104 protein-coding genes and 1 other RNA gene (2 of these 105 only partly in view) are annotated in these 115,343 nt (G+C 43.7%); 48 read left to right on the top strand and 57 right to left on the bottom strand.

The features are described from left to right. The 3 genes in view from AAC006_RS04355 to AAC006_RS04345 are tightly spaced (at most 2 nt apart) and all read right to left on the bottom strand, a layout consistent with a single transcriptional unit that may run on beyond the window. A protein-coding gene (locus AAC006_RS04355) for a DEAD/DEAH box helicase (protein WP_013785276.1) crosses the window boundary here: on the bottom strand, positions 1-749 show its start. Its footprint begins 1,609 nt before the window's first position; 749 of the gene's 2,358 nt are visible here — the first part of the coding sequence; its start codon is at positions 747-749; its stop codon lies off the left edge, out of view. A 2-nt stretch (positions 750-751) separates the two neighbouring features. Continuing rightward, positions 752-1,045 carry a type II toxin-antitoxin system RelE/ParE family toxin gene (locus AAC006_RS04350; RefSeq protein ID WP_126873619.1) on the bottom strand — a complete coding sequence of 98 codons (294 nt, stop codon included), beginning with the start codon at positions 1,043-1,045 and terminating at the stop codon, positions 752-754. Then, positions 1,032-1,289 carry a type II toxin-antitoxin system ParD family antitoxin gene (locus tag AAC006_RS04345; RefSeq protein WP_013785278.1) on the bottom strand — a complete coding sequence of 86 codons (258 nt, stop codon included), beginning with the start codon at positions 1,287-1,289 and terminating at the stop codon, positions 1,032-1,034. The genes AAC006_RS04350 and AAC006_RS04345 overlap by 14 nt, the downstream gene beginning before the upstream one ends. Before the next feature lie 655 nt (positions 1,290-1,944). On the opposite strand from AAC006_RS04345, the gene AAC006_RS04340 reads away from it, so the two are divergent. Next, positions 1,945-5,073 (top strand): TonB-dependent receptor, encoded by a 3,129-nt coding sequence (locus AAC006_RS04340; protein WP_013785279.1) that lies wholly within the window; start codon positions 1,945-1,947, stop codon positions 5,071-5,073. 189 nt (positions 5,074-5,262) lie between these two features. Continuing rightward, on the top strand, positions 5,263-5,457 hold the full coding sequence (locus AAC006_RS04335) for a hypothetical protein (RefSeq protein ID WP_208806252.1): 195 nt from the start codon (positions 5,263-5,265) through the stop codon (positions 5,455-5,457). Positions 5,458-5,544: 87 nt separating this feature from the next. Here the strand turns inward: AAC006_RS04335 and AAC006_RS04330 are convergent, their stop codons facing one another. Both AAC006_RS04330 and AAC006_RS04325 read right to left on the bottom strand, forming a co-directional pair. Further along, positions 5,545-6,483, bottom strand: coding sequence for a PA2778 family cysteine peptidase (locus AAC006_RS04330; protein ID WP_208806251.1), 939 nt, complete (start codon positions 6,481-6,483; stop codon positions 5,545-5,547). Between the two features lies 1 nt (position 6,484). Continuing rightward, entirely contained in the window at positions 6,485-6,865 is a 381-nt protein-coding gene (locus AAC006_RS04325; protein ID WP_208806250.1) for a PA2779 family protein, read from the bottom strand. 221 nt (positions 6,866-7,086) lie between these two features. Between AAC006_RS04325 and AAC006_RS04320 the strand changes: the two genes are divergently transcribed. Then, on the top strand, positions 7,087-7,962 hold the full coding sequence (locus AAC006_RS04320; RefSeq protein ID WP_339890740.1) for a hypothetical protein: 876 nt from the start codon (positions 7,087-7,089) through the stop codon (positions 7,960-7,962). A 105-nt stretch (positions 7,963-8,067) separates the two neighbouring features. Beyond that, positions 8,068-9,165, top strand: a complete 1,098-nt coding sequence (locus AAC006_RS04315; protein WP_339890738.1) for a patatin family protein — start codon at positions 8,068-8,070, stop codon at positions 9,163-9,165. A gap of 179 nt (positions 9,166-9,344) precedes the next feature. On the opposite strand, the gene AAC006_RS04310 is transcribed toward AAC006_RS04315, so the two are convergent. Further along, the gene (locus AAC006_RS04310; protein WP_339890737.1) at positions 9,345-10,295 is read right to left on the bottom strand and encodes a hypothetical protein; all 951 of its coding nucleotides are present in this window, start codon (positions 10,293-10,295) and stop codon (positions 9,345-9,347) included. Between the two features lie 8 nt (positions 10,296-10,303). On the opposite strand from AAC006_RS04310, the gene AAC006_RS04305 reads away from it, so the two are divergent. From AAC006_RS04305 to AAC006_RS04290, 4 genes are all read left to right on the top strand, one after another. Beyond that, positions 10,304-11,284 carry an IS5 family transposase gene (locus AAC006_RS04305; RefSeq protein ID WP_012518120.1) on the top strand — a complete coding sequence of 327 codons (981 nt, stop codon included), beginning with the start codon at positions 10,304-10,306 and terminating at the stop codon, positions 11,282-11,284. A gap of 251 nt (positions 11,285-11,535) precedes the next feature. Beyond that, entirely contained in the window at positions 11,536-12,309 is a 774-nt protein-coding gene (locus AAC006_RS04300) for a PRC-barrel domain-containing protein (protein ID WP_185864194.1), read from the top strand. 50 nt (positions 12,310-12,359) lie between these two features. After that, entirely contained in the window at positions 12,360-12,872 is a 513-nt protein-coding gene (locus AAC006_RS04295) for an EF-hand domain-containing protein (RefSeq protein ID WP_126873631.1), read from the top strand. Positions 12,873-13,278: 406 nt separating this feature from the next. After that, positions 13,279-14,871, top strand: a complete 1,593-nt coding sequence (locus tag AAC006_RS04290; RefSeq protein ID WP_126873633.1) for an ABC-F family ATPase — start codon at positions 13,279-13,281, stop codon at positions 14,869-14,871. Between the two features lie 113 nt (positions 14,872-14,984). Here the strand turns inward: AAC006_RS04290 and AAC006_RS04285 are convergent, their stop codons facing one another. From AAC006_RS04285 to AAC006_RS04275, 3 genes are all read right to left on the bottom strand, one after another. Next, positions 14,985-16,688, bottom strand: coding sequence for a patatin-like phospholipase family protein (locus tag AAC006_RS04285; protein ID WP_339890735.1), 1,704 nt, complete (start codon positions 16,686-16,688; stop codon positions 14,985-14,987). A gap of 99 nt (positions 16,689-16,787) precedes the next feature. After that, entirely contained in the window at positions 16,788-17,909 is a 1,122-nt protein-coding gene (nagA, locus tag AAC006_RS04280; RefSeq protein ID WP_013785287.1) for an N-acetylglucosamine-6-phosphate deacetylase, read from the bottom strand. Then, positions 17,909-18,931: a BadF/BadG/BcrA/BcrD ATPase family protein gene (locus AAC006_RS04275; RefSeq protein ID WP_013785288.1), complete on the bottom strand. Its 1,023-nt coding sequence runs from the start codon at positions 18,929-18,931 to the stop codon at positions 17,909-17,911. Before AAC006_RS04275 ends, nagA begins: the two co-directional genes overlap by 1 nt. A gap of 287 nt (positions 18,932-19,218) precedes the next feature. On the opposite strand from AAC006_RS04275, the gene AAC006_RS04270 reads away from it, so the two are divergent. After that, positions 19,219-19,869, top strand: a complete 651-nt coding sequence (locus tag AAC006_RS04270; protein WP_208806242.1) for a sulfotransferase family 2 domain-containing protein — start codon at positions 19,219-19,221, stop codon at positions 19,867-19,869. Between the two features lie 160 nt (positions 19,870-20,029). Here AAC006_RS04270 and AAC006_RS04265 read toward each other — a convergent pair whose 3' ends face one another. The 3 genes from AAC006_RS04265 to sbcD form a co-directional block, all read right to left on the bottom strand. Beyond that, positions 20,030-21,556: a diguanylate cyclase gene (locus tag AAC006_RS04265; protein ID WP_339350638.1), complete on the bottom strand. Its 1,527-nt coding sequence runs from the start codon at positions 21,554-21,556 to the stop codon at positions 20,030-20,032. 285 nt (positions 21,557-21,841) lie between these two features. Beyond that, positions 21,842-25,513, bottom strand: a complete 3,672-nt coding sequence (locus tag AAC006_RS04260) for an AAA family ATPase (RefSeq protein WP_339890734.1) — start codon at positions 25,511-25,513, stop codon at positions 21,842-21,844. Next, a complete protein-coding gene (sbcD, locus tag AAC006_RS04255) occupies positions 25,510-26,886 on the bottom strand; it encodes an exonuclease subunit SbcD (RefSeq protein ID WP_339890733.1) in 1,377 nt (458 codons plus the stop codon). Before sbcD ends, AAC006_RS04260 begins: the two co-directional genes overlap by 4 nt. A 274-nt stretch (positions 26,887-27,160) precedes the next feature. Here sbcD and AAC006_RS04250 point away from each other — a divergent pair, with 274 nt between their 5' ends. Together AAC006_RS04250 and AAC006_RS04245 are read left to right on the top strand one after the other, a co-directional pair. Continuing rightward, positions 27,161-28,375, top strand: coding sequence for a PAS domain-containing methyl-accepting chemotaxis protein (locus AAC006_RS04250; protein ID WP_013785293.1), 1,215 nt, complete (start codon positions 27,161-27,163; stop codon positions 28,373-28,375). 88 nt (positions 28,376-28,463) lie between these two features. After that, positions 28,464-29,069 carry a YigZ family protein gene (locus tag AAC006_RS04245; protein WP_013785294.1) on the top strand — a complete coding sequence of 202 codons (606 nt, stop codon included), beginning with the start codon at positions 28,464-28,466 and terminating at the stop codon, positions 29,067-29,069. Between the two features lie 156 nt (positions 29,070-29,225). On the opposite strand, the gene AAC006_RS04240 is transcribed toward AAC006_RS04245, so the two are convergent. The 3 genes from AAC006_RS04240 to AAC006_RS04230 all read right to left on the bottom strand — a co-directional run bounded on the left by AAC006_RS04240 (position 29,226) and on the right by AAC006_RS04230 (position 32,443). After that, positions 29,226-29,762: a peroxiredoxin-like family protein gene (locus AAC006_RS04240; RefSeq protein WP_013785295.1), complete on the bottom strand. Its 537-nt coding sequence runs from the start codon at positions 29,760-29,762 to the stop codon at positions 29,226-29,228. 137 nt (positions 29,763-29,899) lie between these two features. Next, positions 29,900-31,831, bottom strand: coding sequence for a M1 family metallopeptidase (locus AAC006_RS04235; RefSeq protein ID WP_013785296.1), 1,932 nt, complete (start codon positions 31,829-31,831; stop codon positions 29,900-29,902). Positions 31,832-32,014: 183 nt separating this feature from the next. Continuing rightward, complete coding sequence (locus AAC006_RS04230; RefSeq protein ID WP_013785297.1) at positions 32,015-32,443, bottom strand: organic hydroperoxide resistance protein; 429 nt, start codon at positions 32,441-32,443, stop codon at positions 32,015-32,017. A gap of 183 nt (positions 32,444-32,626) precedes the next feature. Here AAC006_RS04230 and AAC006_RS04225 point away from each other — a divergent pair, with 183 nt between their 5' ends. The 6 genes from AAC006_RS04225 (at position 32,627) to AAC006_RS04200 (ending at position 38,289) form a co-directional block, all read left to right on the top strand. After that, positions 32,627-33,151, top strand: coding sequence for a MarR family transcriptional regulator (locus tag AAC006_RS04225; protein ID WP_244361033.1), 525 nt, complete (start codon positions 32,627-32,629; stop codon positions 33,149-33,151). Positions 33,152-33,472: 321 nt separating this feature from the next. Beyond that, positions 33,473-34,720: a hypothetical protein gene (locus AAC006_RS04220; RefSeq protein ID WP_126873061.1), complete on the top strand. Its 1,248-nt coding sequence runs from the start codon at positions 33,473-33,475 to the stop codon at positions 34,718-34,720. 8 nt (positions 34,721-34,728) lie between these two features. Further along, the gene (locus AAC006_RS04215; protein ID WP_126873060.1) at positions 34,729-35,172 is read left to right on the top strand and encodes a hypothetical protein; all 444 of its coding nucleotides are present in this window, start codon (positions 34,729-34,731) and stop codon (positions 35,170-35,172) included. Then, entirely contained in the window at positions 35,165-36,769 is a 1,605-nt protein-coding gene (locus AAC006_RS04210) for a sensor domain-containing diguanylate cyclase (protein ID WP_126873059.1), read from the top strand. The genes AAC006_RS04215 and AAC006_RS04210 overlap by 8 nt, the downstream gene beginning before the upstream one ends. Before the next feature lie 372 nt (positions 36,770-37,141). Then, positions 37,142-37,777, top strand: coding sequence for a hemolysin III family protein (locus AAC006_RS04205; RefSeq protein WP_288388561.1), 636 nt, complete (start codon positions 37,142-37,144; stop codon positions 37,775-37,777). Continuing rightward, complete coding sequence (locus tag AAC006_RS04200; RefSeq protein ID WP_126873058.1) at positions 37,774-38,289, top strand: hypothetical protein; 516 nt, start codon at positions 37,774-37,776, stop codon at positions 38,287-38,289. Before AAC006_RS04205 ends, AAC006_RS04200 begins: the two co-directional genes overlap by 4 nt. Positions 38,290-38,313: 24 nt before the next feature. Here the strand turns inward: AAC006_RS04200 and AAC006_RS04195 are convergent, their stop codons facing one another. From AAC006_RS04195 to AAC006_RS04180, 4 genes are all read right to left on the bottom strand, one after another. Continuing rightward, a complete protein-coding gene (locus AAC006_RS04195; protein WP_208806237.1) occupies positions 38,314-39,225 on the bottom strand; it encodes a hypothetical protein in 912 nt (303 codons plus the stop codon). 16 nt (positions 39,226-39,241) lie between these two features. Beyond that, a complete protein-coding gene (locus AAC006_RS04190; protein ID WP_126873056.1) occupies positions 39,242-39,964 on the bottom strand; it encodes a hypothetical protein in 723 nt (240 codons plus the stop codon). Further along, entirely contained in the window at positions 39,965-40,495 is a 531-nt protein-coding gene (locus tag AAC006_RS04185) for an RNA polymerase sigma factor (protein ID WP_338455581.1), read from the bottom strand. 93 nt (positions 40,496-40,588) lie between these two features. Then, positions 40,589-41,497 carry a hydrogen peroxide-inducible genes activator gene (locus AAC006_RS04180; protein ID WP_126873054.1) on the bottom strand — a complete coding sequence of 303 codons (909 nt, stop codon included), beginning with the start codon at positions 41,495-41,497 and terminating at the stop codon, positions 40,589-40,591. A 200-nt stretch (positions 41,498-41,697) separates the two neighbouring features. Between AAC006_RS04180 and AAC006_RS04175 the strand changes: the two genes are divergently transcribed. Continuing rightward, entirely contained in the window at positions 41,698-42,696 is a 999-nt protein-coding gene (locus AAC006_RS04175; RefSeq protein ID WP_126873053.1) for a universal stress protein, read from the top strand. 105 nt (positions 42,697-42,801) lie between these two features. Here AAC006_RS04175 and AAC006_RS04170 read toward each other — a convergent pair whose 3' ends face one another. The 5 genes from AAC006_RS04170 to AAC006_RS04150 form a co-directional block, all read right to left on the bottom strand. Next, on the bottom strand, positions 42,802-44,070 hold the full coding sequence (locus AAC006_RS04170) for an inorganic phosphate transporter (RefSeq protein WP_339890728.1): 1,269 nt from the start codon (positions 44,068-44,070) through the stop codon (positions 42,802-42,804). A gap of 290 nt (positions 44,071-44,360) precedes the next feature. Further along, positions 44,361-45,077: a phosphate signaling complex protein PhoU gene (gene phoU / locus AAC006_RS04165; protein WP_013785311.1), complete on the bottom strand. Its 717-nt coding sequence runs from the start codon at positions 45,075-45,077 to the stop codon at positions 44,361-44,363. A 36-nt stretch (positions 45,078-45,113) separates the two neighbouring features. Next, positions 45,114-45,920 carry a phosphate ABC transporter ATP-binding protein PstB gene (gene pstB / locus AAC006_RS04160; RefSeq protein ID WP_013785312.1) on the bottom strand — a complete coding sequence of 269 codons (807 nt, stop codon included), beginning with the start codon at positions 45,918-45,920 and terminating at the stop codon, positions 45,114-45,116. 8 nt (positions 45,921-45,928) lie between these two features. Further along, positions 45,929-47,506: a phosphate ABC transporter permease PstA gene (pstA, locus tag AAC006_RS04155; RefSeq protein WP_159528934.1), complete on the bottom strand. Its 1,578-nt coding sequence runs from the start codon at positions 47,504-47,506 to the stop codon at positions 45,929-45,931. Beyond that, complete coding sequence (locus tag AAC006_RS04150) at positions 47,499-49,682, bottom strand: ABC transporter permease subunit (RefSeq protein ID WP_208806234.1); 2,184 nt, start codon at positions 49,680-49,682, stop codon at positions 47,499-47,501. The genes pstA and AAC006_RS04150 overlap by 8 nt, the downstream gene beginning before the upstream one ends. A 250-nt stretch (positions 49,683-49,932) precedes the next feature. Here AAC006_RS04150 and AAC006_RS04145 point away from each other — a divergent pair, with 250 nt between their 5' ends. The 3 genes from AAC006_RS04145 (at position 49,933) to ppx (ending at position 54,235) form a co-directional block, all read left to right on the top strand. Continuing rightward, positions 49,933-50,439, top strand: a complete 507-nt coding sequence (locus tag AAC006_RS04145) for an ACT domain-containing protein (protein ID WP_126873050.1) — start codon at positions 49,933-49,935, stop codon at positions 50,437-50,439. A 146-nt stretch (positions 50,440-50,585) separates the two neighbouring features. Then, positions 50,586-52,667, top strand: coding sequence for a polyphosphate kinase 1 (gene ppk1, locus AAC006_RS04140; protein ID WP_013785316.1), 2,082 nt, complete (start codon positions 50,586-50,588; stop codon positions 52,665-52,667). A 38-nt stretch (positions 52,668-52,705) separates the two neighbouring features. Next, complete coding sequence (gene ppx / locus AAC006_RS04135) at positions 52,706-54,235, top strand: exopolyphosphatase (RefSeq protein ID WP_041453025.1); 1,530 nt, start codon at positions 52,706-52,708, stop codon at positions 54,233-54,235. 130 nt (positions 54,236-54,365) lie between these two features. Here ppx and AAC006_RS04130 read toward each other — a convergent pair whose 3' ends face one another. From AAC006_RS04130 to tkt, 4 genes are all read right to left on the bottom strand, one after another. Further along, positions 54,366-55,265, bottom strand: coding sequence for a fructose bisphosphate aldolase (locus tag AAC006_RS04130; protein ID WP_126873049.1), 900 nt, complete (start codon positions 55,263-55,265; stop codon positions 54,366-54,368). Positions 55,266-55,387: 122 nt separating this feature from the next. Beyond that, complete coding sequence (locus AAC006_RS04125) at positions 55,388-56,563, bottom strand: phosphoglycerate kinase (protein ID WP_126873048.1); 1,176 nt, start codon at positions 56,561-56,563, stop codon at positions 55,388-55,390. 77 nt (positions 56,564-56,640) lie between these two features. After that, positions 56,641-57,651 carry an erythrose-4-phosphate dehydrogenase gene (epd, locus tag AAC006_RS04120; protein WP_013785320.1) on the bottom strand — a complete coding sequence of 337 codons (1,011 nt, stop codon included), beginning with the start codon at positions 57,649-57,651 and terminating at the stop codon, positions 56,641-56,643. Positions 57,652-57,668: 17 nt separating this feature from the next. Next, on the bottom strand, positions 57,669-59,663 hold the full coding sequence (gene tkt, locus AAC006_RS04115; RefSeq protein WP_013785321.1) for a transketolase: 1,995 nt from the start codon (positions 59,661-59,663) through the stop codon (positions 57,669-57,671). A gap of 388 nt (positions 59,664-60,051) precedes the next feature. Here tkt and metK point away from each other — a divergent pair, with 388 nt between their 5' ends. Next, a complete protein-coding gene (gene metK, locus AAC006_RS04110) occupies positions 60,052-61,197 on the top strand; it encodes a methionine adenosyltransferase (protein WP_339890727.1) in 1,146 nt (381 codons plus the stop codon). A 140-nt stretch (positions 61,198-61,337) separates the two neighbouring features. Here the strand turns inward: metK and AAC006_RS04105 are convergent, their stop codons facing one another. Next, complete coding sequence (locus AAC006_RS04105; RefSeq protein WP_013785323.1) at positions 61,338-61,865, bottom strand: hypothetical protein; 528 nt, start codon at positions 61,863-61,865, stop codon at positions 61,338-61,340. A 318-nt stretch (positions 61,866-62,183) separates the two neighbouring features. Between AAC006_RS04105 and AAC006_RS04100 the strand changes: the two genes are divergently transcribed. Further along, positions 62,184-62,684 (top strand): hypothetical protein, encoded by a 501-nt coding sequence (locus AAC006_RS04100; RefSeq protein WP_126873043.1) that lies wholly within the window; start codon positions 62,184-62,186, stop codon positions 62,682-62,684. Positions 62,685-62,711: 27 nt separating this feature from the next. On the opposite strand, the gene AAC006_RS04095 is transcribed toward AAC006_RS04100, so the two are convergent. Together AAC006_RS04095 and AAC006_RS04090 are read right to left on the bottom strand one after the other, a co-directional pair. Next, positions 62,712-63,242: an exonuclease domain-containing protein gene (locus tag AAC006_RS04095; RefSeq protein ID WP_185864176.1), complete on the bottom strand. Its 531-nt coding sequence runs from the start codon at positions 63,240-63,242 to the stop codon at positions 62,712-62,714. A 213-nt stretch (positions 63,243-63,455) separates the two neighbouring features. Next, a complete protein-coding gene (locus AAC006_RS04090; RefSeq protein WP_126873041.1) occupies positions 63,456-64,604 on the bottom strand; it encodes an iron-containing alcohol dehydrogenase in 1,149 nt (382 codons plus the stop codon). Positions 64,605-64,688: 84 nt separating this feature from the next. Between AAC006_RS04090 and AAC006_RS04085 the strand changes: the two genes are divergently transcribed. From AAC006_RS04085 to AAC006_RS04050, 8 genes are all read left to right on the top strand, one after another. After that, positions 64,689-65,603 carry an AraC family transcriptional regulator gene (locus AAC006_RS04085; RefSeq protein WP_126873040.1) on the top strand — a complete coding sequence of 305 codons (915 nt, stop codon included), beginning with the start codon at positions 64,689-64,691 and terminating at the stop codon, positions 65,601-65,603. A 211-nt stretch (positions 65,604-65,814) separates the two neighbouring features. Beyond that, on the top strand, positions 65,815-66,954 hold the full coding sequence (locus tag AAC006_RS04080) for an ABC transporter substrate-binding protein (RefSeq protein WP_244361030.1): 1,140 nt from the start codon (positions 65,815-65,817) through the stop codon (positions 66,952-66,954). Continuing rightward, complete coding sequence (locus AAC006_RS04075) at positions 66,954-69,824, top strand: ATP-binding protein (protein ID WP_339348821.1); 2,871 nt, start codon at positions 66,954-66,956, stop codon at positions 69,822-69,824. The genes AAC006_RS04080 and AAC006_RS04075 overlap by 1 nt, the downstream gene beginning before the upstream one ends. 156 nt (positions 69,825-69,980) lie before the next feature. Continuing rightward, positions 69,981-71,705, top strand: a complete 1,725-nt coding sequence (locus tag AAC006_RS04070) for an EAL domain-containing protein (protein WP_339890726.1) — start codon at positions 69,981-69,983, stop codon at positions 71,703-71,705. Positions 71,706-71,768: 63 nt separating this feature from the next. Continuing rightward, entirely contained in the window at positions 71,769-72,101 is a 333-nt protein-coding gene (locus AAC006_RS04065; RefSeq protein WP_100971759.1) for a hypothetical protein, read from the top strand. Further along, positions 72,085-72,435, top strand: coding sequence for an IS66 family insertion sequence element accessory protein TnpB (gene tnpB / locus AAC006_RS04060; RefSeq protein WP_100971757.1), 351 nt, complete (start codon positions 72,085-72,087; stop codon positions 72,433-72,435). Before AAC006_RS04065 ends, tnpB begins: the two co-directional genes overlap by 17 nt. 86 nt (positions 72,436-72,521) lie before the next feature. Beyond that, the gene (locus tag AAC006_RS04055) at positions 72,522-74,024 is read left to right on the top strand and encodes an IS66 family transposase (protein ID WP_100971755.1); all 1,503 of its coding nucleotides are present in this window, start codon (positions 72,522-72,524) and stop codon (positions 74,022-74,024) included. Between the two features lie 32 nt (positions 74,025-74,056). Then, positions 74,057-74,233, top strand: coding sequence for an EAL domain-containing protein (locus AAC006_RS04050; protein ID WP_339890725.1), 177 nt, complete (start codon positions 74,057-74,059; stop codon positions 74,231-74,233). A gap of 107 nt (positions 74,234-74,340) precedes the next feature. Here AAC006_RS04050 and AAC006_RS04045 read toward each other — a convergent pair whose 3' ends face one another. The 5 genes from AAC006_RS04045 to AAC006_RS04025 form a co-directional block, all read right to left on the bottom strand. Next, positions 74,341-75,525 carry a glycosyltransferase family 2 protein gene (locus AAC006_RS04045; RefSeq protein WP_126873037.1) on the bottom strand — a complete coding sequence of 395 codons (1,185 nt, stop codon included), beginning with the start codon at positions 75,523-75,525 and terminating at the stop codon, positions 74,341-74,343. Between the two features lie 44 nt (positions 75,526-75,569). Continuing rightward, positions 75,570-75,919, bottom strand: an RNA gene (gene rnpB, locus AAC006_RS04040) — RNase P RNA component class A. Positions 75,920-75,972: 53 nt separating this feature from the next. After that, positions 75,973-77,433 carry a potassium/proton antiporter gene (locus AAC006_RS04035; protein ID WP_339890724.1) on the bottom strand — a complete coding sequence of 487 codons (1,461 nt, stop codon included), beginning with the start codon at positions 77,431-77,433 and terminating at the stop codon, positions 75,973-75,975. 90 nt (positions 77,434-77,523) lie between these two features. Then, on the bottom strand, positions 77,524-80,115 hold the full coding sequence (gene secD / locus AAC006_RS04030; protein ID WP_126873035.1) for a protein translocase subunit SecD: 2,592 nt from the start codon (positions 80,113-80,115) through the stop codon (positions 77,524-77,526). Between the two features lie 70 nt (positions 80,116-80,185). Further along, complete coding sequence (locus AAC006_RS04025; protein ID WP_148259110.1) at positions 80,186-80,581, bottom strand: hypothetical protein; 396 nt, start codon at positions 80,579-80,581, stop codon at positions 80,186-80,188. Positions 80,582-80,726: 145 nt separating this feature from the next. On the opposite strand from AAC006_RS04025, the gene AAC006_RS04020 reads away from it, so the two are divergent. Continuing rightward, positions 80,727-81,251 (top strand): YetF domain-containing protein, encoded by a 525-nt coding sequence (locus AAC006_RS04020; protein ID WP_013785336.1) that lies wholly within the window; start codon positions 80,727-80,729, stop codon positions 81,249-81,251. Positions 81,252-81,279: 28 nt separating this feature from the next. Here the strand turns inward: AAC006_RS04020 and AAC006_RS04015 are convergent, their stop codons facing one another. Beyond that, positions 81,280-82,479 carry a helix-turn-helix domain-containing protein gene (locus AAC006_RS04015; protein ID WP_126874038.1) on the bottom strand — a complete coding sequence of 400 codons (1,200 nt, stop codon included), beginning with the start codon at positions 82,477-82,479 and terminating at the stop codon, positions 81,280-81,282. Positions 82,480-82,678: 199 nt separating this feature from the next. Between AAC006_RS04015 and AAC006_RS04010 the strand changes: the two genes are divergently transcribed. After that, the gene (locus tag AAC006_RS04010; RefSeq protein ID WP_126874039.1) at positions 82,679-83,605 is read left to right on the top strand and encodes a DUF2306 domain-containing protein; all 927 of its coding nucleotides are present in this window, start codon (positions 82,679-82,681) and stop codon (positions 83,603-83,605) included. Between the two features lie 179 nt (positions 83,606-83,784). On the opposite strand, the gene AAC006_RS04005 is transcribed toward AAC006_RS04010, so the two are convergent. After that, entirely contained in the window at positions 83,785-84,507 is a 723-nt protein-coding gene (locus AAC006_RS04005) for a YebC/PmpR family DNA-binding transcriptional regulator (RefSeq protein WP_013785342.1), read from the bottom strand. Between the two features lie 120 nt (positions 84,508-84,627). Next, positions 84,628-85,725, bottom strand: a complete 1,098-nt coding sequence (gene zapE, locus AAC006_RS04000; protein ID WP_126872506.1) for a cell division protein ZapE — start codon at positions 85,723-85,725, stop codon at positions 84,628-84,630. 263 nt (positions 85,726-85,988) lie between these two features. Between zapE and AAC006_RS03995 the strand changes: the two genes are divergently transcribed. The 3 genes from AAC006_RS03995 to AAC006_RS03985 all read left to right on the top strand — a co-directional run bounded on the left by AAC006_RS03995 (position 85,989) and on the right by AAC006_RS03985 (position 89,199). Next, on the top strand, positions 85,989-86,426 hold the full coding sequence (locus AAC006_RS03995) for a DUF1043 family protein (RefSeq protein ID WP_013785344.1): 438 nt from the start codon (positions 85,989-85,991) through the stop codon (positions 86,424-86,426). An 80-nt stretch (positions 86,427-86,506) separates the two neighbouring features. Next, entirely contained in the window at positions 86,507-87,874 is a 1,368-nt protein-coding gene (locus AAC006_RS03990; protein ID WP_126872505.1) for a DegQ family serine endoprotease, read from the top strand. Positions 87,875-88,128: 254 nt separating this feature from the next. Next, entirely contained in the window at positions 88,129-89,199 is a 1,071-nt protein-coding gene (locus AAC006_RS03985) for a trypsin-like peptidase domain-containing protein (RefSeq protein ID WP_041452585.1), read from the top strand. A 114-nt stretch (positions 89,200-89,313) separates the two neighbouring features. Here AAC006_RS03985 and murA read toward each other — a convergent pair whose 3' ends face one another. From murA to mlaF, 7 genes are all read right to left on the bottom strand, one after another. After that, complete coding sequence (gene murA, locus AAC006_RS03980; protein WP_013785347.1) at positions 89,314-90,576, bottom strand: UDP-N-acetylglucosamine 1-carboxyvinyltransferase; 1,263 nt, start codon at positions 90,574-90,576, stop codon at positions 89,314-89,316. Between the two features lie 14 nt (positions 90,577-90,590). After that, positions 90,591-90,848 (bottom strand): BolA family protein, encoded by a 258-nt coding sequence (locus AAC006_RS03975; protein WP_126872504.1) that lies wholly within the window; start codon positions 90,846-90,848, stop codon positions 90,591-90,593. 44 nt (positions 90,849-90,892) lie between these two features. Continuing rightward, entirely contained in the window at positions 90,893-91,201 is a 309-nt protein-coding gene (locus AAC006_RS03970; protein ID WP_126872503.1) for an STAS domain-containing protein, read from the bottom strand. Next, positions 91,198-91,863: an ABC transporter substrate-binding protein gene (locus AAC006_RS03965; protein WP_126872502.1), complete on the bottom strand. Its 666-nt coding sequence runs from the start codon at positions 91,861-91,863 to the stop codon at positions 91,198-91,200. Before AAC006_RS03965 ends, AAC006_RS03970 begins: the two co-directional genes overlap by 4 nt. A gap of 98 nt (positions 91,864-91,961) precedes the next feature. After that, positions 91,962-92,435 (bottom strand): outer membrane lipid asymmetry maintenance protein MlaD, encoded by a 474-nt coding sequence (mlaD, locus tag AAC006_RS03960; RefSeq protein ID WP_013785351.1) that lies wholly within the window; start codon positions 92,433-92,435, stop codon positions 91,962-91,964. A 9-nt stretch (positions 92,436-92,444) separates the two neighbouring features. Next, a complete protein-coding gene (gene mlaE / locus AAC006_RS03955) occupies positions 92,445-93,221 on the bottom strand; it encodes a lipid asymmetry maintenance ABC transporter permease subunit MlaE (RefSeq protein WP_013785352.1) in 777 nt (258 codons plus the stop codon). Further along, the gene (gene mlaF / locus AAC006_RS03950) at positions 93,218-94,018 is read right to left on the bottom strand and encodes a phospholipid ABC transporter ATP-binding protein MlaF (RefSeq protein ID WP_126872501.1); all 801 of its coding nucleotides are present in this window, start codon (positions 94,016-94,018) and stop codon (positions 93,218-93,220) included. Before mlaF ends, mlaE begins: the two co-directional genes overlap by 4 nt. A 435-nt stretch (positions 94,019-94,453) precedes the next feature. Between mlaF and AAC006_RS03945 the strand changes: the two genes are divergently transcribed. From AAC006_RS03945 to mgtE, 12 genes are all read left to right on the top strand, one after another. Then, a complete protein-coding gene (locus tag AAC006_RS03945) occupies positions 94,454-95,410 on the top strand; it encodes a calcium/sodium antiporter (RefSeq protein WP_126872533.1) in 957 nt (318 codons plus the stop codon). Beyond that, entirely contained in the window at positions 95,410-96,384 is a 975-nt protein-coding gene (locus tag AAC006_RS03940; protein WP_126872500.1) for a KpsF/GutQ family sugar-phosphate isomerase, read from the top strand. The genes AAC006_RS03945 and AAC006_RS03940 overlap by 1 nt, the downstream gene beginning before the upstream one ends. Then, positions 96,384-96,950: a 3-deoxy-manno-octulosonate-8-phosphatase KdsC gene (kdsC, locus tag AAC006_RS03935; RefSeq protein ID WP_126872499.1), complete on the top strand. Its 567-nt coding sequence runs from the start codon at positions 96,384-96,386 to the stop codon at positions 96,948-96,950. Before AAC006_RS03940 ends, kdsC begins: the two co-directional genes overlap by 1 nt. Further along, positions 96,947-97,525 carry an LPS export ABC transporter periplasmic protein LptC gene (gene lptC, locus AAC006_RS03930; protein WP_013785357.1) on the top strand — a complete coding sequence of 193 codons (579 nt, stop codon included), beginning with the start codon at positions 96,947-96,949 and terminating at the stop codon, positions 97,523-97,525. The genes kdsC and lptC overlap by 4 nt, the downstream gene beginning before the upstream one ends. Further along, a complete protein-coding gene (gene lptA, locus AAC006_RS03925; RefSeq protein WP_126872498.1) occupies positions 97,494-98,057 on the top strand; it encodes a lipopolysaccharide transport periplasmic protein LptA in 564 nt (187 codons plus the stop codon). The genes lptC and lptA overlap by 32 nt, the downstream gene beginning before the upstream one ends. Before the next feature lie 2 nt (positions 98,058-98,059). Continuing rightward, complete coding sequence (gene lptB, locus AAC006_RS03920) at positions 98,060-98,785, top strand: LPS export ABC transporter ATP-binding protein (RefSeq protein WP_013785359.1); 726 nt, start codon at positions 98,060-98,062, stop codon at positions 98,783-98,785. Positions 98,786-98,860: 75 nt separating this feature from the next. Continuing rightward, positions 98,861-100,345 carry an RNA polymerase factor sigma-54 gene (locus tag AAC006_RS03915; protein ID WP_339890720.1) on the top strand — a complete coding sequence of 495 codons (1,485 nt, stop codon included), beginning with the start codon at positions 98,861-98,863 and terminating at the stop codon, positions 100,343-100,345. Between the two features lie 29 nt (positions 100,346-100,374). Next, entirely contained in the window at positions 100,375-100,662 is a 288-nt protein-coding gene (gene hpf / locus AAC006_RS03910) for a ribosome hibernation promoting factor (RefSeq protein WP_013785361.1), read from the top strand. A gap of 8 nt (positions 100,663-100,670) precedes the next feature. Next, the gene (gene ptsN, locus AAC006_RS03905; protein ID WP_013785362.1) at positions 100,671-101,114 is read left to right on the top strand and encodes a PTS IIA-like nitrogen regulatory protein PtsN; all 444 of its coding nucleotides are present in this window, start codon (positions 100,671-100,673) and stop codon (positions 101,112-101,114) included. Positions 101,115-101,152: 38 nt separating this feature from the next. Then, positions 101,153-101,998 carry an RNase adapter RapZ gene (gene rapZ / locus AAC006_RS03900; protein ID WP_041453031.1) on the top strand — a complete coding sequence of 282 codons (846 nt, stop codon included), beginning with the start codon at positions 101,153-101,155 and terminating at the stop codon, positions 101,996-101,998. After that, positions 101,998-102,270, top strand: a complete 273-nt coding sequence (locus tag AAC006_RS03895; protein WP_339890717.1) for an HPr family phosphocarrier protein — start codon at positions 101,998-102,000, stop codon at positions 102,268-102,270. Before rapZ ends, AAC006_RS03895 begins: the two co-directional genes overlap by 1 nt. A 158-nt stretch (positions 102,271-102,428) precedes the next feature. Continuing rightward, entirely contained in the window at positions 102,429-103,787 is a 1,359-nt protein-coding gene (mgtE, locus tag AAC006_RS03890) for a magnesium transporter (protein WP_013785365.1), read from the top strand. 37 nt (positions 103,788-103,824) lie between these two features. Here the strand turns inward: mgtE and AAC006_RS03885 are convergent, their stop codons facing one another. The 11 genes from AAC006_RS03885 to AAC006_RS03835 form a co-directional block, all read right to left on the bottom strand. Continuing rightward, on the bottom strand, positions 103,825-105,843 hold the full coding sequence (locus tag AAC006_RS03885; RefSeq protein ID WP_339890715.1) for a hypothetical protein: 2,019 nt from the start codon (positions 105,841-105,843) through the stop codon (positions 103,825-103,827). A gap of 187 nt (positions 105,844-106,030) precedes the next feature. Further along, positions 106,031-106,924 carry an AraC family transcriptional regulator gene (locus AAC006_RS03880; RefSeq protein ID WP_126872496.1) on the bottom strand — a complete coding sequence of 298 codons (894 nt, stop codon included), beginning with the start codon at positions 106,922-106,924 and terminating at the stop codon, positions 106,031-106,033. 79 nt (positions 106,925-107,003) lie between these two features. Next, on the bottom strand, positions 107,004-107,540 hold the full coding sequence (locus tag AAC006_RS03875) for a hypothetical protein (protein ID WP_126872495.1): 537 nt from the start codon (positions 107,538-107,540) through the stop codon (positions 107,004-107,006). Positions 107,541-107,678: 138 nt separating this feature from the next. Next, entirely contained in the window at positions 107,679-108,134 is a 456-nt protein-coding gene (locus tag AAC006_RS03870; protein WP_126872494.1) for a ClpXP protease specificity-enhancing factor, read from the bottom strand. Beyond that, the gene (gene sspA, locus AAC006_RS03865; RefSeq protein WP_013785368.1) at positions 108,131-108,763 is read right to left on the bottom strand and encodes a stringent starvation protein SspA; all 633 of its coding nucleotides are present in this window, start codon (positions 108,761-108,763) and stop codon (positions 108,131-108,133) included. The genes AAC006_RS03870 and sspA overlap by 4 nt, the downstream gene beginning before the upstream one ends. A 109-nt stretch (positions 108,764-108,872) precedes the next feature. After that, complete coding sequence (locus AAC006_RS03860) at positions 108,873-109,607, bottom strand: cytochrome c1 (protein ID WP_126872493.1); 735 nt, start codon at positions 109,605-109,607, stop codon at positions 108,873-108,875. Next, positions 109,607-110,869 carry a cytochrome bc complex cytochrome b subunit gene (locus AAC006_RS03855; protein WP_126872492.1) on the bottom strand — a complete coding sequence of 421 codons (1,263 nt, stop codon included), beginning with the start codon at positions 110,867-110,869 and terminating at the stop codon, positions 109,607-109,609. The genes AAC006_RS03860 and AAC006_RS03855 overlap by 1 nt, the downstream gene beginning before the upstream one ends. Position 110,870: 1 nt before the next feature. Beyond that, a complete protein-coding gene (gene petA / locus AAC006_RS03850) occupies positions 110,871-111,503 on the bottom strand; it encodes a ubiquinol-cytochrome c reductase iron-sulfur subunit (protein WP_013785371.1) in 633 nt (210 codons plus the stop codon). A 350-nt stretch (positions 111,504-111,853) separates the two neighbouring features. After that, a complete protein-coding gene (locus tag AAC006_RS03845; RefSeq protein WP_339890712.1) occupies positions 111,854-113,284 on the bottom strand; it encodes an amidohydrolase in 1,431 nt (476 codons plus the stop codon). A gap of 89 nt (positions 113,285-113,373) precedes the next feature. Continuing rightward, positions 113,374-114,570 (bottom strand): M14-type cytosolic carboxypeptidase, encoded by a 1,197-nt coding sequence (locus AAC006_RS03840; protein ID WP_126872491.1) that lies wholly within the window; start codon positions 114,568-114,570, stop codon positions 113,374-113,376. A 74-nt stretch (positions 114,571-114,644) separates the two neighbouring features. After that, positions 114,645-115,343 carry the final stretch of a TonB-dependent receptor gene (locus AAC006_RS03835; protein ID WP_185864153.1) on the bottom strand. It continues 2,427 nt past the right edge of the window, so 699 of the gene's 3,126 nt are visible here — the last part of the coding sequence; its start codon lies beyond the right edge, outside the window — the gene reads right to left on this strand; its stop codon occupies positions 114,645-114,647.

Here is a 115,343-nt window from a genome sequence, read left to right as displayed (position 1 = left end):
TTGCCAAGTTTTCTTGGCTCTAGTTGAAGAGGTAATGCTATCAAGTTACCAAAGCCACCTTCTGGCATAACATCTTGATTCGGAAACAAACGATCAAAGCAAGTAAATGAGAGCGCAGGGTACATTTCCATCGCTTTCGTTAATAGCCCATTACCCAACTTTCTAGCTTTGGCTGCTTCAATAGCTTGCGAAAAGAAGATCCATACATGTCCACCATTGCCGCTTCTAGAGCGTTCGATAATGTGAGGTACTTTATAAAAATCACAGGCTTCAGAAAAAGCTTTAACGGAGTGAATCCAATCGTCTTTATCAAAATCAGCAGCAAGAATGTGGGTTGTATTATTCTCTAGAAGTGGGTAAATACCAATCGTTTGATTCCCTTTTAGGTGATCAAATATCGCTTGACCATCATAATGCTTGAATTGTTTATTTGAGCATTCTGTGCAACTAATCCGTGGTTTATTACAAACTTTAGGTTTCCATTCATTCCAACACGCTGGCGAATAACCACTTCGACCATTTTGCGATTCCCAACGAAACGGATAAACGTCATTTCGACCTTTAAAATAAGAAATGAATAAATCGACTTTAGCTTCAGGTGAAACGTGTTGGTTAAAGTGTTTGGCTAGCTCGACTTCTTGTTGTGCAAGAATACTATTACGTTCATTTAACAACGACTCTTTTTCTTCAGCGAGTCGCTGAAGCTGATTATCAATTTCTAAGAGTCTATCTGATAACGAACTGGACACATTTATAACTCAAAAGCAGTTTTAAGATTTTCAGCTCTTAATATTCGCATGATATCAACGTAGTCATTAGAAACGACATAGTAAATAGCATGTTTCCCATACACACTTCGTCTATATCCCTTGCGAATATGAGCAACAGCCTGATAATGCAACGGGTTTTCCGCTATGCTTTGAAACTGAATAATCAACCCATCAACGTATGATTTGGCCTGAGCTAACCCAAAGTTATCAATGCCATATTCAAAAAGCAGCTCGAAATCCTGATCGGCAGCAGAGCTTAATCTATACTTCGCCATTAGTTTGTTTTCGAGCAATCACTGCATTAACAATATCTTCAGGAGAACGAGAGCTAAAACCGCTTTGCTCTGCTTTGATCAGTTCTTGCCTTATAATTTCAACTTCGCTTGTACGCATTTGCTCTTTTCTGATCAAATCTCGTAATAACTCGCTGTCACTAGCATAGTCTCCAGTTGCAAGTTGAGCTTGCATCCATTGTTCTTGTTGATCAGTTACTGTGATACTTTTCTTTACCATTGCCATAATTTACCTCCAATGAAAGAAATCTCGTAAGGATATAATCCTACTTTATACTACCACAATAAAGTTTAGTTCAGAACTGGTAAGAATCAATTTGAGTTACACCATACAATTCATAGGTGGTAACAATATCGGTAAGTTGCTGGTCATGACCACGTTAAAATGGGCACTTATAAAGGGATTACAAGCTAGCCAACGGGGCCTCATAATCGGCAGGTCCCCTGTTCAAGTCAGGGTGGGGCCACCATTTCTTCTTTGAATTTCTTATCTGTATTAAAATTCTTCCCAAGAATATCTTACTCCTACGATAATATTCACTTGCGCTCACTTGCGCGCGCCGCCGCCCTACTATCTTAAACAGTCTTCTTGTCTCTATTGCTAACCTCTTTCAAATACACATCTACAGGCTACATTTACGTAAGCACACGTAAAACGTGTAAAAACACGTAAAAGCCCTTGCCTCATCATCCTCATAAAAGCTCAAATAATGTTTTATTTCATAGAGTTATGTGAGTTCAGATTTACACAAATGAAATAAAGATGAAATAAAAATAGCCAACAATTGCGCTACCTCAGGCAACAGTAATACGACATGCCCAAATAAGCATGCGTGGCTAGCTGAGCACTTAAACCAAACTTTACCTAGAACGGGAAATTCATGAACCATAAAACTCAGTTCAATCGCATCGCGATGGCTGTGGCTTTGTCTATTGGCGTTGCAACAACAGCCGTTGCAGCCACTGGTCAATCATCAGCTATGCGCGGCACCATACTAGGCCCTCAAGGTAATCCCGCAGCAGGCAGTTCAATTACTATTATTCATCAACCTTCAGGAACGGTAAAAGAGACCACCGTAAATGAAGAAGGCGCATTCTCAGCACGAGGTTTACGTGTTGGTGGCCCTTATATGATTATCGTAGAGTCACAAAAGTTCCAAAGCCGTGTTATCGAAGATGTATATTTAGAACTGAATGACACATTCGAACTTGATGCTGCCCTTGAAACTACTTCTGATATAGAGCGTGTAACGGTAACCGGTAGCCGCGACTTTTTCTCAAACAACGGTTCAAATTCAGTATTTGGTGAATCGGCTATTGAGAACATGCCTACCTTTAACCGAGATATAAAAGATATTGTTCGTTCAAACCCGTTAGCGGTGGTAAGTGCCGATGGTGAAGAATTAAGTATTGCCGGCTCTAACCCGAAATATAATACTTTCACCGTTGATGGCGTAGGCGTTAACGACACCTTCGGCCTACAAAGTAACGGTTACCCTACGTCACGCCCCCCAGTGTCTTTAGATGCTATTGGCCAAGTGTCTGTTGAGTTTACGCCCTTTACCGCCCGCGCAGGTAAATTTGGCGGTGGTAACGTGAACGTGGTGACCAAATCAGGTACCAATGAATTTCACGGTACGGCATTCTATGAAGAAGTGCCTTTCTCTGGCACCGCAAAAGACACCAAACTTTACAACACGGAATATGACGTCGATAACGATGAATCGTCCTACGGTTTCACTCTTGGTGGTCCATTAATAAAAGACAAACTTTTCTTCTTTGGCTCCTATGAAAAATGGGAAGAAGAAATCGATACCGGCTTTAACTCTTCAGCCTACCCTACAGAGCTCGTAAGCGCGGCAGAAGACGTGATTACTGCCCTTAGCGATACCTACGGCCTTGAAGATTCAATAGCGGGCGCGCCTGATGCAGACGAAGATGAAAAATACCTCATTAAATTAGACTGGAACATTAACAACGACCACCGTGCCGATTTCACCTACAGCTATCAAGAAAACACAGCGGCACAAAACTACAACGAAGATTCAGATACTATTTTATTAACTTCGAATACCTGGACCCTTGCGCAAAAAAATACTTACTACACTGCCCATGTCTATTCTGACTGGACAAATAACCTTCAAACAGAAGTTAGCCTTTCTTACAAAGAGTTTGAACAAGCCTCTGTCACGGCTTCTGATTGGGGTGAAATAAACGTTGATACCGCAGCGGGCACAGAGAGTGGCTATACCGTAGTAGCAGGCGTAGATGAGAACCGCCATGCAAACGTGCTAGAAAACGAAGTGTGGAACTTTGCATTGCATGCTACTTACTTAGCTGGCGATATCGAATATAAGTTTGGTACTGAAATAGAAAACACGTGGAACTACAACCTATATGGTCGTGATTCTTTAGGCACTTGGTATTTTGACGATACTGAGGCATTCGCTAATCAGGAAATCTCTTATTTCGAATATGCCAACGCGTATACAAATGATGTTCAAGACCTTGCCTATGACGTTGAAAGTACGGTTTACTCACTTTACGGTGATGCTACTTATGAAGTGTTTGACGACTTTACGGTAACCGCAGGCCTTCGCTACGAGTACCTTACCGTTGAAGACTCACCACAATTAAATAGCAACTTCGCTAGCACCTATGGCTTTGCGAATACTGAAAATCTAGATGGCTTCGATATTTTCCTTCCACGCGTAAGCTTTAATTGGGATATCAACGACGACTTAACTCTACGTGGTGGTGCTGGCCGCTTCTACGGTGGTATGCCACTGGTTTGGATATCTAACGCTTACACCACCGATGGTGTAACCAACGACTCAGTAACCTTTTCTAGCCTTGACACAAGCTCGGTAGACTTCACATCAGTTCCTACAGAAGCCCAAAGTGCGTTAATGCAAGGTGCAGGAAGCACGAACTCAATCGATCCAGATTTTGAACTGCCCTCTGATTGGCGCTATCAAATTGCGGCCGACTACACGTTCGACATCCCTACCCTTGGCGACAACTTCGCGTGGACAACTGAGTTAACCTACGTTGACCGCGAAAATGCGGCTTATTGGGAAGACTTATCGCGTATCGATAATGGTAACAGTACCCCAGATGGCCGTATTATCTGGGACAATGTTTACGACGGCACTGAATATGAAGACAACTATGATATTCAATTAACCAACTCGGATGACGGTGGCCGTAGCATTCTGTTTACCACTGCGTTAGCTAAACAATGGGATAACGGCATAAGCCTAAATACATCCTATACCCACCAGGATATTACCGAGGTTAACCCAGGTACAAGCTCAACGGCAGAATCTAACTATCAATATGAAGTAACGGTCAATCGTAACGACCCTACCGTGGGCACCGCTTACTATGAAACCAAACACCGTTTTTTAGTGAACCTTGGTTACACTCATGAGTATTTTGAGGGTTATAGCACTAACTTCAACTTATTCTTTGAACGTCGCTCTGGTCAGCCTTTCTCTTGGGTACTAGGTTCATATCAAAGCGGCGGTTTGGGCGATCAAACTGCGTTTGATGATTCAGATGTGTATCTTCCTTATATTCCATCAGGCGCCAACGATGCTGCCGTAGATTTCGACAATGGCCTTAGCTACGACGAAATTATGGCGATTGCTGAGCAAGCAGGTGTCGCTGGAAGCGCTGGCGGATATGTTGGAAAGTACTCGTCAACTCAACCTTGGATCACCACAGTAGATTTAGCTATTTCGCAAGAAATTCCAGGGTTTGTTGAAGGCCACAAAGGTCGTATTTATTTGAATATCGATAACTTTGCGAACCTGTTAAACAGTGACTGGGGTAAAGTGTATGAAATGACTTATCCTCAGCAAATACTGTTTGATTACGACATCAACGATGCGGGCCAATATGTTTATTCTGAGGCATACGGCGGCACAGACACCAGCAACTATGACTCGTTTGATGAAGAGCAATCTACATGGCGAATTAAGGTAGGCGTGAAGTATACCTTCTAATTTTTAAATAAATATATTCATCAGGACAAAGCCAGCTGCATTTAGCTGGCTTTTTTATTTCAGTATTAATGACGCATTTAATATGCTGAGTTTAGCGTCAAAAAAAGTTGGCAAGCTATTTGTAAGTTCAGAGGCAGGTATTGAATAAAAGAGTGCCTAATACGCACTGAACAACGAGATTTTGACACTATGCGCCTACCAACCAAACAACTTATCAGTAAAATTGAAACACTATCTAATGATTTGTCACAAAACCAGCTATCCAACTTTCTTGATATCATTAACGCGATGACTGCACTCGTTGAAGAAGCTAGCGAGTTGAGTAACCACGATGGCGCACCAAAAATCAAAGAAATACCTGCCGCCGGGTCGATTATGCATTGAAGATTGAGGTCATAAACCTATGTTTTTAAATATGCTTATCTTTATAATCTTTACCGGTTAAAGGTCGCTATTACCTATTTGCAATGATCACTCAGCTGCTTTTATAGTTAACGCGGTTTTCTTAACATTATCGTCGTTAGGAAACCGCAATAGGGCTTCTTCAATCAGTATCTGAGCTTTGGCTAGATTTCCATTACTAGCAAGGGCGTAAGCATAGTTGTTTATATAAGCCGCCTGACTTTGACCTACTTGATAGCCCTCTTCAAACCATTTCACCGCTTTCTCTGGTTGTTCATCTAAATAGTAATTCCCCAACAAAAAATAAGCTAACCATTGATTGGGCCACTGCTTTGTAGCAGTTCCTAAAAAGGCAATAGCTTGCTCGTCCTTTCCCACCTCTAACATATCGTAAGCAGCACTAATGTAAGTAAACGAATTCATCTTATCGCTGATTTTATTTGGAGGAACTGGCGCTAATAGCCAATAATTTCCTCTTCCCCATGTTTTTTCAAATAGTTCGAAGGACATGGTGTGATTGGGCGTTAAGCCCGTATGCAAGGTCATGGTGCGAGTGGTTAAATCGAAACCTGTCACTACCGCGTAGTGCCATTGGGGTAGCAGTTGAATAGATAAATTTTGAAATACAATGACAGGTATATCACTACTCACTAACTGCATTAATTTAGTCAGCGTACCCCGTTCGGCATAAGGTAAAAAATCATACTGGCGCGTTGCCGTAATCATTTCTAGCTGTAAGCTTCCTTCTTTATCAGGAATAAATATTTTGGGGGCTATCTCATTCGTACTAATACTGTGCCCGTAATATTCAAATACTTCTGATAGCGTGGTGGGGCCACAGTAAAACTGTTCTTGAGCATAAAATGGGACATTGTTTATGGTATGGCTTAATGGCACTCCAGAAGGTTTTTGTAGCGCTATACGGTCTGCCTGCGGCGTTCCCTGGCACCCACCTAGCAATAAAAAGCCCGCAATAAAGCAGGCTCTGAAAAAAACATCTAATTTCATATTAGCTATTAATTGGACGAATAAAAGGATATACGTCAGTTACGCCTACCAAATCTAAGATAGCGATAATGGCAAGTACAGTAAGTACTGCACCAACAACACCACCGGCAGGTGCATCGTTTAATTGGCTGTTAAGCTGCGCTATTTCACTGTTAGTCATACCGTTTATGCGAGAAATAGCATCGCCCTGTGTAACACCCAGACTTACCAGTTTTTCTTGCACATCAGCGCGGCTAACCATTTCAATGAGTTGCTGTTTGTTGTAGGCGTGCGATTGTGCCTGCATCACGTTGTGAGAAGTCACCGCTTCAGCATGTACCGTTCCAGTAGTAACAACAAAAGCGGCCGCAGCACCAACCAACAATTTAGACATATAATTCATAGGGGTTCCTTTTCTCTTTATAAAATCTACAACATTAAATCTTATACAAACAAAATGAAAAATAGGTTCAAACGATACAAGAGTCAGCGGGCTTAATTTTTCAATATTGGGCGTTGAATGTGAATATTAACTCTAGATCTTTACCATCAAGTATTTTAAAGATAGTGAAATAGGTTTACCCTTCTAGGCATAACAATTAAGAGTAACCAACTGTTCTCACAATGCGCTTTTTTGCTCTTTCGGCCGTTTTTCTTCTAAGCTCACTTATTTCAGGATTAGTAAGTGGAAACGTTATTACCACATCATCAATAACGCTTCATACTGACGACCACAATTTAACGAACAGAATTAATCAACCACATGCCCCCTTTTCCGCAAGTGTGGATACGGCGCAATTATTGGTTGGTGCCTTAGGCTACGATAAGCCTATTTTAGAAGTCTCACTCAAACGTTCATTCCAACAGATAGAGAATGGCGAATCGGTTTGTGTTATCAACAAGATAAAATCAGCCGAGCGAGAAAAGAAGTACACAATTTCTTTGCCGCTTAACTTTTTTCAAACCCAACGGTTATATCAGCTTTCCTCACTGCCGCCTTTGGCTCCAGCGCTACTAAACGAGAATGGCGAAATAGTCAGCATTCATAAAGTACTAGACGCGTTTAAAGTCTCGGCCATTGTGCTGCCAGAAACCTATTCTTACGGTGAGCGGGTAGATGATGACTTACGTAAAATAGACGACAAACAAATTATAACCTTAAGCAACCCTGCATTTTTCTCGCGTTTTACGAAAATTATTGCTGCTGGCAAAGCTGATTTCGCCCTTATATTCCCCGCGTCGTTGTATCAATCATTCGGCAAAACTAAGCCTATTGAAATGAGAAGTTACGCTATTGGGAACAACCCAAAGTTCGTTTCTGGGCACGTTATCTGCGGTAAAACACCTGAAGCGCTTGCCTTTATTGAGAAAGTAAACGAGGCGATAAAAAGCATTTACGCCAACCCCATTTTTATCGAAGCACACACGAAATACCTTCCTGCAAAGGCGAAAAAGATAGTCGAACAAGAAATACGGCAACAGGTAGCTAACATCCTGTAGGTTTTTTCCTATCACACCGATTCATTCTTTCAATTTTCGCCACAGTAAAGTTGTCTTTATACTTGTTTAAATCAACTTAACAGATTTAATAGACAGGTCAACGAAATGAATTCCTCAGCTGCGCCCACGTCCTTTCCTCTTTATGCCACCAAGCGCCCTAAACTTGCGCTTATCGCTGAAGGTGGTGGGCAGCGAGGAATTTTTACTGCTGGTGTATTGGACGCCTGGCTTGAAGCAGGTTACGACCCTTTTGACATGTTCATTGGCACGTCTGCGGGCTCACAAAACTTAACCAGTTTTTTAGCCCGTCAAAAGGGTTATGCGAAACGTTTAATTCGTGGCTTGTCTCGGCATAAGCGATTCTTCCAATTAGGCCGCGGCTTAATGGGCAAACATATTGTCGATTTGGATTGGTATTTTGAGAAAACGAAAGAAGCGAACCGCATTTTAGATTTCAAGGCCGCGAAAGAAAGCTTAGGCGATAGAGAGTTGTTAATTACCGCTACAAATTCTCGCGATCGTAAGCCTTATTTTTTAAGCCCCAAAGGCAGTGGTAATCAATGGCGTGAACTATTGAAAGCCTCTAGCGCTCTACCCTTTTTATACAAACAAGGCGTAAAGCTTACTACTGAATACAACGCGGTTTCGGTTAGCGAGAACAAAACGAATTCGCTTCCTCAAGCACAACCTGAATCAGATTATTATTTAGATGGCGGCTTAGGAGCCCCCTTGCCTGTCCGTGAAGCTTACGAACGGGGTGCCAGAAAAATCGTGGTTATTCGTACTGGCGATGTGAATTTTCAAGCTCAATCAGCATGGCTTCACAAATTAAAATCACTGGTGTGCGCAACGGGACATTGCCCAAAAACAATTAACTACCTGGTTCAGCATGAACAAGCGTACCAGCAAGAGTTAGCGTTTATTGCTAATCCACCAGCGGATGTGGAAATTATTCAAATTTTTGCAGGCACTAAATTACACAGTAAATTACTAGGCAGTGCGGATAGCGATCTTCGCCACGACTATAAAATAGGCGTTGAAGCAGGACGAGATTATTTATTTGAACATGGCGAGCTGAATTTACCTATTGGCGATACATCTTTCGATACGAGTAATGATGATTTGAGCCGTGAGATAATACCTAACCCAGCAAATGTGCAGCACAGCGCTACACAGTTCGAAAAACAGCGCTTGTCAGCATAACGGCTTGCAGTGTGGGATTAAGTGAAAATATCGTGAAAGGTATTAATGCCATATAATGCTATAAGTAGGCTCTAAGTAGACTTAAAGCATGCGAAGCTCTAAGTAATTGTCTAATACAAAGTAAAAAAAAAGCGTTTACCTTTCGGTAAACGCTTTATTCGTACTAGGTTAGTGACGTATTAGATGAGGTTCGTTGCAATAGCGCCTGCTACTGTTGCAGATGCGAGTGACACTAATGCACTTGCAAATAACCACCACGCTGCCGATGCTGCAGTTGCTCTAACCGCTTCCGTTTCACGCAATGCCATGTCCTTCATTTGTGTTACACGGCTATCGATTTCATCTTTCATCGATTCCAACTTAGTAATCAGCTCTTCGCGTGCCTCATTGTACTTAGCAATATACTCGTCAATGTCTTCATTCGATAAGCGGTCATTGTTGGTCAACAATGCGCGAAGCGATCTCTCATCCATCTTCTTCATTCTGCTAAGTGCGATTTCTGGCGCATCAGTTGGATTGTCCAGCATATCCATGAAGTCAGATTTCAAATTGCGATACGCAAGTTCAGGTCTATCTAAGCTATCGAACCACTTTTGAATACGCTGCTCTAACTGGCTACGCTTAGCAGGAAGATTATCAACCTGTTCTTCGTATGAATCTTCATTACTTTGAAATTTAGCCACTACTTTGTCGTAAGTACTTAGTAGCTTTTCAGTTTTTGATGAGTCCATTTTAGGGTGGCTTTCAATAAGCGCTTTTAATGTATTTCTATCTAATTTAGATGCTCTGTTTGAAATGATGCGCTGCGCATTTTTGGGGTTATCAAAAATAGCATTCATATCTTCCTGAAGTTTCTCAGGGGTAATTTCTTCTTGATCAGATTCATCTAAATATGATGAAAACTTAGCGCGATATTGGCGCCCTTTTTCTTCATCACCCGGTGAAAGTTTATCAAACGCGTCTGTTGCTCTATCTTGATTAGAACTGTTATTACTAATAGCACCTTTAATATCATCGTATGTTGAAGCAACTTTTTTCTTTTGGTCTTCATCCAAAGAAGGTCTATTACTAGGGAAGATGCGAATAAGTCCCCGATGTGAGATCATAGCTGCATAGTAAATCACAGCCATTACCGCCCATGAGCCAACAGTTAACTTTTGCCGATAGCGAGTTTTCCAGCAAGCGCCGTCAGACCCGTAAAGAGATATTCTTATCCAGAATGGATAACCTGCTGCCGTGGTCTCAATTGCTGGAAGTGATTGAACCCTTTTATCCTAAAGCAGGCAATGGCAGACGTCCATATGCGCTTGAGACCATGTTTCGCATTCACTGTATGCAGCAATGGTATAGCCTCGGTGATGAAGCGATGGAAGATGCGTTATATGAAATTGCTTCGATGCGTCAGTTTGCGCAACTGTCACTGGATAAAGCCATTCCTGACCGCACCACCATTATGAACTTCCGTCACTTGCTGGAAAAGCACAAGCTGACTCGCCAATTATTCAAAACGGTCAACCAATGGCTGTCGGAGTGCGGTGTGATGATGACGCAGGGTACACTGGTGGATGCGACGATTATTGAAGCTCCCAGCTCCACCAAGAATAAAAAGAATGAGCGTGACCCGGATATGCACCAGACCAAAAAAGGTAATGAATGGCACTTCGGCATGAAAGCCCATATAGGAGTGGATGCCAAGAGTGGCCTGACGCATACGCTGGTGACCACTGCCGCCAACGAACATGACCTGAATCAGATGAAGAACCTGTTGCATGGCGATGAGGAATTCATCTCTGGCGATGCTGGATATCAAGGCGCAGAGAAGCGTGAAGAACTTAAAGAAAAGGATGTGGAATGGCTGATTGCTGAGCGTCCCGGAAAGGTTCGGGCACTGAAAAAGCATCCCCGCAAAAACAAAACTGCCATCAACATCGAATATTTAAAAGCCAGCATCCGAGCAAAAGTTGAACACCCGTTTCGCATCATCAAATGTCAGTTCGGCTTTATCAAAGCACGCTATAAAGGGCTGACAAAAAATGACTCACAGTTAGCCATGCTATTCACCTTGGCGAACCTGTTTAAAGTAGACCAGATGTTACGACGACAGCCAAGATCTGTCTGAAATCCGGGAATAGCCCGGAATTAGGTCGAAATCCGGCCTAAAACGGCAGTATATTGGCCAAAATTGAGAATTTAGCGTTCAAAAATTAGACGGCGAATGCAAAGGCTGGTTCAAGAACTAAATTGCAGGACTTATTCGCAGTTTCCCTAGGTATGCAAGTTGCTTTAACTAGGTTGCTTCATCTAATTTGTCTTAACGATGTAGACAAGATTTTAAAGGTAGTTAAATTTAACATCAGAAGGAACAATCTAATGAACAATCGAAATAGACAGTCAATTTTTTCAAAGCCTACTGTAATCGCCAGTGTTATTGCGTTAACCCTAGGTGGTAGCGCATTTTACGTATCTGCTCAGGAATATAACGAGGCTACAAATTCCGAAATAGAAGTTGTGAAGGGTAAGACTGATGTTGAAGTTACTCAACCAGCGCCATCTGTAGACGTAAATCAAAAAGATCCAGAAGTCGATGTTGCGGTAGGCCAAGCGAAGGTCGATGTAGAATACCAAGACCCTGAAATTCGAATTCAACAGCAACAGCCTGAAGTTGAAGTAGTTCAGGCTGAGCCGCAAGTTAGCGTGGAAACCGCTGAACCACAAGTGACCGTAAACCAAGCAGAACCAGAAATAGTCATAGAGAAAAGTGAGCCTGAAATAAATATCGTTAGACGGGACGAAAACGGCGATATTCGCAAAGACAGTGATGCCGCTTATGTCAAGCATTTAACTGTTCAAGAGCTAGAAGACAAAGACATTGTTGGGCCCAATGGCGAAGAAGTCGGTTCTATAGAAGAGGTGGTTAAAAGTAACCAAAACGAAGAGCTGGCACTGGTAGTGGAAAGCGGCGGTGTAATGGGCGTAGGCTCTCGTAAAAGCGTGCTCCCGTTGAGTGAAGTATCTCTGGAAAATGATGAAATTGTATGGAGTTCTGAAAAGAAGGTAGAGCAGTTGCCTGAATATTCAGATAGTCAGTTTGTTTCTATCCAACAAAAAGGCCAAACCATTGAAGACTTTTTAAGCGGTGAATAATTTAATAGCTTATTTAAAGACAACTTTTACAGCTTAAGAGGACATATATTATGAAATTCAATAAATTAAATACCGCTCTAGCACTCACGCTAGTAGCTACGTCACCTTCAATTTTTGCTCAAGAGATGGCTTCTGCTGAAAAGCAAAAGACAAACTATGACGCCGTAATCCAGCAGTACGATGTGAACAAAAACGGCGAACTAGATAAAGATGAGCTACAAGCTTATATGACAGAAAGCCAAACCAAATCTACTGAACGAAAGGGTGATAAAGTTTCTGTAACTCAGAAACCGGCAATAGTTACCATCAATCAAAAACCGGCTCAAATTACGGTGACACAACCTAAACCTGAGGTATCGATTACCACAAACGATCCTGATATCTCTATTCAACAGCCAGAACCGGAAGTTACGGTTTCGCAGGCAAAGCCTAAAGTAAACGTGAAATCGGGGAAACCAGCGGTTGATGTTAAACAGGATGATCCTGAAGTAGCGGTAAAACAACCCGAACCCACGGTTGATGTTGAACGCGAAGACATTTATGTGGAAGTAGACGACAATTAATACAAAGTGAGTCCACATGCGTTTTAGCCTGAGGTTATTTTTGGCTAAAATACATTCTTAGCATTCTTAGTATCCTTAGCGTTAGGGGGTAAGTCATATTACCCCCTTTTCGCTAAGTCATACGCCGTAGCAATTTTTCTAAAGTTTCATAGTATCGACAATACACGCAACCTACTCCCAAAAGATTATAAGGGCACGAGCCATTGATATCTCTGTTGCGTCCCGCTTTAATTGCTTATTGATTCACTACAAATTTGTGAAGATACAGCCAATAGCTCAAAATTTCCTCGACACAGCGGCCGTTATTCCTTATAGTGCGCGCCCAAAGCTTACTCGTACAAAACGCATTTTTTTGCGTTAACTACCAAGCTATCTTTTCTTCTGATTTACCCGCTGGATACCTGTTTTGATTACCACCGCCAATATCACCATGCAGTTTGGTTCTGCACCCTTGTTTGAAAATATCTCTGCCAAATTTGGTAACGGCAACCGCTATGGCCTTATTGGCGCAAACGGTTGCGGCAAGTCTACCTTCATGAAAATTTTGAGCGGTAAGTTAACGCCAAGTGCCGGTAACGTGTCTATGGCGCCAGGTACCAAACTCGGTATCTTAAGCCAAGACCAATTCGCCTTCGAAGAATTCAGCGTAGTTGATGCCGTTATTATGGGCGACCGTGAATTGTGGGAAGTCAAAAAAGAGCGTGACGAAATATACAGCAAGCTAGATATGAGTGAAGAAGACGGCATGCGCGTGGCCGACTTAGAAACCCAATTTGCTGAAATGGATGGCTACACCGCAGAAGCCCGCGCTGGCGACATCCTGAACGCAGCAGGTATTGAAGAACACTACCATTTTGGTTTAATGAAAGAAGTGGCGCCAGGTAAAAAAGTACGTGTTTTATTGGCCCAAGCTTTGTTTGCCGACCCAGACATTTTGCTTCTCGACGAACCGACCAACAACTTGGATATTTACACCATTACGTGGTTAGCCGATGAGCTAAATAAACGTAAATCCACCATGCTGATTATCTCGCATGACCGCCACTTCTTAAACTCAGTATGTACTCACATGGCTGATATCGATTACGGCGAATTACGTGTTTATCCAGGCAACTATGATGCGTTCATTGAAGCATCAATGTTGGTTCAAGAGCAGTTACTTAATGAGAACGCAAAGAAATCTGCTGAAATTGAAGAACTTCAAGGCTTCGTAGCGCGTTTCTCTGCTAACGCCTCTAAAGCGAAGCAGGCGACCTCTCGTGCTAAGCGCTTGGAAAAAATTGAGCTAGCTGAAGTTAAATCTTCTAGCCGCCGCAAGCCTTATATTGTGTTTGAACAGCACAAGAAACTGCATCGCTTAGCCATTACGCTAGAAGATGTAGGTCATGGCTACCCAGACCTTCCGTTATTTAACAACGCTAACTTATTGTTAGAAGCAGGCTCTCGCCTTGCTATCATTGGTGAAAACGGCGCGGGTAAAACTACCCTCTTAAAATGTTTAGTTGATGAATTATCACCTGAGCACGGTACGATAAAGTGGGCTGAAAATGCCGCTATTGGTTATATTCCACAAGATAGCACCAAAGATTTTGACTGCGATTTAAGCTTGTTTGATTGGATGAGCCAGTGGCGCTTGCCTAAGCATGACGACTTGCAAGTTCGTGGCATGTTAGGCCGCTTATTGTTTAGCTCAGACGACTTTAACAAGAAAGTTGCAGTATGTTCTGGTGGTGAGAAGAACCGCTTGTTGTTCGGTAAGCTGATGCTACAAGACATCAACGTATTGGTAATGGACGAGCCTACCAACCACTTAGATATGGAATCTATTGAAGCGCTGAACAATGGCCTTTATAAATTCGACGGCACGGTTATTTTTGTAAGTCACGACCGCGAGTTTGTGTCATCACTGGCCACGCAGATTATCGAAATAAAAGATAACAAGCTTAACCACTTTGAAGGTAACTACGAAGAGTTCTTGGCGCATAGCGAAGGCAAGTAGCCTTTAAAGTAGCCTTTAAAGTAGCCAATGTTATTGCTAAAGCCCAGCATGGTAAATTTACCTTGCTGGGCTTTTTAATATAGGGGACTTTTTAATATGGGAGGCTTTAAACACTACAACACCAACACCTTTTTTACTGTTTTTCTAACAATACAATTCCATGCGAAAAATCGGGCAATACTTGCTATACCGGCGTCTTTCGTAAATGCAAAAAAGCGCGCTTTAACTCGCTTGTACGCCAGCTCTCTATTTTCGTATTTCACATCAGCCATAGACGCATGATTTAAATGCGATGAATCTAAAAACTGCTGAATACTGTGATGATCACGCTTTTCAATGTTCAGTGGTAATTGTTTTTGAATTACGCCTTCATCGCGCTGCTTATCTAAAATACCATTAATGGTCAGCATGGCATTTAACCTGCCCCGCTCGTAATCATATTGGCGAAAGCGTTCATCAAAGAAGCCTAAAAATGCACCTAGCAACTCACCACTAAGCTCGTCTTTTTTGGCGGTAATGGTATAAATGGTTTTTAAATTGGTTGGGCCTAACCCCGCGGCATGCTCTAACAACGCAATGGTGTCTACCCATAGCTTAAAGTGACTTGGTGGAAGTGGTTTTTCTGCAACATCAACACGATATTGAGTAGCGAGCCGGGCAATATCGGCGGCATATTCAACAGTATTTCCACCATACACCACGGCGATCATTGAATCTATAATGGCTTGCTCTGCGAACACCTCTTCGCTGGTCGCGCTATACAGTTTTTCTCGTAAGGTGTCGGCTTGATGATCTAGCCTAAGCACCTTTTCATTGTCTTGCTCTTGCAATAACCATTCTTGAAACCCGCTTTGAAGGTACACGCTATTGAGCATTTGCTTGGCACTTTGTGCAAAGGATGCTGTTGTTGCATCAAATTCTGGATTGGCAGCACTCTCCCTAGGGTTGGGTGAAATGTAAAAGTAAAAGCGGTTTTCATAATCGGTATAGTTTGTATCGTTTTGTTCAGCCAATGATACAGCCATACCTAAAGGGTAATTATTAAACGCCCCACCATCCATAAAGCTAAAGGTACTGTCTTCAAATTTTACAGCGCCTCGACCGCTGTAATCGCCATGTAGCCAACTTCGGGAGAGTGACACCGGCGAGAACGCTACTGGGAAGGCACCACATCCTCGTGCCGCGGAACTAATCTCGTTCCAAATAGCCTGGTTATCGGTTGTGTTGTCCAGCGTAGCGGTATACCGGTCTTGATGGCGCGTTTGGGTGAACTTTCCTTGCCCCAAGGTTTCCGTTAAATAAGCAAACGTATCTACTTCATAATCGACGCCATTGAGGTTAGACATGGCCAGCCCTAACCTGATAGAGGTAGCGCTGGCAATGTGGGGCGTTTGAACTAGCGGTGTTTCTGCTTGTGCTGGTGGAGAGTTAGGTACTGATGATTCTACGTACCGGCTATTAATCAGCTTATCAGCAATGGTTTTTACAAAGCCATTCGAGAGCAGTGAGTTTTTGGCATTGTCGCCGGGTAAAGGCGTTAATAACCCGTTTATATCAACCGACTTCACCCATGCTTCGTAACCCACATTGGTATTTTCGCCCGATAAGGCGTCGCCATCATATAAGAGTTTCTGCGCTATCATTGCGGCGGTCATGCCACCAGCACTAGCGCCAGTAAGCACATCTATTTCAATTTTTGGGTTGGCAGGGTTTTCGTTATGTTCTTTTAGCGCTTTAATAATTTCATAAAGCGTACCCGCTTCATAAGAGCCCAAAGAAACGGCGCCTGATATGGCAATTGCAACGCGGTAGGTCATGTTACGCTCCAGAAAATTCAATATTTTTGAATCACCGAGAAGGCAGTCTCAGAACGCTGATCCACAGCACTTTAGGGTAATATACGCTTGAAGCTTGGGTTATTGAAGCCTTCCTTTTACCCAAATATTGGCTAACTTTATATTATCATCCACTAATAACACATTAGCATACTGCCCTGCTGCGAGACTGCCTAGTTTATGCTGCATTCCCATGAAGGTTGCAGGCGTACTACTTGCCATTGCGCTTGCTTGGGTTAAGCTTACGCCTAAATCATGACAAGTATTTGCCACAGCCCCATGCATATCTAAGCATGAACCGGCCAATGTGCCATCAGGGGTGGTGAGTTTACTGCCACTGCGCTTAATTTCTGTCTTGAAAAAAGCCAGCGTGTCTAGGTTGCTCCCCACATGCGCCATGGCATCGGTCACCAACATTATCTTTTCTTTACCTTTAACCTTTATGGCCAACTCAGCACTTTTAGGGTGTACGTGATGGTGATCCACAATTAACCCACAATACGCACTATCAAACAACAATGCTGCGCCCACAGCACCTGGCGCCCGAGAGGTAAACGCTGACATTGCATTATACAAATGGGTGAAACCACTCGCCCCAGCGTTAAGTGCATCGCTTACTTGTTCAAAGCTAGCATTGGTGTGCCCTAATGCAACCACTACCCCTTCTGCCACCATTTCTTTAATAAAACTGGGGCTCACACTTTCAGGGGCCACCGTTAACAGTACCTTGCCAATATCCTTTCTGCACAAGGTCGCCAGCTCACTATCATGTGGCGTACGAATAAAGCTTTCTTCATGCACGCCTTTTTTCGCAGTACTTAAAAAAGGCCCCTCATAATGAATACCTTCAATATTTGGATGATTATTGGCAATGGCTTCACTTACCGCATCGGCGGCGTTAGCCATAGTGGTCACATTATCGGTAATGAGTGTAGGCAACATACTGGTAGTGCCGAACTGCAAATGCGCATTCGCCATGGTTTTTAGTGCATCGTACGTGGGCGTATGATTAAACAGTATCCCCCCGCCACCATTTACCTGTGTGTCTATATACCCAGGAATAAGCGTACCTGCGTACTTTTCTGCAAGCTCTTCCTTTGTGGCATCTTGAATGCGTTGGATCACGCCCTGTTCTATACATAGGGTTTTATTAAACTGAATGCCTGCGGGTGTCAGTACTTTGTCTGAGGTAATTGTTTGCATTAAGCCAGTGCTACCTGTTGTTTTGCGTATTGAATAACCGCTGCTTGAGGTGACGATTTGGGTTCAATAAGCCTAGTTTGAAGATCAGCACTTAATAACGGCTGATACACATGACTTAGCCCACCGACTAAGCAAAGGGGCAAATCCTGATTATTGGTGAATGTTTTTTCACTAGGTGCCTTGCAGGTAAGTGTTTGACCAACATCGTTGAGGTAGCTAGCCCCTTGTTGAATAAGTGCCCCGGCTGCGGCGCAACCTTTTTTATAGGCTGCCACCACACTGGGGGCCAATGCACCAAACTCTCTTCCTTTAAACCCCGCCACTTTTGTGACCAACTGTTGTGGGTTTGATACGGCTAAATTATCGCAAATAGATGCAAACAAGAGACTATGAGGAATAAGTTCATCAAACACCAACAAGCTGTGTTTAACCGCCTCAAGGCCTAACCAACCGCCACTAGCATTGTCGCTAATTGGAAGCCCGTAACCGCCCTTGTCTTTAAAATTGTGCGAATTAGTACTGGTGCCAGTGCCAGTAAAAACTGTAGCCGCCGATCCAGTGCCGCAAATAATTAATGCACCGGCATAGCCGTTATGAGCGCCAAGGCAGGCGGCATGTAAATCACTGATGACGGTTACGCTTTTGAAGGGGTGGTGTAAACTTAAAAACTGATTTAATGCGCTGGGAATATTTGCACCAGCAAGCCCTGCGGCAAGGTGTATTTGATTGAGCTTGATTGCTGGGTTGGTAGGTTTATTTGTCGCGCTACTGGGCTTATCTATTGCGCTAATGGGCTTATCTACTTCGCTAATTGACTTATCTACTGCGCTAATGGGCTTTATTGCGCTAATCGCTTTTTCACTAGCATCGATAATTGACTGCATTGCGGCAGCAGCATTGGTCATAATATTGGCAGAACCAGCGTCGGCGTAGCTTAATACGTTACCGTGCTCATCCTCTAACTGCACTCTGCAGTGAGTACCGCCGCCATCCACACCAATATAATAACTCTGCTCTACCATTTACTCTTAATTTCCATTTTTGTGCTGTCATCAGTGGTACTAGGGTGTACTGATTGAAGCCATTTGCATGGCGAATATTCTGCGCCGCATTTAACTTGTTGAAGCTTCATTTAACGGTATTTTATCATAGCTTTACTCTCAACCAACAAAAAGCAAAAGCCATCCATTTTCATCACTTAGTAGCGTTTATTCACTACTAGGTATGACTCAAATATCCATATGATTGTCACAATTGACCGCCACACTGTATTGATACCTAAAATCAGCTTCAACAAGGAACCTATCCGGTGTTACTTTCCCATAGTAAACAGTTTCTCTTTGTACACATTGCTAAAACTGGTGGTACAAGTATTCGTGAGGCGCTGTCACAGTACCGCTGGGGACACCGCTATGCCGTAGCACAGTTTATCAGTAATAAAATGAGTCAGTTTTGTGGGCATAAGATTGGTAGCCGCTTTCCCCGGCATTCTCGCATTATTGCGGCAAAAGAAATGCTCCCCGAAGAATACTTTAATGGGTTGTACAAGTTTTCGGTGGTGAGAAACCCCTGGGACTTGCAGGTAAGCTCCTATCATCACATTAAACGCGAACGACCTCAGGTGATGGAAGGTCATGATACCTTCGAGCGCTTTATGCGATGGAAATTCAACCCTGAGCGTCCATATCAATACCACATAGACACATCACTGCAATTGCAAAGCGATTACCTTGTGGATTTACATGGAAATTTGCTGACTGATTTTATTGGTCACTACGAAAATTTACAGGAAGATTTTGATGCTATCTGTTCGCACTTGTCTATTCCCCCGTCAACACTTCCCCATAAACGTAAAGCGACAGATAGAGGCAGCTATCAAGCGTATTACACGGACGAACTGAAGCGCTTAGTGGATAACCACTTCGCAAAAGACATTCAATTGTTGGGTTACCGCTTTTGATGTTAGCGAAAATGCTTAAAGATGTATAAGCCCAATGTGAAACACCATTGTATTACTTGACTAAGCCAGTTCAATAAACCAGTTCAATAGGCCGGTTCAATTAGCAAGAGCTCATTAAGCCAGTATCATTGAGTCAGCGCCCTATTTATATTGGATGGTATTAGATGGGTTGTGATACTTCAGTGTGGCGCGCTTTCTTTTGTTCATACATCAGGAGATCCGCCTCTTGGAGCAAGGCATCTAAGTTCTTGCACGACGTATCAGTTACCACTGCGCCTACACTCGCCGTAACCGGAATTTGAGCATTAGGCGTTTGAATAGTTAGGTTACTTAAGCGCGCTTTTATTCGCCCCACCAACCGTTCAGATTGACTACGGCTGTGGCAATAACTTAGCACCACAAACTCATCACCGCCTAACCTACCTACCACATCTTGTTCTCGACATTGACGTTTAAGAATTTTCGCCAAGATGCGCAGTACATCATCGCCTGATTGATGCCCAAAAGAGTCATTAATTCGCTTGAAGTTATCTACATCGATAAACATTAAAGTGATGTAACCGCCTTGACGATTGAAGTCATCTAAGAGTACTTTTGCGGCCCCCTCCCAACCGTCACGGTTGAGAATATGACAAAGCGGATCGGTAGCGGCACGCTTAAATGCTGCCATCCTGTCATTATCAAGCTTCTTCACTTTTTGCGCTGCAGCAAACGCAAAAATTAACGCCTCTATTGTCACCGCGATAATAAGCCCGTAGCGCTGAAGGAACGGGCTGAAGTCTTTCAAATAGAACCTGGCTAGCATGGCAAGTATAATTGTCGAGACACCCAGCAGTACTAATTTTGCGCAGTGTACTTTATGATACGCCGCATAAAGTATTGCTAATAAAATACCGACCATGATAACCAAGGTTAGTTTCGACATGACTATGTTTACCATCATGCCCACGTCACTACTTAACACTATTTGCACGCTCACCAAAGCTAATATTATTAGCGATAAATAGTGTAGTGCGCTTCTTTGCCACTTTTTTAACAACGCTTTAAAATCGAGTAATTGATCTAAAAAGCGTAAAGAAGCAAAGATGGTCAGCCCGGCAAAAAGCACGCTTAACTGTACGCTATTTAGAAACGGCACATTGGGCAATAATGTGTAAATTATCCCTTCCTGCAACAAGAAAAAGGTGGCTGCACTTGCCACGTATAAACTGTAAGAATAGAACCCAAAACTTCGCATGCTATTGCCTAACACCCCAACATAAATAGCCAGCGCAAAGCAGAAGCCAGCAAATGCACTCAGTGTTAAGGTATGAATAGTATTAAATGCGTAGAACTCAGGTACTGAGGATAGACTCGGGTACAGTGCCCTACCGTACTGGGCTTCTATATCTAAGTAGTAAGACGCTGCGCCAGTGGGAAGCATATAGGCATGCCGCGCGCTAGGTAGCTCAATTGGTAGCGTTAAAGTAGGTGCTGCTGAACTCTGGGTTTCGAAGGCGCCTGTTATAGAAACATCAGCCTCTAACCGATACAGCATGGCTTTATTTACGAAGTTGCGGGGAAAATGGAAAATATGCGGTTGCGCTAAATCACAATGTAGCGTTAAACGCTGCTCGCCTTTCACCATGGGAATAGGTGTACCCACTTTGCTGTTTAATGGGGAGGTAATGACACACGAGGCGTACACACTCTCACATATTAAAACATACAAAGCAGCAATCAGTAACTTTACTGACCATCTTGCATTCAGGTTGCACATGGAAGGTTACTCGCCCCCAACAATCTGTACTGATGCAAGATCCAATTTGCGTGGAATTACCTTATAAACTTCACCCTGACTAAACAATATGCGCCGTTGAAATTACAACACAGATTAGTCGGCATCACCCCTAAAACCGCCGTGTTGTATGCGATAGTTCATTAAAGGCTATTTTTAGTGTAGCTTCAAAAAACTAAACCTGCCAAATATCCGTCAATTTTCTGTCGCTGAGTAACATTTTTCCAGCGCACTTAACCCAACGCCATTTCGTTTTATTACTTTAAGCTGGGTAGGAATACGTTCTTTCATCGCTTCTATGTGGCTAATAACACCAATCATTTTACCGCTAGCGTTTAGGTTATCTAATGCGTCTAAAGCAACATCTAAAGTTTCGGCATCTAGCGTACCAAAACCCTCATCGAGGAAAAGAGAATCTATACTCGTTTTAAAACTCACTAAATCAGACAAGGCCAGCGCTAACGCTAAACTCACCAGAAAGCTTTCGCCTCCCGATAGAGTTTTAGTATCGCGCACCACATCGCCCTGCCACGTGTCTAATACACTCAAACCTAAACTGTCTTTTGTGTTGCGGGTAAGCTGGTAACGCCCGTGCAACCTATCGAGTTGTTGATTGGCTAAACGAACTAAATTATCTAGCGTTAAGCCTTGTGCAAATCGTCTAAATTTATCGCCGCTGGCTGAGCCAATAAGAGAGTGCAAATAAGCAATATCATCATACGATGTTTCCAACTCACGCATTTCATTGATTAAGCTTTGCTGTTTTTCAATCGCCTGCCTATTACTCTCTAACTGTTGAGATAGTTGCCCTTGTTGTGCCAGTAACCGATCTTTTTCATCATCTTTCTCATTCAAACTTGCCTGTGTCGCTTCTGCAGTCGATTGTTGCCATTTCGTGGCGTGCTCATGAGCTAATAAAGTGTTGTGCTTTTGCGTGGCGGTATTTAATAACAACTGCGCATTCTGCTGCTCACGTTCAATTAATTGCTTCCTTTGAAGTAAACGCTGGCGTTCCTCATAGGGCAATAATGCACTTAAAAATTCGGCTTCATCAGCAAACGGGCTTTGGCTTAATGCGGAATCGAATTCGACTTGCTTTGCTTCTTTGGCTTGTTGTTTTTCTTCTAACTCTGCAGTGAGTATTTTTAGTTGGGCGTTAGCATTTTCTAATGCTCGCTGCGCCTCACGAAGAGCAGTGTCACATTCTTTATAGCGCCGCTCTTTTACCGATAGGGTGTGCTGAATTTCACGTCTAGCAGCGCCAATATCCCCTTGGGGGAACAAATCATGACGTTTAGCACGTTGCGCTTCACGCTGGGCTTCAATTTCTTGAATACGTGTAGTGTATAATTGGGCTTCTTTATCTGCAGCCGCTTTAATTTCACTTTGCTCTACCAATTTATCTTTAAGGGCTGTTAACTCGTGAGACAAGGTACTGTGCAGATGAGTTTTCTCTTGAAACGCTTCCACATCCTTGTGTTTCTGAGCAAGCCATTCAGTGATATTGGCATCTGGTGTTAAACCCACGCTTTCAATCTCATTAATAAGCGTGCTGCGATTATGGGCAAGTGCGCTCTCAATACTAGATTTAGTCGTGTGGAAGTCGTTTAGTTGCCCTTCTAGTTGCGAGACTTTTGCCGTTAAAAGCGCCATCTCACTGTTTATTGATTCTATTTGCTGTTGATGCAAAAGCGTCTTATTTTTGGCTTCGGCTAATTTTTCCTCGCTAGCGTGTATATTGCTAAACTGGGCGTTTAAGCGAGATTGACGTGCTTTGCAGTTCAGCTGAAGCTGGTGAAAAGACTCAACATCTGAAATAACAACGCTAGCATTTAAAGACGACATAGCCCCTTGCCAGTCGGCTTCAAGTTGAGAAAAGGCTGCGAGTGCTTCTGCGATCACCTTCTCGCACTGCTGTTTTTCGAACTCGGCGGTAATGATTTGCTCTCGCTTTTGCGTACCTAGTTTCTCTATATTTTCAAGTGAGCGGGTTAGTTCGTCGCGCTTGGCAATGGTTTCAGGCACATCAATATTCATCAAAGAAGCATCGTGCTCAGTGGCGCCGCACAAAGGGCATGCCTCACCTTGTGAAAGCGTTTGGCGTAAATGCGCAAGCTCGGCATCTAACTTAATTAACGACTCAACGTCTTTTAAATGGCTTTGCGTGGCTTTGTAACTTGCCGCTAACTCTGCCCGCTCTTGTTTAAGGGTTTCTATATTGGATAACAATGACGTTAGTCTTTGCGCCTTTTCAGCATGGCTATTTTTATGATTGATATAAAGCCGCTGCCATTGTTCGCACGACGCAAGAACTGGCCAGTTATTATTAAGTACTGTGATATCTGCATTCACGCTGGCTGTATCACCATTACTAAGGAGTTGATTGAGGCTAGATTCACACAGTGAAACGTTATCTGCGCTTTGTTGATGTAACGCCACCACATTAGTTTTGGCGTGTTGTTTCTCAGCTAAATCGGCCACGGCACTGTCTTTAAGCTGCTGCGTTGCGGTTATTTTCTTGGTTATTTCCGCTAGAGTACTTTCGTCATCGCTAAATCGTGCCGCTTTTTCTTTCCAGCCACTGATTTCGCCTGCCATCTTACCATTTGCCGCATGAACATTAAGGTAGGTGGTTAACTCATCCAGCGTGCGCTTTTTACCTTCAAGTTCATCAGAGTATGTTTGATGGTTTTCTTGCGCTTTGCCCTGCTTTATTTTCGCATCAGCTAACGTCTGTTGGTTTGTCTCAATGCGGTTGGTAAGCTTATTGATTTCACTATCAAGTGGAATGATTTGTTCGTTAATCAGGGTTTCAAAACGCTGTTGATGGGCTTTCGCGTTGGTAAAGTCCGTCTCACTGCTTTCACATTCCGCCTGTCGCTTTTGTTGCTGGCTTTCTAAATCTGGCAATTGCTCTTGTTTCAGGCTGAGATTGTTGGCAATGCGCTGCACATCCTCACATAGCTGACTAAGCGCGGAATGTGGCAAGCGAAGCAATTCCGCAGGCTCACCAGCAACTAATAGCGCTAGTTCGCCCTTTGCCTGTTCATACACGTTATTTGCTTCAACTAATGCCGCGTTCGCCTTAGTAAGCTCTTGTTGATTTTGCTCACACGCCTGTTGCCATTGCAACTGTTCTCGTAGCGAAACAATCTCGGTATTTACAGTAAGTAGCTGGGTTTTAAATTGGTTCAGCTGAGTACTAAGTTCGCTATGCTGCGCTTCACTGAGTAATGCTACGCCTTCCAGTTTTAGTTTGAATTCCCGTTTTGTGGTTTCTGCTGCCTTGTATTTTTCATGAATCGCTTGAGATAACTGGCCATAAATTTCTGTACCAGTAAGCTCTTCTAATAATTCAGCTCTGTCACCTTCGTTGGCATTTAAAAAGGCAGCAAAGTCGCCTTGGGAGAGCATCATCGACTTTGTAAAGCGCGCAAAGTTAAGCCCAGTCAGGCGCTCTATCTCTTCACTCTTTGGCCTCACTTGGGTAGCTAACACTTTGCCAGATTCTACTTCCGCTAATTCCACATCAGCAGATTGTAAATTGCCGTCAGCTTTTCCTCTTGCGCGCCGCATACTCCAAAATGCCCGATACGCTTTACCCTTTATATCGAATTCAACTTCCGCCAAGCACTCTGACGTACCGCGCGTCATAATATCGTTTGAGGTCGCCGAAATAGTGCCCAAGCGCGGCGTTTGGTGATAAAGCGCTAAACAAATAGCATCAAGCAATGTAGTTTTTCCTGCCCCTGTTGGGCCGGTAATGGCAAACAAACCGTTGTCGATGAAAGGAGACTGGGTGAAGTCTATCTTCCACTCCCCTTTTAATGCATTTAAATTTTTGAGCCTAAGGGTAAGAATTTTCATAGGTTACCCTCACTTGCGGGTGAGGTATTAACAGGTGCTTTATTAACAGGTGCGTTATTAACAGGTGCGTTATTTTGCTTTTCATCAATAGCGCTGTTCACATCGGTAGCATTGGCACCATCTGCCGCTTCGGTGCCCTCATGTGACAATTGCACATCGTCTACTACCTGCTCGAATAAGGTTTGAACGCGCTGCTTGCGTTGTTGGTCTTCGTCCGACTCAAACGCTTCCAGTGACAATCTAGCATCAAACACCTCATGCACAGACAACTCGCTTAAGTTAACGTTTTCTTCTGCTGAAATGACGCTGGCTCTTTGTTTGCGCATTCGTTTTAATTGCAAAATTTCGGCAGGTTTATCGTCGATTAGCGCTTGAATGCGCTGTTGCAGGTCGGTTAAGTAATCTTGAGTTTCTACTTCAATACACAGCCACGCTGGGTGTTCTGTGCTTGCGCTTTTCACCGCCTCATTTTGCTGTAAGGCAAGCTCAATGTCTTCTAAGTTGCCTCGTAAAACTGCCATCGGTTGAAAACGAGGAATAGGCTTACTTTCTACCTGCACTAGTGATTTGTTTTCGAACGTGGCTATTAATACCTGCTTTTGTGATTTCAGTTCATCGAAACTTAAGGGAATAGGCGAGCCGGAATATCGAATATGATCGCACCCTGCCACTTTTTGCGGTCGGTGAATGTGCCCAAGGGCAATATAATCCGCAGGAGGAAACCCATCAGCTGAAAAGCCTTCTAGCGTACCTATATAAATGTCGCGCACACTTTCACTCTGGCTTACCCCTAACGCAGTTAAGTGTCCGGTGGCAATAATTGGCACTTCTACATGCAATTCCTTGCGTTTATCTAGCGCAATCTGATAAAGGTTGGCGTAGTGCTGCTTAATGGCTTCACCCAGCGCCTGACGTTTTTCAATCGCCGATTTTCCAGCTTCGCTTTTTAAAACGTCCCGAGCACGAATAAAAGGTACCGCGCACAGTATTACGCCTATGTCGCCATCTCGGGTACGCAAAGGTAAGACTTGCGATTCAGCATTGCCGTAAGTGCTAGCAATAACGTGACAGTTTAAATAAGACAGTAATTCCCTACTTTCATTTAATACCGACACCGAGTCATGATTGCCGGCTAGTACTACTAAGGTGCACCCCATTCCCTGAAAGTTACCCACTAGTTGATGATAAAGCTCCCGCGCGTAACTCGGTGGAGTGCCGGTATCAAAAATATCACCGGCCACGACAACAGCATCTATACTTTCTTGCTCAACCACCTCAAGCAGCCATTTAAAAAATTGCTCATGTTCATTTTTACGGCTTTTGGTAAAGAAACTTTGACCTAAATGCCAATCTGAGGTGTGAAGAACTTTCATGTAAATTGACTCTGAAATACTAGTAAAAATAGAGTAAAAAAGCGTTCAAGTATGAAAAAATAGTAATCGTGAACATTTAGTTATGAAATGACATACCTAAAAATGCACCAATTGCATCTATTGTCTAAACGCGCTTTAAAATTAACCGTTCTATACTTCTTCTACTTTATTAGAAGTTAACGGAGCCGTCCTGTTTGTATCCAGTTCACGATATAATAAGGAAGTTTCCTCACTCACGGACGAGAATAACAGCTTAGCGGCGACGCTAAATGCATTGAAAGATAACCTTGCTTACGCAGTGTATTCGGATAGAGGAGATTGTCTATACGCATCTTCTCAGTTCCTACAAATACTCGCGCGCCCATCGTCAGGTGATTATTCATTCAATCACAAAGATCTTCGTGTCCCTGGTGTTCAAAACGACAACGATTACCGTCTATTTTGGCAGTCATTATCAAACGGTGGATCTTACACGAATACCATTGCGATGAAAGCAGAGACAGGCGAGACAAAGTGGCTAAAAGCGAACTACGTTAATGTACTCAACGGCAGCAACTCTGAAATTCATGCTATTTATCATGATGTTACCGAACAAGAAAACGCTGTTTTCTCTGGTAAAGCAATTACCGACGCTCTGAATAAGTCGATGGCGGTTATCGAGTTTGAACCTGATGGCACCATTGTTACTGCGAACGAAAACTTTACTGCGACCGTTAAGTACAGCCTTGATGAAATTAAAGGCAAGCACCACCGCATGTTCTGTAAAGACGATTTCTATCAGAATAACCCTCAGTTTTGGCAGTCCTTAGCAAACGGCCAATTTTCTTCGGGAACCTTTGAACGAATCAATGCTGATAGAGAAACGTTATGGCTTGAAGCTACGTACAACCCTGTGTTCGACGGTACGGGTAAAGTGGTTAAAGTTATAAAGTTTGCGTCTGATGTAACAGCGCAAGTTCAAGAAAAGCATGCTATTTCACAAGCCGCCGAGCTTGCTGTATCTACTGCAGAAGAAACATCACAAATTGCCGCAGACGGTGCGTCATCGCTACAACGTAGTATTGATGTATTCCAAGTGGCACTTGATGAAGTTGACCAAACCAACAAACTTATGCATGAACTTAGTGAGCAATCGCTTAAAATTGAAACTATTGTAACCACTATTAGCGGAATTGCCGATCAAACCAACCTACTGGCACTGAATGCTGCTATTGAAGCGGCCAGAGCTGGAGAACAAGGTCGTGGTTTCGCCGTGGTTGCGGATGAAGTTCGTCAACTTGCACAGCGTACTAGTGATTCAACAGTAGAAATTGAATCAGTTGTAGCAGAAAACCGTAAGCTTGCGAATAAATCGACAAGCAAGATGGCGACTGTGAAAGACAATGTTGACCTAAACAGTCAGCAAATCACCCAAGTACAAGGCGTGATGGATGAAATCCTTAAAGGTGCGACAAACGTATCGGAAACGGTTTCAGGCATACTTCGTTAATACAGAGTCATTTCTAATAAAGTAGTAAAACACAAAACGCTGTTGTCCCTGTATTTAGCCTAAAGCGAAACTCAGGTACAATGGCGTGATGTCGTATCCCGTCCCCGCTCAACAGATTGAAACTCTGTACGAGATTAAAAAAAGCAAGTTTATTGCCTTCGCCGCTTTCGCCGATAGCCGCGAAGCCGCTATGGCACATCTAGCAAATGTAAAGCAACAATACCCAGATGCTCGTCATCATTGCTGGGCGTATTTACTTGGCAATCCTCATTCCCCATCCAGCGCAGCAATGGCTGACGATGGCGAACCAAGTGGCACGGCCGGAAAACCTATCCTGAACGTTCTCCAGCACAAAGGTGTAGGCGATGTCATGGTGATTGTTACCCGCTACTTTGGTGGTATTAAGTTGGGCGCTGGTGGTTTAGTGCGAGCTTACTCAGCCTCGGCGCAGCAAGCGATGGAACAATTGCCAACGCGGGAAGAAGTGCGTCTTTATGATGTCTCTATTGATATAGACTTTAAGCACGAGCAATTTATCCGCCATTTATGCGAACAATTTTCGGGCAAGGTAGTGAATTGTAGCTATGCACAGCACGTAACTGTTGATGTGCAATTACCAAGTCACACTATCGACGAGTTTCAAGAAAAAACTGCCGCCATGGCAATTGATTTTACACGCCCTGACAGCACCTAAAGAGTGTGGGTGTTCCCAGCTTTTTCTTACATTTATAACACGTAGTTGTGATAAGCATAAAAAAGCCCGCTTAGCGGGCTTTTGGGTTCTAAAAGAATTACTCAAACAGCAATTTTAGTCGCCGTCAAAGCTATTCATTAACGCTATCCATCAAGGCTATCCGCTAAAGGTGCCGCGAATGGGGTAATCATTTTCTGGATCGCGAATAAATTCCAAACCTGAAACCAGCTGTTCTAAATCAGGGCGTACAAAAGGTGCATTCGCCAACTCACTGATTTGAATTGTGTTGTCTTGATTTAAAATAAACAAGGCAGGTTCAGCGAAATTGTGGTCGGTTTCCTTTTCGCTGCGAGGCACCGAGATGTATAAACCTAGCCCCTTCATATCTTCTTCACTTAAGCCCGAAGCAATAGGGAACGTAATTGATAGGTCTTCAAGGTGCTCTTTCAACTGAGATTGACTATCAGCAGATACCGCGATTAGATCAACGCCTAGCGCTAACAAACGCCCTTTGTAGTCTTCAAGCGCGTTTAAGTATTTGGTGCAGATTGGACAGTGCTTGCCACGATAAACGACCACCATTTTCCAATCACAGCCTTCACGTTTGTTGCTTAATGAAACAGCCTCACCCGTGCTCAGCGTTACTTGCACATCGGGAAATGAAGAATCAGGTTGTAGTTTTTGCGTATACATACAGTCTCCTTAATTGCGTATTAGCTACATGAACCAATTACATTGGTAATATGAGTCATCAGTAGCGCTAACAATCCCGCTAGTGCTACCGATGCTACCTAATTAGTTCTACGCCTTAAGACTTGTAAAGATCGCTTTTACTCCACAAAGCCTTCATTGGCTCTTATGGTTAAAGGATGATAACCCGGTTTTGCTTCTTCAAACGCACGTTTAGCAAATGCTTTGCCTTCTGGGGTTTTCGATAACTCGCGATACAGCGGTTTAACTAACTTGTTACGACCAATCTTAACAAGGTACTCGTACAATCTGTCGTAGGCCGGTTTGTATTCATTTGCCACCGCTATCATCAACCAACTATGGGCTATTTCGTTATTTTGCGTGGTGGTTAACGAGAACGCCGCATCTAATTCAGCTAATTGCTGCGCTGATAGTTCATTTGGCATATTGTTTAAGAAGTATAACCATTCGTGCACAGTCCATAGCTCGGTATCTATATTTACCGCTTCGACTTCACCGGCTAACCAGGCACTGCGAGTGGTATCGATTTTATCGAAGGCATCAGACACTGGCACAGGTGCCCCTTCAGGAATTCCAGGCTCGAATACCCACGTATCGATACGTGCTTTGCTCAACTTATCTGGGTATTGTGCCAATAAGGTTTCATCCAAATAGGCCAAAAACGTATCAGTGGTGATGCTCTTAAACGCAAAATCTTCAAAGTACTGCATTAAAAAAGCATCGAAATTCTTACGGCCAATTTTGTTTTCAATTTCACGTAAAAAGAGCGCGCCTTTCTCGTAAGGAATATTAGAGAAAACATCGTCTGGATTTCTTCCGCGAAGATCGATTGCTAAAATTTCATCTTCTTCGTTTAGGGCTTGTATGTCGTTTTGTAAATCTTGGTACCCCAACACCGCTTCTTTTTTAAATCGCTCGTGGCCGTATATCATTTCCATAATACGGTAGGTTAAATAGGTGGTGAAACCTTCGTTTAACCACAGGTCACGCCACGTGGCATTGGTCACCGTATTACCTGACCAGCTGTGCGCTAATTCATGCGCAATTAGTGACACTAAGCTTTTATCGCCAGCGATAACGGTAGGCGTAATAAACGATAAGCGTGGGTTTTCCATACCACCAAACGGGAAAGAAGGCGGTAAAATCAGTAAATCGTAACGATCCCATTGATACGGACCATAGGTTTTTTCTGTAACTTCTAACATGGCCTCGGTATCTTCAAACTCTTTCGCCGCGGCATCTAACACACTAGGTTCAGCATAAACGCCCGTGCGCTCGCCCATTGGCTTAAATTTCAAATCACCAATTGCCAATGCAATTAAGTAAGACGGTACAGGCTGCGGCATAGTAAACGAGTACTCACCATCACGAGCCGTAGTAGGATCGTTAGAAGCACTCATCACTGCCAATAAAGCTTCAGGTGTATGAATAGTGGCCGTGTAGGTTACCCGAACTTGTGGAGAGTCTTGCAGTGGAATAAAGCTTCTCGCATGCATAGCTTGGGCTTGGGTAAATAAGAAAGGATGTTGCTTTCCAGCGGTCTGCGCTGGGGTTAACCACTGTACACCCGACGCTTCAGGCGAGGTAGAATAAGCAATCGTTAGCTTGTCTGCACCTTCAGGCAATTCAACAGAAAGTGGCGTGCCAAGTTCAGGATCGGCGTCGCCCATATCAAAAGGCACGGCTTCATCGTTAACGGTTACCGATGTAATATCCAGTGCACGGGTATCAAGAACAACCGTATTGAAGTTAGGCGCACTGCGCTCAACGGTTAATGTAGCACTGCCGGATAATTTTGACGTTTCAAAATCTGCCGTTAGGTCTAAATCTAAGTGGGTTACCCGTACTTCGGATGGGTTGGCGAATGAGTGGTAATCTTTACCCGCTTCTATTTCACTGATCACATCTACTTTAGATACTGCGCTCTCGGCAGCAATTTTGCTATCCGCGCTATCAGAAACCGTTGATGGTGTTGTAATTTCTTGTGAGGGTTGTTCGCTACACGCAAACAACATTGGCGCACAAATGGCTACCCAGCCTATATTCTTCATAATACTTCCTGTTATTTTTTCTGTCTTAATCATAATAACAAAGAAGTAGCCTAATGCTTAAGTCCAAAACGACAAGCTACAACACCAAAAGTTAAATTGTCGTTTACCTCCTTCCCCACCTGTATATTGCAGTGTGATTATTTAGTGAGGGAGGAGGTCAGGAAAAAGCGAATAGTAGGCGTTTTACGCTACTGAAATTTGCACATCAATATTGCCACGAGTGGCATTAGAGTATGGGCATACTTGGTGCGCTTTTGCCACTAGGCTCTCTGCTACAGATTTCTCCATATCGCCCAAGTCGACACTTAATTTTACTGCAATAGCAAAACCGACTTCGATAGGTCCAATTGATACATCGCCAGTTACACTAATATCGCTGCCCAGTTTAACTTTTTCAGCCGCAGCGACATGCTTGAGCGCACCAATGAAACATGCTGAATAGCCAGCTGCAAACATTTGCTCTGGGTTAGTGCCACTGCCACCCGCGCCACCTAGTGCTTTTGGTGTTGAAAGAGTAACGTCTAAGCTTCCGTCGCTTGATTTTGCTGTACCTTCACGACCGCCTGTTGCCGTTGCTGTGCCGGTATAAACCACCTGTTGAAGTGTGTGCATTGTATAAATCCTCTTTGGTCTTGCTCAAATTAAGTATTCAATTGAACATAAGTGATGAATGAGAAATGCAATTTATTTTGCATGCAAAATAAATTAACACTAATGCGGCTTGTAGATCAAGTCTTTTGCATGCAAAATATTAATCATAATCTTTTTACTCTCTACATCCTTTCTGGAGCACGCATGTCTGACAAAGCTAGGCTTGATGAATATATGCACGGCGATTTAGGGGCTGAAGCGCTCTCATCAGAAGCACTTTCATCGGAAGCGCTTGGGCCCGACACACTTAAGTTAGAAAGTCAGTTGTGCCATCGTTTTTATACGCTATCTAATGCATTTACTCGCGCCTATCGTCCCCTACTGAAAAGCCTTGATATTACCTATCCACAGTACGTTGTGATGATGGCTTTGTGGGAACAGTCTAATGTGACCATTGCCGAGCTACTCGATAAAACCGTGATAGACGGCGGCGCTATGACACTGATCCTTAAAAAGCTAGAACAAAAAGAATTATTGAGTGTGGTTAAAGATGAACATGATAAGCGTGTACGCCGCGTAGTGCTGTCGAAAGCAGGTGAAAACGCCAAGCTGAAAGCGCTTGATGTGCCTGCGCAAATGCTATGCAAACTAGATGGCATGTCGAAAACTGAAGCGAAGCAACTTGTTGTATTAATGGATAAACTACAAGGGTGCTTTAACGTTGATTGAAATGTATCTGGCTAAGAAAGGCGTAATGGACCAGTCACCGAAAAAAAGTCAGGTTCAATCTGGGCACTTGCAGCAATGACGCTCGCATTTATAGATTTTCCATGCCGATCATTTGCTGGCACGCCTTACTAGGCTACAAAAGTCAGTGGATGTATGGTACTAAAAACTCATTGCAACTGCTTTTTTAACCTACTCATAAAAAACGGCTGATTTATCAGTCGTTTTTTTTTGTTTCTTTACTATGCTTGTAGTTGTCAAAATTCAAAAATATAAACGTTTGTCACAGTAATAAAGACCAGACTACGAAGCAGGTATTCATAAATGATAAAAAAGCAGTTTTCTCTCATTGTGGTAATGATGAGCTTGCTGACAACTTTTAGCGTTTTAGCTGAACAAGACAAGCTAAAAGTAAGTGGGTTTGCCACGCTAGCTTCGGCAACCGCTGACACTCGTAATCATCAGTTTCGTACCGATCGTTCACAAGCGGAGATAGCTAAGAAAGATGGTTTTGCCTTTAAGCCTTTGAGTTTAATTGGCGTGCAGTTCGACTACAGTTTTTCACGGAACCTCGATTTTGTTGGGCAATTTGTTTATCGAGAGCAGGATGAACAAAACCTAGGCTCAATCACGCAGATGGCCTTTTTAAGATATGACATCACTCCTTCGTGGCAAGTAAGAGCCGGGAGACTCGCCGCCGATATCTTTCACTTTAGTGATACCAGAGACGTATCAATCGCCTACCCTTGGGTGAAAGTGCCTACAGAGGTTTATGGTATTGTTCCAACCAGAAGTTTTGATGGGGCGGATATCAGCTACCTTAAACCCTACCGCGATTTTAACTTACTAATTAAGGCCTTCTGGGGCCGAGGAGAAAGTGACTTTACCAGAAATGATTATAACCCGATAACCTTTAATGATTTGCGCTCAATAGGCATTGAGTTTGTAGCATTTGATTGGAGCATTGCATTCAAACACACCCAAACCGAAGCAAAAAATGATAATGGAGACACCGCGCTCGTGGCGACATCGGTTGCGCAACTGCAACCGTTTTGGAGTGGCGCCACCACTTTTGCGAACTCATTGAGTTTACGCGGTGCAACTATTCAATACACTTCTGTTTATCTAAATCGCTATCTCGGCGATTGGGAAATATCTGGCGAGCTGTCACATATTGATTCTGACTCAATTGCATTAAGGCACTCTTTAAATGGATTTGTGAATATAAGTTATCTCTATGGTGCGCATACCTTCTACGCTTTATATTCATTTGTAAAAACAGACGCTTATTACCTTAGCCAAGAACAGCCAGGCTTTCCGATTAATAAAAGTACATCCGAATTAGCCACCTTAGTGGAAGAAGTCGCCAGTACGTTGGCACATCATCAGCATTCATTCTCTTTAGGCTGGCGGTGGGATTTAAAAGAAAACCTCGCGTTTAAAGTACAACTTGAGCGAACCGATATAAATGCAAGAGGTAGCGGCCTGAGAGCCCGTGAGGGGCTAGTTGTTAATGATGAAGATGATAACGTGGCGCATACCCTGTTTTTTGCTCTAAGTTATAGTTTTTAAGGGCTAATATGAAATTTTATAGCCCCGTCCCCCTCATCCTTACTGCGCTGATAGCACTACACAGCGTCTCTTGCTTTGCATACACGTCAGAGAATATTGTTGTCGTTACAAATCAGAAAAATGACGTGGAAGTACTGGATAAAAAAGGCTTAATTAATCTATTTATGGGCAAGTATTCTGCGTTTCCTAATGGTAAACAAGCGACGCCAATCGACATTGAAGTTGAGGCTAAACTTAAAGCAGAATTTTACGAGGCATTAGTCGGTTTACCCCCTGCTCGCGTGAATGCCTATTGGTCTAGGTTAAAATTTTCAGGTCGCGTTAAACCGCCTGAAATCGAACTGACAATAGATGATGTTAAGCAGCGACTTGAAGAGGATGAGTCCGCTTTAGCTTATGTTTACGAGTCTTATGTTACCGACAAGATGAAGGTAGTGTATCGTTTTGATTAATATTCGTGGTCTAGGTTTTCGTTTTGCACTTTTCTTGGTGGCTGCCGCCATGTTGATAGTGTTAACTACCGCAGAGTTTTTTTACCGCGCCACATACGAGAACGAGCTTGATGAAGCAAACCACGATATCGAAGAACTTTATCGAACAGTTGGTGCAACCGCGTCCATAGCGGCATTTTTAGAAGAAGAAGATTTAGCCAAAGAAGCGATAAATGGATTGGTTAAAAGTGACAAAATTCTCGCGGCGTCTATCAAAAGTGACGCTCTGTATTATCAGCTCAACGTTACCGATGCGATTAACAAAAACATAGAACCTCGGGTATTTCTAGTCCGACACCCTTTCATACCAGAAGAAGCATTAGCTGAGGTCAACATATACCCAAACTTTAACCATATTATCCATCAAGCCGAGAAAATAAGTAACGACAATAGTTATTCACTGTACGTAGAAGCGCTTGTTGTGGGTATTGTTGCCTTAGTCATTACTTACTACATCATTATTTCCCCCATGCTTCGTGTGGGACGTTCACTGCATGAAATTACCCCAGGCACAGCGCAGCGTATTGCGGTGCCTGAATACCACACTGACAGTGAAATTGGTGCTTTTGTACATGATACCAATCAGCTGTTAAGTAAAGTCGAAGAGCAGTTCTCCCAAGAAAGGCAATTAAGAGAAGAAATTGAGTTTTTGGAAAAGCGCTTTAGGATGCTTTTTGAAAATGCGAAGTCAGCCACGGTGTTAATGACTGAAAGTGGAATAATAGAACTTAGGAATAAAGCTTTTATAGATCTTGTTGTAAAAATTGGCCTTGAAGAAAAACAGGACTATGGAGAACTGTTAGAAGAATTATTTGAAAACCCTGCTGCAATAAAAACCTCACTGCTAGAAGCGTTTTCCCGTAACGAGTTTGCCACTGGCGAATTTAAACTGAAGTCAGGGATTAATAAAACCGCCATTTGGGTTCAATTGATTGCCAGCCCGTTGATGACTGAAGAGGGCGAGCGTTTTTATCAAATAACCTTCAATGATATTTCAACTCGAAAACGTGAACTGCAAAATCTGGCACTGCAAGCAGACTTCGACTCACTAACCGGCATATACAATCGAAATGGTGGTGAAAAACTCATTGCTAAGTTGATGAATAAAGGCCATCACTTTGCACTCGCGTTAATTGACCTGAACGGCTTTAAAGCCGTAAATGATATTTTCGGTCACGATGCGGGCGATGAAGTACTTATCTTCGTATCTGAACAATTAAGAGACAAAATCCGTAAAGTTGATGTGGCAGTGCGCTGGGGGGGCGATGAATTTGTACTGCTTTTACAGGCCGAAGACGAAAAGGCGGTTGAAACAGTCATATCAAAGGTGAATGAAGGAATTAAGCAGCCGTTTTATTTTAATGATGATACAACCCCCACTGTTGTCTCTATGAGCGTGGGCGTTGCTTTTTACCCTCGCATGAGTCGCAACATGAATACCTTAATAAAGTTAGCAGATATCGCCATGTATAAAGCTAAGCAGAATAAGGTCGCGGCACCCGATGATTATCTGATGTTTGCCGAACCTGAAGGGTTAGATAGCAGCGACAATCAGTAATAGTAAACCGACTTAAGTTTCTTACCTTACCCTCATTGATACTCCAGCCCACCAAATATCTGGCTCAAATGTTCGCTTCAAGTACCTAGCCTCAATACCTAACCAAGACGCTACATTCAACACATTTACTGATTGTCATTCAATCGCACAAACGCAATGAAATAAGTGACGAATATTTTTTAGTATCAAAGATACTTAAGATCAGGTTTTCATTAACGTGCAATTTAAAATTGTAATACTCGCCGATTACGCATCTGTTATACTTGAGCGAACAAGTGTACGCTGAAAGCGCGTGGGCTATACGAATGATGAACGCTTAGGTGCAAAAAGTATCAGTTCGGCCGCTAGATGAAAGCAGAGTTGGAGGAAATCATGACAAACATTACGGCAAAAGCCTATTCAGTACTTGAAGAATGGCTGAATAGTATTAGTCACGGTGTTGGTTTTATTGCTGCCACTGTAGGCATGGTATTTCTGCTCTACCGTGCAGATAACACACTAACCATTACTGCCGGTGCGATATACGGCGCTACCCTCATTCTTATGTTTTTGAGCTCTACCCTTTATCATGCAACATCACACCATAGGGCAAAGGGCTGGTTAAAGCTATTCGACCACAGCGCAATATATTTACTGATAGCAGGTACTTACACACCTTTATTATTAGTGTCTATTGGCGGCGTGCTTGGTATTACCATGACGGCGGTAATTTGGTGTTTAGCAATAGGTGGCGTTGCCTTTAAACTTGTTGCTAAGCACCGCTTTCCAAAAGTATCCGTAATGACTTACCTATTGATGGGATGGATTGCCATTGGGCTTATTTACCCGTTGTATGTTGCGCTACCAGGGGCGGGTTTGTGGTTACTGGTCGCGGGTGGTTTGTGCTTTAGCCTTGGGGTATGTTTTTATGTGGCGAAAAAGGTAAAATACACTCATGCTATTTGGCATGTGTTCGTATTAGGCGGGTGCAGCTGCCATTATTTCTCAATATATTATTATGTGGTATGAATAAAAACGAATCACCATCTGTATCTCAAGGTACAAATAGCCAAATCTCTCTTGCGTGGTTTTCACTTAGCGCTGGCAAAATCTGTCTGGGGCAAAAACCGACATCAGACACCTATGCAAGATTAAAAGGGTTGGGTGTGACTCACCTTGCTACGGTACAAACTGGAGAGGAAGACGCCCCTATTATTCGCGATGGTGCTAAAGCAGCCGGGTTAGAATGGATATGGCTGCCTTTTTTACACCCTTCAGCAGATTCACCTACCGATGATGTTCACTTGCATCAATATCTGCACGAACTGTCGCAGATGCTAACTGAAGGCGCCAGTGTGTACTTACACTGTGATGGTTCACAGCATCGCTGTAGCTTACTGTTTTATGCCTTATGTCATTATTGCCGCGTGCCTTCAAACAGTGCATACAGTGCATTACATAGCTTTGGGGCAAGTTCGGCGAATGGGTTGTCGCGGGGCGAACTACAATGGGCAGCAGAACTCGGTCATACCGCCCCTTAGTTAGCGCTGGTTGTGAAAGTACAGCTAGAATGTATAAATAGTAGCGCTGGTTAATAGCGCTTCGGCGTCAATCCGCTCTTGCACGCACGCTTTTATATTCGCTTTGCTAAACACATAAATTCGGTCGTGTTTGTTGTTATCATCGCCGTATTCAAAGTCTTTTAATATCATGCTGACGTGCTCTCCTTCAGGTAACCCCCGAAGTCCTGCGCCAAATCGGCAAAATGTGCTACCAATGCTGGCTTCAAAATTAGCCAAAAATGAACGATAGGCTTGCTGACGACTTTCTTTTTGCTTAGCTAGTTTCGCTTGCCGCTCACCTTCTAAATGACGCACCTCTTCTTCGAGCTCTGCTGACTGCGCACTTATAGATGCTAAAGACGATTCAATTTCCTGCATTTCTTTTTCAAGCGCTTCTTTTCTATCGTCATCAGCTTGTCTTAATTCAAAAGACATATCGCGCTTGCGGCGCTCTAGCTCGCGAGTTTCCCACGCTAATTCTCTAGAGCGAGAGCGGATATCATGTATATGGTCGTTGTTATCTTCAAAAACCTCGGCAATTCGACGGCTTGCTTCGCCTGCAAAATCTTCCCATTCACGGCTTAGCTCAAAAACAATACCACCACCTTCTGGGGCAACCGGCGCTGCTGGAGGGGTTGGCATTCCTTCCACCATGGTTTCTATATCGTGGATCCAATCAGCACTTTTGCCGCGTACTGACACGGTGAATACTGCCCCCTGCCCCGCTAGATAACTGCTTTCTAGTCGCGATACTCGCCACCCTTTTGGGTTGGCGTTTTGGCGAAAAGCGGTATTCATTACGCCCGACATAATTTCCAATTCATCTGACAAAGACGCATAAGAAGTAGCATTACTTTGGGCAAAGGTTAACGCACTAACACTGGTTAGTAAGCAAAGAGATAATAGTCTTTTCATAAGGGCTACCTATTGGTTATTCGTCTACTGGAGACGCTGAATTCGAGTTGGGAAGCACAACGCTATATCCCATACCTATGCCATCAATTTCATCTTGTAATTTACTGAACTGACGGGCGTAAAATCGCTGATCATCAATGCGCTGATCGTTAATAAATTGAAGTAACTCAGCAAAGTCTTGCTTACGCGCCTCTCGACTAGAGGCCAATAAATACTGAGTGAGTTCGGCACTCGTTTGTTGTTGCTGTGCAGCAAGTGATTGTGCATATTCTTTAAACAACACTTGATTCGCTTCTTGGTACATTTCCCGCTGCTGTTTTACTTGCTGGCGCACTTGCACACGTACTTGTTCGGCAACCAAGCTTGATAGCTGCTCGGCATCTACATTGCTTGGTGTTTGCGCCGTTAGTAACTGCCCATTATCTTTATTGGGCATACCCGTAAACACCAATACAATGGCAACCGCGGATAGCGCACAAGCCAGTGCAGGAAAGCCTTGCCACTGAAACCAACTCGATTTATCTTGTGCTGGAAATAGCTGTGCTTTATTCCAATCAGGCACTGGGGGCGCAACAAATTCACTCGCGCAGCCTGCCAGAGCACTGGCATTATCAGCCGCGGCGGCAAACACGCTATCTTGGGCGTATTTTTTAGAAAATGTCGCTTTCTGTTCTTGGGTAAGGCTGTTGTTTACCCACGCGATAATTAATGCTTCATTGGTATGGTCAGGTTGATTCATTTATTCCAACTCCAACTTTAATTTGGTTAGTGCGCTATACAAACGCGACTTGGCGGTATTAACCGAAATATCCATTTGCTCTGCAATTTCTTCAAAAGTGAACTGCCCAAAAAATTTCAGCTCCACCACCGCTTTTTGTGCCAAGGGCAAAGCTTGCATAGCTTGCGTTACCGCCCGACTCTGACGGTCGCTGGTAAGCTGCATTTCAGGGCATGATGTCTCACATAAAGGCTCTGAAATATCATCGATATCGGTAAACGCTTTTCGCTTTCGGTACAGCTCCATACATCGACAATGGGCTATTCGATACAGCCAGCTTTTAAATGTGCCGTCGCCGCGATAATTCGCCAGGCTTCGATAAACCGAGACAAAAATATCCTGCATCAAATCAGAGGCGTCATGGCTATTTCCGGTCATGCGGATACCGTATTGGTACATGGCCGTTTCATAGCGCGAAATAAGCGTGAACCACGCTTTTCTGTTGCCTTTTAATGCTTGTTGTACGAGTTTTTCATCCCGTTTTATGAACACTGCGTTCCCCGCGATATAGGTGTTTTTTTATATTCCCTACTCTTACAGTCGACGCAGTGGGCGAAAAAGTTTGAAACTTTTTCGCCAAAAACATTATTTAAGGGTGGGAACAGGTAGAAGAGGAGAGATGATTTCGCCAATACGACGAAACAATTGCATACGCGTAGTGCCTGAACGCCACACTAAACCTATTTCTCTAAAGCCTTGCTCTTCGGCGGCAAAACTTTTTAAGTTGGTGTGTGCCAAGATAGATTGGTTAATGGCAAGCTCGGGTAAGAAGGTATAACCCATTTTACTGTTTGCAAGCTGTACCAAAGTGTACAAGCTACTGGCAGCTACAGAGCTTATTTGGTCGCTGTGCTGAAGGTTACATGCACTAACCGCGTGGCCGGTCATACAGTGCTCTTGTTGCAGTAAGAAAATACTCTTCTTGGGTAAAGAAGAAATATCGACGGGGTCGGGCAATTTGTCAGCCATTTCTTCATGGGCCACAAGATGGAAAGGGTCGTGCCCCAATACCATTTGCTTACACCCTGGCGTTTCCATCGGTAACGCTAAAATAAGTAAGTCTAAACGCCCATCAATTAACTGCTGAAGCAGCTTTTCCGTAGTGTCTTCTTGCATCTCAACATTGATGTCAGGCAAGAAGGCGTTAAATGCTCCCAGCATGCCTTCAAACAAAAATGGCGCGATGGTGGGGATAACACCTAGCTTCAGTGTACCTCGTTGCCAATTCCCTGCATTTTGTGCGTATTCCACCAGCTCACCGGCTTCTTGCAGCAGCAACTTGCTTCGTTCAACAATATCTAACCCCAATGAAGTAAACACAAAAGTCTTGTGCTCCCGTTCCAGCAACTGGCTGCCAAAATGTTCTTCTAGGTTTTGAATTGCCGTGCTCAATGTAGATTGGCTTACATTACAACGCTGGGCAGCGCGGTGAAAATGCTGCTCTTGATATAGGGTAACTAGGTAATGTAAGTGTTTGAGATTAGGCCACTTCATAACAACTCTTTACTGATTAGGAAATTAGGTTTTAATCTAGCACAAAGATTACAAAAGACCCAATAAGAATACGGTTATTACCCTTTTATGAAATCGCACTTTGTTATGATGTAAATCATGCTTTCAAGGTAGCAAGCTTGCAAATCAAGCGTTAGGATGAAGAATAAGAACGTATAGCGCCTCAATAGCTAAGGATTTCTATGGACAGCCATTTTACTAATATTTTATGTGTACTCAGTGACTCACATCGCCAAGACGATGTGGTTGCCCAGGCCATTCATATTGCAAAGAGCAATCAAGCATCACTAACCATTATGCTTACCTTAGAAGCCCTGCCCCCTAATGCAAATATGGTAATGGAGTCATTTGCCTATATCGACTCACACCAATCTATGGAGTCTCAGGCAAGAAATTGGCTTACCGAGCAGGAAGAAACATGGTCGAAAGAGTACCCCGTGCAAACCGTAGTCAAAATCGGACACCCACTGATTGATATTGTAACCGACGTGCTAAGACACCATTACGACTTGGTTATTAAACGAAGCGAAGAAGGCTTTTTAGACCGCCTATTTGGCGGGTTAGATATACGCCTGTTTCGTAAATGCCCCTGTCCGGTTTGGGTGTTAAGTAAGAAAAACCGTAGCCAATATAAAAACGTAGTGGCGGCACTCGATTTAAATTATCACTACCCTAAACACGAAATCTCAATTCGCAAAAAGCTTAATTTAGATATATTACGCCATGCCGCCCGCATCGCTATGTTGGAATTTGCACAGCTTCATATTGTGCATGTTTTTGATGCAGTCCCGGAGAACATCGTACGAGATGGTTTTATTACCGTAGACAATGACCAAATGGAAACCGACCTCGCCAAAATTCATGACGAGAGAGAGCAAGCCCTCGAATCGTTATTAAGCGAATTAGAAAGTGAACTAGCCCCTGACATTATCGACTTCTTGCAACCTGAAAAGCATATTGTGCATGGTTATCCTCGTAGAGAGATAGCGGCTACCACAAAATCACTTAATACTGATGTTATTGTAATGGGTACTGTGGCCCGTATTGGCGTTCCAGGCTTTATTATGGGCGGTACGGCAGAAGAGACTATTCAACAACTTAACTGCGCGGTGGTAGGCATTAAGCCCGAGGGGTTTGACTCTCCCATCAAGCTTGATGAATCTGAACAGGCTGAAGAGTAGCGAATACAAAATAGCGCGGGCTTCCGCGCTATTTAAATATACGCGTTATTAAAAAAACAAAAACCGCGTTAAACGCGGTTTTTGTTTTCAAATCTTAATAGGCAATTAAACGCCGAAAGCTGCCTTCAGTGCGAAGAAGAAAATAATGGAAAGAATTGCGCCTGCAGGCAGGGTAACAATCCACGACACCACAATATTTCTTACGATGCCGAGATTAAGCGCAGACACGCCTCTGGCCAGCCCCACACCTAACACCGCGCCCACAAGGGTTTGCGTAGTTGAAATAGGAAGACCGGTTCCTGACGCTATCACTACAGTAGTAGCTGCCGCTAATTCGGCCGCGAAACCACGGCTTGGCGTAAGGTGAGTAATACCTTGGCCGATAGTTTTAATGACGCGGTGACCGAATATGGCTAAACCAAGCACAATACCCAAACCACCAAGCGGTAAAATCCACCATGCGAGGTTGGCACTGGCATTAATTTCACCGCCAGATGTCACCACACTCACTACCGCAGCCAATGGCCCAATAGCGTTAGCAACATCATTTGAACCATGCGCAAATGCCATAGAACAGGCAGTAACAACCATGAGTAAGGCGAACACTTTTTCCACATTGGCAGCTTGTAAATCAGCGTCTTCTGAACCGCTGAACTTCATGCGACCAATAAACCACTTACCAATTATGGCTAATATAATAGCGATAATCACAGCCAATATATAACCGTTCACGGCGCTCATTTCTAAGCCCACGTGTTTAAGCCCTTTTTTAATGGTAACTAGCGACATAATGAAGCCTGCTAGTGCCATATAGAACGGAACATAACGCTTGGCATTTTCAAACGGAGATTTGGTTTCAAAGATAAGTTTATGGGCACTCATGAAAATAAGGTATGCAATAATGCCCGAAATAGCTGGCGTCACTACCCAACTACCAACAATGCCGCCTACTTTGCCCCATGCTACCGCGTCCATACTAACGCCAGTTGCGGTAAAGCCGATAATAGCGCCAATAATAGAATGCGTAGTAGATACAGGCCATCCTAGCCAAGATGCAAAGGCTAACCATATACCTGCTGCAAACAGAGACGAAATCATACCGAGTACGAGGTACTCAGGAATAGCGGAAAAATACTCTGGATCAATAATACCCTTACGAATGGTAGAGGTTACTTCCCCACCCGCCAAGTATGCTCCGGCGAACTCAAAAATCATGGCAATAACAATTGCCTGTTTTATTGTTAACGCTTTAGAACCAACAGATGTTCCCATTGCATTGGCGACGTCATTTGCACCAATACCCCAAGCCATAATGAAGCCGACACCGGCAGCAAGGAGAATAAGAATGAGACCATAACTCTCGAAAAATTCCACGGATAACCGCTCCTGATCTTTACGCGATTTAAGCTAGCTACTGCCACATCACCCGACAAATGTACGGCTATGATGAAGACAAAAAATGATAGTTACACGGCAAAACGATTCTTAGCAAAGGCTTAGATTATTTTTTGCACGAATTATACTTTGCTGCGGCGCATGATAGCGTAATCGTCTGCAGAGCCATAGTGAAAATCTACGAAAAAACAGAAAACGCAACGGAATTAAATTCATACGATGATAATTTGGGCAAGTGTTGCGGTTTTGTGACAGTTTTTGAGCATTTTTTAACTCAAATCTTCTAACTTTTGATGAATGTTTTCTAGCGGCGTATGCCTTACATCCGTCCCCCTGGTTAAATAAACTACGTATTCGCACACGTTTTTACACCTATCTCCAATCCGCTCTAAGGAACGCATGGCCCACAACACGTCTAGCCAGTCTTGCATATCTTCTGTGGTTTTTTCCATTTCTGTGGTGGTGTAGGTAAGCAGGCGTTTATATTCGCTGTCTATTCGGTTGTCTTGTTTATACACCGCCAAGGCTGCACTTTCATCCTGACGCGCAAACGCATCGAACGTACCCCGCATCATCGCCGCTACACGTTCGCCGATTAACAACATGCTGCTTTTAATAGTGTCAGAGCTGGGTAATTTATTACGGGTGACCAGCTTAGCGATACGTTCTATTTCGTCGCCCATTCTTTCAATGTCGGTGATGGCTTTAGAAATGGTCATGATTAAGCGCAGATCGCTTGCCGTAGGATGGCGCTTGGCGATAATTCGAATACATTCTTCATCTATCTGGATTTCCATAGAGTTAATCTTAAGGTCATTCAACACCACTTTTTCTGCCAAGCCAGGGTGGTTTAATTTAAGCGCTTTTAAGGTATCTAATAATTGCTGTTCTACTTCGCCGCCCATGGTTAATACCGAGTTTCTTAAATTTTCCAACTCAATATTAAAGGTTCCGGAAATATGGGTATTAAGTGCAACCTGACGCATTGTATCGCTCCTATTCACTACTGCTGATTTTGCTAATTAGCCGTAGCGGCCAGTAATATAATCTTCAGTCTGTTTCTTCTCTGGCATAGTGAATAGCGAATCGCTGTCTGCATATTCAACCAATCGCCCCTGATGGAAGAACGCCGTGTAATCTGAAACTCGAGAGGCTTGCTGCATATTGTGGGTAACAATCACTATAGTACAACGCTTCTTAAGCTCAGCCATCAACTCCTCAATGAATAAGGTCGTTAATGGGTCTAGCGCTGAGGTAGGCTCATCTAACAACAAAATGTCGGGTTTGAGTGCTAGCGCTCTGGCAATAACAAGGCGCTGTTGCTGACCACCGGATAATGCATTAGCCGACTCAAACAACCTGTCTTTAACTTCATCCCATAACGCTGCTTCTTTTAATGCGCTTTCTACCGCATCGTCTAGATGGCGACGAGTTTTAATGCCTTGCAGGCGAAGTCCGTAACATACGTTATCGTATATACTCATGGGAAAAGGATTAGGCCGCTGGAATACCATACCTACTTGGGTACGCAGCCGCGACACGTTCACTTTTTTACTATTGATGTTGCGACCACCAATATTAATTTCACCCTCGTATTTGCAGCCATCGTACAAATCGTTAAGCCTATTGAAGCAATTAACCAAGGTAGATTTCCCGCACCCACTTTGCCCGATTAATGCGGTGATTTTGTTTTTTGGAATACGCATAGAAATGTCGTTAAGCACATGCTTATTTCCAAACCATAAATTAAGGTTACGCACATCGATAGCCGTGGTGTCATCAGTGATGTCGGCCACGTTGAGCGTATTGCGTTCAAACAACTTCAGCATGTAAAAGGTTACCCTTGTAAATAGCGCTTTCTTAACCGCGTTCTTAGTATAACTGCCAGCACATTCAATACAAATACCACTATTAGCAGTAGCAAGCAGGCGGCAAACATCATTGAAGAATTCTTCGCATCAGTATGACTATGAAAAGCGCCATCATAAATAAGTACGCCCAAGTGCATGAATTGACGTTCTAAATGCAGATACGGGAACTCTCCATCTATAGGTAGCGTAGGAGCAAATTTCACCGCGCCAACCAGCATTAGAGGCGCGACTTCGCCTGCCGCCCTAGCGATTGCCAAAATGACGCCTGTCATTATTCCGGGTGACGCTATGGGCAGAATGGTTTTAGCGATAGTTTCTACCTTGGTGGCGCCAAGTGCATAACTTCCCCGCTTCAACCCTTCTGGTACCCGCCGCAAGCCTTCTTCGGTGGCAACAATAACGACTGGCAAGGTTAAAATAGCCATGGTCAAACTCGCCCAGAACACACCTGGGGTCCCCATGGTGGGCGCTGGCAATCTATCAGCAAAGAAAAGTGCATCTATATTGCCACCCAAGGTATAAACAAAAAAGCCTAAACCAAAAACCCCGTAAACAATTGAAGGTACGCCCGCCATATTACTAACGCTTATTCTTATAGCGGTGGTAAACGGCGTATCTGGAGCGTATTCACTCAAATAGATAGCCGCAAGTACGCCAAAAGGCGTCACGATAATGGTCATTAAAAATACCATCAGCACGGTGCCAAATAGCGCGGGATATACCCCTCCAGACGTATTCGCCTGTTTGGGAGAATCAGTAAGGAAGGTAGCAATACGACTAAATACCACCTGCCATTTTTCAAAATAGCTAAGCTGGCTTACATAATCGACGCTTTTAATTTCCGACACCCGAATAGCGTACGCTTGCGCATTGGCAAAAGTGACGCTGAGTTCGTATTCGTCTCGCTCTTCCTCTAGATGAATAACTTCATGCTGCCAGCGTTCAAACTGAGTCTCTAAGCGCTCTCTTGCCGGTGCATTTTGATCAACACCTTTGCTATCTAGTGATGCCAAAGATTCATGAATGGGCGATAGTCGCTCGCGTCTAATTTTCTCAATTTGAGCACTTAGTGCCGATACTCTGTTTTGAATATCTGAAAACAGCGACAAGTCTTCCCGTCGGCTGTCTGGTGTAGATAAAAACTCTGGCTGTCCCAATACAAAGCGACCATCTTTTGTTTTTATTTCGGCACTGCCGTAAGCAAGTTCTTTGTTAATAATATCCGCACTGGCCAACTGCATTTGTGAGCCGTAAGGGCTTTGTTCGTCAGCAAAGTGAACTTGATATATTTGCTCTACTTCGTCTGCCATATAAAGCTGAGCGAACATTTTATGTTCGGATTTAGCACTTTCATTGGCTCCGGTAACTTTATATGTCACATCATAAATGGGCTCAGGCCAAAAATACGCACCACCACGAAAGGTAATAAGGAACAACACACTCACCAAAGCAATTAACAGCAAGCTAGTAAAAAACGCCGTTAACGATATCACTAGCGACTGGCGATGAACGGCATTAAAGCCGCCTTTGAACATATTATTCATAATAAGATCTACTGCGTAAGCGTTGACGAGTAAATTCAGCAATCGTATTTACAACAAACGTGAAAACAAACAGTATGCCAGCGGTAAAGAACAGAATTTGATAGTGTGCAGATGACACATCGGCTTCGGGTAATTCTATGGCTAAGTTGGCCGTTAATGCCCGTAAGCCTTCAATTAAGCCCCAGCTCGATATTGGGGTGTTTCCCGTCACCATGAGCACAATCATGGTTTCCCCGAATGCGCGACCAAAACCCAGCATAATCGCCGCCATAATGCCCGGAAACGCTACATGCAGTACTATATATTTAAGGGTTTGAAGCCGCGTGGCGCCCAACGCAAATGATGCATGCTTTAACTCATCGGGCACGCCCCCAATGGCATCTTCAGCAATGGAGTAAATACTCGGTGAAATAGCCACACCTAAGGCTATCGCCACCACTATCGTCGTTTTTCCTATGGGGCTATCAGACTCAGCGGCTAGCATGTCAAAACCATCTACATTAATTAAGCTAAAGAACCATTCTGGCGCCCATGCCACACTAATGTAACCCAATATAAAAACGCCAAGTAACGCAAAGCCCAACTCAGCGCCATGTCGAAGTTTAGCGGGTAGGCGGTCGGCAACAGGGCGTTGAAAAAACGCCACGGCAATGAGTACAAATGGAACAACAATAAGAAAAAAAGCAAAAGAAAATAGAAACTGTTCAGCCATGGGGGCTAGCCAAATGGCAGCGATAAAACCAATAAGCACACTGGGAACAGCTTCTAGCATTTCGATAGCGGGCTTCAGGGCATGGCGAAGTCGCTCTTTTGCAAAAAAGGCGGTGTATATCGCTGCACCTATTGCTACCGGTATAGCAATAAACAAAGCCAGTAGCGACGCTTTCAAGCTACCTATAATTAACGGCGTAAGACTAAACTTGGCCTCTTGGAAATCCGTGGCGTTTGTGGTTTGCCACACCGTATCTGCTTCGGTATATCCCTCATAATGTTGCGGCGCAAATAGCGACCGCCACGTAGTAATGCCGCTTAAATTATTCGCCCGCCAAATGAAAATAGAATCATCGTTATAGCCGTAAAGACGGTTGCCAAACCAAGAGATTGATTGCATGGGTTCAGGCAAATCAATTGTCGTAACCACTTCACCTGATACTCGATTTATAAATAGTAGGCGTTGTTTATCGGTAAGCGCTGCCACCACATTAATACTGGCATGCTCTTTTATATCAATCAGCCGTTCGTCCGCGTTCAAAAGGAACTGGTAGGTTTCAATGAAACCGAGCGTGTTCGCATCGCGATGTAATACCCAGCGGGTGACTTGGTTAGTGCCATCTTGTAAGAAAAACGTTCTGTCTTTCTCTAGAGATAAAATAGCAATGTCATTACGGCTGAGTTTCTCAAAAGACGCTAACAGCGAGAGCTGTGATTCATCTTCGAAAAGACGTGAAAGGAACAAGTGTGCTTCTTTTTCTACCAACATCATTTGTGCACCAGGCAACAAATGTATTTTATCAACATTGGCAAAGAACTTATCAATCATTTGCGTGGGGTTAAGCTGGTTCACCCAGCGAATAAAAGTCCCCGATGGTGTATGTAGCGCTATTGCCGCCCACTTAGATGAGAACGCAAATTGCCAAGACGTAGTTTGTGACCAATACTTGCCCGGTAGAGCAAAAGATATTGTAGAGGACACAAGGCTTGAAGGTTGAGCTAAAGGGTCTGAATGATTCGCGATTATTACACTGCGATACGCTAACGATCTGACGGGCACCACCCGAACTTGCCCGCCAGCAGAAATATCCACAATTGCATTTTCGCCCATTAAAGAGGTCGTCGCCAATTGATGATCACAAGGGCGAATGTAGTCGTGATGCTTAGCGAAATCGTGACGTTTGTAGCCATATAAGCTTAAACGGCAATCTTCACCGTTAGTTACCACTAATTGACCGCCAAGCAAATCTCCAGCGCTTTCTACTTGGCTACCTTCGGGCAATGCAAGCTGGTGCTCTTTCTCAATATTAGGCACTAACGCCAGAGGTAAAGCCTGACTAACAAGGTGCGAAATTAAGATAACCAGCGTCAGCAATACCAGCCCACCAAAGCCGGTGACGATATATCGCCCCCACTTATCATTGCGCTGGCGTTTTTTATTGATGCTATCGCTGTAGGAAGTCATTCTTATTTAATAATATTATCAGGTGTAAATTACACTGGTGAGCAGTGTAAGTTTTGTTATGCTAATAGCAAGCGAAAACTTTTGGATTAGTTCCGGTGAATAACGCCTAAAGTATGCAGCCTCAAACACTGTTGTTATCAAGGTTTATTAACAATACTAACCAGTAGCGCTTTTTCAGTGTGGCTTATGGTATTACCGTAAAACCACAGTAGCAAACGTATTTCTACAGATTCTGTAATAGGAGTTTCTCATGCAATCGCTCATTATTAGTATTATGGGTAAAGACAAGCCTGGTTTGGTTGATACGCTAGCTAAGTGCATCTACAAGCACAAAGGTAATTGGCAAGGCTCTAGCTTTGCACATATGGCAGGCATGTTTACCGGCTTTGTTGAAGTACACGTTCCCGCTGACGAAAACGAAAAACTTGTCGACGCGCTAAATGCCATTTCCGATTTATCGGTTCAGTCTGTGGCAGTGAATACATCGCCCAATTCATTAACCAATCAACTTACCGTTGATGTAATGGGCAACGACAAAGCCGGCATAGTGCAAGAGTTAACCTCGGTGCTAAACCAATTTAACCTTAACATCCTCAACTTCTCATCACGCTGCGAAAGCGCACCTAACTGGGGAAGTTTAATCTTTAAAGCTAATGCAGTTATTGCGGTGCCTGAAGGGTTTGATGACGATGCGTTGCAAGACGCCCTTGAATCGTTGGCGAACGACTTGGTAGTGGATATACAGGCCAAGCAATAAGGCCCTAGCGACACAGAAAGGTTTCAAATCACCTCGTTGAGGTAAGGGACTACGAATTAACCCTATTATATCTAAGGGTTGTCACAGTAATGTCATTGACTGATGTCAGTCTTTGGCCATTTTAAGAAGTGAAAAAACGATAAATTATGGATAACCCAGAACTATATTATCCCAAAGAACTTAGCTGGTTAGCATTTAATGAAAGGGTTTTGCAGGAAGCTGCAGATAAGAACAACCCTGTAGTAGAACGTATTCGTTTTTTAGGTATTTACTCCAACAACCTTGACGAATTTTATCGTGTTCGTGCTGCTGACGTAAAACGCCAAATAACCATTGCCCAAAATGATGGCAACGAAGAAGAAGCGGAAAAGCAAACCGCGCTAATGGCGATTATTCAGCAAAAGGTTGTTCAGCTTTCCGACAAGTTCGACCATATTCATAAAGACGTTTTAAAAGCGCTCGCGCGATACAATATTCATATTCTGCAAAAGCATGAATTAAACGAGTATCAAAAGCAGTGGGTACGTAACTTCTTCGTCAATAAGGTGCTTCGCCATATAGCCCCTATCATTATTGACAAGAAAATGGACTTGTTAAGCCGTTTAAATGGCACATCTGTTTATTTGTATGTCGCGCTGCGCCGTAAAGACCGCAACACGCGCTATGCGGTTATTCAGGTGCCTACGTCTGAAATGTCTCGCTTTATGCTTATTCCGCCGGAAAAGAGTCGAAAGAAAAAGCATATTATTATGCTCGATGACATGATTCAGCTTAGCTTGGAAGACATTTTCCGCGGCTTTGTTAAATTTGACGAAGTCGAGTCATTTTCATTCAAGATGACCCGAGACGCCGAATACTCTATCAATGACGAGATTGACGAAAGTTATGTAGAAAAAATGTCTGAGAGCATGAAACAGCGCTTAATTGCCGAGCCTGTTCGGGTTATTTACGACAACGATATGCCTGAAGATATGATGCAGGATTTACGTAAGCGTTTACGTATAACAAAACTCGATACCATGCATGCTGCAGGGCACTATCGTAACTTTAAAGATTTCATTGGCTTTCCAAACGTGGGCCGCGAATATTTAGAGCATGCTCCGCTGCCGGCTATCGACAGCAATGCTTTTTCCAAATTTAATACGGTATTCGATGCCATTACCGCCCACGATATTCTACTGTATTACCCATATCACCGATTCTTACATGTTACCGAATTTGTCCGCCAAGCAGCATTCGACCCTAGCGTAAAATCTATTCGCATTAATATTTATCGTGTGGCCAGTAACTCTCGCATTATCAACTCGCTCATTGATGCCGTTGATAACGGTAAAAAGGTGACCGTAGTGGTAGAACTGCGCGCTCGCTTTGATGAAGAGGCCAACATTGAATGGTCTAAACGCATGACCGATGCGGGTATTCGCGTAGTGCTCGGCGTGCCAACCTTAAAAATTCACTCGAAGCTTTGCGTGATCACCCGCGAAGAACGTGGCGCGATGATTAACTATGCGCATTTTGGTACGGGTAACTTCAACGAAAAAACCGCAAAAATCTATACCGATTACAGTTTATTCACTCGAAACCAAGAATTGGCCAATGAAGCGGTGGCAGTATTTGACCTTATTCAATACCCTTTCCGCCGGTATAAATTTCAGCATTTGCAGATTTCACCGTTAAACGCGAGAACCCGAATTCAGTCACTTATTCGTCAAGAAATTCAGCATTTAAAAGAAGGCCGTCCTGCGCAAATTACCTTTAAGATTAATAACCTTGTTGATAAGGAATTAATGGATGATTTGTATCGGGCCAGTCAAGCAGGGGTGAAAATTCGCGGTATTGTTCGCGGGATGTGTTCCATAATACCTGGCTTAAAAGGTATTAGCGAAAACATTGAAATCATCTCTATTGTCGATAGGTTCTTAGAGCACCCTAGGGTGATGGTATTTGAAGGCGGCGGTGAGAGAAAAGTGTTTATTTCTTCTGCTGACTGGATGACCCGCAATATGGACAACCGCATAGAAGTAGGCTGCCCTATTTACGATAAAAACCTGCAACAGCGCATTGTCGATATTATGGATATACAATTCCGTGATACGCTTAAAGCGAGAGTGATTGACAAGGAACAAAGCAACAAGTACGTTGCTCGAGGCAATCGCAAGAAATTACGTTCACAAATAGAGATTTACGACTATCTTGTGAAAGAAGAAGAAAAAGAAGCAGGAAAATAAAACCTTAAATGACTCAGCATGAAATGACTCAGCATGAAATGACTCAGCATGAATCCGTTTTTGATACCGTTGAAAGCCGTGAGGTTAATAAAGTAGCCGCGTTAGATATTGGCTCGAATAGCTTTCACCTTGTGGTAGCGCGTATTGTTGCTGGGTCTGTCCAAATTCTGCATCGCGTTAAACAAAAAGTAAGGTTAGCTGAGGGGTTGGACGACGACAATATTTTGTCTGATGAAGCCATGGAACGTGGTTTAAAGATGCTACGTATTGTGGCTGAAAGTCTACGCGGTTTCGAACCCGACTCGGTTCGTATTGTGGCCACACACACTCTGCGCAAAGCCAAAAACGCCCACCACTTCATTAATGCCGCGAAAGATATTCTGCCCTACCCTGTAGAAGTAATTTCAGGCGTGGAGGAAGCCCGCCTGATTTACTCTGGCGTAGCACATACTAACCATGCTGATGGACAGCAGTTAGTGGTGGATATCGGTGGGGGCTCAACAGAATTTGTGATTGGCGAGGGCTTCAACCCGCTTATTTGCCGTAGTTTGCAAATGGGCTGTGTTAGCTACACTAAGCGATTCTTCCCAGACGGGTCATTAAAAAACAAATCTTTTGAGCTGGCCATTACTGCGGCTGAACAAGAGCTGGAATTTATTCAAGATAAGTACCGCAAGCTGGGTTGGGTACAATGTGTTGGTACGTCGGGCACAATTCGCTCGTTGTTCACTTTATGCCAACAAGATAGACCCAACGACCACGATATACCCGTTACGCTCAAGAGTCTGCGTAACTTAATGAAGCAGTTTATTAGTGCAGGTCATATCGACAAACTTAACTACCCTGATTTAACCGAAGACAGACGCGTGGTTATTGCCGGCGGTTTGGCTATATTAGTGGCAGTATTTAAAGCGCTAGAAATAGACACTTTGGTTTATTCCCCTGCCGCATTACGCGAAGGCGTGATTTACCAGATGGAAGATGAGCTGCATCATGCCGATATACGCGGCAGAACAGCTAGCAGCTTAGCTACCCGCTACGATGTGGATACCGCGCAAGCTACGCTTGTGCTTAACACGTCACTTAACCTCTTTAGCCATGCTGAAAAAGCCTGGAAACTTAAACACCACGACTTTAAAAGCATGTTGGGTTGGGCGGCGTTGTTGCATGAAGTGGGCATTCAAATTAACTCGCGCGGTGTGCAGCGCCACAGTGCCTATATTCTCGCTAACGTAGATATGCCTGGGTTTACGCAAGAACAACAAGAATTATTGGCCACCCTAGTACGTTTTCATAGAAAGAAAGTGCGGGCTAACGATTTTCCCAACTTTAACTTGTACGATTTAGCGGCCGTTAAAAAGCTTATCGCTTTATTACGTATTGGCGCGTTGCTCAATATCAAACGCCAAGAAGGCTTCTTGCCGGATATAGAGATTGATGCAGATAAGAACGGCTTAAGCCTTACTTTTCCTAAAGATTGGTTGGAAGAAAAACCCATCCTAGCCGCCGACTTAGTTCGAGAAAGTGCGTACTGGAAGGCGTTAGACTTAACCCTTTCTATTAAATAAGCCGGTTTGCGAGCAATAGAAAAGGGAGCATTAATGCTCCCTTTTTACGTTTTTATGTCAACGTATTTCAGGACGGGACATAATTAATAAAAAAGGGGCGCTTACAAGCGCCCCTTTTAAACAATAAAACTTATGCTTTTGAAGCTTGGTAAATACCTTCAATCGCACCATCTAGTGTCGCTTCAAACTCGTCATCAGACTGTTTGTCAGAAACACCTTCAGTTAGTGCTCTTGAAAAACTTGCGATAATGCCTTGGTTTTCTGAAAGTTTCGCATTAGCTTCTTCACGGTTGTAACCGCCAGACAATGCTACCACTTTAAGTACACGAGGATGATCAACAAGCTCTTTATAGAAGTTAGCTTCATTAGGCAGTGTAAGCTTTAACATCACTTCTTGACCTTCGCTCAACAAATTAAGCTGAGTAAGAATTTCAAGTTTAAGCAGTGCTTCTGCTTCCGCTTTTTGAGGACTATGAATATCTACTTCAGGTTCAATGATAGGTACTAAACCTGCTGCGATGATTTGCTTACCCACTTCGAACTGCTGCTCTACTACATCTTTAATACCTTGATGATTAGCCAGTTTTACCACTGAACGCATCTTGGTGCCAAAAACGTCTTGGGCTACGGCTTTAGCCAGTAACGCATCTAGACCAACAATCGGCTTCATCACCTGTACACCGTTGTTCTCTTCAACAAGCCCTTTATCCACTTTCAAGAAAGGGATAACGCGCTTCTTCTGCCACAAGTAGTGGGCAGTAGACATACCTTCAATTTCACGGTCTAGGGTATTTTCAAATAAAATAGCGCCTAGAACACGCTCTCCACTGAAAGGGGTGCTGGTGATAATACGTGTACGCATTTGGTGAACAAGGTTAAACATTTCTTCGTCAGAACTGTATTCTGACTCTTCAATGCCATATAAACGTAGCGCTTTTGGTGTACTACCGCCGCTTTGATCCAAAGCTGCAATAAAACCAACTTGCGTTTTAAGTTTATCTAGCATGGCCTGCTGTGCTTGTGATGCCATTGCAACACTCCTTTTTTATAATACTGCTCTAAGAACAGGTGTAGGGTTTATCGTTATATGCCGACGTACTTCAATGTATCGCCGGCGAAAATCGGAATCGATTTTTTAGTAGTCTGCTAATTTTATTTGTTTTTTTCTTCTAGCATGGCTACTGCAGGTAATGTTTTGCCTTCTAAAAACTCTAGAAATGCACCACCACCTGTAGAGATATAAGATATCTTATCAGCGATTTCATATTTATCTACTGCTGCCAGTGTATCACCACCACCTGCAATTGAGAACGCATCGCTATCAGCAATAGCCTCGGCTAACGCCTTTGTACCTGCACTGAACTGTTCAAATTCAAATACACCTACTGGGCCATTCCATACAATAGTACCCGCATTTTTAATAATGCTTTCAAGGGCTTTTGATGAATCTGGGCCGATATCAAAAATCATGTCGTCGTCAGCGACATCACTAACGGCTTTAAGTGTCGCTTCTGTGTTTTCATCGAAGGCTTTGCCCACTACCACATCGGTAGGCACTGGAATATTTCCGCCATTTGATACTGCATCGCTCATCAACTGCGTAGCTTGCTCCGTTAAGTCCATTTCAACCAACGACTTACCTACGTTATGGCCTTGTGCAGCAATAAAGGTATTGGCAATACCGCCGCCAACAATAAGCTGGTCAACTTTTTCAGCTAAGGTTTTAAGTACGGTAAGCTTAGTTGATACCTTAGATCCGCCTACAATGGCTACCATTGGACGTTTAGGGTTATCTAGGGCTTTGCCTAGCGCGTCCAATTCAGCAGCAAGAAGAGGGCCTGCACACGCTTTAGTAGCAAATTTTGCCACACCATGTGTAGACGCTTGTGCACGGTGCGCGGTGCCAAATGCATCCATCACGAAAATATCGCAAAGGGCTGCATATTGCTTTGATAGGGTTTCGTCGTCGCTTTTCTCACCTTCGTTAAAGCGTACGTTTTCTAGAATAACTAACGAGCCAGGTGCAACATCAACACCGTCTAAATAGTCTTTTTCTAGGGTTACTGGTACGTCTAACGCGTCGTTCAAATAATTCACAACAGGCTGAAGTGAGAATTCTTCCGCAGGCTCACCTTCAGTAGGGCGGCCTAAATGGGACATGACCATTACCGCAGCGCCAGCATCTAGCGCAGCTTTAATAGTAGGAATGGAAGCTTTAATACGTGCATCAGAGGTGACTACACCATCTTTAACTGGCACGTTTAAATCTTGTCTAATTAATACGCGCTGACCGCTTAGGGCCAAATCGCTCATACTTGGAATTGCCATAGTCTTTCCCTTGTTAATCGAATAACTGTGAGAGCTGCCAAGGCTGGCGCTACCAACCTTGGCAGCAAAATTCTTAATTAGCTTACGTCATACATTGCTTGCGCAGTGTCGAGCATTCTGTTTGCAAAACCCCATTCGTTGTCACACCACACCAGTGTTTTTACCAGCTGCTTATGACTTACGCGGGTTTGCGTACCATCCACAATACAAGAGTGAGGATCGTGATTGAAATCAACAGAAACTAACGGCTCTTCAGTGTAATCTAAAATACCCTGTAATCGCCCTGCTTTCACTCGCTTCAGTGCTTGATTGACATCCGCAATAGTCACTTGCGTACCTAAGGTTACACTTAAATCCATTGCAGTTACATTAATGGTTGGCACCCTTACCGCAATAGCTTCAAATTTACCTGCAAATTTAGGCAAAATACGCTCAATTCCCGCCGCTAACCGTGTGTCTACTGGAATAATAGACTGACTGGCTGCGCGAGTACGGCGTAAATCTGGGTGGTAAGCATCAATTACTTGCTGGTCGTGCATAGAAGCGTGAATAGTGGTAATCGTGCCGCTTTCAACCCCAAAGGCCGCGTCAAGCGCTTGAATAACCGGCACGATACAGTTAGTAGTGCACGACCCGTTAGACACCAACTTATGCTCCGCTTTCAGCGTGTCATCGTTAGTACCAAAAATGATAGTGTTGTCTAAATCTGGCGAGCCTGGCGAGGAAAAAAGTACCTTTTCTGCGCCTGCATTAATATGTGCCTGCCCCGATACTCTGTCATCAAACTTACCTGTGCATTCCAGCACAATATCTACCCCTATTTCACGCCAAGGCAGTAAATTGATATCTGGCTGTGCCAACAAGCGAATAGCATCGCCTGCCACGTTCAGTGTGTTGTTTTCTAGTGTCACATCAAAACCGAACCGCCCGTGGGCGGTATCGTATTTTAATAAGTGAGCTATACCTTCTGGCTCGGCGACATCATTAATCGCAACCACATTAAAGTGGCTATTGCGCCCGCTTTCATAAAGCGCACGCAATACATTGCGACCAATACGACCAAACCCGTTTATGGCAATGTTTACCATAGACTGCGGTGACCTCGTTAGCTAAGAGACAATGCTGCCTCTACCACTGCTTCAGTAGTAATATTGAAATGTTTGAACAAGTCACCCGCTGGTGCTGATTCACCGAACGTATCCATCCCAATGATGGCGCCGTTGAAACCTACGTACTTGTACCAGCTTTCTTTCGATAACGCTTCAACTGCAACACGCTTAGTTACGCTAGAAGGCAATACGCTTTCACGGTAATCCGCGGATTGACGATCGAACACGTCGGTAGAAGGCATAGAAACTACGCGAACCGCTTTACCATCTGCACTTAGTTTATCTGCTGCTTCAACAGCAAGTTGAACTTCAGACCCTGTAGCAATAAAGATGTATTCAGGCGTGCCTGCACAATCTTTAAGCACATAACCACCTTTGGCAACGTCAGCAACTTGCTGTTCATTACGTTCTTGCTGTGGCAAACCTTGGCGAGTGAAGATCAACGTTGAAGGACCATCGTTGCGCTCAATCGCGAACTTCCATGCAATAGCAGATTCAACCTGGTCACATGGGCGCCAGTTGTCTAGATTTGGTGTAGCACGCAGTGCCACTACTTGTTCTACCGGCTGGTGCGTTGGGCCATCTTCACCCAAACCAATTGAATCGTGGGTGTATACGAAAATAGCAGGTTGCTTCATAAGCGCCGCCATACGTACCGCGTTACGTGCGTATTCCATAAACATTAGGAATGTAGCACCGTACGCTTTAAAACCACCATGAAGGGTAATACCGTTCATCATGGCCGACATACCGAACTCACGTACACCGTAATAAATGTAGTTACCCGATGCATCAGTGGCTTCAACGCCTTTACTGCCATCCCAAATGGTTAGGTTTGAACCGGCTAAGTCGGCAGAGCCGCCTAGAAGTTCTGGTAACAAAGGACCAAATGCATTTAATGCATTTTGTGATGCTTTACGTGATGCAATGTTCTGTGGGTTAGCTTGCAAATCAGCAATGATTTTATCCGCTTTATCACTGAAATCTGCTGGCAACTCACCGTTCACACGGCGTTTAAATTCTGCGGCAAGCTCAGGGTAAGCACTTTCATATGCTGCGAAGGCGTCGTTCCACGCACTTTCAGCTTCGCCACCTTTGCCTTTTGCATCCCATCCTGCGTAGATATCATCAGGAATTTCGAACGCGCCATGCTTCCATCCTAGCTTTTCGCGGGTAGATATAATTTCGTCATCACCTAATGGTGCACCGTGACAAGACTCAGTGCCTTCTTTGTTTGGTGAACCGAAACCAATTACGGTTTTACAGCAAATTAGCGTAGGCTGAGCGCTGTTCGATTTAGCTTGTTCAATAGCGGCTTTAATTTGTTCAGCGTCATGACCGTCAACACCTTCAATCACTTCCCAGCCGTAGCTTTTAAAGCGTGCTGGTGTGTCGTCGGTAAACCAACCTTCTACTTCACCATCAATTGAAATGCCGTTGTCATCCCAGAAACCAATAAGTTTGCCCAGGCCTAATGTGCCCGCTAGTGAACAGGTTTCATGAGAAATACCTTCCATCAGGCAGCCATCGCCCATGAAAGTGTAGGTGTAGTGATCGACAATATCATGACCATCACGGTTAAACTGCGCCGCTAATACTTTTTCAGCTAGCGCCATACCTACTGCGTTACTAACGCCTTGACCAAGTGGGCCAGTGGTAGTTTCAACACCCGGTGCATACCCATATTCAGGGTGACCCGGTGTTTTAGAATGAAGCTGACGGAAGTTCTTAAGCTCTTCAATAGGCAGTTCATAGCCTGAAAGATGAAGCAAAGAGTACAACAGCATAGAGCCGTGACCGTTTGAGAGCACAAAGCGGTCTCTGTTTGCCCAAGACGGGTTTGCCGGGTTGTGTGATAGAAAATCACCCCATAGTACCTCGGCAATATCGGCCATCCCCATAGGGGCGCCTGGGTGACCAGATTTGGCCTGTTGAACAGCATCCATGCTTAAAGCACGGATGGCATTGGCAAGTTCACGACGAGAGGGCATGTTGTCTCCTGGTTTATTTTGTAGCTGAATTTCGCTAAGGGAACACTGTGGGCAAAATCCCTTTGTTCAACCTTAAAGCGCTGCTTTGCTGTATATCTTAATGTGGGCGTTATTCTTACCCATGCCACCATTCAGTTCAATGGCTTTTCATTGCCATTACCGAAAGTTGGCTAAAATAATGAATATTCTCATCATTCCTTTACCAGCCAATGTCGCTTCATTAGGAAAGCGTGGCTAACTTTACTCAATTATCTATAAAAGTGATCCGCGACTGTCAACAAATCGTAACGAAAGGACTTTTAGACGTCTAGAAGTAAAGACTGGTATTTATACCTTGTTTTAGTACAATACTCACCTATTTTGAACAATAAACGCTTATGGAGCATGTATGGCCACGCATTTATTCACCTCCGAGTCTGTGTCTGAAGGACACCCGGACAAAATCGCCGATCAAATTTCAGATGCGGTTCTAGATGCTATTCTAGAACAAGATCCTCGTGCCCGCGTGGCTTGCGAAACTTACGTTAAAACCGGAATGGTATTAGTTGGTGGTGAAGTCACTACCTCTGCGTGGGTTGATATTGAAGAAATCACACGTAAAACGGTAAGAGACATAGGCTATGTACACTCTGATATGGGTTTCGATGCTGATTCTTGTGCAGTATTAAACGCCATTGGCAAACAGTCGCCAGATATCAACCAAGGTGTTGATCGCGAGAGCTTAGAAGAACAAGGAGCAGGCGACCAAGGTCTTATGTTCGGTTACGCCAGTGACGAAACTGACGTATTAATGCCAGCGCCTATTACTTATTCTCACCGCTTAGTACAAAAACAAGCTGAAGTGAGAAAATCTGGCAAGCTAGACTTTTTGCGCCCAGATGCGAAAAGCCAAATTACCTTTAAGTACGAAAACCACAAGCCTGTAGGCATCGATGCCGTAGTACTTTCTACTCAGCATTGTGACTCAGTTTCTACTGCGCAAGTACGCGAAGCAGTAATGGAAGAAATTATCAAGCCTGTGCTACCTAGCGAATGGCTTGATAGCAATACCCAATTCCACATCAACCCTACTGGTCGCTTTGTTATTGGCGGACCTGTTGGTGATTGTGGTCTAACTGGACGTAAAATCATTGTAGATACCTACGGTGGTATGGCCCGTCACGGTGGTGGCGCTTTCTCAGGTAAAGATCCTTCAAAAGTAGACAGAAGCGCGGCATACGCAGGCCGTTATGTTGCTAAAAACATTGTTGCTGCTGGGCTAGCTAAGCGCTGTGAAATTCAAGTGTCTTACGCCATTGGTGTGGCTGAGCCAACATCTATCAGTATAGATACCTTCGGTACTGGTGTGGTTGACGAGAAAACGCTAGTAGCCTTGGTTCGTGAACATTTCGATTTACGTCCTTATGGCTTAATCAAAATGCTTGATTTAGAACGTGCTATTTACTTACCGACTGCAGCTTATGGCCACTTTGGCCGCGAAGCCTTCCCGTGGGAAGCCACTGATAAAGCTGAAGCACTACGTTCATCAGTATAGTTTGCTCAGCGGTATAGTTTGCGCTAGGCTGTTGAAAGCTTAAAACAGAAAAAGGGTCGCTTCATAATGAAGCGACCCTTTTTAATTTCAGGCTATTATCTTGCTATAGCTTGGCGATAGCGTGGTTATATTTTGGCTATCTATATGGAACCTGCATTAATGGAGACACTTTTCGTACTCCCACTCGCTATGACCATATCAGGCAAGCCAAATCGCGCTAACGCAACATTTTGAAATTCTTTCTTATGGGTCACTTCCGTTTCCGCAAAATCTGGCGGCAAAAATTGTCGACTACTCATTTCGCTGTCAAATTCAACTTCCACCATTTTTAAAGGTGCTAAGTTACCGGTAAAAATATCTATCACCAGTTGAGCTCCAAAAAAGTCGATACGATATCGCTGTTTTTCCACCCGCATATTTTGGGTTAAAGGCCATAAATCAGCGAATTGCTCAGAATCCAACGTAATTCGCGTGTCTCTGCGTTTAAGGCCGATACCTTGTTTAACGGCCATGGTGTAATTACCACCTTCATCCCTAATTCTAATATGCTTATCCGGCTCGGTAGCTAAGTAACCTTGTCTTATTGCAACAGGCTTTCGTGTATCTAACAAACCTTCTGGCACATAACTTACTAAAAACTTTCGTTCAAATTCCCATTCCGTTTGCATCACTCACCTCCGGCCAAGTTCCCTATTTGAAAGTACTGCTTTGCCTACTAAATTGAAGTAAGTCTTACTACTACCCTTTAAAAGTTAGTTCACAATAGAAATATCTAACAAGTTTATTTTTAACCTTTTAGATAAAAGACTACACTTACTATTCAGCACTTATTTTTTGTTACCGTTTTGTGTCATATTTTTAAGTTAGAGATCGGCATATAGCGCGAACAAAACACCCTTGTGGTTATGACGCTACCACTTACATTTATAATAATCGGTAGTCATAAGAACAAGTTTACGCTGTCTCACTCGACCAGGAATTTATCCATGAAAACTTACCCAACTTGCGTGGTTTGTTTAATATTGCTTGCCTCATTGAGTGCCGCTTACAGCGAGGCCGCTGATTGGGATGTTTCTGATTGGGATGCTTCTGATTGGAATGGCTACTACGGCCCTATCGTGTTCAAAAGTGAAAAAATAGCAAAGTGGAAGATTAAAAGCCGCTTTAATGAAACACGCCTTGAATCCATACCTGGCTACGATAGTCATTTTAATGCTAGCAAAAATAGCCAACTATCAATTCGCGCTCACCGTGCGTTAACGCTACTTTTCGAACAACAAATATATGCCTCGTTTAATACGAGCCACTCACCTTTGCAGTACTATCCTGAATGGCGCTATATACCTGAAGACTTAGGCACTTTTACTCGACTGGGTTGGTTAGTTGGTGACGAGAGTGGTTTAAATATGGCGTTGGAATTTGAACATCGAGAAGTAGGAGATAAAGAAAATAATGCGCTTACGTTAGGTGTTCAATACTTTTTCTAATACATGAACGCCCCCTTAAAGCGGGTTCTAATTTTTGTGTTTTGCCGCTTCTACCTGATTACGGGTTTCAACATACGTACTTTGAATAACTTTTGCATCAGTACTTGCTCGATGACGTCGAGCGTCGCTTTGCGATTCAATACTTGATTTAACGTCGTGCCAAAGCGCCATTTGAGGTTCGCTTAAAACATACTCTAATGCACGACATGAAAAAGACATTTGAACCGAGGCTGCTGCAAAAAGCTTAATGAGCCAAGGGTTATCTACCACCCATCCGTCAGTATACACAATGGTATTACTTAAAAAGGCATTAAGCTCGTGACACACTTTGACCGGACAAACTCCGTAAGTGTTCAACATGGCTCTGGTGATGCCATGCAAAGACTCTGCTTCTTGATCCCAATGAACCCAACTATCAAAAGGACGAATAAGCTTGCACCATTTTGCACCATCATAGCGCACTATACCTATTTCAATAGGATAACTACGGGCACCAAACCCACTGGCTTCCAAATCAATAATGGAAGGGGGATAATTTCTCTGCAAGCTAACTCCCATCTACGCTGGCGTAAAACACGCCTTGCCTTCTTTAAACCTAATAAATGAACTCAGAAAGCGCAAACGGAATTGAAAATCATACTTCTGTTGTATAATTAAAAAACAAACCGACACTTCATCTACTTTGTTAATAGTAGAATCGTGCCAGTTTGTATCATTTTAACATCAACGCACGGGCTGAATACAAAGTGATAGCCCGCTTTTAGGTAGGGATTACTCAGCCACTGCCAAGTTGAGAATTTGCTCACTCACTTCTGGGGTAATGGCTCCCGTTTCACCGAGTGAAAGCATTTTGTTTCCTTTCAGCTTTTCTACCACAGCATTAACGGCACTTTGCTTGTCGCCTTCATGCTCAGTAAGCTGGGTAGCGACTTCAAGACTCTGGTAGAAGGCTTCGATAGCGTCGATAGTTCGAAGCGCAATATCATCGCTCTCTTCTAGACCAAATACGTTTTGACCCATCTGTGATAGCTTTGCTGACTTAGTGTCAAGTTGAACCCGTAGTAGTGACGGCTGGACAATCGCTAATGAACGAGCATGATCTACGCCATACAGTGCCGTGAGTTCGTGGCCAATCATATGGGTAGCCCAATCTTGCGCAACACCTGAACCGATAAGGCCATTTAGTGCTTGGTTTGCTGACCACATAAGGTTAGCGCGCCATGCATCATCTTTGTTATCAATTTTTCCGCCAAGTTGAATTAAGGTTTTCAGCAAGGTTTCAGCGTAGCCGTCTTGAACCGGCGCATTTTGTGGAAAGGTTAAGTACTGCTCGCAAACGTGAACGAAGGCATCCACTAAACCGTTAACTACTTGTCGATGCGGAAGGCTTTTTATTACATCAGGGTCTAATACAGCAAATTGCGGATAAACTAACGGAGACATAAACGCCAGCTTCTGCTTGGTTGCTTTCTTACTTATCACCGAACCACCGTTCGATTCAGAACCTGTTGCTGGCAAGGTTAGAATGGCCCCAATAGGTAGCGCGTTATCAACGGTATGCTTGCCCGTTAGAATATCCCAGCCCTCACCCTCATATACGGCGCTTGCCGCCACATATTTTGCGCCATCAATAACACTTCCCCCGCCTACTGCAAGAATATAGTCAACGCCTGTTTCTTTAATCAGTGCAACCGCTTTGTCTAGTGTTTCAATGGTTGGGTTTGGCTCAACGCCACCAAAAGATTCCCAGTTGTAGCCTTCTAGCGCGTTCTCTACTTGCTCATAAACACCATTTTTTTTGATGGAACCGCCACCAAATAACACTAAAACGTGGCTGTCCTTTGGGATTAGGGTGTTGATTGAGCCAATTTGTCCTTGGCCAAATTGGATCCGAGTTGGGTTGCTGAATGAAAATTTCATGGTCTTTCCTCTGTCATTACATGCCTGTGTTAATGCATAATAGTGCCATTTAGTGTAAACAAACCGTCTATTTCTGGAAAAAATTTGCCTATTTCTACAAACAACCCAGGCTCTACTCATAATTTGGCTTTTTTAAGTCAAATTCTGAAACAGTTTTTACACGCAAAAGGTAAATCAGCGCTTAGTGGCGTGAGCAAGACGGATATAGATGGCGTACGAGTTTTTCGCGATCCTTATGGCTGCCCTAAGCAGCCATTACTTTATCAGTCTGGCATTATTATCATGCTACAAGGCACTAAACGTTTGTATGTTGATAATCGTGAAATCGAATACAAAAAAGGCGATTACATTGTTTTCGGTGTGCCCTTGCCTGCTCAATGTGCAGCCACCTTAGATGATGACGATTGCATATTAGGTTTAGTCATTGATATTCCCGCGTCGTTGCTTGTAGAGCTTTCACAATGGCGTGACGACAAGGCCAAAAATAGCCCCGCTCCTATTTTTACAGTAAGTCAGCAGTCATTAGATGCAAACATAACCGATGCAACACGCAGACTACTTCAAGCATTAACTCACAGTAATAGTGCCAAAGCATTGGGTGCAGGTTTTGTGCGAGAAATTGTATATTACATCCTTAATGGCCCTGCCGGTCATGTTCTTTGCGGCCTTACCGACAATGGGCATTATGCGAGAATCGCCCAAGCTTTGCGGACCATTCATGATGAGTATTCCTCTGTGTTAAACGTAGACTCACTTGCCGCTAGTGCGAACATGAGTGTTTCTGGTTTCCACCGCGCATTTCGGGATGTAGTAATGGATTCACCCGTTCAATATATAAAGAAATTTAGACTATCGAAAGCCAGAGAGTTAATCGCATTAGGTTATCGAGTGGGAGACGCTGCCGAAGCGGTGGGTTATAACAGCTTATCTCAATTCTCTCGAGAGTTTAAACGCTACTACCAATTCACTCCTGTACAAGATCGTCAATCTGCTCATTAATTGCCGTACTATAAATAACTTAACGCTGTTCTTCACGTGATAAAACCTTGCTAAAAGTGCGGTTTATTCATGGCTAATAATTAAACAAAGATAGACGAAAGAATAATGTTTGGAAGGTAAAACTAACCAATTAATGCTATACAATTACTAGCCTTACCATCAACTTCAAGATTTTATGCGCTTACGTTTCACATTTTGGTTCTTAACGTTAATGGCATTAAGTTTTCACTCTAACGGCAGTGAGGCGTCGACACCACTTTATATTGGTATAGATGCAGACTTTTCGGCTGTCGCTGTGGACGGTGGTGTAGCCATTAAACGAGGCGTTGAACTTGCTGTAGATGAAATTAATAAAAAGGGGGGATTGCTAGGCCGCCCCCTTAATATCATTTTAAAAGATCATAGAGGCAACCCTGCTCGGGGCATTCATAACATTGAACAGCTCGCCACCAATGGCGACTTAATTGCGGTAATAGGAGGTGTGCATACGCCTGTTGCGTTAGCCGAGCTTGAGTCTATTCACCAACTTAACTTGCTATATCTCGTGCCTTGGGCGGCAGGTACACAAGTGGTTGACAACCAATATGCTCCTAACAATGTATTTCGCGTATCAGTTCGTGATGCAGAGGCGGGAAAAGTACTTATTCAGCATGCTGTTTCTCGCGGTATTAAACGTGTGGCGCTGGTTTTAGAGCGTACTGGGTGGGGTCGTTCTAACGAGGCATCGCTCACCTTAGCCGCTGCCGAAATGGGGATAACCATTACGACTACTCGCTGGATTAACTGGCAGCAGAAAAAATTTGAAGAAGATATATCTGCTATCAAATCAGACAAAGCAGAAGCCATCATTTTGGTTGCCAACGCACCTGAAGGGGCAGTAGTCGTAAACGAATTAGCAGCACAAAACCTCACAGCTTTACCTGTAATTTCCCATTGGGGCATTGCTTCGGGCAATTTTATAGAGCGTTTGAACGTTGAGCCCGACTTACTTAATTTGTCAGTATTACAAACCTTCCACTTTGATCATCAAAAACATACAAAAGCCCAACAATTGTTAGAAGCTTATCATAGTAAGTATGGGCTCGTAGACCCTAAATCTATCCCAGCTGTAACAGGCATTGCGCACGCTTATGATTTAGTTAACATGCTAGCTAAAGCCGTGGCAAAAGCAGGCAGTCATGATGTAGATGCGCTACGAAATTCACTAGAAGACTTGGGGAGTTTTGAAGGTGTAATCAAAACTTATGACCCAGCATTTACACCCACACAGCATGACGCATTAATGGCTAAGGACTATTTTATGGCTTCATTTGATAAAAAAGGTAACTTGGTCGTTCTGGAAAATCAGTAATGCAATTTCAGCCACCACCGCTTAGAAAGCGCTTATTAACCAGCATGCTACCCCGTTTGTTCGGGTTGATTTTAGTTGTTGCGTTAATGCTTTTTGCGTTTGCCTTCTTTTTTGCCAAGCAGCAGATCGAAACGGTACAACAACAGTCTATTGAAGGCTTAGAGCAAGACCTTTCTTTCATCGTTAATGATACCACTCGGCAGTTAGCTGACCTTGCATCTAACGATATCATTATTAATTCTCTGGTAGATTTAGAGCAGCGTGATAATTATCTTCCCATGTTCTTTAGGTCGTTAAAGTTAACCCAAACCCGTAATGTGGAGTTTGCGTTGTACGACTTTTCCGGCGAAATGGTTATTCAGAAAAACTGGAGTCATTCTATTTCTGAAAAACTGGATACTGCGTGGCAACAAAAAACACTAGGCGCGTCTCTTTCATTTTCTTCAATCTCTCACAATGGCGTGCTTTTTTCTGTCCCAGTACTTTTAGGTGGTGCAGCAGAAGGTGCGCTGGTTATGTATGTAGAGAGCCTTCAAGACTTGCTAGCCCCCTACCCAAGGCTAACTAACCAGATTGTTACTGAACAAAATGGCGTAGTACTTTTCAGTAGTGAGCCGGAATTTATTATTCCCGGTACATCGTTTAGTGATGTCGACACCATGGGCTATGTGTTGCAAGACTCGCGCTATCAAAACTTAACCCTGTATAGCATTAAACCTATCGGCAATGCTCTGAAAGGCTTGTATTGGTTGGCGCTACTCATGCTGGCCATTATTGTAGGTATTATCTTAGTTAATTTTCACATGATTCGAACCACTGCACTACTTGCAGAGAACACCTTATCAGCCCTTTATAAAGATATAGTTAACCGTATTAAAGATACCGACTCACAAGAGTCAGTGATTGTAGAAGAGGCTAGAGAATTAGCCAATATTCGCAGTGCATTTGATACCTTAATTTCTGACCTTGCGGAAATGTCTTTATCGAACGAACAGTTTTCTAATGTTATTGATTCGATGGGAGATATGCTCTTAGTGGTAGATGAAAACCATCGCGTGATGTTAAGCAACAAACGGTTCGATGCTTTTTGTGAAGATCAATACGGAGAGCGTGAAGGTACGGTTAAGTACATACTCAATAAGCTCATTAATAAACCTTCTGGAGAGTTAAAACATTTCTCGGTAGAAGACGGATTGGAAAAGCATATTAAATGGACCAATACGCCGCTTGAAGATGCTAACCATAACATCAGAGGCGCTATATTCGTAGGGGTCGACTATAGCACTCAGCGTTCGCTAGAAAGTCATGTGCAAATTCTTAATCACGCCATGGATGAAGCCACGGTCTCTATTGTTATTGCGGATATAAAGCGTACGGGTCAACCAATTATCTATGTTAACAATGCGTTCAATCGCCTTACTGGTTACAATAAAGAAGATATTATTGGTAGAAATTGCAGGTTTATGCAAGGTGAAGGTACTGATAGCAATACCACCGCACTAATACGCAGCGCTATCGCTAAGCGCGAGCCAATTGAAACCACCATTCTTAATTACCGTAAAGACGGTGCCTCTTTTTATAACAAACTCATCCTCACGCCAGTAAAGTCTGACGGCGAAGTCACACACTACATTGGCTTTCAACAGGATGTTACGCAGCAACGCCAAGCAGAGCGCTATTTACAAGACGCGAAGCAAAAGGCGGAAGAGTCAGCGCATATGAAATCTGGCTTCCTTGCCAGTATGAGCCATGAAATACGTACGCCTATTCACGGTATTTCTGGCGTACTTCAGTTGCTCACGAATTCACCATTAAACGATGAGCAAAAACATTACCTCTCGCTTGCTACGTTCAGCATTCAAGGTCTACTGCACATTGTTAATGACATTCTTGATTTTTCTAAGATTGAGGCCGGGCAACTTCAAATTGATGATCAACCCTTCGATTTGCTAGAAACCCTTGAAAGCTTGCAGTCGCAATACGCCATTTTATGTCAAGAAAAAGGACTACGTCTGCATTTTCATTTTAACCTACAAGGCTTTCACGTAGTCATTGGAGACTCTGTTCGTTTCCGGCAGATTTTGTCTAACTTGATTGGTAACGCGGTTAAATTCACTGAGAAAGGTGAAATTGACGTAACTACCACCTTAGAACATACCAACGACGACAAGCTTCGCTTAACCTGCGCAGTAAAAGATTCAGGGATAGGCATCGCGAAAGACAAACAAGCAGGAATTTTTGATGTATTTACCCAAGAAGACCTATCTACAACCCGCAAATTTGGCGGCACGGGCCTTGGGCTTTCTATCAGTAAACAGTTGTGTGAGCTTATGGATGGTGAAATTCATTTAGAAAGTGAGAAAGGTGAAGGAAGTACATTCACTTTCAATATCATGCTAAAAGAAGGTGATGACAGCTTAGTTACACTCCAAGGAAGTAAAACCCATAACCACAATACGGTAACTCAAAAACGTAAAATTCTCATCGTTGAAGATAACGACATCAATCAGGTCATTGTGAAGCAGCACTTAAGTGCCCACAAAACCTTGAGTGCGAAATCGGGTATAGAAGCATTAGAAGCCCTAAAGAAAATGAAAGTGACTTTTGATTTAATATTGATGGACTGCCAAATGCCCGACATGGATGGTTTTGAAGCAACTCGCCGTATTCGACGCGGTGAAGCCGGCGAGCGATATGTTAATGCCCCCATCATTGCACTTACAGCGAACGCCATGAAAGGTGATAAAGAAGACTGTTTTAACGCTGGCATGAACGACTATTTGAGTAAACCCTTCGATGTTCAAGACCTATTAGAAAAAGTAGATTACTGGGCTGAAAAAAACGCGGTAGCCAAACTTCAGCTTAGCTGATTCATCAATCCTGTTACCCCACAAACACTATGCACTTTGAATAGGGTAGATTTGTCGTCTATCCTATTTATAACCATCAATAAATTTACTTTTCAATAGTAAATACCGTTAAGCAGCAATGGCTTAATATCATGACTAAAAGAACCCTTGGTAAACATGACGCACACCCGTGAAATTACAACCGGCCAACAAGAAATGTTGGCAGTAAGATACCGTCGACGCTATAGGCTCTGTCAGATTTTAACTATATTAGGGGTGCTTTTCCTATTTGCGTTAGGGACTTTTAGCGTCGTCGACGGCGCATATGTCTTAGGCACCATATTAATCGTTAACGCTCTGGTCGGCCTGCTAAACCTTTATCTCTTAAAACGTACAGGTAATATTGAGCGCGCTGCTACGATCCTAAGTGGTATTCTTTTCTTCTTGTCAATGAGCTTAATAATTACAGGTGGTAAGGATAATACTGGAATACTGTGGGTTTACCCAATTGGGGCCATCAACCTTTTCATCAATCGTTTTTGGCCTGCGGTGTTTTGGTTTGGGGCTTTCAATATTGCCAGTGTTCTACTACTGTTTACGCCCCTTTCAACTTTATTGATGACTAGCTATTCATTCGTTGAGACAGTTCGCTTCATTCTAACCATGCTGGCACTAAATTCTATCTGTCTAGCAGCCTTGCGTTCTGAAGAACAAGCCTACCAAACGATTATGCAACTACATGCTGATGATATCCGGCAGATGGCTTATTACGATACGCTGACAGGCCTTCCCAACCGTTGGAGTTTTAAAACTAATTTAGAGCGTCTGTTAGCCCGAGCAGGGAAAGATAAAGAGCGTATTGGCTTGTTGTATATCGACTTAGATAATTTTAAGCAGGTGAACGATCAATACGGCCATGAGGCTGGTGACCGCTTATTGTTCAAGTTTAGCGAACGACTTGGGGAAGCAATTCGCCCGACTGATCAGTTGTTAAAACCGCAGAAAGAAAGTTTAGCAAGACTTGCTGGCGATGAATTTGTTGTGTTGCTACCTAATATAAAGGAGCCGCTTGATGCCAGTGCAGTCGCTACACGCGTTTTAAATCTCTTTGACGGTGGTCTCGAAGTCGATGGAGTCACGCATATGATCTATGCCAGTATAGGCATATCTGTGTATCCTGATGACGCCACAACCCCTACTGAGTTAATTCATCACGCAGATGCAGCAATGTATGATGCAAAAAATAATAGTCGAAATTGCTTCAGATTTTTCACCCAAAAAATTGCCGATACGCTTCGTCAACGTCAGCAAATAGAAAAAGGCTTAAGAGAAGCTCTTAGTGAAGAGCAATTTTCTTTGGTGTATATGCCTATATTTGACTGTAAAAATAACACCATTGTTGCCGTTGAAGTATTGCTGCGATGTCAAAGCCCAGAATTAAAAGGAATTGGACCTGACCAGTTTATTCCGGTCGCGGAAGCTACTGGAATAATCAAAGATATCGATTTATGGGTCATCGACAATGCCTTACAAGCTCTAATCATTTTAAGAAAAAAACATTATTTTAAAGGAAAAATCTGCATTAACATTTCGGGGGTAGAACTGCTTAACGAACATTTTCCTTCAAAAGTGAAAAACCTATTAGAACAACATAAAGTCTCGCCTGAAAATGTAGAAATTGAAGTCACTGAAACCGCATTTATTGCCGATAATGAGACCTGCCTAGAAACCCTAAAAGCACTAAATGAGCTAGGAGTATCTTTAGCATTGGATGACTTTGGAACAGGCTACACCGCTTTTAGTCAACTGATACATTACCCAGCTGACTGTCTTAAAATTGACCGCTCATTTGTTAATGATCTTTTTTCAGAACGAGAAGCACGCAGCGTAAGCGTCCGGTAATCCCCACATTCAATTCATAAGTTAGCTGCGGCATGGTGTTCTTTTTTGCTAAGGAGAATATCCATGCAGCGACATCAACGAAGAGACATACAAGACTGGCTCAATTTATTTGAGCAACAAAAACAAAGTGGACTCACTGCGGTGGAGTTTTGTCGCCAGCAGCAGATTAACGTTCAAACCTACTATACGCGGCGTCGTGACATTAGGCTTCAACGAACGAGTAGCAAGTTCGTTCAGGTGAAGCGTGAAGTCAAGAAAGTTGAGTCATACACTGAGGAAATGGGGGGCGACCTTCTCCTGCAACTTGGAAACGCTCAATTGAGCGTGCCAACGAACATGAGTCCTCATTGGGTTGCTATTGTGATGAAGGCATTGGCGAATGAAGATGTTTGTTGAGCCTGCCGATATTTATCTATACATGGATGTCGTCGACTTCCGCAAATCGATTAACGGCTTAATTGTCGTCGTTGAGCAGGATATGAACCTGAATCCGTTTCGCGATGCACTGTTTGTGTTTTGCAATAAAAAGCGCGATAAGCTCAAAATACTCTATTGGGATAAAACGGGCTTCGCACTCTGGTACAAGCGGCTTGAGAAGCATCGGTTTAAGTGGCCTGTCGATGCGGACTCACAGCAAATGCATGTGAATGAACAGCAGCTACAGTGGCTGTTATCGGGCTACGATGTCATAGGTCATCAGCCGTTGCATTACAATGCATCCGGCTTATAACCTGTGATCATAAGTAGTGATTAACGATCACGAAATAGTCTTAATAATGTCGTGTAATCAGTGGCTTATTGCATGATAATAACGTCATGAATATTGATATCGAAAACCTACCCGACGACCCAGCAACATTGAAAAAGATGTTGTCGCAGGTGATGTCGCGGTATCAATATCTTGAAGAACAGTTTCGTATTGCCCAGCATAAGCAGTTCGGTAAAAGCACCGAAGGCCACCCTGGGCAAGGTGAGTTGTTCAATGAAGCGGAAGAGCTGGTTGTTGAAACTGAAATAGCCGAAGAAGCGATTAGCTACACTCGTAAAAAGCCGACACGTAAACCATTGCCTCGAGACCTGCCCCGCGAAGTTATTGTTCACGATATCAGCGACGAAGAGAAAGTCTGTGCCTGTTGTGCGAGTGAGTTACATCGCATAGGTGAAGATACGTCAGAAAAGCTTCAGTTTATCCCTGCTCAGGTTAAAGTGATTGAGCATGTTCGTCCTAAATATGCATGTCGTACTTGTGAGAAAGACGGTATCAGCAATAAGGTAAAACAAGCGCCCGTACCTCACAGCGTTATCCCAAAAGGCTATGCCACACCAAGCTTGTTAGCCCAAATTATCACCAGCAAATATCAGTATGGGCTACCGCTGTATCGTCAAGAATCTATGTTTAAACAGCATGGTATCGAATTAAGCCGTAAGACGATAGCGGACTGGATAATCCGCTGTGCTGAGTTGTTTAAACCGCTTTATGACCAGCTTCATCAACATCTGCTAAAACAACCCGTTATCGCGGCGGATGAAACTACGTTGAAGGTGGTTGAGTCTGAAAAAGCGAACAGTTATATGTGGTTGTACGCCAGTGGCGCTGATTCACCTAGCGGTAATATCACCGATACAGCGACATCCAATATCGTGTTGTACGATTACCACAATAGTCGGGCTGGGCAATGCGCAGTAGACTTCCTGCAAGGCTATAGCGGCTACCTACAAGTAGACGGCTATCAAGGCTACGAACAAACGCAAGCCACACTCATCGGTTGTTGGGCACACGCACGTCGCAAGTTCATGGAAGCGAAGAAAGGCGCAGGGAAAAAAGGCAGTGGCAAAGCAGATTGGGCACTCAATCACATCCAAAAACTCTACCGCATCGAAACACAGCTAAAAGATAAAACGGTGGAAACGCGCTATCTCGCCCGACAAGAAAAGAGCCTGCCGTTACTCAATCAGCTCTACACATGGCTAGAAAAATCAGTTCAACAAGTGTTACCGAAAACCAAATTAGGTGAAGCGATACAATACAGCTTGAATCAATGGGAAAAGCTTGTTCGTTATACACTCGACGGCCAACTAAGTATTGATAATAATCGCGCTGAGCGCGCGATTAAACCGTTCGTCATAGGCAGAAAAAACTGGCTGTTTAGCCAAACCGCCACAGGCGCAAACGCCAGCGCAATGCTCTACAGCATCATCGAAACCGCTAAGGCCAACGACCTCAATGTGTTCGAGTATGTGATGACGTGCCTTGATGAACTCAGCAAGCCAGAGTCGAACATCGAGCAACTACTACCATGGCAGTTTACTAAGCGCTAGGTGGGATTGCCGGACGCTTACCACGCAGCAAGATGGTGATGGTTATTCAAAGCTTGGCTAAGCTATATGACCTTCGCGTCATTGCCGAAGGCGTTGAAACCGAAGCTCAGATGAATTATCTACGGGAAAACGGTTGTGATTGGGCGCAGGGATACTATTTATCTCGCCCGCTGCCTTGGGACAACTTAGTTAAATTATTGAGCGAATGATGAAATGGCAAGTGAAGCAGACGCTTCACTTACTCAAAAGAAAGGTGGAGTTGGCCGATAAGCCGGGTTCTGAAAATACATACTATATTTATAATACTCATTAAATTTTATATATCTAATTTTTCTCTGTATGCCATAACTTTAGCTTTAATCTTTGGTCCATCAGGCCTTAAACTCAACGCTATCTCCATTATTCTGAGAGCCTCCACCGTACTATACTGTTCTACAAGGAGAGCTAAATCTCTGACTTTCTCTACTTGCTCTTCGAAAGAACGTATCAATTCATCATGATATGCACTAAAGGTAGCCTCTACTTCTTCACATTCTACATTTGAAAATAACTTAATTAATTGTTTGTGATGGACTGGCAATAACTTCCTTAAAGTATCCACAGAGGCATCATAACGCTCTTTTACAAATTCTCTAGAATCATCTATAAGTGACTGCAAATCTAATTTTCGAATAAAATCGTCTCTCTCATTTTCATATTCAACCCAGTTCATATGGTCCATTTCTAATGATACTTGAGGAATTAATGTTCCGTTTGGTAACCCGTGACGATTTGTTTTAAAAGGAATCTCCCCGCCTCGAATATTTCCTTTCATTAAGGTAGATGTATATTCCATAGGTGACCGATAAAGCCTATGGCATATGAAAGCAGGTTTATAAATCGAATGTATAGACTGTTCTGAAGAGCTATCGGAAGCTTCCCATCGAGAACCATCAGCGTTAACGAATCTGCCAGTTTTTAAAATAGGTTGATGCAGTTGTACTTTTTTCATTCCACGAGACAAAGGAAAAATAGATTTAACCAGTTGAGATCTATTCCCTTTAAGCGTTTTATCAAGGTAAGTAAAAGGCTTGTCGCTAGGATGCTCATTCAACCAACAAAATGAAATGGCTTTCTCCGAACCAACTTGGTTTAAATAAGAAGAAATTGAAACCGAAAAATCTTCATGAACCCAATACTCATCGATATCTAAAAACATTACATGGGTGGTTTGATTTTCAGAAGAGTTTATAGTCGTTTCTAACGCGCTAGCATAAGCGATTTGTTGAAATTTTTGATGTACTGCTCCAGGAACCCAATCAACAAAATCAACATTAGTAAAAGAAACTTGCGGATAGGTTTTATTAATCCTATCAATTATAGTTCTACTAGGATCTGTAGTGCGATTAATTAGAACTTCTATTTCATCAAAACCTTTGTAGAGATGATAAAAAATCCACTCAGCCAAGTATGCTCCCTCATCCTTTGCGACAGCAATAATCTTAGTTACGATAGGTTCCATAGTAGAAGTTCCTCTAATTTTCTTCTTCCAATCTTTTGCACTAAAGGTGGAGTTGGCCGATAAGCCGGGTTCTGTCGTGGACAACCATTCCTCTAGATCAGCAATTACTCACTGATTCAAGCAACCTACCCGATCCCCATGCGGGCCACACGTTAAGGGATCCTATTTGGTCTTGCTCCGGGTGGAGTTTACCTTGCCACAACCTGTTACCAGGTGTGCGGTGCGCTCTTACCGCACCCTTTCAGCCTTACCGGCCATTGCTGGCTTAGGCGGTCTTCTCTCTGCTGCACTTGTCGTCGGCTCGCGCCGCCCAGACGTTATCTGGCACCCTGCCCTTTGGAGCCCGGACTTTCCTCCCCTTTCTTACGAAAGCGGCGATTGCCTGGCCAACTCCGCGGCGCATTCTACATGAAGATGCCTCATATAGCGACAACCACATGTGAGCTTTTAAGTATCACCATAAAAGCATGTTTCAACCGTGTTCTTATCAAGCAGTTTTGTTATGACAAAAACCTGATCTTCTGCTCGTAATACTGTGCTTCCTTTGGGGATAAGCGTACTTTCACCACGGGCGACTAACGCCACAACGGTGTCTTCGGGTAACCCCAACTCTGAAATACATTTCCCGGTGGAAATTGACCTAGCGTGAAGCACTATTTCAATGAGCTCCCGTTTGTCTTTAGCCACTTTAACAATTTCTAGCGTATTCGATTCGCCTCTGGGGTTTTCTAGCACCAACCCCAATTTTCGCGCGGCAAAGGGTAAACTTGCCCCTTGCAGTAAGGCTGAAATCATCACAATGAAGAACACCACGTTAAAAATAAGCTCGGCGCTGGGTAATTCAAAAATGAGTGGGAAAATTGCCAGAATAATAGGCACAGACCCACGAAGTCCTACCCAAGAAATAAGCACTGAAGCTTTAAATGAAAACCGACTGAGCAATAACAAAGGCATTGCCACCAGCGGCCGGGCCACAAAAATAAGTACTACCGCAATCAATAAGCCTTCTTTCCAAGTATGTAGAAGCTCAGAAGGGGTAACCAACAAGCCCAAAATAACGAACATCGCTATTTGGCTTAACCAAGCCAAGCCATCAATGAATACAAAGGTATTTCGTTGATAGGAAAATCGGCTATTACCCACAATTACGCCGGTAATAAAAGTCGCCAAAAATCCGCTACCATTTAAATTCGAGGCTAAACCAAAGGCCAAGACCCCGAATAACATAACAAACACTGGATACAAACCAATCGCCATAAGCGTTACGCGCCTAAACAGCGCAACCGCTAGGCCACCTACCAAAGCACCTGTAATGGCTCCCACGCCCATTTGACTGACAAACAATATGGCTAACTCTGTTGCCTTAGTACTGCTGTCTTGAATTAGGGTAATTAGTCCGATTGTGAGGAAAATAGCCATAGGATCGTTTGATGCGCTCTCAAGCTCTAACGTCGCTTTTATCCTAGAGGGTATAGTAATGCCCGCATTGCGCATTACAGAGAAGACAGCTGCGGCGTCAGTAGACCCTACGATCGCGCCAAGAAGCAGACCAAGATAGAGCGGCAAATCTAAAATATACATAGCTGCTACGCCTGTTATGGCGGCTGTACCTACCACACCAAATGATGCCAGCAATGCGGCGGGTTTCCACGCCCGTTTTATAGACTTCTTTGAAGTTTGAAGGCCGCCATCGAACAGGATAAGTATAAGTGCAAAGGTACCAATGGAATGGGCAGCATCGGCATTATCAAAAGAAATGCGACCGATACCATCTTCACCGGCCAGCATGCCCACACCTAAAAAGAGGACCAATACCGGCACGCCAAAACGGGGGGACAGTTTGCTGACCAACACGCCAAATATAGCTAACAAAGCACTGAGTAGAATAATTTGGTCTACAGCAAACACACGTTATCTCCCTTTAACTTAGTAATAACAGTATACAGATGAAATGAGCAAAGCGGTATTTCACCGCTCCACCAATTTCGATTTGAGCGGTTAAGGTATATGTGCCAGCGACGCTTTCACCTCCTCAGAAGTAGGACGAAGTTGAGCCTTCCCTTTTTGCTCTCTACGTTTACCCAGCATGTGAAGTAACGATGAAGTAATAAACAAGGTCGATGAGGTGCCAATAACCACTGCAAATACCATGGGTACGGCAAAACTGTTAACTGCATCTCCCCCTACTAGCGCCATCGGTAGCAAAGCAAGCAGTGTGGTTAACGAAGTAAATACCGTTCTGCTTAGCGTGCTATTTACCGCTTCGTTGATAATATCGGCCAGGGAACGCTCTGGACTAATGCGCAGCAACTCTCTTACGCGGTCTAACACTACCACTTTATCGTTAATTGAGTATCCTATTAAGGCCAGTAGCGCGGCCACTGCGGTAAGATTAAATTCAATACCGGTTAAGGCAATAAAGCCAATAGTTTTGGTTAAATCAAGTAGCACGGTAAGTAAGGCGGCGGTAGCAAAATGCGCTTCAAACTGAAACCACAAATAGGCCAACATTCCACCACCAGCAATAAGCAAAGCTAGAATAGACAAGTCGGCAAAGCCATCACTTACTTTCGGGCCTACAACATCAACCTTGTTGAATATCACGGTACTGTCGGCGTCTTGTATCACCTGTTTTAGCGCTTCGATATTACTACCTTGCGTGGCTACGGTACTGGATCCGGCATTAGCTTCTGCAATAGGTACAGTGTTCGATTGTTCTGATACGGGCGCACGCAATAAGTACTGATTTTCGGCGCCATATTCTTGAATAGCAATGTCTTCAAAATGGTGTTGTTTTAGCACTGTGCGCAATTGTTCAGTAGAAAGTTGAGGCGCAGAAATTTCCATCATGGTACCGCCGGTGAAGTCTACCCCGTATTGCAAGCCAGGTTTAAAGAAGAACGCCATGGAACACAGGGTTAATATCAGTGAAACACTCAAAGCTATCTTTTTAGATTTTAGAAAGTTAAACGGCCCTAATTTATCCGCCATGGTTAACAATGGCGAAGATAAATTGATTGGCTCTCTTTGATGCTTTCTTGTTGCTCGCTGCATAAGCAACTTAGTAAGCGCCACCGAAGTAAACAGTGAAGTTATCAAGCCTATTGCAATAGTGACGGCAAAACCTTTCACTGGTCCACTACCAAAAACAAACAATAAGCTAACGGCAATAAGGGTTGTGAAGTTTGAATCAACAATAGTACCAAACGCCTTATCAAAACCAATTTTCAGGGCACTACCTGCTGGCCTGCCTTTTTTCGTTTCCTCACGAATACGTTCGTTAATAAGGATATTTGCATCTACCGCCATGCCCATAGTGAGTATCAGCCCAGCAATACCAGGCAGAGTAAGTGTGGCGCCAAACAACGTAAGCACACCAAATACCAGCGCCATATTCACCGTAAGCGCAACACTCGCAATTGCGCCCCAGCGACCGTAAATACCCACCATAAAGACTAAAACACCCAGCGCCCCCGCAATGCCACTTTTTACGCCGGTTTCAATAGCATCGCTACCTAAATCCGGCCCTACTGTGCGCTCTTCAATAATATGCAGCGGTACAGGTAATGCGCCAGTACGGAGCATCAGTGCCACGTCTTGCGCTTCGCTCATGGTAAAGCTACCGGTAATCTCGCCTCTGCCCCCAGAAATAACGCTATTGATAACCGGCGCCGTGACGACCGTGTCATCTAGCACTACCGCTAACACGCGACCAATATTGTTTTTTGTCATGGTAGCGAATTGTCGAGCGCCATCGTTATCTAAACGAAACGTCACCACGGGTTGGCTGGTTTCAGGGCTAAACACTGCTGCTGCGTCTGTAATATGCTCACCTTCTAGCGCGACATGCTTTTCAAGTAAGTACTGCCTGCCGCTAATGTCAGCCCGAGTAAAGCTCTCGCTATTTTTCACCTGCGTTTGCCAGTGAAAACGCATTTGCGCTGTAGTACCTAGTAAGGCTTTTACACTTGCTGGGTCTGAAATACCGGGCATTTGCACTAAAATAGCATCGCTACCTTGGCGGGTTACACTTGGCTCTGTGAGGCCAGTCTCGTCAAGTCGCTTGCGAACCACTTCAAGGCTACGATTAATCGCATCTTTTACTACTGCTTCTTGGTATTCCTCAGTAAGGGCTAGAGAAAGGTTAATCACATTCCCTTTTTGGCTGATACCTTTTGGAGCAGTGCCCTGCTGTGTCAGAAGCAACGCGCTACTGCCATCTGATTGCAGCGACACTTCATTTGCCCGCTGTTTAACGTTGTAAAGGTCATCGGGGTTCGAAAGCGTAAATTGTACTGCTAACGCGTTTTTGGAAGTATGTTTAACATAGCGAATGTTTTGCTCTCTCAAGTCACTAAAAAGCGCAGAAGAGTAGGTATCTAATTGCCGAGCAAACAACGCGTCAGTATCGGCTTCTAATAATAAATGAGAGCCACCTTGTAAATCTAAACCAAGCGAAAGCGTATGTTGGCTGTACCACTGCGGTACATGCTGCTTAAGTGAATCGGGCAATATATTGGGGGCGGCGCTAAGTAAGCCTAGTAAAATAACCAGCGCATACACTAGGCCACGAAATGAAAATCGTGTCATAAAAAATCCTGCAATAAACCTTTAAAAAATGAGAAGCACTGCAAGTGCAGCGCGTGATATCAGTAAGGTATTACAGGGAAGAAGGTGGGCCGCGATTCGATATGCCCTTCCAATAAAAGGCAATATATTCAAAGGGACTGCTAAAGATAGCATTCGAGAAATCGACGAGAGCTAAATGATTTTGATATCCAAAGAGAAGTAGATGTTCATCTGAATTATCTAAATCGGCATCTTGCTGTTGACTGTGCTGGGCAAACCCAAAGCGTGTAGCAACAGAAAGGCCGAAGTCGGAAAAGGATATCTGCGGGGTTTGCTCATTAAAAGATGCAGTATCGTTTGCACAATAGGCTGAAAATGGCGCGCTGAATACAAGCACCGACACCACAATAGAAAATACCCACGCGTAAACTGAAGACGCGTAGTTTTTCTGAGAAGGTGAATGATCGTCATTGTGACGTTCAGGCATAAAACGATGCATAAGGGCGGTAGTGATAACTTTCTATTATTCCGTTGCGCTGTATATGGGTACGAAATAGTAAAATGCAAATACTAATCTCTTTGCTTACTAGCAGGGTACAAACGTTGTTAAGCCCAATCTGAAGGAATACATCATGTTTAGCGCCATCCCTACCCTAGATTTACTGCTAAAAGGCTTACTGTTAACCACCATGGGGATGTTCTGGGTGGTGCTGCTGGTACGCGTGAATGGGTTGCGTTCCTTTTCTAAAATGACCAATTTTGATTTTGTGATGACAGTAGCAGTAGGTTCATTGCTAGCAAGTGCGTCTCAAACTAATAGTTGGAGCGCGTTTTTTCAGGCAATGATTGCTATGGCAGCATTGTTCTTAGTGCAGTTCGTCACTGCCCGATTGCGCAGACGTTCCGATAAAATTGAAGCACTTATGCAGAATACCCCTGTTATATTGATGCGCGACGGTGAAATTATCGATTCTGCGCTAGCCGAAACGCGGGTCGCCCGTAGCGATCTCATGGCAAAGCTTCGAGAGGCGAACGTGCTTAACATGCAGCAAGTGAGAGCGGTAGTACTGGAAACCACCGGCGACATTTCTGTGCTTCACGGCAACCATTGTGCAGATGACATGCTAGAAGGCACTAAAACTATTGGTCATCGATGATTCTTAGTGTAAATCTGAACTGCTGTTTTTATAGGATTGGCACACTACAATTCATTGTGCTTCCCTGCTTTCTATATTCATTTGGCATTTGCCCTGAAATAGCTTTAAACACCCGATTGAATGTTGCTAAGGACGAGAACCCACTCTCCAATGCTATTACCAAAATGCTCCATTGCTGGCATTCGTTGCTTCGTAATAATTGCTTAGCGTGTTTTACCCTGAACTGATTTACGAAAAGGTTGAAGTTGGCAGTAGCAAAATAGCCTCTGATGACCTTGCTTACTTTGTATTCCGACGTGTTCAACGCTTGCGCTAAATGAGCAATTTTTAAGTTTGGCTGCAGGAATATTTGTTCTTGATGAATTAACCTATTTATTCCTTTCACTATAGACATATCAATGGCTTCATCTTGTTGTATTGCACCGCCCTCACTGCAAGTGCTAGTGAGACAAGAAGAATCAGACATGCCGCCATTTAATGATTGACTAGCTGTGTCAGCGTTAACTTGATTTCGTGGTTCATTCTGTTGTTGTTTTTTTATTTGGCCGCTAAGTCGAACACTCATTTTTTGCGCGTGAACCACGTACTGAATAGCGCCAAGAATTAGCATTGCCGAAGAACATATTAACCAGGGTGCGTAATATTCAATTTCTGAGGGCGTGAATAGAAACTTAGGTAATATTGAAGAATTAAATAAGCCTAGGAAAAAGGCAGTGGCAAAAACAATCGACTGGCGCTTTTGTGTGGTATTTTTGTTCTCGAACCCGCGTAGAGCTTCCCAAAAAGACAACGCTAAAATGCTTGATGAAAGCAAAGTCGTAATTTCATTCATTCCCTGTTTAAGTTTAAGCATCTGTGCTTGGTTTAGCAGGTGTGGAATATCGCTCGATACTACTAAGTGCCACGTTTGATTAAATATCACTAATCCTGCAATCACAAATGCGACTGCAAAGTGCCTACGACTTAAGGGGTTGTGTTCTCGAAATAACGTTCTTGCAATTAACCAAACCACATTGCATGTCGCACAGGTTGCTAGCCCAATAACATATTGATATACACCAAGGGTGTCAGCACTCAATTTCTGCGTGGCCATCATACAAAGCGATGCACTAAATATGGCAACTAAATAGTCTACCGATTGCTTATCTTTTTTAAGTGCATGAGTAAGCATTGTGCTCAAACTACAGCACACTAAAAGGTAATAAGGTAACTCGTTATGCCATGCCACAGGGGTTCTACGCCTTAATATATAGCTCTGCCCTCAGTGTAAGAAGAATCACCGCCAAGCACAAAAGAACTTTGTTAAGGAGTATGTCAAAAGCCCCAACTTAAGGTATTCATTTTTCGAATTTGAGAAGAATGAGCCCTTATTTTCTATACGATAGAGGGACATTAGAGGGCAAAGCATTTATTCAAGAGGCAAAGATATGTTGGCGAAAAGTACCTTAGCACCGGTTTCTCTTAAACCTGACCCCCCAACTCCCGATCCACTAACACCCACTACTGCGACACCCACTAGCTTATCAGCCGCATCGAAACTTTATGAGGCGAGTCAGAAAATAGCATTTTCTTGTTTGCTCATCGCACAAGCTTTTTTTGTTAGTTATCTGATTGCAGGCTATGGCTTTACAGTTGTGACTGTTGGAGTATCTCAATGGAATCGCTTTAATAGCACGGCCTATGTTGCGGGCGACTCACTTGGCAATGGGATGTACGCCGCGCATGTTTTATTGGCGATAGTAATGATTATTGGCGGAAGCTTGCAGCTAGTACCAGCCATTAGGCGTAACTATAAAACGTTTCACAAATACAATGGCCGGCTTTTTGTCACCCTTGCGTGCAGTATCTCGCTAGCGGGCATGTATCTCCTGTTATCTCGGGGTACCGTTGGGAATCCTTTACTACATGGGTTAACGGCTTTTTCAGGCGTGATGGTGATTGTAAGTAGTTTCTTTGCGATTCGTGCCATAAGAAACGCTAACGTGACGCTGCATCAAAGGTGGGCGCTACATTTGTTTTTAGCCGCCAATGGCGTGCTCTTTTTTAGGTTATTCATATTCGCTTGGATGACACTTTTTGGCACCCTTGGCATTAATACTGCCGACTTTACTGGTCCTGCCGTAATAAGTGTAAGTGTACTGTCTTACGTAGCCCCTCATATTATTGTGCAGTTAATTTGGGTAGTTAAAGTAACTGCTACCGACCGTGCTACTGGCAGTGCTGCTGGCAATACTAATCGAGTATCCCTACTCAAAAACCTAATAAGCGTAACGCTGCTTGTTGTCTCTGCTGTGTTTATTATTGGTCTTTTTGGCTTAACATTAGGGAGTTGGTATCCCGCCGTTGTCGCCTAGCTTTACCTTAGTAAATGACCCTAGGAATTGGGCCTAGGAAATAGAGCCAGAAAATAGAGGCTGTGTGAATCTAGACTAAAAGCACTCTGTCCCCCATTCCTCTATTACTTTTGCCAAGCCTATACAAACGAAAAAGCCCTCAATCATAGAGGGCTTTTAAAGAGTAGATCGTGTTCGGTCTAGTTCGGTGTTATACCGTTATGGTAAACATCTTGTACGTCGTCACAGTCGTTCAGCATGTCCATGAATTTTTCAAACATTGGCATGTCTTCTTCGCTGATTTCTGATTCCGTTTGCGGGATCCAACTCATCTCTTCTGCATCAAAGCTAATATCTGGGTAAGCTTCAGTAAGCGCAGTTTTAACTTGGAAGTACTCAGTATGCGGTGCATAAACGGTAATTTTTCCGTCTTCGCCTTCCACTTCAGTCACATCAACATCCGCTTCCATTAAGACTTCCAAAATAGCGTCTTCGTCGTCACCATCAAACTGGAATACCGCTTGATGATCGAACATGTGCGATACCGCACCTTGAGCGCCAAGCTTTGCATTAGTCTTAGTGAAGCAGTTGCGTACTTCTGTAATGGTACGGTTAGCGTTATCAGAAAGACAATCCACAATTACCATGCAGTTGCCTGGACCAAAGCCTTCATAACGCATTGGTTGGAAATCTTCACCTGCGCCACCAGCGGCTTTATCAATCGCTTTATCGATAACGTGACCGGGTACTTGGTCTTTTTTCGCTTTTTCCATTAAGCGACGAAGCGACAAGTTAGTATCTGGATCGGCGCCGCCGTTTTTAGCGCACACGTAAATTTCTTTACCGTACTTAGAATACACTTTAGTTTTCGCGCCAGCGGTCTTGGCCATGGCGGCTTTTCTTACTTCGAATGCTCTTCCCATCTTAAGATTCTCTTTTTTACAAATGGAGTTCTGCCATCAGTAGCAGAAAAAATTGGGCAAATTCTACCGATTTTATGCCCAACAATACAGTGCCACGGGCACTCTCGCTGTTTTTATTGGTTAAGGTAAGTGCTCAGTAGCTAAGTATTCGTGCGATTGCATTTCGCTCAAACGACTTAAACAGCGTCTAAATTCAAAGTTTAGCAGCCCCTCGCCGTACAAATTTTCCATCGCAACTTCGGCAGAAATAATCAGCTTTACGTGGCGTTCGTAAAATTCATCCACCATGGCAATAAAGCGGCGTGCAACGTCGTCGTTGTGTTGCCCCATCACCTTCACATTAGCCAGTAACACTGAATGGTAACAACGACTTAGTTCTATGTAATCACTTTGGCTTCGTGGGCCACCGCAAAGTGCATTAAACTCTATCATTAACACACCATCGGCATCTCTAAGCGTGTCTATTTGCCTATTATTAACTTCTATCGTTTCGTTTTCAGAACCCGCTTCAGGCGCCAACTGAGCAAAGTAACCATGCAAATTCTTAATCGCTTCACCATCTAATGGATAATGATAAATTTCAGCTTGCTCAAGAGTACGAAGACGATAGTCCACGCCACTATCTACGTTTATTACTCGCGTATTCTGATTGATTAAATCGATCGCAGGTAAAAAGCGTGCTCGCTGAAGGCCATTTTTGTACAAGTCATCCGGTACAATATTTGATGTCGCCACTAACACAATGCCATAACCGAAAAGTTCTTCCATTAGCGTGCCTAAAATCATGGCATCGGTAATGTCCGATACAAAAAACTCATCGAAACAAATCACCTTGGTTTCTTTCGCTAACTTGGCAGCAATCGTTTTTAATGGGTCTTGTGCGTTTGTAAGCTGCTTAAGCTCGTCATGAATTCGGTGCATAAACCGGTGAAAGTGTACTCGCATTTTATTTTCGAACGGCAGGCAGTCGTAAAAGGTATCTACCAAGTAGGTTTTCCCTCTGCCTACGCCGCCATAAAAATAAATGCCTTGAATGCCTGCGTTCTTTTGACCTTTACCAAACGCCGACTTAAGTTTTACCCGCCAGGTATGCTTTCTCTCTGGCTGGGTTAACTCGTCGAACAAACGTTGTAATTCTTTAACTGCATTTTCTTGTGCTGCATCGTACTGAAACTCAGGCGACGTCAAATCTGCTTGATATTTTTCCCATGGCGTCATCGCCTATTCCACTCCCGCAAAATGTCAATAGTGGCCGTGGCTGCACCGACCTGCTTGAAATTATCAATTATGACCTTAATTTTAATGGAAATCACGGTAGAATCGCACCTAGTTAATTTGCATAGCTCGTATAAACACAATTAATGCGATCTCTATGCGCTTTTCATACCGGCTCTTGCTATATTCAAGTAATGGTCGAATGCATTAAGTAGCACGTATCAAGGTGTACTTAATGTGAGTAGTACGTTAATTCGGAGAATAGAATGGAACTGTTAGTGTCTCTTGCTTTACTAGTGGTGGGTTTAATCATTGGCTTTTTTATAGGTCGTTTTGTACAAACCAAAACGGGCGGGAATAGTGCGGCTCAAACTGAGCAACAAGTGAAAGAGATATTAGCTCAGCAAGCTCAACATCATATTCATCAAACTCGTCAAAGCCTTGAAGGTATTGAAAGTCAGTGCGAAACACTGAAGCAACAAATTGAAGAATACGAAGCATTGCTCACGCAAAGCAGTGACGATGAAGACGCTAAAGTCCCCTTCTATGGTGAACAAGCGACGTCTTACCTTCGCAACAATTTAAAAAGTTCTGAAAAGTCTAAAGTGAATAAAGTTTCCGACACCCAACCAAAAGATTTCGCAAATTCAGGGTCGGGGCTATTTGTCGGCGGTTCTGAGCAATCTACCGCAGACAAATCATAATTTAGGAACTTTTTCAGTTATTTCAGAGTCTTTAGTTAAATGATTCAATATCGCAATAACCTGAAGGAGTATAAGCGAGCATGAAAGTGTCTTTTCGTCAGTATATCGTGGCGTCTGCAGTATTAGTAAGTTCTCTTGGCTTTAGCGTGAACTCTTATGCGGCATTGCCGTTCTTTTCAGATAAAAAGGATGAGGTGCCCTCTCTAGCGCCCATGCTAGAAGAAGCGACCCCTGCGGTGGTGAGTATTGCTGTTGAGGGAACGCAAACTTCTCGTCAGCAAGTGCCAGAAATGTTTCAGTATTTTTTCGGCGCACCGCAAGAACAGGTTCAAGAGCGACCGTTTAGGGGCCTTGGCTCTGGTGTTATTATTGATGCGGATAAAGGCTATGTGGTAACGAACAACCACGTTGTCGATAATGCCGATGAAATTACTGTCAAGCTTACCGATGGCCGTGAGTTTAAAGCGAAAAAACTAGGCTCTGATGAACAAAGTGATATCGCTTTATTAAAAATCGACTCAGATGATCTCACTGCATTGCCGTTAGCCGATTCAGATGCACTACGAGTGGGTGATTTTGTGGTCGCTATCGGTAATCCTTTTGGTCTTTCACAAACGGTTACCTCGGGTATTGTGAGTGCATTAGGCCGCTCGGGTTTAAACATTGGAGGTTATGAAGATTTCATTCAAACCGACGCTGCGATTAACCGTGGAAACTCTGGTGGGGCTTTAGTTAGTTTGCGCGGCGAACTTGTTGGTATTAATACCGCTATTTTCGGTCCTAACGGCGGTAATGTGGGAATTGGCTTCGCTATTCCTAGTAACATGATGAAAAGCTTAGTCGATCAAATTGCTGAGTACGGTGAAGTTCGACGTGGTCTATTAGGTATTCTAGGCAGTGACATAGACGCTGGTCTTGCAGAAGCCATGAATGCTGATGTTAATATTGGAGCATTTGTAAGCGAAGTAACCCCAGACTCCGCTGCTGACAAAGCAGGTATCAAAGCGGGTGATATCATTACCGGTATTAATGGTAGAAACTTGCATAGCTTCCAAGAGTTGAGAGCTAAAATCTCTAGCATGGGAGCAGGTGCAGAAGTTGAACTTACCATTATGCGTAAAGGTAAGGAAATGAATATGGATGTGGTACTTGGCGATGCTACACAATCAACCGTCACGGCTGCACAAATTCACCCTGCATTGGAAGGGGCGACCTTAACGAATGGCACTGATGAAGCAGGTAATGCGGGCGTGGTGATTTCTGAACTGGCTAACGGCAGCCCCGCCGCACGTATTGGCTTGAAGCCTGATGATATTGTGATGGGCGTGAACCGCCTACGCACGCCATCTGTGGCTGAGTTTAGAGACGCGTTAGATAAAGCAAAAGGGGTGATTGCCCTTAATGTTAAACGCGGTAACTCTACGCTTTACTTATTGATTCGTCAGTAGTTGTAGCAAACTTATGCATTAAAACAGCGCCCATAGGCGCTGTTTTTTTGTGCGTAATTTAGTGAAAATGTGGGTTTGTCGTAAAATGCTTATACCCAATCGGATTAAAGACGACAGATTGACGGATAAGGTGATATCCTTTAACTTAATCAAATAAAAAATACCATTAACACATAGCCTTATTTTGCCATCTATTTTGGCTCAAATTTGTGGGCTGAAGTGCTTTGGCATTAAAAACAACGTAAGTGTGGCTTGTGACTGGCAGCTCGATAGTTAATTTCATCATAAAATCAATATTCCTTGGAACAATAGTAGCCTTGCTTCTGTTGTTTTTACTGCCGGATTTACGTCAAGGTAGCGGCCTGACACAAGGACTTTTCACTGAGCCCTCTGTGAGTGCTAGCCGTGAGAGCTATTTTGCCCCCTTAAGCCGCTCTGCCCCTGCTGTAGTGAATATTTATAGTGTCAGTATCGAGAACGACACTGGGTTGTTTCGTAATCAGCCTAGAGAGCGCGCCAGTTTAGGTTCAGGCGTAATCATGACCGAAAACGGCTACATTCTTACCTGTCACCATGTGGTAGAAAATGCTGATAGTATTTATGTTGCGGTACAAGACGGAAGAATTCTGGAAGCACAAATAGTTGGTAACGATCCACTTACCGATTTAGCAGTATTGAAAGTTACTGCAGACAACTTACACATTATTCCCCAAGTTTCTGAGCCAGATATTCATGTAGGTGATGTGGTAATGGCTATCGGTAACCCCTTCGATTTAGGTCAAACGATTACTCAAGGTATTGTGAGCCGCGCTGGACGCAACGGTCTATCTAACTACGTTGATTTCATTCAAACCGATGCCGTGCTGAACCAAGGTAATTCGGGCGGTGCACTGGTTGATAGCAACGGTATATTGCTGGGTATTACCAACGCAAATTTCCAGGTACGTGATTCTCGTAATCGTGTTCGGAATGTAGATGGTATTAACTTCGCGGTACCATACGAACTCGCTAAGCGAGTGATGGACAAAATTATCAATAACGGCCGTGTTATTCGTGGTCAACTAGGATTTATTGGTGGTGAGTACCGAAATCGCCCTGGAATTGAAGTTACAGCGGTGGCTAACGGTAGCGCTGCTGATGAAGCTGGCTTGCAACCAGGTGACATTATATTAGCCATTGACGGCATCCGGTTAGAAAGTGCATCTAAAACGTTAGACATGATTGCAGAAACTGCGCCTGGTACTACTTTAGAGCTTGAAATTAGCCGTGGTGGTAACCCGCTTACTATTAACGCTTTAGTTGCTGAGCTGCGTGCCCAAGAATAAGGCGCTGTAGCGCAAGCCTACGCTTACAAGCAAAAGCTTTTATATCAAGCACAAAAAAGCGCCTTATGATAAATAATCATAAGGCGCTTTTTTTATGAGCCGTTAATTAGCGCTTCATTCTTTTACACGCTCGATGTTGGCGCCAAGTGCACCTAGCTTCTCTTCAATGGCTTCATAACCGCGATCTAAGTGATAGATACGGTTTACATGGGTTTCGCCATCGGCAATAAGCCCAGCAATCACTAAGCTTGCAGATGCACGTAAATCGGTTGCCATTACAGGTGCGCCCTTAAGCGCAGAACTCCCTTTAGATACCGCAGAGTTACCTTCAAGGGCAATTTCAGCGCCCATGCGTTGTAGCTCTGGCACGTGCATAAAACGGTTTTCAAATATCGTTTCGGTAATAACACCTGTGCCTTCCGCAACGCAGTTTAATGTAACGAACTGGGCTTGCATGTCGGTGGGAAATGCAGGGTGTGGTGCGGTTTTAACGCGAACCGCTTTAGGTTGCTTGCCTTGCATGTCTAGCTCAATCCAGTCTTCACCTAAAGTGATAACCGCACCGGCTTGTTCAAGCTTATCGATAACAGCTTCTAACGTTTCCGGTGCAGCGTGAGTACAACGAATTTTTCCGCCAGTTACCGCAGCAGCAACTAAGAAAGTACCAGTTTCAATACGATCTGGCAGTACACGATAATCACAACCATTTAGGGTTTCTACCCCTTCAATCGTAATTTTATCAGTACCTGCGCCAGAAATAACCGCGCCCATCTGAATAAGACAGTTAGCTAAATCGACAATCTCAGGCTCACGTGCGGCATTTTCTAGCACGGTTGTGCCATCTGCCAGCGCCGCTGCCATCATTAGGTTTTCAGTAGCACCAACGCTCACCATGTCCATGAAGATGCGAGCACCTTTTAAACGGCCATCGACTTCAGCGCGAATATACCCTTCGTCTACTTCAATTTTAGCGCCCATCTTTTCAAGGCCAGTCAAATGAAGATTAACAGGGCGTGCACCTATCGCGCAGCCGCCAGGAAGTGATACGTTTGCTTTACCTTGCTTTGCAAGCAAAGGGCCTAACACCAAAATAGAGGCACGCATGGTACGCACTAATTCATATGAAGCTGTAATGCTTTGCAGCGTACTTGAGTCTAACACCACGTCATTCGCAGCAGGTTGTGCTACTTCAACGCCTAGCTCTCGTAGTAGTGCTACTGTGGTATTAATATCACGCAGTCGAGGCACGTTGGTATAACGACATGGCTGGTCGCTAAGCAAACTGGTCATTAGTAGTGGTAACGCAGCATTCTTAGCACCGGAAATACGCACGGTTCCCTGTAGTGCAGGGCCTTTCTTTATAACAAGTTTATCCACGAAAAAAGACCTGCTTACTGAGGAATGTGAAACTGGCGCTCACGCTCCCAGTCTTTTACTGAAAAGGTTTTGATGGTAATGGCATGCATAGACCCATCTGCAATCTTATCTGATAAAGGTGCATAAACAGCCTGCTGGCGTTTAACGCGGCTCATTTCATTAAAAATATCGCCTACCGCGATAATGTTGAAATGAGAACCTTCGCCTTTTACATGAACTTCATGAAGCTCTAGGGCGTCGGTGAGAATTTTTTCAATTTCGGACAATTCCATAACTTACTTCTTTACCTGCTTGTTCTTTACCTAGCTAATTAGGATCATTCTACTGGTAAAAAGCCATCAACGTCGCTTATTTTAGCCAGTTTACGTAATTTTTCTGGGAGTTCACGCAAGCTAACATTAATCCCCTCACGCTTTCCATCCCTAATTGCGTTTAATATCCAAGCTAATCCAGCACTGTCTACTCGCTCAACATCGCCCAAATCTATACAACACGTGCCGGCTTTAGCCAATATAGCGCTTTGCGATGAGGTTAAACTTTCAAAAAAATTTTTAGACAGAGTGTCACGATCTAAATGACCGTGCACGCTGACTTGGGCGTTATCGTTAACCTGAAAAAGGCTCACGCACTCTCTCCGTCAAAATCGATAGGCTCATCTTGGTTTAGCTCAACAGGCTTACCAATCTTATCTCTCATTAGCGCAATCACTGCATCAATACCGTCTTGACGAAGGATAGATTCAAACTCGCTGCGCTTACTATTTAGCATGCTGATACCTTCAGCTACCATGTCGTATGCTTTCCACTCATTTGTTTTTGAGTCTCTACGTACTTTAAACGCAATTTTGATTTCTGGGCGCTTAGGATCTTGTACTACGGCGCGAACCGTTACTGATTTTTTATCATCAAACGATGACTCAGGCTCAAACTGAACCGTTTGGTTGTCGTAGTAGCCCATAGCTACCGCGTAAGACGTAATAAGATATTGTCTGAATACGGTAATGTATTCACCCATTTTTTCTTGTGGAACCGATTTAAAGTGCTTGCCCAATACCATGAAAGCAGCAAATTTATAGTCGATATGAGGGACTAGCTCTTCTTCCATAATGGTGCGCAACATTTCAGGATCAGCTTTAACCGCTTCTTGGTTCGCTTTAATTCTATCGAAGGTTTTAGAAGCAACGCCTTTAACCAATTCATACGGGTTTTGCTCGTTGATTTCTTGAGCTTGCGCCATTCCCACTAAAGAGAACATCAACACACTCATTATTACCATTAACTTTTTCAATGCCTATCTCCTGAAACTAAATTCTTATTACAACAGACCTGACAATTCCCTTTTTGGTTTCATCAGGTCTTTATTAATTCTAATTAACCTTCGTATTCTTATTCTTCGTCACTACCGCGACTAAATAAGAATTGCCCTATCAAATCTTCTAATACCAATGCCGACTTCGTATCTTGCAAATAATCGCCGTCTTTAAGATTTGCTACCCCGTCAAACGAGAAACCTGGCTGGAAGCCAACGTATTGCTCACCCAGCAGGCCAGAAGTCAGGATTGAAACTGAGCTGGTTTCTGGAAAGCCGTCGTAGCTTTTCAAAATCGATAACTCTACTACGGGCGTGAAGTCTTCTTGATCAAGTGTGATGGAAGAAACTCGACCAACGTTCACACCCCCGACCTTTACAGATGACCGTGCTTTCAAACCACCGATGTTGTCGAATTTAGCGTATAGGGTGTAGGTATCACCATCGCCGCCTACCGATTGATTAGCCACTTTTAGTGCCAGCAACATAACTGCACCAATGGTTAATACAACGAACATGCCAACCAATACTTCAGATTTATATTTATTCATGACTCAACCCTACTCAATGCCAAACATAAGGGCGGTAAGCACGAAGTCCAGCCCTAATACTGCTAATGAAGAATACACTACAGTTTCTGTAGTAGCTTTGCTGATCCCTTCCGATGTAGGAATAGAATCGTAACCTTTAAATATGGCTATCCAGGTGACAACCAAGGCAAAAACAAGGCTTTTAATGATGCCGTTTACCACATCTTCGCCCCATTCCACCGTAGACTGCATAATTGACCAATAACTGCCAACATCTACACCCAACCAATCAACGCCCACTAGGTGACCGCCTAAAATACCGACCGCACTGAATATCAGCGCTAGCATTGGCATTGAAATGATGCCCGCCCAAAAGCGCGGCGCGACAATACGTCTTAGCGGGTCAACCGCCATCATCTCTAAACTGCTAATTTGTTCAGTTGCCTTCATTAAGCCAATTTCCGCAGTTAGTGCAGAACCAGCTCTACCAGCAAACAATAATGCGGTAACTACAGGACCAAGCTCACGAAGCAGCGATAACGCCACCATAGGGCCTAAGCTACCTTCAGCGCCGTAATCAACTAAAATAGTATAGCCCTGCAACGCCATTACCATGCCAATAAACAATCCTGACACGATAATAATTAACAAAGACTGAACGCCCACCACATGAACCTGTTTAATGGTAAGCGGAATGTTTTTTAATCTAGGAAGGGCAAGTAGCGCTCCCATTAACATGTAGGTAGCACGGCCAATGGCAGTTAACTTGCCAATGGTTTTAGCGCCTATCGATTGGAAGAACTTCATTTATCCCCTCCGAAAAAGGTATTTTCTATATCCGGAGCAGGGTAATGAAACGGCACAGGGCCATCGGCTTTACCTTTTAGGAACTGCTGAACCAGCTCTGAGTCGCTTTCTCTAATTTGCTGCGCGGTTCCTTCACCAATTACCCGTTTGTCTGCCAAAATATAAATATAATCGGCAATAGTGAGCACTTCAGTCACGTCGTGGGTTACCACTACGCTGGTTAAGTTTAGTGCGTCATTAAGCCCTCTGATTAATTTAACCAGTACACCCATTGAAATCGGATCTTGGCCGGCAAAAGGTTCATCGTACATAATAAGGTCTGGGTCTAACGCAATAGCTCTGGCTAATGCTGCACGACGTGCCATACCGCCAGAAAGTTCGCTTGGCATGAGTTGCGCTGCGCCTCTTAGGCCTACAGCCTGTAGCTTTAATGCGACAGTTGTGGCGATAAGATCTTCCGATAACTTGGTGTGTTCACGCAGCGGAAACGCCACATTGTCAAAAACGGTCATGTCTGTGAACAAAGCACCGCTTTGAAAAAGCATGCTCATTCGACGACGTGCTTGATAAAGCTCTTTACGGCTCATAGCGACAACAGAGTCGCCATCAAACTGTATATCACCTTCATCTGGTGTTAATTGCCCGCCAATAAGGCGCAGTAAGGTGGTCTTCCCTATACCGCTGGGGCCCATAACGGCCGTAATTTTTCCTTTCGGAATGCTCAGCGTAATACCGTCATAAATAACACGGTCTGCGCGTCGAAAGGTTAGGTTGTCTATCTCGACTAAATGGTCCATAGCGATTTTATTTATCGACCCTTGAATAATAAGTGATACCAGCAAAGCAAGTAATGATGCACATCACTCACTTCCTATAGATGTAAGGTTTAAGCTACTTAAGTCGCCTTTAACGCTATACTGTTTTCCATAACGGCTTTACATAACAGCTAAAGCCAAGGCAAGTTCTATGCCTTTGAGTACGTTAAATCGATAAAGTTTACTGAGCAGTGTAATTTAGTGACATTGTACGCTTTTTCAAGCGCGGCACAAAAGCAAAACGTTACAAGTTATGTTCGATTTATTCGAATTTACAAAATTCGAATAATTTTCAATCAGTAAGCACGATCAAAGGGGCACTTAATACCACCTTTCCTAAAATAAGCGATAGTTCCCATAGGCAAATGGCATTGTTTTTGCGACAATCTTGTGAAATTCCTAACTATGCTGGTTGTTGTGCTTTTAAACGTAGTCATTTTTTTAGTTGGACTGATTGTACTTAGCTGGAGTGCAGACCGTTTTGTTTACGGTGCATCAGCGTTCGCCAAGAATATTGGTATGGCGCCCATGATGATAGGCTTAACCATTGTCGCAATGGGGTCGTCTGCACCTGAAATTGTGGTGTCAGCTGCGGCATCTATTAACGGTAATATGAATACCGCCGTAGGGAATGCATTAGGCTCAAATATTACCAATATTGCCCTTGTGCTTGGTATTACTGCACTAGTCAAACCGCTTCTTGTTGCGTCCTCTACGTTAAAGCGTGAACTCCCCGCCCTGCTTGTAATTACCATCATTGCCGTGGTTTTTCTTTTCGATGGCGAGCTTACTCATCTGGAAGGTATTATCCTTATTAGCCTCTTCGTGATTGTTTTAGGCCTAATGGGCTGGCTATCTATGAAAGTAGATAAAGAAGACCCGTTAGTAAGTGAGACAACAGATGAAATCCCTAACGATGTGCCCACCTCTTCCGCTGTTTTCTGGATTGTCGTTGGTCTAATACTGTTACCGTTAAGTGCACACTTCTTAGTGGGTTCAGCAGTAGAAATAGCCCAATACCTAGGCATGTCAGATTTAGTTATCGGCCTGACCATTATTGCGTTGGGCACAAGTTTACCCGAACTGGCTGCCAGCATTGCTGGCGTGCTTAAAGGGGAAGATGATTTAGCGTTAGGCAATATTATTGGTTCTAATATTTTTAACTTGCTTGCTGTATTAGGCATGCCTGGCCTAATAGCGCCTGGCACATTAGACCCCGATGTGTATAACCGCGATATGTTCGTTGTACTCGGGTTAACCCTATTGCTATTTTTGTTTAGTTTCACCTTAATGGGTAATCGACGAATAAGCCGAAGAAATGGCGGCTTATTGATTGCTTGCTTTATTGGTTATCAATTTTGGCTTTTTGCGTAATGTCACAAGAAAATAGCTTCATCACTTCAGCCAAGCGCGTTATAGAGATTGAAGCGCAGGCAATTTCAGCGCTTTCATCGCGTATGAACGATGATTTTGTTACCGCATGTAATTTATTACAAAACTGTGTGGGCAAAGTTGTCGTGTGTGGAATGGGTAAATCTGGGCATATCGGGCATAAGATAGCAGCAACGCTTGCCAGTACCGGAACACCTTCGTTTTTCATGCACCCAGGTGAAGCCAACCATGGCGACTTAGGCATGCTGAGTAAAGGTGATGTGCTACTCGCTATTTCTAATTCTGGTGAAACCGCAGAGCTAGTCAATTTACTGCCCATTGTGAAGCGGTTAAATGTGCCTGTTATAGCAATGACCAACAGCGTAACCAGTTCATTAGGACAGCACGCAGACGTGGTGTTGAATATCAGTGTAGAAAAAGAAGCGTGTTCTTTAGGCTTAGCACCTACCTCTAGTACCACCGCTACCTTGGTAATGGGTGACGCCCTTGCCGTGGCCCTACTTGATCGTAAAGGTTTTACCTCTGACGACTTTGCGCTTTCTCACCCGGGTGGCAGCTTAGGCAGAAAATTACTGCTGAAAGTGAGTGACATCATGCTAACTGGTAGCGAATTACCCTTGGTAGACGAAAACGCCTTGGTTGCCGAAGCACTATTGGAGATATCCAAAAAGGGGCTGGGTATGACCGGTGTTATCGATAGCGATGGCGTTTTAATTGGAATTTTCACCGATGGTGATTTACGTCGTATTTTAGATGCCCGCATAGACTTGCATACTGCCACGGTTACGCAGGTGATGACTAAAGGCGGTAAAACAACAACGCCTGAACAACTCGCCGTAGAAGCGCTAAATGTAATGGAAACTCATAAGATAAGTGCGCTTATGGTAACGGATGAAGCCCGCAAGCCTGTAGGCGCATTCAATATGCACATGCTACTTAAAGCGGGAGTTTTATAATGCGCGACACCCAAACAACCGTAAATACACTTTATACCGCTATGCCAACGGCGTTGTATTCCTCGTTAACACAAGTTCGATTATTAGTCTGTGATGTGGACGGTGTGTTTTCAGATGGCCGTATTTACCTTGGTAATGCTGGCGAAGAGTTAAAAGCATTTCATACCCGCGATGGCTATGGTGTTAAAGCGCTTGTGAATTCAGGTGTGGCAGTGGCGGTCATTACGGGCAGGCGCTCTGCCATTGTGGAAAATAGAATGAAAGCGCTGAATGTCGCACACATTGTGCAGGGTGAAGAAAATAAATCTGACGCCCTTGCTGAACTGATGGCTCGCTTATCACTTAAGCCCGAACATGTGGCGGTAGTTGGTGACGATATGCCTGATACGGGCATGTATCCTCACGCTAATGTAAGAATTGCGGTAAAAGACGCCCACCCTGTGGTTGCACAGCAAGCGAATTGGATCACCACGTTGCCCAGCGGCTTCGGGGCCGTTCGCGAAATATGTGACACCTTGCTTCAAGCAAACGACAAGCTACACGGAATTCAAGGTGCTAGCGTATGAAGGTATTAGGTTTTGACCGATTAGGCTTAAGTATTTCGGTGTTATTTATATTGGCATCCGCCCTGTATATTCCTATTTGGATGGACGAAGATCCTGCTCAGCAATCTGATCAAGGGCCGGACGCATTAAAGCCTGCATATAAAGCCAAAAACCTAACGACCACCTTATATAATCAAGAAGGACAGCTAAATCACAAAGTATTTGCAGCGTCGATGGAACATTACGACCAATTGGGCTTTGTTTTATTCCAAAAGCCCAGATATACATTGTATACCGACGATGCACAGTCACCGTGGGAAGTTACCGCGACAGAAGGCACTTTGTATAATAACGAATTGATACAGCTAGAAAATAATGTCGTTATTGAAAACCAAAGTGTCGATGACTTTGTAAGAACAATACGCACAGCGTTTATAGAGATAAACCTGTACACTAAGCAAATGACATCTGATCAGCCCGTGGAAATACGTGGCTTACAATATGTGATTAACAGCAATGGGTTTAACGCTAATTTGCGTACCCAGGAATACGAGTTAATAGACCATGTACAAACCATTTATTCGCCTAGCCACTAAAGCATTAGCGACCAGCCTCGCTGTTAGCCTATTCGCTACTGTGGCTATAGCGGCTGAAAGCGACTTTAACAAACCGATTAAAGTTGACTCGAAATCGCAATTCGTTGACGGTAAAAACAAAACCTCATTGTTTAAAGATGATGTGCGGATTACTCAAGGTTCTTTGGTGATAAATGCCGATGAAGTTGAAGTGATTGCCAGCGAAGGTGATGGACGAGAGATATTCGTGGCTCGCGGCAAACCAGCCAGCTATTCGCAAAAACTTGAAGACGGTGCTCCTGTCACAGCGAAGGCCAATGAAATTCGCTATGAAGTAGTAAATCGAACTATTTCTTTACAAGGAAATGCTGAGCTACAGCAAGACACCAGTAAAGTACAAGGCGACAAGATTACCTTCGACATGGTCACTGAACAATTACTTGCAACAGGCGGCGAAGACGGCGAAGGTGGCAGAGTCACTACCGTATTTACCCCTGAGGCAATACGTAAAGCGTCATCGAATAACGAAGACGATAAGGCGGACGACAATTAATCATGGCAACGTTGAGCGCACAGAGCCTTGCAAAGGCGTATAAAGCACGTCAAGTGGTTCGCGATGTAAGCTTATCAGTATCGACGGGGCAAATCGTTGGATTACTCGGCCCGAATGGTGCCGGTAAAACGACTACCTTCTACATGATTGTTGGCTTAGTTCCTCTAGATAAGGGCAAAATCAGTATTGATGACAGCGAATTAACCCACGAGCCCATGCACGAACGTGCTCGCCGCGGTATTGGGTATTTGCCGCAAGAAGCCTCTATTTTTAGAAAATTGACGGTGTTTGAGAACATCATGGCTATCTTGCAAACCCGTAAAGGGTTAAGTTCATCAGAACAAGAACAAGAAGCCGATGCGCTACTTGATGAATTTAATATCAACCATATACGTAATAGTACGGGTATGAGTTTATCCGGTGGTGAACGCCGCCGAGTAGAAATCGCACGAGCATTAGCAGCCGATCCGCAATTTATTTTGCTTGATGAGCCATTTGCTGGTGTTGATCCTATATCGGTTAATGATATAAAGAAGATCATTCAACATCTTCGTGACAGAGGAATTGGAATCCTCATCACCGATCACAACGTAAGAGAAACACTGGATGTGTGTGAGAAAGCGTATATTGTGAGCCAAGGCGAACTCATCGCGCAAGGGACGGCAGAACAAGTTTTAAGTAATCAGAAAGTAAGGGATGTATACCTAGGAGAACAATTCAGGCTATAGTTACTGTAACCGAATTGTCATTTTCAGTTTTAAGCACGGGTATATTCACAACAAGAGTTTAAAAATAAGACGTAGATGAAACCATCTTTACAGCTAAAGTTCAGTCAACAACTTACCATGACACCGCAGTTGCAGCAGGCAATCAAGCTGCTGCAGTTGTCTACGCTCGACCTGCAACAAGAGATTCAGGAAGCACTTGACTCAAACCCTCTTTTAGAAGTTGAAGAAGGCGGTGATGACCACCCTGTTGAGAAAAACAACATGGACGGCGACGACCCTTCTGTAGAAGCTGCTCCTACTGCTTCTAGCGATTCATTAGAAGCTGGTGACGCGCTTGAAAAGAACGATCTTCCCGACGAGTTGCCAATCGACAGCACATGGGATGAGTATTACTCGGCCTCTTCTGCCCCCGCTCCTGGCCCATCGAATAATGATGACGACCAATTGTTTCAGGGTGAAACCACCGACAATATTCAAGACCATTTGCTTTGGCAGATGCGCTTAACCCCGTTTTCAGATACAGACCGCGCCATTGCTACCGCCATTATCGACTCAATTGATGAATCTGGTTACCTTAACGTACCCATTGAACAGATTTTAGAATCGGTAAACTCTGACGATGTTGAAGAGTTGGTAGAAATGGACGAAGTTGAATGTGTACTAAAACGTATTCAAATGTTCGACCCTATTGGTTCAGGTTCACGTACACCGCAAGAATGTTTGCTCGTGCAGCTTCGCCAGTTCTCAGACGATACGCCATGGCTTACCGAAGCCAGACAGCTTATTAATGAGTACTCAGACCTGCTGAGCAGCAAAGATTACCGTACGTTAATGCGCAAGAGTCGTTTGAAAGAAGATCAACTTCGTGAAGCCATGCGCTTATTGCAAACGTTGAATCCTCGTCCTGGCAGTGCATTAATTACCAAAGAACCCGAATACGTTATTCCTGATGTTTCGGTAAACAAAAAGAATGGCCGTTGGGTGGTGGAACTTAACCCCGATAGCCTGCCTAAATTAAGCGTAAATCAACAATACGCTGCCATGAGCCGACGCTCTAAAAATAGCAGCGATTCGCAATTTATTCGCTCGCATATGCAAGAAGCCAAGTGGTTTATAAAAAGCCTTGAGTCAAGAAACGACACCTTGATGAAAGTAGCAAACTGTATTGTGCAGCAACAAATGGGCTTTTTCGAGCACGGCCCAGAAATGATGAAACCAATGGTGCTAAATGATGTCGCAGAAATGGTAGATATGCATGAATCCACCATTTCACGAGTCACCACGCAAAAGTATATGCATACCCCTCGTGGCATTTTCGAGTTGAAATATTTCTTCTCTAGCCATGTAGCAACGGAATCTGGTGGTGAGTGTTCATCTACCGCTATTCGCGCACTAATTAAAAAGCTTGTGGCAGCGGAAACGCCCAGCAAGCCATTAAGCGATAGCAAGATTGCTCAATTGTTGGCCGAAAAAGGCATTAAAGTAGCCCGGCGAACAATAGCAAAATACCGGGAATCGTTATCGATTCCGCCGTCAAACCAACGCAAAAGCCTTATTTAAAGGCCTTGATAATTTAAGGAAGACGAAATATGCAAATCAACCTTACCGGTCATCATGTCGAAATTACTGATTCTTTGCGTAGCTATGTCGATACTAAGTTCAGCAAACTAGAGCGTCACTTTGATCACATATCTAATGTGCATGTCATCCTGAACGTCGAAAAACTCAATCAAAAAGCCGAAGCCACCATGCACCTTAGCGGCGCAGAAGTGTTTGCTTCATCTCATAATACAGACATGTATGCGGCGATAGACAGCATGATCGACAAACTCGACAGGCAAGTTATCAAGCATAAGGAAAAGCTGAAAAAGCACTAAATATTAGTATGGAAATTCAAGCCATAGTAAGTTTGGACCGCACCGAGTGTGCGGTTCAATGTAACAGTAAAAAACGTATTCTAGAGATTATTAGCGACATTGCTGCTAAAAATAATCCCGACATCGATCAGGCTAGTGTATTAAATAGTCTACTAACCCGTGAACGAATGGGGAGTACGGGTATTGGCAATGGTATTGCTCTGCCCCACGGTCGATTACCGGGCTTAGAACACGTTATCGCCATTATTGTAACCAGCAACCCTGCCATCGATTTTGATGCGCTTGACGATCAGCCCGTAGATATATTCTTTGCCCTATTAGTGCCAGAAGAGAAAACAGAAGGTCACTTACAAACACTCGCTACCGTGGCGGGTAAGCTAAGTGATAAAGAAACGGTGAAAGCCATTAGGCGGGCCTCCACCAGTGATGACATCATTACGGCTTTAAGCTAAAAAAGCACTGCACCATATTTTAAAAGGGAGAAATGCAGGTGAAACTGATTATTATCAGTGGTCGATCCGGTTCAGGAAAATCAGTTGCGCTACGTGCCCTTGAAGATTTAGGTTACTATTGCGTAGATAATATTCCGGTTAACCTTCTCCCTACTCTGACCCATACCGTGGTTGATGAATATGACCAAGTTGCGGTAAGTATCGATGTAAGAAACCTACCCAAAAATCCAGCGGACTTGGTAGAGATCTTAGATTACCTACCCTCATCGTGGTCTATGACCATTGTGTACATCGACGCGAGTGACGATGTACTGGTGAAGCGTTTCAGCGAAACCCGCCGATTACATCCGCTAGCTAAGCTCAACAAATCTTTATCTGAATCGATAAAAGCCGAATCAGACTTACTTGCGCCTATTGTTGAGCGCGCCGATTTGTATATTGATACGGATAAACTCACTATTCATCAACTCGCAGAGCTTATTCGCGAGCGAATTCTAGGCAAGAAAAGCTCTCGCCTAGTATTGGTGTTTGAATCGTTTGGCTTTAAGCACGGTATCCCCAAAGACGCCGACTATGTATTTGACGCCCGCTTTCTCCCCAACCCGCATTGGGAACCCGATTTAAAACACTTAACTGGCTTAGATGCCCCCGTAGAAGTATTTTTAGGTTCCCAGCCTGTTGTAACCAAATTTATTTGGCAAATTCAGAACCTAATCACTACATGGCTGCCACACTTAGAACGCAATAACCGTAGTTATGTCACCATTGCGATTGGTTGTACCGGCGGTCAGCACCGCTCAGTATTTATTGCTCAATCGTTAGCGAAAACCTTTGGCGAAATGCATCCCGATGTACAAATTCGCCACCGCGAGTTAAATCAGTAATGACAATCGAAAAAACACTTACCATAGTCAATAAATTGGGCTTACACGCCCGCGCTGCCACACAGTTGGTTCAATTAGCCAATCAATTTGACGCAAAAATAGTGTTGGTGAAGGGCGATAAGAAAGCCGATGCTAACAGTGTGCTGGGCTTAATGATGCTGGAAAGCCACCAATGTGAACAGGTAAACGTTGTGGTTGAAGGTAATGATGCCGAAGCGGCATTAAACGCCATTGAAACGTTAATTGAAGGCCGTTTCAACGAAGACGAATAATGCAGCTTCCAATACGACTGAGAAATTCTGCTAAAAGCCGTCTATAATTTCACCATACGGCTCGTAATTGTCTGTACCTACTGCGCTTTTGTCATGACAGCGTCATGGCAAGTGCGATATCCTACCATTATTGAAATTCCATTTTTTAGGCGAAAGCAGTGGCAGAAGCGCTGGTCTCAAAATACGTACAAAGCCAACTAAGGGCACTAAATGGCGCGTTGAATAATGGCCAATTTGTTTCTGTACGTAAGCTTCTGCTTGAATTACCCCCATCTGATGTTGCACACATTCTAGAATCTAGCCCCAGTCGTACTCGTGACGAGTTGTGGGAGCTTATCGATGGTGATTTCCATGGTGATATTTTAGAAGAACTCTCTGACGATGTACGTAACGGTATCATCACCAAAATGCTGCCTGCAAACGTGGTAGACGCGTTAGAAGAGATGGATACCGATGACTTAGCGGTTACCCTTAGTAGTCTGCCTGAGCCTGTATTACAGGACATTCTAGACTCTATGGATGCACAAGACAGGGTGCGTGCTGAACAGGCATTGTCTTACGGCGAAGAAACTGCCGGTTTCATTATGAATACCGACACCATCACACTTCGCCCTGATGTCACCATTGATGTGGTCCTTCGTTATATTCGCCTTAAAGGTGAATTACCTGAAAATACCGATACCTTTTATGTAGTAAACCGTACTGATAACTTAGTCGGTATTGTACCGGTAACGCGATTACTCACCGCTGAGACTGAAGCCAAAGTGTCTGATGTGATGGATGAAGAGTCTGAAGCGATTCCTGTGCATATGCCAGATGATGAAGTGGCGAGCTTATTCGAGCGCTATAACTGGCTATCGGCCCCCGTGGTTGATGAGAAACACCGCTTAGTCGGCCGAATTACCATTGATGACGTGGTAGATATTATTCGTGAGGACGCTGAGCACTCCATGATGAGTATGGCGGGTTTAGATGATGACGAAGATACTTTCGCCCCTGTGCTTCAAAGTACCAAACGACGCTCCGTTTGGTTGGCTGTAAACCTGGTTACCGCGCTAATGGCAGCCATGGTAAGTGATTTGTTTGAAGCAACGCTAAGCCAATTGGCCGTACTTGCCATATTGAACACCATAGTACCAAGCATGGGCGGTGTTGCCGGAAACCAAACCCTTACCTTGGTTATTCGTGGTATGGCACTGGGGCACGTTAATGCCAACAACTCCCGCTGGTTAATAAGCAAAGAGATATCTATTGGCTTCTTAAACGGTGCTATTTGGGCAATCTTAATTGCTTCGGTAATAGCGCTTTGGAAACAAGACTACATGTTAGGGATTATTATTGCCTTTGCCATGCTGGTTAACATGATAGCCGCAGCAATGGCAGGCGCTACTTTGCCGCTCATCATGAAGCGTTTGAAAATAGACCCTGCACTAGCAGGAAGCGTAATTCTGACCACCATCACTGATGTGGTGGGTATATTTGCATTTTTAGGTACTGCGACCCTGTTTTTAATGTAATGCCGCGACAATCGTGTAGGCGTTGTTCTAATGCTATTTAGCTTGGCATCATGATGAACGCCACCACATCGTTTTGATAATCACCGGTTGTTTTGTACTCTCTATACCCTTTAGACGCGGCAATACCAATTGCGTATTTCTTACCTTGGTAATTTGTAATTCGAGAGTCTTTCTCGCCGTTTTTTAAACCTAAAAGTGTGTCGTCTATCTCGATAACGTCCCCCACCTGCTGAGGGCTACCTTCGGTAGCAGAAATAATCATCCCATCACGCTGGCAAAACATGCCAAAACACCCGGTTACAGTATGCCCACTTTCATCTTTAGGTAGCGAGTCGTCTAACATTTCAGTGAATTGTGGCCCACTGTCAAACACAATTCCCATACCGCCAACTACGTTGTTTTGTTCTAAACTGGTGATTGATGCGTTGTAGATGTAGGTGTGCTTATTATCGTACTGCGCGCTAGGAACAAATTTCGACACGGAATATTTTTGTGAATCTGTACAACTCAACGCATCTATAGCGCCGCTCTGTGTATCGACTTTGTCTCCAATGACTGACGCATGGTCTTTGTTAGATACCGCGACAATAATGCCATTTTTGTCATAAACGTATAAATTGGTGTAAACCGTGTATAGGTCATTAATGTAACCAAGAATATTTGAAATTTCTTGCTGAGCATCAGGCCCTACGGTGGGAAGTTGCAAGTACTGTCGAAACACAGTGGTAAGCGCCCACCAGCGACAATCGTTCGCTCTCTCGTACAGATTTCTGTCCATAATATCTACTGCTAAGCTTGCGCAAAACCTTACGTCACCAAGCCGTGCGCTTATCACTGTAGATTGTAGGTTATCGATAGAGTCAGAAAAGATTAACGCGATACTCTCACCGGTCGATTTGATCTCAGAAAGTACAGGCATGAATTCAACAGCATTATTACGCGCTGCTGCAATAATGCCATTCAATACCACTAAACTCAGATCGTCATTGATTAACATCGACGTTTTGAATATTTGCTTTAAATCATCAGAAAAGAGTTGAGAATTGAGTAACTGACAAGAGTCTGTTTGAGGTTTTCCAGTTTCTTTTGAATGCTTAAAAGCATCGTTGAGTGGCGTCATAGCTACACCCTGCCAAGATAAACCTTTAAAACCTTGGTATCCCTTAGTTTCCGACGTTGTAGATATATAGCTTTTATTTTTTATGGTGATTAAATCAGGAGACCCACTGTTAGGTATTTTTTCACCCACTTTAAACTTTTGTGAATGGCTAGTTGCCATGACTTCTCTGCTTTCAGACAAAATCATAATACTACTGGCGGCACGTTCAGATTGTAAGTTGCTAAAAATTGACTGCATTTCATCGTCAAATTTGAAGCATAGACAAAGAACACCTAGTGCTTTGGCATCTTTTTCGTTACTTTCCTTAATGACACACGAATAAATTAATGAATTGCGCTTGTGAGGCTGAAGATCTGAATAACGAAAAGTTTCTGTATAGTCATCTGTAGACGCCAAGGTTTTTGAAATTAGCGGATCTTCGCTAAATTCAATTGAGCTATCAATATCCAAATTAGCCTTAACCCGCCCCTGGGTATCGAGAAGAACAATCTCATCATATACGCTATATTTTTTTACGTATTCCGCTAAACGGTGGCGAATATTTTCAATGTCTTCGACTTGCCTATCGGTGTGAAGCAAGAAAGCTCGGATATCATCATCAGTAGCCAAAAAGCCTACATCGGCAGTACGCTCAAACAAATTTCTAATCAGAATATCGATAGCGACTTGAGATTTATTATGATCGTCAGCCAAACGCTTCAATAAATGCTCTTTCATCAGGTTTTGAATGAGCCGACCTTGTAACTCAGAAAATTTCTCTTTGGTGCTAAGCATTTCTTCCAAAATGCTATCAGATACATTATGGCTGTTGATTTTACCTATCAGCGATATTTTCCCCCACCAATGGTTCAAATCATCAAACCTATCGTTGTAATTATTGATAAGTGGAATTGCCGCTTGTAATTTTTGTCGGTTATTTGAAAGTAACTGTTCCAATACTGCACTGCCTATTATTTTTATTTTATGACAAATAGTTTTTGTGCTTGAAGAACGAATTTTCTCTTACAAGGTTGTGGTTAGTCGTATATTTTGCGTTTGACTTTACAAGGTGTAATGCACTTTTTTACCTTCCCAGTATATTTGCGACAATGCAATACAATCGGCTTACACCTTTAGTTTAATATTACAGCAATCCTGCAGGTACCTGCCTATCGTGGCTCCATTGCTTAGGTGACTGTCCATACAACCGTTTAAACTCGCGGCTAAATTGCGATGTACTTACATATCCTACATCCATTGCAGCTTCATTTACGGTCATCCCACCTACAATTTTCATTGCAGCCGTGTTCAGGCGCATAGACTTTACGAACTGAATGGGCGACAAACTTGTGGCTTGCTTGAACTTTCGATGGAATACCGCACGGCTCATGTTCACATGAGACGCCACTTCATCTATTGTGATTGGCTTGTCTAAACGGCTTGATAAATAGTGAATGGCGCGGGCAATCTCATTATCTACACCAAACGCTCTACTTGCCGACGCTCCAGCATTGCCCTTTAAAATAGCGTAGTACACTTCCCGTAAACGACTTTCACCTAGGATCGCGGTATCCGCAGCACTCTGGGTTAACTGTAATATTCTATATAGCGCCTCGGAAAAACACTCATCCCACGAAGAAAGTACGATACTTGGAGGAAGGGCACTACTGCGAGGCTGACGTGTTACCCCCGTCGCGCGCTCATATTCCATTGTAACCTCCGTCATCATCGGGGGCTCTAGCGCAATAGACACCCCTAGCAAGGGGTTCTCTTTAGATGCGTTAGGGGTTCCTGCTTCTACAGGCATAGACATACAACAGCACATATACTGTTCGGCGTCATAAACATAAGACTTTCCATCAACAATGGCTTCTTTTGTGCCACTGACTATAGCAATAACAGCAGGCTCATAGATGGCTGGTGAACACCTTACCCCTTCTGTAACTCGAAACAGTCGTACCCCTTTAACGCCGGTCTCAAACAGGCCATCTTCCGTAAGCTTACTTTCAATTAGTTGCTTTAATTTTTGCTTAAACATAGTACCGCCCAAGCTACTTCACCGATATTAGGGGGCGAAAAAACGCCTATTATCCCGCCCTATATATCAAAATACCCGTTTAATTATTGTGACTTGGTTGTTCCAAAACAGAGTGATATTTAGTCAAGAGTTTTTCGAAAGAGTCACTCCTAATTTTCCAAGTACCCTCTTCCTTTTTAAAACTCCATTTATTGTAATCCGTTCCTGGATCTACCATTTCACCTGACTCATTGACAGTAAGATTAAGTGCTATTCTTATTGAAGCAGCGTCGTCATTGTGCATTCTCAGCGTTCTTATCGTTTTAATAGTAACACTAAGCTTTTTACAGAACCTCTCTAGCGCACCTAGCCGCATTTCGAAAAGCCGCGTTACATCGGCATCAAAAGATAATTGCTCTTGACTAATGTACGTTGACGCTTCGTCGATATCACATCGATTATATGCACCAATATAATTTTCGATTATTGGCCTAAACTCGCGATTAAGTATTTTGTTTTCCAGCGCTAATTCGGCCTGGCGCTCTTTTTCGGCGATGCTAGATTGATACCACGCGAAAGCCGTTGCACATAGGACGAAGACAATAATTAAACCCAATAGAACCTTTAAAATTTTCATAGTAGTTATTATTCTTTTATTAGTTTATTAAACAATATCTATTAGAACGCAAAGCTAAAGGGAAGTGCAAGGGAAACACTAGAACAACGGGGGGGAAATAAGCTGACTTCCTGCTAAGGCAGCAGGAAGTCAGAATGCTTATTTAATCACTTTTAAGGTGGGTTTTCCCTTTTTAGGGGGAACGGGTGCATCTGTATTATCCGACGCGTCTACGTCTTCAATAGATGCTGGCCCAGTGGCTTGAGGTTCAGATGGCTTACTTGTTTTGGCCATCTCCTCTTCGGTTGCAAATACAGTACCGGCGCCATTTTCACGCGCATAAATCGCCATAATAGCTTCGCTAGGCATGCTTAATCTTCTTGGTTGGCCACCAAAACGAGCTTGAAAAGAAAGCCCGGTTAAGTCCAACGAAAAGTTAACACACGCACTAGGCGACACGTTTAAAACGATTTGCCCGTCCTTAACAAACTCTAAAGGCACTTCCACCATTTCATTCGTTGCATCAACAACAATGTATGGGGTGAGATCGTTGTCCACTATCCATTCGTAAAAGGCCCTCAAAAGGTAGGGCTGATTAGACGTCATAGATGTCATAGTGGGTTATGGATCTCGCGCTCTTGATCGGTTAGCGATGCTTTAAATGAACTGCGAGAGAAGATACGGTTCATGTAGGCATTAATTTCTTTACTACCTGCGCCATTAAGCTCAATACCTAAAGCAGGTAAGCGCCATAATAACGGAGCAAGATAACAATCAACTAAGCTGAATTCTTCGCTCATGAAGTAAGGCAATTCACCAAACACAGGTGCTAATGCAAGTAGCGCTTCACGTAAGTCGTTACGCGCAGCTTCAACATTACCTTCGCCACGGAAGATACGAGCTGCTAACGAATACCAGTCTTGTTCGATGCGATGCATCATAAGACGACTTTGGCCACGAGATACCGGATAAACTGGCATAAGTGGTGGATGCGGGAAACGCTCATCAAGGTATTCCATGATGATATGCGATTTATAAAGCACCAGTTCACGATCAACAAGAGTTGGAACGGTTCCGTAAGGGTTTAACTCCAACAGATCCTCTGACAGATTGCTAGGATCTGTGTAGCTTATTTCAACACCCACACCTTTTTCTGCCAACACAATACGCACCTGATGGCTGTAAATATCAATTGTGTCAGAGAACAACGTCATAATAGAACGTTTATTCGCGGCTACGGCCATTCAATTTCCTCCGTCGAGAAACTAGTTATGCCCACTAAATCGGGCGAAATTCAAATACTAAAAAAGGGGGCGAGAAGCCCCCTTTGCTATTATACATAATTCTGTGCGATTAGTGCACTTCTCGCCAGTATTCTTTCTTCAGCAAGTAAACAAATACAAACAGTACGGCAATGAAGATAAGAACCCATTTACCGATACGGTGTGAATCTAGCTTAGCTGGCTCACCGGTATACTCTAAGAAGTTAACAATATCGGCAACAGCTTGGTCGTACTCATCTGGAGACATTGAACCTGTACCATCAGATTTAATACCTACATATTGTTCAACCATTTCACCGTCGACCATAACTTCTTCGTGCATTTCAGTTGGTGTACCTTGCAAAGGTTGAAGCACATGCGGCATACCCACTTCTGGGAATACTTTATTGTTCACACCAAATGGACGACTCTCATCTACGTAGAAAGAACGTAGATAAGTGTAAATCCAATCTTCACCACGAACACGAGCTACAAGAGTCAAGTCTGGTGGCGCAGCACCAAACCAACCAGCCGCTGCGTCTTCAGGCATTGCACGAGTAATGTAGTCAGCAACCTTTTCGCCGGTAAACTGAAGGTTTTCTTGACCTAACTCGTCAGGAATACCTAAATCGGCAAACGTACGCTGATAACGCTGATACTTCATTGAGTGACAACCTAAGCAGTAGTTCATGAACAACTGCGCACCACGTTGCAACGAGGCCTTATCGGTTAGGTCGATAGGTGCCTTATCTAGATGCACACTACCACCAGCGGCTAACGCTACACCCGGTAGAAAAAATGCTAAAAAGCACATCAATTTTTTCATTAGGCAATCCTCTCTGGCACAGGCTTAGTTTTCTCGTTACGGCTGTATAGGAACAACAACACGAAGAAACCAAAGTACATAACGGTCGCGATTTGCGACGCAACAATCTTCCAGTTTTCTTGAGGTGTAGCACCTAAGTAACCTAAGAAAACGAATACAATTGCGAACACAATAAGGTTTACTGTGTGTAAACCACAACGATAGCGCCACGATTTAACACGACCGCGATCTATCCATGGTAAAGCAAACAAGGCTGCAATAGCACCAAACATAGCAAGTACACCAATTAGCTTATCAGGTACTGCCTTAAGGATGGCGTAGAACGGCGTGAAGTACCAAACAGGGAAGATATGTGCAGGTGTTTTCAACGGGTTCGCAATTTCGAAGTTAGGATGCTCAAGGAACTTACCGCCCATTTCAGGTGCGAAGAACAAGATATAAGTGAACAAGGCTAAGAAAATACAGAACGCTACTAAGTCTTTCAGCACCATGTGCGGGAAGAATGGCAAGATGTCATCAGCGATATCATACTTGCTTGTGTAGTACTCATGGATTTGGAATTTAGTCTTTTCTGACTCAGGTAACGAGCCTTTCTTATGCTTAATCGCAATACCGTCTGGGTTGTTTGAACCCACTTCGTGTAGCGCAATAATGTGTAAGAACACTAAAATAACAATAACCAACGGCAATGCAATAACGTGCAATGCGAAGAATCGGTTTAGGGTAGCACCCGAGATTACATAGTCACCTTGTAACCAGATAACTAAGTCTGGACCTACAACAGGAATTGCACCAAATAGCGATACGATTACCTGTGCACCCCAGTAAGACATTTGTCCCCAAGGCAATACATAACCCATGAAGGCTTCAGCCATTAGTGCAAGGTAGATGAACATACCAAACACCCAAAGCAATTCACGAGGCTTTTGGTAAGAACCGTAAATCATGCCACGGAACATATGCAGATATACCACAATGAAGAACGCTGAAGCGCCTGTACTGTGCATATAGCGGATAATCCATCCGTAATCAATTTCACGCATGATGTATTCAACAGACGCGAACGCACCTTCAGAAGTCGGTACGAAGTTCATTGTTAACCAGATTCCAGTAATAATTTGGTTAACTAAAACGATGGTAGCCAAGAATCCAAACACGTACCAAAAGTTCATGTTCTTAGGCGCTGGGTATTGGATGGCGTGCATATTCGCCACACGCATAATTGGAATACGCGCTTCAATCCACTCTAAAAAAGCATTCATATTACACAGCCTCCGCTTCTGAGCCGAGGATGATGTTTGTGTCATCTACGAACTGGTAAGGCGGAACAACAAGGTTCAACGGCGCAGGTACATTTTGGAATACACGACCAGCCATATCAAACTTAGAACCGTGACATGGGCAGAAGAAACCGTCTGGAACCCCTTCAACCACTTCTTCGAAAGCGCCATCTTTAAGGTGCTGCGGTGAGCAACCTAGATGCGTACAAATACCGACTAAGATAAGGTACTCTTCTTTCATAGAACGGAAACGGTTCTGGGCAAACGTAGGTTGTTGCTCTGCTTCAGAGTTAGGATCTTTCAGTTTATCTTCGTGAGTGCTCAATTCTTCAAGAATTTCAGGAGTACGACGAACAATCCATACAGGCTTGCTTCGCCACATCACACGCACTAGCTGTCCAGGTTCAATCCCGCTGATATCTACTTCAACGTCAGCACCGGCCGCTTTCGCTTTGGCACTTGGATTCCAGGACGCAATAAAAGGCACTGCCGCTCCAACAACACCTACACCACCAACTACCGACGTGGCAACGGTCAAAAACCGACGACGGGTGTTGTTTTCTGGCTGGTTATCATTGTGTGCAGACTCTGTTGCATCTACAGATACATTGCTCATCCACATTTCTCCAGGTTCGGATAATTATGATGTATAACCCTAACTTTTACTGGTTTTATCACGTTAGGATCGTCCATCATATGGCTTGTCATGAAGTTAACTCAAAGGCACTTATGTGCTCATTCGAGAATTCACTAAAGTTTCGTCAAATTTCGACCGCAAATGATAAAAGAAAAGCCCTTATAAACACAAGGTTTTACTGGTATTTAAGCAATAAATTAATCTGAGGCCACTGTTAAGAATTAGTGAGTGATTGGAATAAAATCAAGAATTTGACCGAAATTCGGTCAAATCCCTTTGTTATATTAAAACATTGTTATAAACCTTCGACCCAGTAGTGCGAAGATATTCTACTTACGATAATCGAGTGCTGGTGCTCTCTGCCCTAGCATGGATTCATAGTTCAGCGTACTTTTTCGTAGCTGAAACTCTTGCTTCGCTTTACTAATATTTTCAGGTTCAGAGAAAAGGGATATAGCGGTTTGCGTGATGACCTCACTGGCCAAGTACATACCTTTGTAACCAATGTCAGTACCACTCATTGCTGACGCCTGCCAAGTGTGAGGAGGAGTACCTTTTACCCAGGTGGTACTAGATAGCCCCACGGTAGGTACTTGCCAACTCACATCACCTACATCAGTTGATGCCGACCAAACAGTAATCTTTTCATCGAAGGGCTCTGGTGTGCTGTGAGCATTGTGACTAAAGGTCTGCTCGCGGGTGCTACTTATTTCGCTAGCAAACTGCTGCTCACTTTTGGTCAAAATAATCGGCGGTGCGGCGTCAATATGCTTGTGCATTAATTTTGATAAGGTCACATTAGGTAATACATTCCACACTCCACCTGTGACTTCCCAATCAACACGGGTTTCAGTGCCAAGTGCTGCACCCTTCGCCGCTTTTTCCAATCTATCCCATAATGATAACACGACAGCAGGCTGTGCTGAGCGGACGTAATAATACACTTCGGCGAAATCCGGCACCACGTTCGGCGCCGTTCCGCCATCGGTGATCACATAATGAATTCGCGTGCCATCCGGCACATGCTCACGCATTAAATTTACCATCATGTTCATGGCTTCTACGCCATCTAATGCCGAGCGCCCTTTGTCTGGCGCTGCGGCAGCATGCGCAGCTACACCGTAAAAACGAAACTTACCGCTCTTATTGGCCAGCGAAGATGAGGGTGAAGAAGATGTACTATCTGATGGGTGCCAGTGAAGCGCAACATCCACATTTTCAAAAACGCCTGCTTTTACCATATAGACTTTACCTGAGCCCCCTTCCTCTGCGGGTGTGCCAAAAACCTTTAGTGAACCTTGGTTTGGGTGAGTATCGAGATAATCAGCTAAGCTAAGCGCAGCGCCTATTACCCCGCCGGCAAACAAGTTGTGTCCACAAGCATGACCTGCGTGAACATGTCCGTTAGTGCTAATCGGCTGTTTGTCAGACGTGTTTAATACTCCCATGCTGGGAAGAGCATCCATTTCGGCAAGTAAGCCGATAACAGGCTTATGCTCGCCATCTTCCGTCTGGTCTGCTGGGCTGTATTGCGCAATAAATGCAGTAGGCATGCCCGCAATGCCAGCAGTAACATCAAAGCCACGTCCAATCAGCGTTTGTTGCATTAATGCGCTGCTGTTGTGTTCTAAAAAACCTAGTTCAGGCTTTTCCCACATGGTTTTTGCAATATGCTTCATCGTGCTTTGATGAGCAAACGTAATCGCGGCTTTAGAGTCTATAGCCGAAGCATCGGTTTGCTCAACACTTTGAGCCTTCACAGCGCCAACAACACTAATGAAGGATATGAGTATAGCGAAAGCGAGTTTATGCCAAAATGCTAAGAGTTTAGTTGTGCATAAATGCATCATCATTGCTCACAACTTGTTGCTTCAGCAGTACACGCTTTAATATAAAATGCCTCGGCAGGGGTGGCAATTAACGTATCGACAAGCGTATTGGCAGCATGCTTAGCGACGTAACGTGTTTTCTCATTGGGTTCATTATCACCGACTTCATAAGTAACGCCATGCACGTGATAAACATCAGCAAAAAACTGTTTAAAAACGCCCTTCCCTGGCGATGTGCCAGGTTTATCTACGACTTTGAACACGCCTCTTGTTTGCGTTTGCAACTCGGCTAACCAGTCTACAACCATGTCGCTAGGGGCAATACTTTCATCTACCGGAATGGTATAAAAAACATTGTTGTGGGTAGAGTGAAAGTCCATACCCATTACAATTTTCCCGCCGGCATCCGTGATTTTATCTAAATACGTTTTCACTGCTCTGGTCTCTGGTTGAGAGAATACATTCCAATCGCGGTTTAGATCTTTATGCCCAAGGCTATGTCGCCAATGTCCATTAGCTACACCATCAGGGTTTATGTTTGGCACTACCAACACATTAAATCGTGACAAAAACGCACTGGTTTCAGACGTAGTGGTTAAGAATTGATTTAGAAAAGAGAACATAGCTACTGCGCCTGTTACTTCCGGTGGGTGTTGGCGACCAACGAAAATAACCCACTCTGTGTTTTCTGGCTTTTCTAGAGCAAATGCAGAAAGCGTGCGGCCTTCGGTAGATTTACCAATCGTAAACGGCTTAATGCCAAAGTCTTGCTCTGCTTGTTTTAGCCAGTTTATGTAAACTAAATTTGGAATAGGACGCTGGGCTGCCACATAGAGTGGTCGTTTTGACACAGGTAAAGATATTGTCATTCCCTGCTCTGTGGTATCAAACGCAGTTATCTCCCAGCTTTTTTGATCGTAACTCACTTTAGGTAAATACCTTGGCGTATAACCGTCAAAGGTCAGCACTACGTCTACTTTTTCTGCTTGTTTTGACGATGAATCACCTGATGCGGTAACACTAAAGTAATACCAAGGACTAGGGTTTATGGGCTTATCTTCTGGTAAGAAGCTCAATACATAGGTGCCGTTTTCGTCGACTTCACAGGAATCTAACTTACCGGCTTCAAAATCTGCAGAAAAAGTAACGCCTTCGAATTCACACGCCAAAGTAACTGGGGAAGCAAATGCCAGTGCAATGAAAAGTAATCGAAACATGATATCTCCATGAAATAAGCGCCCCCTAATGGTAGGCGCTTTTTTATGATGTAAAAGTAGGTTAAGTATTTAACTTAGAATTTATGATTAAGTGTTACGTAGGTATAACGGCCAATCGATGAATGGAGGCTACTGCTGAATCCAAAGGTTCCATCGGCAAACGGCGGTTCTTCGTTTGTCAGGTTACGCATGCCTACGGTCACTTTCGTTTTTCCGCTAAATAAGGCGTCTTCACTTAAGCGGTAACTTACGTACGCATCTAACGTTGACCAATCATCAATGACGTAAGTCACTAAATCACCTGAATCGTCGGTATAATTTAAGCTAGTGTCTTCAACATCACTAACGTAACGATATTTAAGACCGGCACGCCATGCATCGCGAGAATAGGTTAGCGATAAATTAGCCCGCCATTCTGGGCGTTCGTTTTGACGAATAAGGTCGCCATCGCTACCAAATATGGCAACTCGCTCCCCTTCGTACAATAACGCTTCGTTTCCAGCTTCTTGCGCTGCAACCACTAGGTCTGTGATATCGTCAGATCCTTGATCGAACTTTCGTAAGTTAGCGGCACTGAGCTTAATGGAAAAATCACCTACTTCAGTTTCAAAACGGTAATCAGCACTGTAATCGATACCAGAAATGTCTCTTGGCAATAAGTTAGTGTAGTCGTTTCGAATATATATAATTTCGTCATTTTCATCACGAACCACATTTTCATTCGCGCTACCCTGGCTACGCAATAATGCGTCATACAAAATTTGCGTTTGGCT

Source organism: uncultured Alteromonas sp. (assembly GCF_963976965.1).
In the GTDB taxonomy this organism is placed as follows: domain Bacteria; phylum Pseudomonadota; class Gammaproteobacteria; order Enterobacterales; family Alteromonadaceae; genus Alteromonas; species Alteromonas naphthalenivorans.
This window is presented reverse-complemented; position numbering and strand designations above follow the sequence as displayed.

What these genes read in the sequence shown, in the direction of transcription:
- AAC006_RS04350 (WP_126873619.1), bottom strand. Translation starts at nt 1,045, where the DNA reads ATGGCGAAGTATAGATTAAGCTCTGCTGCCGATCAGGATTTCGAGCTG.
- AAC006_RS04345 (WP_013785278.1), bottom strand. Translation starts at nt 1,289, where the DNA reads ATGGCAATGGTAAAGAAAAGTATCACAGTAACTGATCAACAAGAACAA.
- AAC006_RS04340 (WP_013785279.1), top strand. Translation starts at nt 1,945, where the DNA reads ATGAACCATAAAACTCAGTTCAATCGCATCGCGATGGCTGTGGCTTTG.
- AAC006_RS04335 (WP_208806252.1), top strand. Translation starts at nt 5,263, where the DNA reads ATGCGCCTACCAACCAAACAACTTATCAGTAAAATTGAAACACTATCT.
- AAC006_RS04330 (WP_208806251.1), bottom strand. Translation starts at nt 6,483, where the DNA reads ATGAAATTAGATGTTTTTTTCAGAGCCTGCTTTATTGCGGGCTTTTTA.
- AAC006_RS04325 (WP_208806250.1), bottom strand. Translation starts at nt 6,865, where the DNA reads ATGAATTATATGTCTAAATTGTTGGTTGGTGCTGCGGCCGCTTTTGTT.
- AAC006_RS04320 (WP_339890740.1), top strand. Translation starts at nt 7,087, where the DNA reads ATGCGCTTTTTTGCTCTTTCGGCCGTTTTTCTTCTAAGCTCACTTATT.
- AAC006_RS04315 (WP_339890738.1), top strand. Translation starts at nt 8,068, where the DNA reads ATGAATTCCTCAGCTGCGCCCACGTCCTTTCCTCTTTATGCCACCAAG.
- AAC006_RS04310 (WP_339890737.1), bottom strand. Translation starts at nt 10,295, where the DNA reads ATGGCTGTGATTTACTATGCAGCTATGATCTCACATCGGGGACTTATT.
- AAC006_RS04305 (WP_012518120.1), top strand. Translation starts at nt 10,304, where the DNA reads ATGAGCCAACAGTTAACTTTTGCCGATAGCGAGTTTTCCAGCAAGCGC.
- AAC006_RS04300 (WP_185864194.1), top strand. Translation starts at nt 11,536, where the DNA reads ATGAACAATCGAAATAGACAGTCAATTTTTTCAAAGCCTACTGTAATC.
- AAC006_RS04295 (WP_126873631.1), top strand. Translation starts at nt 12,360, where the DNA reads ATGAAATTCAATAAATTAAATACCGCTCTAGCACTCACGCTAGTAGCT.
- AAC006_RS04285 (WP_339890735.1), bottom strand. Translation starts at nt 16,688, where the DNA reads ATGACCTACCGCGTTGCAATTGCCATATCAGGCGCCGTTTCTTTGGGC.
- nagA (WP_013785287.1), bottom strand. Translation starts at nt 17,909, where the DNA reads ATGCAAACAATTACCTCAGACAAAGTACTGACACCCGCAGGCATTCAG.
- AAC006_RS04275 (WP_013785288.1), bottom strand. Translation starts at nt 18,931, where the DNA reads ATGGTAGAGCAGAGTTATTATATTGGTGTGGATGGCGGCGGTACTCAC.
- AAC006_RS04260 (WP_339890734.1), bottom strand. Translation starts at nt 25,513, where the DNA reads ATGAAAATTCTTACCCTTAGGCTCAAAAATTTAAATGCATTAAAAGGG.
- sbcD (WP_339890733.1), bottom strand. Translation starts at nt 26,886, where the DNA reads ATGAAAGTTCTTCACACCTCAGATTGGCATTTAGGTCAAAGTTTCTTT.
- AAC006_RS04245 (WP_013785294.1), top strand. Translation starts at nt 28,464, where the DNA reads ATGTCGTATCCCGTCCCCGCTCAACAGATTGAAACTCTGTACGAGATT.
- AAC006_RS04240 (WP_013785295.1), bottom strand. Translation starts at nt 29,762, where the DNA reads ATGTATACGCAAAAACTACAACCTGATTCTTCATTTCCCGATGTGCAA.
- AAC006_RS04235 (WP_013785296.1), bottom strand. Translation starts at nt 31,831, where the DNA reads ATGAAGAATATAGGCTGGGTAGCCATTTGTGCGCCAATGTTGTTTGCG.
- AAC006_RS04230 (WP_013785297.1), bottom strand. Translation starts at nt 32,443, where the DNA reads ATGCACACACTTCAACAGGTGGTTTATACCGGCACAGCAACGGCAACA.
- AAC006_RS04225 (WP_244361033.1), top strand. Translation starts at nt 32,627, where the DNA reads ATGTCTGACAAAGCTAGGCTTGATGAATATATGCACGGCGATTTAGGG.
- AAC006_RS04220 (WP_126873061.1), top strand. Translation starts at nt 33,473, where the DNA reads ATGATAAAAAAGCAGTTTTCTCTCATTGTGGTAATGATGAGCTTGCTG.
- AAC006_RS04215 (WP_126873060.1), top strand. Translation starts at nt 34,729, where the DNA reads ATGAAATTTTATAGCCCCGTCCCCCTCATCCTTACTGCGCTGATAGCA.
- AAC006_RS04205 (WP_288388561.1), top strand. Translation starts at nt 37,142, where the DNA reads ATGACAAACATTACGGCAAAAGCCTATTCAGTACTTGAAGAATGGCTG.
- AAC006_RS04200 (WP_126873058.1), top strand. Translation starts at nt 37,774, where the DNA reads ATGAATAAAAACGAATCACCATCTGTATCTCAAGGTACAAATAGCCAA.
- AAC006_RS04195 (WP_208806237.1), bottom strand. Translation starts at nt 39,225, where the DNA reads ATGAAAAGACTATTATCTCTTTGCTTACTAACCAGTGTTAGTGCGTTA.
- AAC006_RS04190 (WP_126873056.1), bottom strand. Translation starts at nt 39,964, where the DNA reads ATGAATCAACCTGACCATACCAATGAAGCATTAATTATCGCGTGGGTA.
- AAC006_RS04180 (WP_126873054.1), bottom strand. Translation starts at nt 41,497, where the DNA reads ATGAAGTGGCCTAATCTCAAACACTTACATTACCTAGTTACCCTATAT.
- AAC006_RS04175 (WP_126873053.1), top strand. Translation starts at nt 41,698, where the DNA reads ATGGACAGCCATTTTACTAATATTTTATGTGTACTCAGTGACTCACAT.
- phoU (WP_013785311.1), bottom strand. Translation starts at nt 45,077, where the DNA reads ATGCGTCAGGTTGCACTTAATACCCATATTTCCGGAACCTTTAATATT.
- pstB (WP_013785312.1), bottom strand. Translation starts at nt 45,920, where the DNA reads ATGCTGAAGTTGTTTGAACGCAATACGCTCAACGTGGCCGACATCACT.
- pstA (WP_159528934.1), bottom strand. Translation starts at nt 47,506, where the DNA reads ATGAATAATATGTTCAAAGGCGGCTTTAATGCCGTTCATCGCCAGTCG.
- AAC006_RS04150 (WP_208806234.1), bottom strand. Translation starts at nt 49,682, where the DNA reads ATGACTTCCTACAGCGATAGCATCAATAAAAAACGCCAGCGCAATGAT.
- AAC006_RS04145 (WP_126873050.1), top strand. Translation starts at nt 49,933, where the DNA reads ATGCAATCGCTCATTATTAGTATTATGGGTAAAGACAAGCCTGGTTTG.
- ppk1 (WP_013785316.1), top strand. Translation starts at nt 50,586, where the DNA reads ATGGATAACCCAGAACTATATTATCCCAAAGAACTTAGCTGGTTAGCA.
- ppx (WP_041453025.1), top strand. Translation starts at nt 52,706, where the DNA reads ATGACTCAGCATGAATCCGTTTTTGATACCGTTGAAAGCCGTGAGGTT.
- AAC006_RS04130 (WP_126873049.1), bottom strand. Translation starts at nt 55,265, where the DNA reads ATGGCATCACAAGCACAGCAGGCCATGCTAGATAAACTTAAAACGCAA.
- AAC006_RS04125 (WP_126873048.1), bottom strand. Translation starts at nt 56,563, where the DNA reads ATGGCAATTCCAAGTATGAGCGATTTGGCCCTAAGCGGTCAGCGCGTA.
- epd (WP_013785320.1), bottom strand. Translation starts at nt 57,651, where the DNA reads ATGGTAAACATTGCCATAAACGGGTTTGGTCGTATTGGTCGCAATGTA.
- tkt (WP_013785321.1), bottom strand. Translation starts at nt 59,663, where the DNA reads ATGCCCTCTCGTCGTGAACTTGCCAATGCCATCCGTGCTTTAAGCATG.
- metK (WP_339890727.1), top strand. Translation starts at nt 60,052, where the DNA reads ATGGCCACGCATTTATTCACCTCCGAGTCTGTGTCTGAAGGACACCCG.
- AAC006_RS04105 (WP_013785323.1), bottom strand. Translation starts at nt 61,865, where the DNA reads ATGCAAACGGAATGGGAATTTGAACGAAAGTTTTTAGTAAGTTATGTG.
- AAC006_RS04100 (WP_126873043.1), top strand. Translation starts at nt 62,184, where the DNA reads ATGAAAACTTACCCAACTTGCGTGGTTTGTTTAATATTGCTTGCCTCA.
- AAC006_RS04095 (WP_185864176.1), bottom strand. Translation starts at nt 63,242, where the DNA reads ATGGGAGTTAGCTTGCAGAGAAATTATCCCCCTTCCATTATTGATTTG.
- AAC006_RS04090 (WP_126873041.1), bottom strand. Translation starts at nt 64,604, where the DNA reads ATGAAATTTTCATTCAGCAACCCAACTCGGATCCAATTTGGCCAAGGA.
- AAC006_RS04080 (WP_244361030.1), top strand. Translation starts at nt 65,815, where the DNA reads ATGGCATTAAGTTTTCACTCTAACGGCAGTGAGGCGTCGACACCACTT.
- AAC006_RS04075 (WP_339348821.1), top strand. Translation starts at nt 66,954, where the DNA reads ATGCAATTTCAGCCACCACCGCTTAGAAAGCGCTTATTAACCAGCATG.
- AAC006_RS04070 (WP_339890726.1), top strand. Translation starts at nt 69,981, where the DNA reads ATGACGCACACCCGTGAAATTACAACCGGCCAACAAGAAATGTTGGCA.
- AAC006_RS04065 (WP_100971759.1), top strand. Translation starts at nt 71,769, where the DNA reads ATGCAGCGACATCAACGAAGAGACATACAAGACTGGCTCAATTTATTT.
- tnpB (WP_100971757.1), top strand. Translation starts at nt 72,085, where the DNA reads ATGAAGATGTTTGTTGAGCCTGCCGATATTTATCTATACATGGATGTC.
- AAC006_RS04055 (WP_100971755.1), top strand. Translation starts at nt 72,522, where the DNA reads ATGAATATTGATATCGAAAACCTACCCGACGACCCAGCAACATTGAAA.
- AAC006_RS04050 (WP_339890725.1), top strand. Translation starts at nt 74,057, where the DNA reads ATGGTGATGGTTATTCAAAGCTTGGCTAAGCTATATGACCTTCGCGTC.
- AAC006_RS04045 (WP_126873037.1), bottom strand. Translation starts at nt 75,525, where the DNA reads ATGGAACCTATCGTAACTAAGATTATTGCTGTCGCAAAGGATGAGGGA.
- secD (WP_126873035.1), bottom strand. Translation starts at nt 80,115, where the DNA reads ATGACACGATTTTCATTTCGTGGCCTAGTGTATGCGCTGGTTATTTTA.
- AAC006_RS04025 (WP_148259110.1), bottom strand. Translation starts at nt 80,581, where the DNA reads ATGCCTGAACGTCACAATGACGATCATTCACCTTCTCAGAAAAACTAC.
- AAC006_RS04020 (WP_013785336.1), top strand. Translation starts at nt 80,727, where the DNA reads ATGTTTAGCGCCATCCCTACCCTAGATTTACTGCTAAAAGGCTTACTG.
- AAC006_RS04010 (WP_126874039.1), top strand. Translation starts at nt 82,679, where the DNA reads ATGTTGGCGAAAAGTACCTTAGCACCGGTTTCTCTTAAACCTGACCCC.
- AAC006_RS04005 (WP_013785342.1), bottom strand. Translation starts at nt 84,507, where the DNA reads ATGGGAAGAGCATTCGAAGTAAGAAAAGCCGCCATGGCCAAGACCGCT.
- zapE (WP_126872506.1), bottom strand. Translation starts at nt 85,725, where the DNA reads ATGACGCCATGGGAAAAATATCAAGCAGATTTGACGTCGCCTGAGTTT.
- AAC006_RS03995 (WP_013785344.1), top strand. Translation starts at nt 85,989, where the DNA reads ATGGAACTGTTAGTGTCTCTTGCTTTACTAGTGGTGGGTTTAATCATT.
- AAC006_RS03990 (WP_126872505.1), top strand. Translation starts at nt 86,507, where the DNA reads ATGAAAGTGTCTTTTCGTCAGTATATCGTGGCGTCTGCAGTATTAGTA.
- AAC006_RS03975 (WP_126872504.1), bottom strand. Translation starts at nt 90,848, where the DNA reads ATGGAATTGTCCGAAATTGAAAAAATTCTCACCGACGCCCTAGAGCTT.
- mlaD (WP_013785351.1), bottom strand. Translation starts at nt 92,435, where the DNA reads ATGAATAAATATAAATCTGAAGTATTGGTTGGCATGTTCGTTGTATTA.
- mlaE (WP_013785352.1), bottom strand. Translation starts at nt 93,221, where the DNA reads ATGAAGTTCTTCCAATCGATAGGCGCTAAAACCATTGGCAAGTTAACT.
- mlaF (WP_126872501.1), bottom strand. Translation starts at nt 94,018, where the DNA reads ATGGACCATTTAGTCGAGATAGACAACCTAACCTTTCGACGCGCAGAC.
- AAC006_RS03940 (WP_126872500.1), top strand. Translation starts at nt 95,410, where the DNA reads ATGTCACAAGAAAATAGCTTCATCACTTCAGCCAAGCGCGTTATAGAG.
- kdsC (WP_126872499.1), top strand. Translation starts at nt 96,384, where the DNA reads ATGCGCGACACCCAAACAACCGTAAATACACTTTATACCGCTATGCCA.
- lptC (WP_013785357.1), top strand. Translation starts at nt 96,947, where the DNA reads ATGAAGGTATTAGGTTTTGACCGATTAGGCTTAAGTATTTCGGTGTTA.
- lptA (WP_126872498.1), top strand. Translation starts at nt 97,494, where the DNA reads ATGTACAAACCATTTATTCGCCTAGCCACTAAAGCATTAGCGACCAGC.
- lptB (WP_013785359.1), top strand. Translation starts at nt 98,060, where the DNA reads ATGGCAACGTTGAGCGCACAGAGCCTTGCAAAGGCGTATAAAGCACGT.
- AAC006_RS03915 (WP_339890720.1), top strand. Translation starts at nt 98,861, where the DNA reads ATGAAACCATCTTTACAGCTAAAGTTCAGTCAACAACTTACCATGACA.
- hpf (WP_013785361.1), top strand. Translation starts at nt 100,375, where the DNA reads ATGCAAATCAACCTTACCGGTCATCATGTCGAAATTACTGATTCTTTG.
- ptsN (WP_013785362.1), top strand. Translation starts at nt 100,671, where the DNA reads ATGGAAATTCAAGCCATAGTAAGTTTGGACCGCACCGAGTGTGCGGTT.
- AAC006_RS03895 (WP_339890717.1), top strand. Translation starts at nt 101,998, where the DNA reads ATGACAATCGAAAAAACACTTACCATAGTCAATAAATTGGGCTTACAC.
- AAC006_RS03880 (WP_126872496.1), bottom strand. Translation starts at nt 106,924, where the DNA reads ATGTTTAAGCAAAAATTAAAGCAACTAATTGAAAGTAAGCTTACGGAA.
- AAC006_RS03875 (WP_126872495.1), bottom strand. Translation starts at nt 107,540, where the DNA reads ATGAAAATTTTAAAGGTTCTATTGGGTTTAATTATTGTCTTCGTCCTA.
- AAC006_RS03870 (WP_126872494.1), bottom strand. Translation starts at nt 108,134, where the DNA reads ATGACATCTATGACGTCTAATCAGCCCTACCTTTTGAGGGCCTTTTAC.
- sspA (WP_013785368.1), bottom strand. Translation starts at nt 108,763, where the DNA reads ATGGCCGTAGCCGCGAATAAACGTTCTATTATGACGTTGTTCTCTGAC.
- AAC006_RS03860 (WP_126872493.1), bottom strand. Translation starts at nt 109,607, where the DNA reads ATGAAAAAATTGATGTGCTTTTTAGCATTTTTTCTACCGGGTGTAGCG.
- AAC006_RS03855 (WP_126872492.1), bottom strand. Translation starts at nt 110,869, where the DNA reads ATGAATGCTTTTTTAGAGTGGATTGAAGCGCGTATTCCAATTATGCGT.
- petA (WP_013785371.1), bottom strand. Translation starts at nt 111,503, where the DNA reads ATGAGCAATGTATCTGTAGATGCAACAGAGTCTGCACACAATGATAAC.
- AAC006_RS03840 (WP_126872491.1), bottom strand. Translation starts at nt 114,570, where the DNA reads ATGTTTCGATTACTTTTCATTGCACTGGCATTTGCTTCCCCAGTTACT.